Genomic DNA, 112,532 nt, shown 5'->3' on the forward strand with positions numbered 1-112,532 from the left:
TACAGGTGCAACTGGCGCCGATGGCGCGACTGGACCAACTGGAGCTACAGGTGCAACTGGCGCCGATGGCGCGACTGGACCAACTGGAGCTACAGGTGCAACTGGCGCCGATGGCGCGACTGGACCAACTGGAGCTACAGGTGCAACTGGCGCCGATGGCGCGACTGGTCCAACAGGAGCTACAGGTGCAACTGGTGCCGATGGCGCAACTGGACCAACAGGAGCTACAGGCGCGACCGGTGCTGACGGGGCTACTGGACCGACTGGCGCCGATGGCGCGACCGGTGCTGATGGAGCTACGGGACCGACTGGGCCTACTGGAGCAGACGGAGCTACGGGCGCTACGGGTGCTGATGGTGCGACCGGTGCTGACGGGGCTACTGGACCGACTGGCGCCGATGGTGCGACCGGTGCTGACGGGGCCACTGGACCAACCGGACCTACTGGTGCAGACGGAGCTACGGGCGCTACGGGCGCCGATGGCGCGACTGGAGCTGACGGTGCTACTGGACCAACCGGACCTACTGGAGCAGACGGAGCTACGGGCGCAACGGGTGCCGATGGCGCGACCGGCGCTGACGGGGCTACTGGACCGACCGGACCATCTGGAGCGACGGGGTCACCTGGCGAGGGTGCAATTATTCCTTACGCATCAGGTATCCCTGCAATCCTGACAACCGTTCTTGGGGGTCTCCTTGGAACAACAAGCATAATCGCCTTCGGCGATACAGCAACCGGCGTCAGTATCTTGGGCGGCACAATTGACCTTACCCTGCTGTCAAACCTTGCATTCTCGGTACCAAGAGACGGTACAATCACATCTATTGCCGGCTTCTTCAGCACAACTGTAGCGTTGACGCTTATTGGCTCTACTGTTTCCATCACGGCTCAGCTCTTCAGTTCTACTACGCCAAACAATATTTTCACTGCAATTCCCGGAGCATCCGTCACGCTCACACCAGGATTAACGGGTATCGTAGCTATCGGAACAACAAGCAGCGGAATTACAGACGGTTTGTCCATTCCGGTTACTGCCGGAACTCGACTGCTGCTGGTCTTCTCTGCCGATGTTTCGGCTGGTCTTGATATTGCTTCAACCATAACTGGCAACGCAAGCGGTGGTGTAGGCATCTCTTAAAGAAGCTTCCCAAAACTCAAGCGCTCTTGAATCCATGTCGTCATGGGATCAGGAGCGCTTTTTTATAAATGAAACTCTAATGCGTTGAACCATTGGCAAAGCGCTTAAAGCTTAGAAGAGCAACGCTTAAGCCAACAAAACCGATCACTAGAAGGATAACCGCATTCAGCCAAATGCCGTCAATGTGCATGCCTCGCAGCATGACATCCTGCAGTCCGCGTTGAGCCCAATACTGAGGCGTGAACTTGCCGATCGTTTGGACAAAAGTGGGCAGAAACTCATACGGAAACCATAACCCGCCAACAATGGCTCCGCCCATTGTAATGATTTGAACAAAGCCGATGCCCTGATTTTCGCTGCGAACCAGCATCGACAACATCAGGCCAATTCCCGTGCAGCAAACCGCCAAACAAATAACCAACAGCGCGACGGCGCTCAAATCTCCGATCCGAAGTCCATATACTATTTTTCCAAACAACAACAAAACAGTACATTGAATGAGGACAACCACAATATTGGGAACCCACATCCCAACTAAATAATGATGGCTTCTCATCGGCGTCCCGCTTAAGCGCGCAAGCATACCGGAGGTTTTGTCCCTCAGAAAATTGCGCACCATCGTTATCATAATGAAAAATACGAACATAACCGTGTAACCTGGCACCACTTGAGTGACGGTATCGATTTTGACAACCGCCTCCTTCATATCCTTAAGCTCAACGGGAGATTGAAGGATGTTTGCGACCGTATCATCCTGTTGTCCAAACTCCTTTAATACTGTGGCCAGTTTGGCCTCTTTGAATTGGGCTATGACATTGTTCAGCAGCGCGACGACTGGCGCAGAGGCATTGTCATCCCCGGCATCTCGATAAAGCTCCAGTTCAGCCGTCTCTCCCGATTGAAGCTTCTCTCCATAACCGTCGGGAATAACAAGCATCGAGCTAACCTTTCCGGAACGGATTTCCTCTAGCTGGAGGTCTAGTGATTCGCCGGTCAGATTTTGAAGTTTAAACCCATCTACTCCATTAATGAGATTAAGCAAATCAGCGGAAGCTTGCGACTGATCGGCATCATAATAACGAACGGTATATTCCTGGGATGAATTACCGAATATCGCTGAAAACATCACGATAAATAAAATCGGAAGAACAAACAGCCAGAAAAACGTTCCTTTTTCCTTAAACGTAATACTCATTTCCTTGCGCACGATGCTGCCTATCATAACGGGCACCCCTTACTTTTCAATGTGTCGTTCTTGTTTGGATTTGACGATTAATCGCGCAGCGAGCTGCCGGTCAATTTTAGAAAAACACTTTCCAAAGACGGATTCATGATTTCAAGACTGCGAGCTGAAATGCCTTCCGACCGGAGATACTCGACAAGCCGGCCCATTAAACTCAGAGGCTCTGCGGTTTCCAGCACCCATCCCCTGCCCTTCGCGCTGGCCTTCAAAATGCCATCCAGAACGGGCGGTTCAGGCAAAGACTCGCTTTCGATATAAACCGCTTTGGCAGCATGCGCCTTCAGCACTTCATTCAGAGTTCCTTCGGCAATTACCTTGCCATGGTCCATGATGGCAATATCCTCGCACAACGCCTCTACCTCTTCCATGTAGTGCGTCGAATACAGTATCGTCATGCCCTTGCCTTTAAGCGCAGAGATCATCTCAAAAATATGGTTGCGCGACTGAGGATCGATTCCAACGGTCGGTTCGTCCAGAATGAGCAGCTTGGGATCATGCAACAGCGATGCTGCAATATTGATTCGTCTTTTCATCCCGCCCGAAAAAGTGCCTACCGCATCTTTGGCGCGATCCGCCAGCCCTACCTGCTGAAGAACTTCATCAACCTTGCGCTTAAGCGGTTCTCCCTTCATTCCGTACATCTCTCCAAAAAATACAAGATTTCTCCGCGCGCTAAGCGTCTCAAATAATGTAATCTCTTGCGGCACGTAACCTGTCTTCGATATAATTTCATCGCGTTTCGTTTTTGCGTCCAAGCCCATGATGGACATGTCGCCTGAATCCGGTGACAGAATGCCGGTCAACAGCTTCATAAGCGTCGACTTGCCTGCTCCGTTAGGCCCGAGCAATCCAAAACAGCCGCCTTCCCTCACCTTTAATGTAATAGCATCCAACGCTTTCTTTTGCCCATATTGTTTGGTCAGCTTGTTAATCTCCACTATCGCGTTCATATCTGAATCCCCCTTATTTGCGTACGGAATTGTTCATGGAACGAGCCTGTCTTCTCAAATAGCCCGAAATCGAAAACCAGAATATCGCATAAATAATCATAAAGGTACCCGCTCCAAGCAGGATTGGTCTCCATTGAAACTCAATCCACCCCACACTGATCGCGATAGGAAAAAACAGTAAGATGGACATGAGGAAATGAACAACGAGCTGCTTTAAAGGACTCCATTTCTCATGTTCGAACAATAGCGAGGCGATGCCAAAATAAATCCCCATCAGTATGCTCCCCAGCATATTTCTCCATATATCGGCTACGGATACGTCAACTTCGTTTATCATTAAGACCGTCAAGGCAACAAATGTAATAATGCCGCCTGAGCTTATTCCCACAAAACCGCGCTGTATGATCTTACGCACCATCCTTGCCGCCTCCCATAATTAATCTCTGCTTCAACTCAGCAACGTAGCTTCTCGACACATACTCCTTGTTGCCCGATTGGAAATGGACGCACAGGTTTCCGTTAAAAGCCAGCTCAAACCGGTTGATATGGTCCAAATTTCCAATCACCGATTTTGAAAACCGCATAAACGATCCGCCAGTCAATAACTCCTCGATTTCGTAAAGCTTCATTTTGAGCTCGATCCGCCTCTGTTTTGTGACGGCAAATACTTTGCGCTGCTCCGCGCAAACATAATCCAGCTCCGACGGGTCCAGCAAAATGGAACGTTCGTCCTCCACGCCCAATAACCGGCGAGGCGTTGAAGCCTGAAGCTTCGCCACAAGAGCGGCCAACTCTTCGCTCCATTCTTTCGCTTGTATGGTAACGGAAGTTTCCTCGCAGTTTTCATCAATGTGAATATGTATCTTCAACTTATTTTCACTCCCCTGTTGAGATTCATTATGGGGGCTTTCCATTTGTTATGCTATCGTTTTGTCACAACCTGCGGTTTTGGATGCATGAAATGCAGATTTTGATGACTGAGCTTTGGAAGGATCTTGTAATCTCCATGCTTCCGGCAAGGACGATCAACTATATTTGTGGGCGGCTTTAGCTACCTTCTTCTATCGTACATATACTGTTTTAGCAAACTTGTCAATTTTTCAGAGAAAGGAGTTTGATCTTGGTGATGACACGTAAATTGCAAACGATCTCCTATCTATCCAGGATGCCAAAGGTATGAAGTCTAGAAAACTCCCTCGTCCAAAGAAAAGGGGGATTGGGGGCGAAAAGAAGCCTCATCTTGCCCATTGCATAATTGGCCCTACTGGACCAACAGGCGCCACGGGACCTCGAGGAAAAAAGGGCAAGAAGGGTAAGCGCGGTAAAAGAGGCTTTTCGGGGGCGACAGGACCAACTGGCGCTACCGGATCGACGGGACCGACGGGCGCGAGCGGCGCTACTGGACCGACGGGGCCAACCGGCGCGAGCGGCGCTACCGGACCGACGGGATCGACTGGCGCGAGCGGCGCTACTGGACCGACAGGGGCAACTGGCGCGGACGGGGCTACTGGACCGACAGGACCAACCGGCGCGAGCGGCGCTGCTGGACCGACAGGGCCAACCGGCGCGAGCGGCGCTGCTGGACCAGCGGGAGCGACGGGCGCTACTGGTGCGAGTGGCGCTACCGGGCCGTCGGGACCGACTGGCGCGAGCGGTGCTACTGGACCGACAGGACCAACCGGCGCGAGCGGCGCTGCTGGACCAGCGGGAGCGACGGGCGCTACTGGCGCGGATGGCGCTATCGGGCCGACGGGACCAACTGGCACGGAGGGTGCTACTGGGCTGACGGGGCCAACCGGCGCGAGCGGCGCTACTGGACCAGCGGGAGCGACGGGCGCTACTGGTGCGAGTGGCGCTACCGGGCCGTCGGGACCGACTGGCGCTACTGGGCTGACGGGAGCTACTGGCGCGAATGGACCGACCGGGCCGACTGGGCCGACGGGACCTCCAGGTGGTGTAACTGATGGAACTTTTCTTTTCTATGTGGAAGATGATAAAGGTAATGTTGTCCCTCTTTTTGCGAATCAAGATTTATACTTTGCTTCATCTACATTAGATATTACTGTTTCTCCAGGCTCTGCAGAGGTCAATATTGAACTAATTGATATTCCTGTCGGTCCTACCGGACCAACTGGAGCAACAGGCGCAGACGGGGCTACTGGATCAACCGGACCAACTGGCGCGGACGGCGCTACCGGACTGACTGGGCCAAGTGGTGCGGATGGCGCTACTGGACCGACGGGAGCAACCGGTACAGACGGCGCCACCGGTCCAGCGGGGCCAATCGGCGCGGACGGCGCCACTGGACCAACGGGGCCAACTGGCGCAGATGGCGCTATTGGATCAACAGGGCCGACTGGTATTGATGGCTCGACCGGGCCAACGGGGCCAACTGGCGTGGATGGCGCTACTGGACCGACAGGGTCAACCGGTGTGGATGGCTCGACCGGACCGACGGGACCAACTGGTGCGGACGGCTCGACCGGTCCGACGGGACCAACTGGCGTAGATGGCGCTACCGGACCGATGGGACCAACTGGCGCGGACGGCGCTACTGGACCAACGGGACCAACTGGCATGGATGGCGCTACTGGACCAACAGGGCCAACTGGTGTAGATGGCGCTACCGGATCAACGGGACCGACTGGCGCAGATGGCGCTACTGGACCTACTGGACCAACAGGGCCAACTGGTGCGGACGGCACCACTGGACCGACGGGACCAACTGGCGCGGATGGCGCTACCGGTCCAACGGGACCAAGCGGCGCGGATGGCGCTACTGGACCGACAGGGCCAACTGGTGCGGACGGATCTACCGGTCCGACGGGACCAACTGGCGTGGATGGCGCTACTGGACCGACGGGACCAACCGGCACAGATGGTGCAACTGGAGCGACAGGGCCAACCGGCGCGGATGGCGCTACTGGACCGACAGGGCCAATCGGAGCGGATGGCGCTACTGGACCGACAGGGGCAACTGGTGTGGACGGCGCCACTGGACCGACAGGGCCAACTGGTGTGGACGGCACCACTGGACCAACGGGGCCAACTGGCGCGGATGGCGCTACCGGTCCGACGGGGCCAATCGGCGCGGATGGCACCACTGGACCGACGGGGGCAACTGGTGTGGACGGCGCCACTGGACCAACGGGGCCAACTGGCGCGGATGGCGCTACCGGACCAACAGGCTCAACTGGTGCGGATGGCACCACTGGACCGACGGGGGCAACTGGTGTGGACGGCGCCACTGGACCGACAGGGCCGACCGGTGTGGATGGCGCTACCGGATCAACGGGACTGACTGGTGCAGATGGCGCTACTGGACCTACTGGACCAACAGGGCCAACTGGTGCGGACGGCTCTACCGGTCCGACGGGACCAACTGGCGTGGACGGCGCTACTGGGCCAACAGGGCCGACTGGCGCTGACGGTGCTGCTGGACCGACGGGACCAACCGGCACAGATGGTGCTACTGGACCGACGGGACCAACTGGCGTGGACGGCGCTACTGGGCCAACAGGGCCGACTGGCGCTGACGGTACTGCTGGACCGACAGGGCCAACCGGCGCGGATGGCGCTACTGGACCAACGGGGCTGACTGGTGTGGATGGCTCGACCGGGCCAACGGGACCAACTGGCGTGGATGGCGCTACCGGTCCGACGGGACCGAGTGGCGCTGACGGCGCAACTGGCGTAGACGGCGCAACTGGACCGACAGGGCCAACTGGTGCGGACGGCTCTACCGGTCCGACGGGACCAACTGGCGTGGACGGCGCTACTGGGCCAACAGGGCCGACTGGCGCTGACGGTGCTGCTGGACCGACGGGACCAACCGGCGCGGACGGTGCTGCTGGACCGACGGGACCAACCGGCGCGGATGGCACTACTGGATCAACAGGGCTGACTGGCGCGGACGGTGCTACTGGACCGAATGGACCAACAGGACCAACTGGTGCGAATGGCGTGGACGGCTCTACCGGGCCGACTGGTGTCGATGGTGCCACTGGACCAACGGGGCCGACTGGTGCGGATGGCTCTACCGGGCCAACGGGGCCAACTGGTGCGGACGGTGCTACTGGACCAACAGGGCCGACCGGTGTCGACGGCGCTACCGGATCAACGGGACCAACTGGCGTGGATGGCGCTACTGGGCCAACAGGGCCGACTGGCGCTGACGGTGCTACTGGACCGACCGGGCCGACTGGCGCTGACGGCGCCACTGGACCGACTGGCGCTGACGGCGCCACTGGACCGACGGGACCAACTGGCGTGGATGGTGCTACTGGACCGACAGGAGCAACTGGCGTGGATGGTGCTACTGGACCGACAGGAGCAACTGGCGTGGACGGCTCTACCGGGCCGACTGGTGTCGATGGTGCCACTGGACCGACAGGGCCGACCGGTGTGGATGGCTCTACCGGAGCAACGGGACCGACTGGCGCAGATGGCGCTACTGGGCCAACAGGATCCACTGGTGCGGATGGCTCCACCGGTCCGACGGGACCAACTGGCGTGGATGGCGCTACTGGACCAACAGGATCCACTGGTGCGGATGGCTCCACCGGTCCGACGGGACCAACTGGCGTGGATGGCGCTACTGGACCAACAGGTCCAACTGGTGTAGATGGCGCTACTGGACCGACGGGACCAACTGGCGGGGACGGCTCGACCGGGCCGACTGGTGTCGATGGTGCCACTGGGCCAACTGGGCCGACCGGTGTCGACGGCGCTACCGGTCCGACGGGACCAACTGGCGTAGACGGCGCCACTGGACCGACAGGGCCGACCGGTGTGGATGGCTCTACCGGAGCAACGGGACCGACTGGCGCAGATGGCGCTACTGGGCCAACAGGATCCACTGGTGCGGATGGCGCTACTGGACCAACAGGGCCAACTGGTGTAGATGGCGCTACTGGACCGACGGGACCGACTGGCGCGGGCGGTGCTACTGGACCGACGGGACCAGCTGGCGTAGACGGCGCTACTGGACCGACGGGACCAACTGGCGTGGACGGCTCGACCGGGCCGACTGGTGTCGATGGTGCCACTGGGCCAACTGGGCCGACCGGTGTCGACGGCGCTACCGGTCCGACGGGATCAACTGGCGTAGACGGCGCCAATGGACCGACAGGGCCAACTGGCGCGGACGGCGCTACTGGACCGACGGGACCAACCGGCGCAGACGGCGCTACCGGTCTGACGGGACCAACTGGCGTAGACGGCGCTACTGGACCGACGGGACCAACTGGCGTGGATGGCGCTACTGGACCGACGGGACCAACTGGCATGGATGGCGCTACTGGGCCAACAGGGCCGACTGGCGCTGACGGTGCTACTGGACCGACCGGGCCGACTGGCGCTGACGGCGCCACTGGACCGACGGGACCAACTGGTGCAGACGGCTCGACCGGTCCAACGGGACCAACTGGCGTGGATGGTGCTACTGGACCGACGGGGCCAACTGGCGTGGACGGCGCTACCGGGCCGACTGGTGTCGATGGTGCCACTGGGCCAACTGGGCCGACCGGTGTCGACGGCGCTACCGGCACAGACGGGGCCACTGGACCGTTGGGGCCGACTGGTGCGGATGGCGCTACCGGATCGACGGGACCAACTGGCGTAGACGGCGCCACTGGACCGACGGGGCCAACCGGCGCAGATGGCACTACCGGGCCGACGGGGCCAACCGGCGTGGACGGCGCTACCGGGCCGACGGGGCCAACCGGCGTAGACGGCGCCGTTGGACCGACGGGACCAACCGGCGTGGACGGCGCTACCGGGCCGACGGGGCCGACTGGCGGGGATGGCGCTACTGGGCCAACAGGGCCAACTGGCGTAGACGGCGCTACTGGACCGACGGGACCAACCGGCGCAGACGGCGCTACCGGTCCAACGGGACCAACTGGCGTAGACGGCGCTACTGGACCGACGGGACCAACTGGCGTGGATGGCGCTACTGGACCGACGGGACCAACTGGCGTGGATGGCGCTACTGGGCCAACAGGGCCGACTGGCGCTGACGGTGCTACTGGACCGACTGGGCCGACTGGCGCTGACGGCGCTACTGGACCGACGGGACCAACTGGCGTGGACGGCTCGACCGGGCCGACTGGTGTCGATGGCCCCACTGGGCCAACTGGGCCGACCGGTGTCGACGGCGCTACCGGGCCGACGGGACCAACTGGCGTAGACGGCGCCACTGGACCGACAGGGCCGACCGGTGTCGACGGCGCTACCGGCACAGACGGGGCCACTGGACCGACGGGGCCAACTGGCGGGGAAGGAGCTACCGGTCCGACGGGGCCAACCGGCGCGGACGGCGTCACTGGACCGACGGGGCCAACTGGCGGGGAAGGAGCTACCGGACCAACTGGGCCAACTGGTACCGACGGCGCTACTGGACCGACAGGGCCAACCGGCACGGATGGCGCTACTGGACCGACGGGGCCAACCGGCGCGGACGGCGTCACTGGACCGACGGGGCCAACCGGCGCTGATGGCGCTACCGGGCCGACGGGGCCAACCGGCGCGGACGGCGCCACCGGGCCGACGGGGCCAACCGGCGCGGACGGCGCTACCGGGCCGACGGGGCCAACCGGCGTGGACGGCGCTACCGGATCGACGGGGCCGACTGGTGCGGAAGGCGCTACCGGACCAACGGGACCAACCGGCGCGGATGGCGCTACCGGGCCGACGGGGCCAACCGGCTTGGACGGCGCTACCGGGCCGACGGGACCAACCGGCGCGGATGGCGCTGCCGGGCCAACGGGACCAACCGGTACCGACGGCGTCGCTGGACCGACGGGACCAACCGGTACCGACGGCGTCGCTGGACCGACGGGACCAACCGGCGCGGATGGCGCTATCGGGCCGACTGGCGTAGATGGCGTGACCGGAGCAACTGGACCGACTGGGGCGACGGGGCCGAACTTTGCTACAAACGGTTTTTCCGGACGAATAAACACCGCGTCTTTATCCGCCAGCGCGCAGTTAACCAACTGGTCAACCGCGAGCCCTTATTTCAGTAATGCCAATTTTAATGCGACTACCGGTACTTTTACGGTTCCCGCCACAGGGCGATATTCCATTAAAGCAACGATTAACTATACAACTACGGCAACAATTACAATCGGCATAGGAGCAGGCATATTCCCTTCCTTCCGAGTCAGACGAACATCGCCAACAACGACGGATATTATCACAGGCAACTTCCCCATCTTAAACGTGAATGTCGCTTTGCTGACTCTAAGGACGATTTTGGGCAGCGGTACGGTTACGATTGCGGGAGACGCCACACTCAATGCGAATGACCAAATCGGATTATTTTATGTAGCGGATGGCCTTACCATTGGACTGGATATTGGCGGCACCGAAAATGAAGGGATTGTTTGGTCAATTCATCAATTAAGCAATTAAGCAATTAACAGCCTCATCAATTAGTCGCTTGGATTATGACGAAATAAAAAGCCAAAAACCCTTGACCACCAGGATGCCAAGCGTGGATCATGTCGCTTTATGGACACGAACCAGCGCTTGGCATCTGCTTGGCGCAAGGGCTTTTCAAATTTGGAAAATCTCGCGGATTTTCTTCGTATCAGAAAGTGATGTCCAGTTGAAACAAAACTTTTATTTGCCCTGTCTCAAATTGAATATCTTTGATTTTGACAATATCAACGGATGGAAGACCAAGCGGAACAACGATTGTTTCAAGCCTGTCACTTGGCAGCGTAATTCCCTTCAAATGCAGAGAGGCCGGGTGCAAAACAAGCTCGTCTCCCTTCCATTCCAGATCGTATTCAGCCTTGATCTCGGCGGGAATACGGCCGGCAAAGGTAATATTCAAATCGGCAAGAAGCCTGTTCTTTTCCAGCTTAAAGTCTGCACCATCTATTTTTATATTTTCCGAAAACTCGGGTTCCATATGTCTTTTGATCAAAGAATTCACATCAGCCTCCGATAATACAAGCTCCGGCTTCAGAGCCCTGATCATCTCCAGCGCTTTGGCTCCCACATCGATTGATTGATAGGAAAGGTCCCGCTCCTGGTCCGGAGCTATATAAGATAGAAACCACCAGATCCCCCCTCCAATTATCAAAACAAGAACGAGAAGAACGGCCAAAAGCCTCCCCATCGCTTTCTTCATCGGTTTCCCTCCTCTTCCTTCGCCGCGTTGTGGCAGAATGTCCATGCCCATACTTTTCAGCTTAATGGTATAATGAAAAAATATCTATACAAGCCCCTCGAGGATGAGTGGCCGCGTATAAAGGCGGGTATTTTCTCCAGAAGGGGCTTCGATTTTATCCGCTACACAAAATATTCACCCTATTGCAGAAGGAAGGTTTACCTATGAGCTCGCAGCCGAATTTAGAGCACCGCATCAGCCTGGAGGAAATCGTGCAGGCGCATATGCATTTGAAGGATGTCGTCGTGCGTACGCCTCTTCAATATAACCGGGTGCTGTCGGAACGTTACAATTGCCAGGTATGGCTAAAAAGAGAAGACTTGCAAATCGTCCGCTCTTTTAAAATAAGGGGAGCCTACCATCTGATGCGCTCCTTGTCATCGCAGGAAACCATTAAAGGCGTCGTATGCGCCAGCGCGGGAAACCATGCCCAAGGGGTGGCGTATTCCTGCCAAAATCTTGGCATACCGGGCAAAATCTATATGCCCACCACAACTCCGCGCCAAAAGGTCAAGCAAGTCGCCTTTTTTGGCGGCGACCAGGTCGAAATCGTCTTGACAGGCGATACCTTCGACGACGCTTATGCCGAAGCACTTGCAGAAAGCCAGCGCAGCGGCATGGCATTTATTCATCCCTTCGATGACCGCAAGATCATCGCCGGCAACGGGACTATTGCACAAGAGCTGCTGGAGAAGGCGGAAATCGCTCCCGACTATATTTTCCTGACGGTAGGCGGCGGCGGACTGGCAGCAGGTGTAGCGTCTTATACCAAAATCGTCTCTCCCTCCACCCGCATCGTAGGCGTGGAGCCTGAAGGAGCCCCTTCTCTCAAAGCTTCACTGGAAGAAGGAGCGGTCGTGCCGCTAGAGCATATCGACAAATTTGTGGATGGCGCAGCCGTCAAACGCGTTGGCGATTTGACCTTCAGCATCTGCAAAGACCTGCTTGATGCTGTCATTGCCATTCCGGAAGGCAAGGTATGCACGACCATGCTTGATTTGTACAACGAAAACGCCATTGTCGCAGAGCCTGCCGGTGCGCTGCCAATCGCCGCGCTGGACAGCTTCAGGGATCAAATCGCCGGCAAAAACGTGATTTGCATCGTCAGCGGCGGCAATAACGATGTTGACCGGATGCAGGAAATTAAAGAACGTTCCTTGATTTATGAAGGGTACAAGCACTATTTTATGGTCAGCTTCCCTCAGCGCGCAGGGGCGCTTCGTGAATTTCTGGATCAAGTGTTGGGTCCAAATGACGATATTACCCGATTTGAATATACGAAAAAGTCCAATAAGGACAATGGCCCGGCGCTTGTCGGCATTGAATTGAAGCACCGCGAGGATTATGAACCGCTCGTGAATCGGATGGCCCTTAAAGGATTTCAGTTTCTGGAGCTGAACAAAGATCCCGTATTGTTTAATCTTTTGATTTGAGCCCGCTTATACGCAGCGCCAGCCGCCGGTATTACGACCGGCAAGCTGGCGCTCTTTTTTGTAGTCGAGATAATTAGGCGGAGAAGGAATCTCCCACGCCCGTACATGCATTATCTACCAGGCGTATGCTTTCGGCGCATCTCCGCCGGGTCCCGGGAATATCTCGTCGAGCCGTTCCAAAGCGGATTCGTCCAGCTTCACCTCAAGCGCCTCCAGAGAACGCTCGAACTGCTCTAATGTACGCACGCCGATTATCGGAGCCGTCACCGCGGGATTGGCAAGCAGCCATGCCAGCGATACTAGATCTTCCGCATGTCCCAGCTCGTCGCAAAGCTTGGCATATTCGTCCAGTTGAGCGCGATGTTTCTCCAGTCTTTTTTCGTCCCCGCTTCGGCGTCCGCCGTCCTTGCGGCGATGATTGCCGCTCAGCAAGCCGCCATCCAGCGGGCTCCACGGAATAACGCCTAATCCCAGCGCTTTGGATGCAGGCAGCACCTCAAGCTCCGGCAAACGGCAGAGCAAATTATATTTATGCTGTTCAGACACCAAGCCGAGCTGCCCTCTGGCTTTTGCTTCTCCCTGCGCTACAGCGATGTCCCATCCGGCAAAGTTGCTGGAGCCGACATAACCGATCTTCCCTTGAAGCTGCGCTTGCTGGAAAGCTCCCCATAGCTCGCTCCAGTTCACATTCCGGTCGACATGGTGCATTTGGTACAATTCGATATGATCAGTCTGAAGACGCTTTAACGATCCTTCCAGATGGCGGCGTATTTTGTACGAGGACAATCCTCTTTCACGGTTAGGACCATCGTGGGAGTCATGCATATCGCCATATACTTTGGTTGCCAATACTGTACTTTCCCGGCGTCCTCCGCCTTTGGCAAACCATTTGCCGATGATTTCCTCCGTACGCCCTGAATTTTCGCCCCACCCGTAAATATTGGCAGTGTCAAAAAAGTTAATGCCCGCATCGCGCGCGGCATCCATAATACGGAATGCTTCCTTCTCGTCCGTATCGACGCCAAAGTTCATCGTTCCCAGACAAAGACGACTTACCCGCAGACCCGATTGGCCCAGGTATGTAAATTCCATGCGGCTTCACCCTTCCTTAAATGGATTGGATAATGGATTACCCTCTCAGTATAACGGATTGTGGACATGGATCAAAGCCGAGCTATCTCCATAGGACCCGAAAGCTCCAATGCAGCCGATATCCCACATTTGCAACCTGCCAACCGAAGACAGGTGATTTGCGGCGTTCCTCATTTTGGAAATGGGACATAATTCAGTATAATGGAAAAAACAACTATCTCTTGTTAAAAGAAGGAGCTTGATCGTGTCTACAGGGACATCCTCGTGGTTCAAAGGAGAGATGAGCTTGCTCTCCATTACGCTGCTGATTGTTCAATTCGTGCGCGGCGCCGTGTTGATCAGCCTGCTGCCCATTTACGGCGCGGGAACGCTTGGCCTTTCGCCGGATATCATCGGAATTGCCATCTCCGCACACTATATAACGGATACCGTTCTGAAAATAGCTATCGGCTATCTGCTTGACCGGTTTTCACCGGGCCTTATTCTGAAGATCAGCCTGTTTATAGCGCTGGCAGGCGTATATTTCCTGCAATTTGCCGACGTGCCATGGATGTTCATTGGCGCTGCCGCCCTTTACGGAATCGGCATGTCTCCAATCTGGATTATTTGCCTGACCAAAGTATCCGCGCAGCATCGGGCTACACAGATGGGGACGCTGTATACGATTTGGCTGATCGGGCTTGGCGGCGGTCCCATTTTGTGTAATATTATGCTGGATTACAGCGCCGAATGGACTTATCAGCTGCTTCTGCTGCTCTCCATGGCAGCTGCGCTGCTTGGGCTGGTCATGAGACCGGCAGCGTCCATCAAGCTGCAGCTTGTGCCCTTCGGCGAGCAGCTTCGCACGCTGAAGAATCAGCTCTTCGCGATGCGCATGCTGCTGCCTGGCATGATTCTGCAAACAATGGCGGCAAGCATGCTGCTGCCGATTCTCCCCCATTATGCCGTGGACAAGCTTGGCTTCAGCGGGGCGCAATATTCCTTCCTGCTGGCTTCGGGCGGTCTATTCGCGGTTGCGGGACTTATCCCCATGGGACGTCTGTCAGACCGGTTTGGAGGGCAGAAGTTTTTCCTTGTCGGCGGCTTCTTCGCTTTTGCGGTCGGGCTATGTCTGTTGGCAAGCGGCCTCTCCTTTTGGTATTGTTTATTTATTGCACTGGGACTCGGCTTGTCCTATGCAGCGATACTGCCTTCATGGAACGCTCTGCTTGCTTCCTACGTACCACCTAAACAGGAAGGCGTAGGGTGGGGGCTTCTGTCCACCTTTGAAGGAGTCGGCGTAATGGTCGGCCCCATCGCCGGGGGCGTGCTTGCGCTTCATGGCGGCGAAACCGCCGTATTCTGGAGCAGCGCGGCGGTGTTTGCACTGATCGGATTATTTTATGCCAGATGGAAAGGGATTGGACATTTACGATGAGCGCGTTGCAAGACTGGATCAACAACTTAAAAAACATGGATATTCACAGCATACAGCAAACCTTGGAGAGCTACTCTCAATTCGGTCCGCTGCCGGGCATACTGATGCCCTTTATTGAAGCCTTCCTTCCTTTCCTGCCGCTGATTCTTATCATTGCGGCAAATGCCAACATCTACGGTCTGGGATTCGGGTTCCTTTTCTCATGGATCGGAGTTGTCGGGGGCGCTTTGCTTCTGTTCCTGCTCTGCCGCACGTTAGGCAAAAACGTACAAGCCAAATTGCTGAAACGATTTCCGAAATCTGCCCGCTTCTTCAACTGGGTGGAGCGGAGAGGCTTCACTCCTCTATTCCTGCTGGCTTGCTTCCCGTTTACGCCATCTGTGGTTATCACGGTTGTTTCCGGCTTAAGCCGGGTGCCGTTCCACACCTTTTTTCTGGCAACGCTGCTTGGCAAAGGCGTCATGATTTTCTGCATATCGATCATCAGCTTTGATATCAGTAATTTGGTGGAGGAGCCTTGGCGAATCTTTGTGTCCGTTACCGCGGTGCTCGTCATGTGGTTCGGGGGTAAACGACTGGAAAATCGTTATCAGGTAAACGGCTGATAGGAAATGCGATTTTGTGGCAGACTAGGGTGTGTCTTCAAACTCCGAGAAGAGCAGATGCTGTTGAGCGAGTTTGAAGCCGCGCCCTAGCCTGATCTTTCACGATAAGATCCATATGCCTGAAGAAGGAGCGATCGCCATGTCCGGCAAACACCACTCTAATCAGCAGTTGGCTGCAAGCAAGGCGCAGTCTCTGGGAGACCGCAAGCTGGGAATCAAGCAGGAAGCCAGCAAGCTTCAATCTGAAGCCGATACCGCCGCTGTGCCCAAGCATGGTCTGTAGAATGACAATGCAATCCATCATTTGACGCAACGCTTAACCCACCATTTTGAATAAAGGGGCAATGGGCAGCATGAGCAATCACGAAAAGCATCGGATGGAGCCCATCTCGGGCGAAACCGTAGAAGCTGACGGCGTTTACCGCAATGAATGGGGAAGAGACGAGCAGATGAAACGAGGCGAAACGTTTCCTTCCGATCCCATCCTAGGCTCGACGGAATGGAAACAGGTGGAGCTGGATTTCAACAATCATCATGACGGGAAAACGGATCCCCGGTTGGTACCGCATGACGATGACGACAATTCGGAAGCCCATATGCAGCATCCGCGCCGCCACACAACAAGCAACAAAAACAAGGAATAAGCCACGAGCAAAGACGCTTTCTAACCCGCCTCGAGCGGGGAGAAAGCGTCTTGGTCTATTTTAGCTTGGCTCTAGCAGCGTCAGCGATGTTCGGGCAACCTCTACGCCATTAACCCATAGCGTTACGGCATGCTCGCCTGGATAGTGCTTGCGGGTAGTCAAATCAGCGAATCTATGCGTCCGGGCTCCCTCTCCTTGCTCTCCAGTGTTATATTCCCGATCCGACAACAAAAAACGCTTTAATGATGTTTTTCCGCCAGACTTCACAAAATCGATCCCGTATTCCACACGCAATTTAAGCGCGTTGGACCTGTCACCGTCTTGACTCGTCCTGAAGCGGTAGCGGATAACCGTCTCTCCCCCAAAAGGAAGGATATCGTCGCTCACGCTAATGGCGGCCTCCATTACCAATCCGCCTCCATCGCATTCGCCGCTAGGGGCATAGCCAAATAACGCCATGGCTTCCCGGTTGCCCCTCTTGACCAGCGTGCGGCAGGCATGCCGGACAATCCAATCGGTTTCGGCCGTATGGCCGAGCCAGCTTCCCGCCACTTGCAGCACCAGCGCGGGATGGTCCTTGGCGATATCGTTCAGATTGTTGGCTACGCTGCGCCTGACATACAGCGATTCGTCATTTTTGAGCATCTCCAGAATTGGCAATAATGGCTGGGGATCCTTCTTGAACAGCGGCAGCGATTGTCCCCAAGGCAAGCGGGGACGAGAGCCTTCGCTGGCAAGCCGCCGGACATGCTCATTGGGATGAGCCGCCCATTCTTTAAGCTGAGGAAGCATTTTGTGCGGATGCTCCAATATAAACGGGCGTACGGCAAATTCGGAGCTGGAGCGGCAGGTAAACCTGGCAAGCGCCTCCATCGATTTTCCGAAATGCCGCTCCTCCCTGCCGAATACCTCCACAAAATCAGGGAAAAACAGATAGGGAAATCCGGTGCACTGCTCGTCCACCCGATATAAAATGGCCAAAGCCTCCTCGTAATCTCGAGGCAGCGATGCTCCCAGCGCTTCCGTAATGCGCCGGATTCTTTCTTTCAACTCAAGATCCGCCCAATTCCCGCTCCTGACGCGCTGAATGAAAGCCGCCTCGTCAAATTCGCCCCACGCTGTTGTCACGATGTGCGCGAATGTTTCAAGAAATTTTCCGTCATACATATTTTTTAACGGCTCCGCCAAGTGGGTTCCTCCTACCATTCCATATGAGATCACACGTTCGTATTTGTTCATCTATAGATATACCATAAACCGCTCTACTTTTCAACCAGCTGGGGCTGAACGGCATGATGCTGCGGCAGGCTGACGGTAAAGGTTGTTCCCGTCCCCATCTGACTTTCCGCTACAATTGTCCCCTGGTGGTTATCGATAATTTTATAGGTGACCATGAGACCAAGGCCGGTCCCTTTATCCTTTGTCGTATAGAAGGGCTGTCCAATTCTGGCCAACTGCTCCTCCGGCATCCCGCTTCCTTCATCCCTGATCATAATGGAATGGTCCCCTCCGTCCTCATCCGCTTGCCGGAAAGCTACCGTGACCGTACCTCCGTTATGCATGGACTCCATGCCATTTTTGAGCACGTTAATAAACACTTGCCTGAGCTGGCTTTCTACGCCTCTAACCCACAACGGCTGCGGCGCATCTCCCAATTCCAGCTTGATGCCTCCGGCCTTGGCCTGATTGTGAAGAAACTGAATGCTCTCTCTGAGCAGCACTCTTAAATCGATGACTACAAAATCGTTCATCTGAGGCTTGGATAACATCAGCAATTCACTAACGGTAGTTTCGATTAGAGCCAGCTCGGAGTTCATGATGGCAGAATAGCGGTCATTGGGTACCCGTCCGGTGGCAATCAGTTGGATAAAACCTTTAAGCGAGGTTAGAGGATTGCGAATTTCATGGGCAATGCCTGCCGCCAGTTGTCCGGCGATCGTAAGCTTTTCCGCGTTCACGAACAATTCTTCATTTCTTTTCCTCTCGCTGATGTCCCTAATAATGGCCTGCATAATGGGCACCCCGTCCAGCATTGCGCTGGTTCGGACCACTTCCGTCAAAATCAGCCCTCCCTCCAGCGTAATCCACTGGAGCTCGACCGTGCTGGAAGGCAGCTCTTCTCCGGCCCGGATGCCGCCAAGCCATTCCGCCATTTCTTCATGATACGGTTTTTGCAGCAGGTGAAAAATGGAGGTGCCCAGCAATTGGACTTCATGGCTTGCTCTAAACAATGCCAGTCCCGAAGGGTTGATATACTCCCACCTGCCGTCCTTAATCAGTACAATGGTGTCCAGCGAGTTTTCCACCAGCAGCTTGTACCTTTCATCCATGGCGGCAAACTTTCGCTGAGTCGACCAGGTTACCAGACTGAAGCTGGTAATCAAAAAAGCAGCCAGCCACAGAATCACAGCCAGCAAAAGCAAATATTCATTCAGCCGGTCGATGGTCAGGATGTCCCGGTATTGGATCATTAGCGCATGAAGCCCGAGCTGATGCATCGTCACTCCGCCCGCTCCCATCAGAATTGCTCCGGTAACGGCATAATAACGAGGCTTGCAACGAATCATGCTGAACGTAAAAAAGGAAGCAAGCCAAATAACGATGAAGGAGAGGATAAGCGGGAATGCCGAAAAGGTGTAGTATACAAAGGAGGGTGCCAGGAATGACAGGTAATGGAGCATGGCGGCGGCGGAAGCCATCAAGGCGGAAGCCGCCAAATCCGTCAGCCTTGCCGAAAACGGCTTGCGGATATGCAGGAGAAGCGCCCCGTACACCGTAACGATCGTGATGGCAAAAATAAAAACCATGCTCCAGTTAACGACCAGCATACGATCCGAAGCCAGCAGCGCAACCGTATTTTTCGTCCACAGCCCGAGTGAAAAAACGACGGCCGCTCCCAGAAGGGGCGTATATAGCCATGGTCTTGGTTTGGACGAGACCTGATGAACGATTTTGATCATCGTATAGGAAACATAGCTTAATATGGATATGGATAGCAATAAATAATAGGGGTTGCCAATCCATGCAAAAATGTTCATGGCGATCCTCCCAAATGAAATTATGAACCCGTCGTCACCAGATGTTATCAGGAGTCTGTCCGGCTTATGTGGTAAAAAGTTCGACATATTCCCAAAATATCCTTTTATTCAAAAAGGAATGAAGTTTTCAAGTGTGCTTTTGTGCGCTCCGGTCCTTGCTTTGTCGTATTAGTAGTGCTAGATTTGATCATAATGATAGCAAGCAAACTGATAGTCTGGGGGTTTTATTGATATGAAAATGTTAAATGAATTCAAGGAGTTTGCCGTAAAAGGCAATGTTGTCGATCTGGCCGTGGGTGTTATTATCGGCGGCGCTTTCGGCAAAATCGTGACCTCTCTGGTCAATGATGTGATTATGCCTCCGATCGGAAGAATAATGGGAGAGGTAGACTTTAAGGATTTGAAGGTTTATTTGGCCGACCCCTCAGGGAAAACCGGAGATGATTTGGCTGCTGTGCCGTCCATTAACTACGGACAGTTTATTAATGTGATGATTGATTTTATTATCGTGGCATTTTGCGTGTTTTTATTGGTGAAAGGCATTAATGCTCTGCGCCGCAAGAAAGAGGATCCAAACGCGGCAAAACCGGAGCCTAAGGAAAAGGAATGCCCTTACTGCCTGTCGCAGGTTCCTATAAAGGCGACTCGCTGCAAGCATTGCACCTCCCAGTTGGAGTCGGCCGCTAATGCCTGATGAGTTTTTTGACATTTATGACCGGGAGCTGAACCCTATCGGTACAGCTTCCCGCCGGGAGGCGCATGCCAACGGGTATTGGCATCGCACCTTCCATTGCTGGCTGGCAAGACGCTCCGGCGGACGCCAGCTTGTCCTGTTCCAGCGCAGACAGCTCGGCAAGGATACCAATCCCGGCTGCTACGACATTACGGCAGCCGGGCATCTGCTCGCTGGCGAAGGCTTGCCCGATGCCGTCCGGGAACTGGAAGAGGAGCTTGGCGTGTCCGTTTCGTTTCAGGAGCTGATCCACCTCGCGCAGGTGCGGGAGGAAGCGGAAGGCCTCGTTGACGGGAAGCCGTTTATCGATCGCGAGGTTAGCGATGTGTACGGTCTTGTCACCCCTATTCCGCTGGAGTCGCTAGTGCTTCAGCGGGAAGAGGTGGCCGGCGTCTACGAAGCGGATATTGCCGAGCTGCTGGCGCTTTTTCGCGGCGAACGCGACAGCTTGAGCGTTCGCGGCATTGAGCATGCGAATGGGCCGGCAGCTCGGGAAGGGCAAAGCGCCGGGAAGCAAGCGATGGCCGTCGAAGTGCGGAACGGCGATGCGCGAGCGAACGCTGACGAAGTGCGGGACGGCGTTGCGCGTGCGGCGGCTGACGAAGTGCGGGACGGCGCTGCGCGTGCGAACGATGACGAAGTGCGGAACGGCGCTGCGCGTGCGAACGCTGACGAAGTGCGGAACGGCGATGCGCGTGCGGCGGCTGACGAAGTGCGGGACGGCGCCACGCATGCGAACGCTAACGAAGTCCGGGACGGCGTTGCGCAAGCGACCGTTAACGAAGTGCGGGACGGCGACGCGCGTGCGAACGCTGACGAAGTGCGGAACGGCGTTGCGCGTGCGAACGCTGACGAAGTGCGGGACGACGACGCGCGTGCGAACGCTAACGAAGTGCGGGACGGCGATGCGCGTGCGAACGCTAACGAAGTGCGGAACGGCGATGCGCGTGCGAACGCTGACGAGGTGCGGAACGGCGTTGCTCATGCGGCGGCTGACGAAGTGCGGGACGACGACGCGCGTGCGAACGCTGACGAAGTGCGGAACGGCGATGCTCATGCGGCGGCTGACGAAGTGCGGGACGACGACGCGCGTGCGAACGCTGACGAAGTGCGGAACGGCGATGCTCATGCGGCGGCTGACGAAGTGCGGAACGGCGTTGCGCGTGCGAACGCTAACGAAGTGCGGAACGGCGCTGCGCAAGCGACCGTTAACGAAGTGCGGGACGACGACGCGCGTGCGAACGCTAACGAAGTGCGGGACGGCGTTGCGCGTGCGAACGCTAACGAAGTGCGGAACGGCGCTGCGCAAGCGACCGTTAACGAAGTGCGGGACGACGACGCGCGTGCGAACGCTGACGAAGTCCAGGACGGCGTTGCGCAAGCGACCGCTGACGTAATGCGGGACGGCGTTGCGTGTGCGAACGCTAACGAAGTGCGGAACGGCGATGCGCAAGCGACCGTTAACGAAGTGCGGGACGACGACGCGCGTGCGAACGCTAACGAAGTGCGGGACGGCGTTGCGCAAGCGACCGCTGACGTAATGCGGGACGGCGTTGCGTGTGCGGCGGCTGGCGGCGATCGGCACAGCCCCGAGACGCAAACGGCGGCTGGCGGCAAACTAATTCAGGTACCGTTGGATGGAGGGTTATTGGCCCCCGATGCTACTGGAGACATCCCGTTACTGGTTGGACACGCCAATGAATACAAGCTCGTCAGCCGAGTCATCACTGCCGACCAATTCGTGCCGCGCCAGCTTTCCTACTATTTGAATGTGCTGGAAAGGCTTCAAGCCTGCACTTAGCCCGACTCTTACGGACATCGATGGCCGTTAGAGGCTTCTTTTTGTAGAAAATCGATTTCTAACGGTCATGGGCGGCCGTAAGCGCCCATATTTGCCTCAAATTTGTTATTTTCAAGCGCTAGCGGACATCGATGACCGTTACAATCGCGGAATTTAGCTATTTGAGGCTCTAACGGTCAAAGATGACCATTACAATGGCGAGATCTGGCCATTTGGGACTACGACGGTCAGGAATGACCGTCGCTATGGCGGAATCTCACCATTTGAGGCTCTAACGGTCAGGAATGACCGTTACAATGGCGAGATCTGGCCATTTGAGGCTCTAACGGTCAAAGATGACCATTACAATGGCGAGATCTGGCCATTTGGGACTACGACGGTCAGGAATGACCGTCGCTATGGCGGAATCTCACCATTTGAGGCTCTAACGGTCAGGAATGACCGTTACAAAGGCGGAATCTAGCCATTTGGGACTACAACGGTCAGGAATGACCGTTACACTCGCAGAATCTAGCCATTTGAGACTCTGACGCTCAGGGATGACCGTTACAAATGCGGGCTCTCCATCTGAGGCCCCATATCTCGGGCCCTGTGGTTAGCTCCGCTACATTTTGATTTGAACCTTCAACCAGTCGGGGTTTCGTTGCCCGGCGAAATATTGCGGCGCTTCCTCCAGCGTAAGCTCCTTGGAAATAAGGGGCAGCAGGTCGAAGCGTTTTTCTTTTACCCAATGAAATGCCGGAAGGAACGTGCCGTTAATCGCCATGGAGCCCAGCAGCGTCCAGTCTTTCTGGTAGAGTGCAAAAGGAGACAGCTCAATGACCGCGTTTGTAGATGCTACGCCAAATTGCAAGTACTTCGCGGTTGGTCCCATGTATTGAAAGGCCTCAGCAATAACGGCCGGGATTCCGGTTGCATCAATGACGATGTCAAAGCCGTTGCGGTATGCCTCTGTTTCAAGCAGCTTCGCCGCTTCATTCGCCAATACGCCCCGCGTCGCTCCAAATCCAACGGCCATGTCCAGCTTTTCCCGGTTAATGTCGGATATGACAAGCTCCGATGCCCCGGAGCGGATCAACGCTTGAACGAGCTGCTGCCCCATGGCTCCCGCTCCAAACAACATCACCCTGTCACCGGCTTGCACCTGAAGGCGATTCATCGCATGAACCACACAGGCAATCGGCTCTACAAATGCAGCTTCCTGAAAGGAAAGGCCATCCGGCAGAGTCACAACATTTCGAGCCGGCACTGCGACATATTCCGCCATGCTTCCGTCTACGGTATTGCCAAGCGCTTTCCAATTGGAGCAATGATTAGTCCGCTTGGTCAGGCAATAAGAACATGACCCGCAATAAAGCGACGGGTCTGCCGTTACTCTATCTCCTTTGGAAAAGCCATGGACGGCTGAACCAATTTCATGAATGGTCCCCGCAAACTCATGCCCCGGTATGATGGGATACGGCGATACATATTCCCCTTCAAAAATATGGTGATCCGTTCCGCAAATCCCGGTGCGTTCCACTTTGATCGTTACTTCGTCGGGCTTGGGCTCGGGATAGGCAACCTCCTTGACCACGGCTACTTTCGGTGCTTCAAATACGAGCGCTTTCATCTGCATCGGGTCTCACTCCCTTTTTGTCTGTTGCCTCTTATTCTATCATGAATAAGACGGCAAACAAGCGGGCCTCGGGGACAAAACCCCGCAGCCCGCCTGTCTTGTCCATGCACAGCAAGAGAATGGCAATGCAATCTAGCATTAAACTACAGTGCAGCCAATCGTTTACTACCAGACTCTAGAATAAACCAAACCCGCCGCCGAACCCGCCTCCATATCCAAAGCCATTTCCATAACCGTTGTGCAGGCTTCTGACGCAAATATCAAAGGTAACCGTAGCTGCGCCGTCTCGTCCAAAGCTGCATATTTTCACACAATCGAAACCGGGCTTTCTGAAGAAGCATACGACTCTCGAGCGGTGGCCGGCCAGTAGAAAGTTGATTGTTCTGGCATCACAGTGCCTGATTGCATGAACCAGCATTCTTGCGTTACGGCGGTTGCGCAAACGAGCGAATGTTCTGCTCAAATCGCGACTGACTTCCTGAATGCCTTCCACTGCAAATTCTTCCCGATGATGACGACGACGACGACGACATTTTCTTCTGCTGGCTCCTGCTACATCGCCGACTCTGTTCCAGCCGCTGACTTTCATTTTTTTAGACATAAGCATCCTCCTCCCTGATCCGCTTACTCTATTCTATGCGCTTTTCGTAGAAGGGTATGGGTAAGTATAGACAGGCATTCGTTGAAATGCGCTGCGACTCCCTTAAGCATGTCCTTCAAAAAGACCACTCGCCTCCATTCATTTACAGATTGCGGTTCAAGTCGACTTCGCAAACAGGTCTGCATTATAATGATCATAGTCTTCAATGAAACATCACCTACTATTCCTATCTTTTTTATGTAAAATGGAGCTTTTCCGCAAAGGAGTCTTGTCATCGTGAGTTCACCCATAAACGCAACTGCCGTTCCACACGTCGAAAATAGCTACTGGCAAGGCATCAAGGATTGTGTTCCAACCTTGCTTGGTTATATCAGCATCGGCTTTGCATTCGGAGTCGTCGGCATTTCATCCGGCATCAGCGGGCTGGAGGTTGCACTGCTTGCTTTTCTCGTATACGGCGGCGCGTCTCAATTTATCTTCTGCGCTTTGCTGGTGGCGAATAGCCCCGCAGCCGTTATCATTTTCACTACGTTTATGGTGAATTTGCGCCATTTTGTGCTTAGTTTGACTCTGACCCCCCATTTCTCGCGTTATTCGCTTGGCCGCAATATCGGCATCGGCATTTTGCTGACGGATGAATCGTTTGGCGTTGCCGCCGGAAAGCTTGCGAGCGGTTCTAAGCTTGGCGACAAATGGATGTACGGCCTCAACCTGGCTGCTTATATATGCTGGGGAATTTCTTGCATGCTGGGGGCCATTGCGGGGCAATGGGTGGAAAATCCGGAGCCGCTTGGGCTTGATTTTGCCCTGACAGCCATGTTTGTTGCGCTGCTTGTGCTCCAGATCGGAGAGGGGATCTCCTCGAAAATCAGGACAAGTCTGACGTTGATTCTATGTACGGTAATCGCGATGGTTGTTTTTTCTTCTTTTATGCCGACTTATATCGCTGTGTTGCTCTCTACCATTTTGGTAGCCGGCCTGGGGGCGGTGATGGAGCGATGAGCACAAGCATGCCGATGTTCTGGCTGATTGCCGCCTGCGCTATCGTCACCATCTTGCCCCGTATTCTGCCATTTATGCTCGTGAGAGGAGTGACTTTTCCCGCTCCCGTACTCAAATGGCTCAGCTATGTGCCGCTTACTTTGTTAACGGCGCTAATTGTGGAGGGAATGCTTATCCAAGACGGGGGCTCGCTTGGATTGAACTGGCAAGGACTCCTTGCCCTTATTCCTACAGCCGCCGTCGCCATATGGACCCGCAGCTTGTCCGCAACAGTCATTGTTGGAGTATTGGCGATGGCGGCCGTGAGATTTTTGCTGTAATAGCGGGCTGGTTGGCAATGTTCCCGTTACGGACATGATCAAGGCGATTCTGTGGTTGCCCCCAAGTCGCCTTGTTCAAGCTGCCGGCGCAGAATAGTCGCAAGCTCGGCCCTTGTTACCGGCATTCCGGGCCGGAATGATCCATCCGGATAACCTTGCATGATCCCGGCTTCCGTAACGCTATGAATTGCATCCTCTGCCCAATAGCCGGCAGGAACGTCTCTGTATGCTGTTTTCGGGATTTCTTGCGGCTGTCCGTCAGATGGCGAAGGCTGCTGGCTCGGATTCTCGGATTCATTTGAACCCTTACCGCCCTCGGAAGAGTCGCTATTACCACTGTCTCCGCCTGCACTATTGCCGCCTCCGCCGCTATTGCTGTTCCCGGAATTCCCTTGATCGGATGGTCCTTTGTCCAACGCTTGCTGCACCCTCTTTTTAAAAGTAATCCAGCCAGTCCATTCTCCTCCGTCATACATCAATCGAGGGCAAACTTTACGATAGCCTAAGGAAGAAGGCCAGTCCCAATGCCGCCGCAGACGATCCACTCCCCAACCCCTTGCCCTAAGCATATCCGCTACAAGCTGAACTGCGAATGCCACTGTCGCTCCATAATCGCCACTTTCGCAAATTTCAATCCCGATGGACGTCATGTTGCCGCCGCTGGCTTTGGTGCCGTCTCCGGCATGCCAGCCAACCTCATTAAGAGGCAGGCATTCGATCGCAACCACGGGACTGTTCGGCTCTGTTGTTTTGGGCCCAATAACGATATGGTAGCTGGCCGTTACCCCATTAGAAGGATTAGTCAGCCACGTTCTTTCGTTAGGCGCGGTGCTGGATGGATTGCCGGTATTGTGTATGGTCAAGGTCGTGGCTTTAAGAGCGCGCCCGGAACGCCGATTGTTTGGTGTAGTCGCCGGAATATGATTGATGACATAACGAGGAAAAAGGATGTTGGGGTCGAACTGAATGGCGATAGCATGATGCACGATCCGTTCGGTGTGATTGAGCGACATATCCGCAACATGGTATGATCGCTTTCGATTTGCTTTGTCGATATCCAGCAGCTCTCGCAGCTGAGCGTTGTTCGTCGCCAAGGTGGCGCTGCCGCCTCCGTCCAGGTTAACTGCCCGCTGGCATCCGTAATAGACGGCTAGCTGTGCCGATTCGGAGAGGGTTAATCCTTTGTCATAGCTCCCGCGTCCGTCGCCCATAATGAGGCAAAGGGTGCCGTCGTCTTTTATACCGGCGATCATGCGCGGATTTGAGGCAATAAGGTCTGCCGGTGTTTGCTCCGCTACTGTTGGCGTAACAATTGGCCTGCCATTTTCGGCAAGTGACGGAACGGCGCTGACCGCCCAATCAAGCCCAGTAGGACTTTGCTGCCTCCCGATGCCAAACTTGCCTCCCTTACGGTAAAAATGCGGGCGGTGCTCCGTTTTGCTTTTGACATCCGGGAATAGGGTTTGTCCAGTATTGTGAGTAAGGCCCAACAAAGTTCCGTCTTGGGAAACAAAAGAAGCGTTGAAGCAGAGCCACTCGCCTCCATGCCGTGCAACCTGTTGGGCCAAAATAGCACTCACTGTCTTGCCCTTGGCTGTCACCAACTCTGTGCGGATAATGGCATCAGGCGGTAAGCTGGCGATGCGGATATCCGACCATCCCTGCCCTTTGCTGTTAGCTCCGGTGAGCGAATAAGTCAACGCCCCTTCCTCGACCCGGCCGCTTTGGATGCGGATGCGCTTATGGGCGATCATAATCGTTTACTCCTGGATGGTTTTGAGAATTGGGGAGAGCGGAATGACCGGTATGACCTGAATGGCCAGAGTGATCGGAATGATTGGGTGCTTTGTGGTCTGCTTCCTGTGCGGTTTCTCCATTTGGATTGTCGTCTTGGAGCAACTCTTTCTCATTGTCAGCGCTTTTGAGTTCGACTCCTTCTCTGTTACTGCCAGCTTCATTGCCGAAGGGATTTTCGCCTGATTTGCTTTTAAGCACTTCTACCGCTTTTTGCAGTGCAGGCGGGATCGGAGCGCCAATCCGTCCGGCATTTTCAATAAAAGATAGCAGCTCATTGGATAGATAGAAAAATATAGCGGTATCCCGGAACAAATGTGCCTCCCCAAGCGCTGTATCGATCAGATGCGCGACAGTGACGATTCCAAAAATCATGACCTTTTTGGCAATACCCCACAGGCCCACATCGCTCCTGAGCTTGCCTTCCTTGGCAGCGGCCGCCAACCCCGTGCAGTAATCAATAATAACGAAGGTTAGCAAAATGGATAACATAATAGACCAACCCCCAAATAAATAAGATGCAATCGCCCCTCCTACTGCAATTGTTACTTTCGCTAATGCATCCATACATAAAACCTCCTAGAAAAAATAAAGGCTCCGCTTATGCGGAGCCCATGACCAAATGATATTAAAAAGCGCTAAAAAGTACGATTGCCTACGTTACCCATAACCCTGAGACGACATTATTACGGTGGATACCGCTGTTATTGGGATTATTGGTAATTGATACACTTATAATATTGTTGCTTACAAGCACATTGCTTGTATTAATGCTTGTAATATATCTCTCTATATTGTTGCCCTCGACAATTACATTTGATGTGGCAAGTGAAGTGTTGTTTCCAATTAAAATATCCGCTCCAGAAAAATTTCTATTGTTATTTCGAGTGATGTTCCCCTTTACGTTAGCATAATTCATTCCATACAGATATATTGCGTTTCGTCCACAATTTGTAATGATATTGTCTTCGATGATTACATCACCGGTGGCTGTAAAAGCTATGCCATGGGTGTAGCAATTATCAATTTCATTCTGACGAATTTCGATTCCAGAAAACTTCTTATTGAGAGATGTATTTTGCCCATAAAAAAATCTCTCTTCAATACCATTCGTATAGCTAGCATAAAACTTATTGCCTGTAATACACCAACTTTTAACATCATTTTCACGCTCTATGAACAATACCCCGGCACTACAACTCTCAAATATGTTATTTTTGACGAATAAGCATGATGTGTCTCCCAACACAATAGTTCTGAAAAACCTGTTAAACCTACATTCTATAATATATATATCTAATGTTGAAATTCCTGGCTTAAACGAATAGTTGCCTATAGCATGACGATTACTTGGCGAATCACCTAAAAATGTGCATTTTTTAACAGTAATATTATAGCAAGAACTTTCATCATAGGGGCCAAACCAAGGAAATTCAGTTACTCCTCCAGCATAACCTAATTGCACCATTGTTGTTGACCCAGTGTAGTTACGGAAAATAGAACCTTGAATCGAAACATCTTTGCAGCCATTTAATACCAAAAGGTTCCAGGTTGAACAGTTCTCAAAAATACAATTTGATATTTGAATATTATTGGCATGTCCTAATGCCAATAAGGTTACATTACTTGGATACATTACGTTGTTTCCATCAAAAGTAATTCCACTAATCTCTACATTCTGTGTCGCGGTAAAACCACCAGTAGATCCATCACTTTTATTAATGAGAATCGCCGGTATATTTGCCATTCGTTTCAAAGTAGCGCCAGGACCGACTATTTTTATCCCAGATGCTACTTTCAAAACATCGCTATCTATATCATATACTCCAGGTGGTAGAAAAACTGTACCTGCTCCAGCTTCCTCAGCTGCGTTTAATGCTGCCTGAATTGCTGCCCCATTATTATTGACGCCATAATTCTTAACATTAAAGACAAAAGAATTTTTTTTCGCCTCATTTTCCAAGTATGATTTAAGATTATCTATTTCTACTTTCCTTGCCACATCATCCCCCGCTGCCGGAGCTGCTGCCTTCATTCTTCCGGCAGCATCGCGTTTTACCAGCGTGGACGCGGTTGCTGCATTGGTTGCGGCGCTCAGAGCGGATTTATCAGCAGCAGACATCAAGCCATTAGCTGATGTGGTAGCCACCGCAGTTCCAGCTTTCGCGTTCCAAGCCGTTTTTTCTGCATCCGTAACGAAGCGGTTGCTTGCATCCTGTGCGATTACAGACGGCGGATGAGTGGATGGATGGGTATAATTGTTCGCTCCCGCAGCAATGCCAGCCAGCTTCGTTTTTTCAGCCGTTGTATAGTCGTTCGTGGATAAGTCCTTGCCCGAAGCCTTGTCCACTTTATTAGAGAGCGAAGTAGTTAGACCCGATACCGCATTATCCAGAATATCCGCGTTGCCGTTCAAGTCCTCGATGTTTACGGCATCGGAAGCTTCCGGCTTTTTCAAATTCAAATTGGGTGTTAATTGCATTGTTTATCCTCCTCCATACGTGCGTAATTGGCCCCATGACCGTGTTGCGGCATCCTGCCATGTCAACTCTGATACCATATCCCAGGTGGTGTAGGTATAAAGGAATGAATAGGATAGATGCGCCGGGCGAATTTGCTCCAGCATAGCCATAAATCCCGCCATATTGGCCGGAACGCCCAATACCCCGATAAACCGGATGACAAACCGGTATTCATCAGGGTACTCAATCACATCAACTTCGCCGCCGCTAAAGGCCGAGGCAACGCCAACAAGCATCTGTTTTGTTACTGTGCCATGTCCGCGAAGCTTGGCCCGAATCATTTCACGGCGCCATTCGTTGGACATAGACAGGTCTGTCGTTAAGCCAAACTCCTGCTCCCAATTGGCCAGCCCCGAGGTTGCCGTCGAAATAAATAGCTGATTAATGAGATCAGATGCCGAGGCTATTGAAATGCCCAACTCCTCTGCGAGTGTGCTCTGCAGTTCCTTCATATCTCGTATACCCTGCCAAAAATCGGGCAAATAAGCCATCAGATCAGGACGGCTTGCTTCCGGAACTTCCGTGGACACTGCTTGGCTGCCATACATCCCCGCGCCATAAAGCGCGACACCGTACGTCACTACGCATCACCTCGCAATTGTCCCCATGTTAATGGACCTTTTGGCATGACGTCATCGTAATTGGCCATCTGCCGCCATGGCAGCCAATTGTCCGAGTTGTACAAAGCAAGACGATAATAAATCGGGGCGTTAATATTGTAAGGATATAAATATTGAATGGCAGCCATGCTGCTGTATCCCTTTACCGTCATTATCGTGCAATATTGTACGCCGTTAAATCGGCTGGTTGGGTTATTGCTGAAAAAAACGGTAAGCCCCCGATCATAAGTGGATGGCAATGCATCCCCCTGCTTCCAGTTGTCTGCCTTCACGTTTAACGCATCATGACTATGCGCCGACGGAGAAAAAGTCGTCGGCTTGCCGCTCACGCCGGACCACGGCACGCTGTCAGCGGCTTCCGCCTGGTCGACTTTGCCGTTGTCATTGCTGTCATAGACGCTTTTGAGCATGTCGCCGGCGCCTACTCCCGACAATCTCTTGTCGATTGCCTGTTTGACCCGAAGCGGCGTCATGTCCGTTGTATGGTCTTCGCCAGCCTCGGCTTGCGTTTGGGTGGATAGCCCACGATTCACTTGTGCTCCAGCCGAGATTCCATCCAGCTTCGTCTTATCTGCGGCAGACATCAAGCCATTAGCCGACGAAGTAGCTGCCACCGCACTTGCCTTGGCATTCCAGGCAGTTTTTTCAGTATCCGTTACGAAGCGGTTTCCTGAATCCTGAGCGATGACGGAAGGCGGGTGAGTAGCCGGATGGCTGTAATTGTTTGCACCGGCCGCGATGCCGTCCAGCTTCGACTTATCCCCGGCAGACATCAGGCCATTAGCCGATGTCGTAGCTGCGGCTGTCTCGGCTTTGGCATTCCATGCCGCTTTTTCCCCGTCTGTTACGAATCGGTTGCCCGAGTCTTGAGTAATTATGGACGGCGGGTGGGTGGCCGGATGGCTGTAATTGTTTGCACCGGCCGCAATGCCGTCCAGCTTCGACTTATCTGCGGCTGACATTAAGCCGTCGCCTTCAACTGTAGCTGCTGCCTTCTCGGCTTTGGCATTCCACGCGGATTTTTCCGTATCGCTCACAAAGCGATTGTTGGCATCCTGGGCAATAATGGCCGGGGGATGGGTGGCAGGGTGAGCATAGTTATTGGCCCCTGCGGCTATGCCGGCCAGCTTTGTTTTTTCGGCGGTTGTATAGTCATTAGCCGATAATCCCTTGCCTGCAACCTTGTCCACCTTCCCCGCGAGCTGCACCGTCATCGTCCCGGCAAAGTCCGGATCGTTGTTTAAGGCATCCGCGATTTCCTGCAAGGTATCCAGGGCATCGGGCGCGGCTCCAACGATAGTTTGGATACGTTGGTCCGTTTCGCTTTTGGTATACACGCTGGACTTGTCCGCTTTTGTAATGAATTGCGAATCGACTACCGTTTTATCCGCCTTCCCATGCTCAACTGCGCCAACTCTGGCGTCCGTTGTGCTTTTGTAACGATTAAGCTCCTCCTGCGTTGCGGTTGCGGCTGTCTGAAGCTCGTTAATATCGTCCGCATCCACCTGATCGCCCGGCGTCTGATAGGTCGCGTATACCACATCGGCATCGGCAAAAATGCGAATGTATCTGCGCCAAGGCGTGTCCGCCGGAATCGACACTGTAAAGGCGGTTACTTCCACCCCAGTCATATTGGGGCCAGTGTGCGCGCGGATGGAACTATTGGCGATATTATCATGTGCCAGCAGCCCTTCGAATTTGCCGTCCGTCAGAGGAAGCTCCTCCTGTACGGTATAGGCGGTGCCATCCGTCCGTTTGTTCAACTTGGGTTTAAAAACATCGACTTCATCCGGATACGGCATAACCTACACCTCCAATTCCACATTGGCCAATGCCGGGATATCATGATCAGACAGCGGCACATTGCCCGTTCCGCCATTTAGCGTCAAGCCGGAATAATCTTGAACGCCTGGCACGGAAAGCAGCAGCACGCCAATGGCGGCAATGCTCACATAGGATGCGGCAAACGCAATCGAACGGAAGTGAGCTTCCAGCGCCCCCGTAAAATCATCCGTTACCGCCTGAAGACTGTAACCCGCGCCAAGTATAATCCGTGCCGAAACAACAACCGGCGCAGTCGTAGCGGATACGACGGTTACGGACGCGCCAATCGGTCGCAGCGTTTCGATATATTCCATGGTTTCAGCGACAAGCGCCGGGCTGGCTGAGGCCTTGTTGCTATCGACGATAATGACCTTGACCGTGCCCGGTCCATCCCATAACGAATTGACCTTGGCATCGCCCACTCCGGAAACGCTCATGGCCCAGTCGCGGTAATCCGCAGCGTTGCCTCCGCTGGACGGGTTGCGAACCCGATGGAGATACCTTGTTCTAAGCGACTCGTCGCTTTCCCGATCCTCGCCGGGAATCAGGAGCTCGCCAAGCACCGCTCGGGCAAGTCCCGGAATATATTCCAAAGGCAGCAGCTCCCCAAAATAAACATTGCCGCCTCTTCCGTCCACGTCGCACACCAGCGTGAACTGGCCGCTTGCAAGCTTGGCTGAAACGGTATAGCTGTACCCGCCTCCGCTAAATCGGCTGCCGATTGGAACGTCAAACGGTTCATTTCCGCTGTTATAAAAACTCCCCTTACGCTGGGCCGCTACAGCCGGACGGCGGGTCAGGCCAAAGTCAGCCGCCCGCAGATCCAGATATTCGCCGCTGCTGGTCGTACCGAAGCCTAATCGCAGCTGCAGCTCCATATCCATATAAATTTGGGCAAGCTCTGCCGCAGCCGGAGCGCAGGCATCATAAATGATGCTGCCTTCACGCTTGTCGATGGTATCCGGTATCCGGTCCAGCATACGGCCTAAAATCGCTTCAAAGGTTTGCGCTTCATGCAAAACCAATCACCTCCTCCTCAAAACTTCCATAATCGGTATGGACGGTAAACGTGACGACAGCCCGGTCTCCCTGATGACTTACCTTCACTTGGTCCACGGTCTGAATCCGGTCATCCTGCAGCAGCGCTTCCTCCAGCAAACGCTTGGCCTCCAGTTGTAGGAAAGAAGGATGCCTTCCTATAAGCGACGCCATTTCATGGCCAAAATTAACACTGTAAATGGAATGACGGAACCGCTGGCTTTGCACTATTTTAAAAACAGCTTGTTTCATGGCATCCAGCCCATCCGTTCTGCCTGACATGACGCCGCGCTCCAAATCGATGCGCCAGGTTGCTGACGGCTGGCTGGCGGCTGCAGTAGACTCCGTTAATGCGCCTCCCTGCGGAATCATGGCTTCACCAGCCGATCCAGCAGCAGATAGCGTTGACCGCCCTGCATGCGCAGCAAAATGACCGAATCCCCGGCTTCTAGTCCTCTACGGACGAGGATTGGCGCGGTATTGGAGCCGTAAACTTGACTCAAATCGATTTCAAGCTCCGTCAAGGATTCCGGCACAATCAAAAAATCAGCCGGAAGCACAAAGCGCTGGTCGACTTTTACGCTGAGCGGATTTGCGGATACTACTTCTCCCTGGAGAAGCTGAACGGGATTGCCCGCTTCGACGGCGCCCATCCCTGCTTTTTTGATTAATTCCAGCATACTCATCCTAGATCACCTTCACATCCAGCGCCATCGTATGGAGAGCGCCGCTGAATTTATGACTGCATTCATCAACAAGAAACGGCTGGTTCAGGCCCAGCCGCTCGATGACAACATAGATATAGCTTCCTGCCCGCACCTGGAGATCGCCCAAAGCGTTTAGCTTCATGGTTTTGCTCTCGCGGTTATGAAGGGTGGACAGCATCCTCAGCATTTCGCCGATTTGCCCTTCGTTTTTGTTTTCATCAACCGATTGATACAGCTGGAGCATGCCCCACTTCGCTATATTTGCGCTATCCTGCTCAATGTATAGCTCCCGCTTGCCGGTTTTTTTATTGTCCTGATAAAGGACAATGCGGTTGTACGTATCCTGGTCAATCGACAAGGATGTGCTGTAATCCGTCAGCAGGCTTCCTTCGCCCAGATAGTTGTCCGCGACCATATCCTCGATATTTCGCAGCGCAAGGACTCCAAAATCATCATAAAGCACATAGTTTTTTCCGCCGTGGATCAGCGTTAGGTCAAGCGCCTTGTTGCATATATCAAGCAGCTTTTTGCCATCCTCCACCATTTCCGGAATGAGGTACGGCGTGGTTTCAATGCGACCGGTTTTCAACTTGAATTTGTTCGCCACTTCCACAATGATGTCAGACGCCCGCTTATTTTTGAAAATAAAGGTGTCCGACGCCATGAGATAACGGATCTGATCGTAAGCCTTCACCTTGACGCTTTCCCCGCTGCCGCCTTCCAGGCCGAAAATATAACCATGAAACACCGGCTTGTCGCCGTATCTGACCTGGACAATATCTCCGTTGTTGATAGCGAAAGAACGAGACTGATACAGCCCTTCGGTCACCACCGTGAACTCAAGGCTGCCGGCCTTGCCGATCCGGCTTGTTTTCCAGGTGACATCTCCGGCAATGTCGGACAAATCCCAGACGTTCCCGTTTTTGTTGTCCAGCAAAATCGTTATCATGGCAGCTTCAGCACCTTCCCGATCGGCAGCCTTCTCAGCTCGGCATCGGGTATGCCGTTAAGCTTCTGAATTTCGCCCCAGCGGGCCCCGCTGCCAAGCTGGGTCTGCGCCACTTTCCATAGCGAATCCCCGGCCACCATCACATAGGTTTTGGGCTTTTCCCTCTCGTCCGGGCGCTGCGCCTTGGCGGTGGACGCTTTGTTGTCTTTGATGGTCACCTTTCTGGCGGCATGAAAGACGTAATGCTTCATTTTGATGGTGTATTCAATGTCTCCAGTTCCGCCGGCGGTTTCCTTCCATGTGAAGGATTCGATGCTTGCCGGCGTATTGTAGACCATTCCGGCTTGCCCCTCGTTCCCTGAGTCGACGATCAGCCTAATCGGACGTTTGCTCTGCATCCAGCGACTGATCTTCAGCACCAGCTCCATTGGCGGCTTCCATTCCGGCTCAAGGTACTCCTTCCCTTGCTGGTCCTTTTTTACTTCATAGACAAAGGGATAGGGCTGTCCCGGAAAAAAGCTGCTGAAGCCGTATTCCGACAGCTTGCGCTCCTTAATAACATTAATTTCGCCCAAACCGACAACCTCGAAAGTGCTTCCCTTCACGCCGTCCGACACCTCAAACGAGGCAGGCAGCACCGGAATAACCAGCTCCTCCGTAAAATTATTAAAGCTTAGCGCTATACGGTAGCTCATCGGTATACCCCCTCTGCGGAAGACGAGATTTCATCCTGAAGCATCGTGGTGATCGCCTGCACCATGGAACCAACATCCATGCCATTGCGGATATCTCCGGTTTGCACGTTGACGGAAGGCTGGAGCGTCACGAAATTCTGGATATTTTTCATTTCCGCCAGCTCGCGCATCATCTTGATGTCCTCGCTGCTGATATCCACGGTATCGTTGATTTTTCCAACTTCGTCGAGACGGCCTCCGGTCATTTGTATTGAGGTTCCAGGCTGCAGCACAGATTTTGATGCACCGGAGTAATTGCTTGCATCTTCCTTCGCCAATGCATTCTCCAGTAAGTCTTCATTTTTTTTACTTGCGGAGTGGTTCTCTTCGATTTGCAATTCCTCGGATGCCTGTTTAGCCGTTCTTTCGTTCGCAAACTCCAATTCCAAGCGATCGCGGTTCTCCAGATTAAGTTTCGCTTTTGCATCAGCCGCCTTCTTCTTTTCCTTTACAATTTCTGTCGCCTGATCAGCCAGCTCCTCCATGCTGAATCTTGCCGTTATTTCAAAATCGGAGCCTGTAACCTTGTTGACAATACTCAAAATGGAGTTAATACCATCGATGATTCCGTTGATTACCAAGTCGTAAATCTTCCCAATGCTTTTAGCCCATTGAGTAAATGGAGTAAGCATCCCTTCTACAAGTCCCCAGAAAAAACCGGGAATCAAATCAAAAAAGTTTAATATTGAATTCCAGGCTTTTAGCAAAAATAAGGCCACACTATCGTTTGACTTCCATAAAGTAACAAGCGCTGCAACAACACCGGCAATAAGCGAAATAATGAATACGAATGGATTTGCTCTTAATACTGCCGTTAAGCCCATCCATGCTCTTTGGAGAAACGACACTCCGCCTGCTTGGGCATACATGGCCAGCGTTGATATTGTGGAGTATATTTCCATCGCTTGTTGAATAATGTTGTATACCGTCATCGCCGTATTTACACCTTCATAGATGCTTTCAACTACTCCCCAACTGCTGGCAAGGATATCTGCAACTGTACTATTAGAGTCGATAAAGGAATCAAAATAACCCATCAAATCCACAAAGGCTTGGGAAGCAGGGCCAGAATCCTGATTTGAGAAGGCTGCCTGAACATGACCAGACAGCGATAGGATAGTTGGAATCACTTCTTTTTGAACTTTTTCTTCTATTTGCGAATATGCCGCTTCCAATTCAAGCACATTGGAAATTTCCGCCGCTCCCCCAATAGATGCCGATATGCTTTTTTCTGAACTTTCATTTGCGCTCGTCAATGAATTTGAACTGTCAGATTCCACAATGGAGCTGACCTTGGACATCGTGTCCATGGTTGTGCTCGCTTGGCTTCCCATACTGAAGCTTGATTCATGGGTTTCCATTCCACCGCTTGACATCGAAGTCTGGTAAAAACTTTTAGTGCTTTTATCTGCCGCAACTACTGTCTTACCAAGTGATTGTAAAACTTCAATTACTTTCTCGATAGGCTCCACTATTCCATCCATTACCTGTTCGACAGCAGCGATACTTTGTTGGGCCCGTAACGCTGCTTTCTCGTCAAACACTTCCATCGCCCTTTGCATGCCTTCTGTTGCCCTAGCAGCTAGCTGCATGGTGACCGCCATTCCTCGAACGATGCCTAGCATTTGCTGTTGCTGTGTCCTGACTGCTCTTGAAGTGCTCATGTCTTCACCACCTTTCCAAAAAAACATGTTTCATAGCAGGTTCATGATATACACGGATTGGAGTAAGTTTATCTCTTTCTCGCCGCCTTCTTCTCCGCAGCAAGCCGCTCTTGAATGCAAGCAATCATAAACGCTTTTTCCTCACGCGTCTGGCTCATGTATTCCCGCGGCGTCATATGAAATTTCATGAGGGCGTAGTACGCGTAGTTCGCGTCGCTATCGCCCTCCTTGATTAGTTTTTTGCTTCGTCCACAAGCTCCTCGAAGTTTGTGTTGTAGCCGGAAATCTGCTGGATTTCCTTGGACAGCTCCTCGATTTCGCCCGCCAGAAGCACCTTCTGCAGGTATTCGTCCGAGGTGGAGCAGCCTAGTTGGCGGATGCTTTCCGCATCCTTAAAGCTCGGCACAACGGTATGGTTGATGACAATGGCCTTGGCAATCGCGCTGGCGTCGATCTCCACCTTGCGATCCTTGCTTTTGGGATTAATCCTCATGGCCCGTTTTTGGTAAGATGCCATATCGTCGGCGCTCATCGCACGAATCGTAAATTTCAAAAGCTTGCCGTCTTCGTCCTTGAATCGGTCGGAAATCGCAACCTCTGCTGTCAGATTATCCACCGGATGGTTGTTCAAAAATTGCTGCAATGTGCTCATCTCTTGTTTCCTCCTGGTTGAGTATGATAGACTGCCCCTGCTATGCTCTTATTGTTATTGTCCTGGCGCCGGCTCTTCACCCTTGCCATCGTCATTTAATGAAGTGAAGGCGACTGGCATATCAAAGCCTTCAAAGGTGAACGGCATTTCCTCTTCCAGCGCGTCTTCCGACGTTGCGTCGAATTTGGTGAGCAAAATGCTGTCCAGGTTGCACCGCTTCAGCGTAACCGTCTGCTTGCCGACACTGGAGGATGGGTCGTCATTAACGACTGTCAAATCGAAATAGAAATCCTTCCCCGTGTCGATATATTCCTTCATCAATTTACGAAACACGGAAGTCATATAGTAGATGGTCAGAGTCCCCGTGCCGGTCCATCCGATCGTTTTTTTGCTTACCGTCGTACGGCCCAATACCGGAACGTCGGCTTTTGTTTTTTCAATGGTTGCTTCACCCGTTTTGGCATAAAACAGTTCTTCAATTTGGCCGTTAATGCTTGCGGTTGCCTGTGCATGCTTGCCGCTGATGCTGTCCTGCGCGTTCATGTATCCCATATTAGTTTACCTCCACTGTAATGTAGATTTTTTCAATGGCATCCACCGGTTGAATGCTTAATTCGACCAGAACACCTTCGCTCTGGTTAGGAACGGCTGAAATCCGAATATCCGAACCGGAATTGAAGTTTTGAATCGCTCCGATATTTTGCAGCCCCGTCAGGTAGTTGACGCATTCATTCCGAAGCAAATTGCGGCCGTCAGCCGTGTTGGCTACTTTGCCGATGAAGAAGGAATTAAATACATCAGCCAAACCATTATTAATGGCATCAAGAACCCGAACAACGCGGTTTTTGCCAAAATGGCGTCCCTTCTCCGGCGTAAACGAAGTGAAGGAGTTGATGTCCTGCTCCACCACAGCTCTGCCTTTGTCCTGGGTAAAGACAAACTCGCCATTTTGCAGCGCCGCAATCGTTTGGGAATTCGTATAACGCGGATTGGCGTCTACCGCGCCGTCATAGGCTGCGTAGGTAAGAGATTCGTTTGTGTTGGCGCCGGCTGCCGCACCTGCTGTCCAGGCAACAGCTTCAACCGCGCCGAGCTTTGCTCCATTCTCCAGCACAACGCCGTTTTTGACGCTGATGATGCCCTCGTAATCGCCTTGCGGATAACCCGCCAGCACCAGCGTTGCTTTACGGCCTTCCACATCGCGCAGCGTGCGGATAAAGGAGGCGAATACGCCTTTCAGATCCGTGTCGTCGGAAGGAAGCGCCATTGCGTTGAACTGCTGAGTCTCAACCGCGCTCAAGTAGTCCATGTAATCCTGCGCTGTAGCAGTGCCGTTGCTGCCGCCGGATAGCGGAGCGCCGGCTGTTTCCTCCAGGCCGCCGGTAGCGTTCCAGGTCACCCATCCATTGTCGGTCAAACCCGCAATGTCGGAAACCGTTTGAACATCCTGCACAACTCCAGCCACTACCGTTTTGACATCAAACAAGGCTTCATCATCGGCGTTAGCCTCCACCACAATGGAAATGTCATTGCCGCGAATGCCGCCGTAACGCGCTGTCGCAATCAGCTCGCCGGCTGTTGCCGAAGCTTTAACGCCGGTGTTTACCCGGTAAAGCAGCAGCGTTTGGGAACGCTTGAGGCTTTCTCTCACCAACTGCAGCTCGGCTGCCGAAATGGCGTAACCCAGCTTGTTCCATGTATTTTCGCCAGCTTCAACCGCTACGATTTCCTTGGATTCGCCCCAGGACAGAACGAGCGGCATTGTAACTACGCCTCTCTCGCCTACTGCGCCGAGCGGCTGCGGCGTGCTGTTGAAATTGATATAAACGCCAGGTCTTACTTTATTTTGTACGGTCCATGTTCCTCCGGTCATACTAATCCACTCTCCTATTTTTAAAGGTTTGTATAGCCTGCTCTGCCTCTGTGAAGTTGTAAAGCTCCCCGTCTTGCAGCAATGCTTGTAATTGATCCCTTTCACGGGCACTCCAACGCTTGGCGCCTATTAACTGACGCTTGGGATACCTTCGTTCCCGGGGCGCATGCTGCCCATCCGCCCCCGAAATTGCTTCTTCCGCCCGAAGCATACCTAAAGCCTCGGGGACATCGCCTTCGCGGCTAATCCCGGAAGCTTCGCTCGTACCCTTTTGTGCTCCAGTTTGCTGCGGTCCTGTCCATTCATTCATCTCATTCCAACCCCCTGCTCCAATGCCCCCATTGTTGCAAAAGCCGGTTCCGCCCGCTTCATTCGGAGTGTAATTTCCCAGCTGAACCGGAGCTGTCCATCCTTGATTTCGTGCTTCAAGCCCGTGGAGCGGTAAATCGAACCGGCAACCTCGATTTCTTGAAGCAATTGATACAGCTCTTCCGCCATGTCATGCAGCGCGGATGTTTTTCCATCGCCATCCGGCACCCGGTACTGAATGCTGAAGCCATGTGTCCGGCTGCAATAACCGCCCAGCATGGAAGCTTGTGTCATGCTCAAAAGCTCAAACACCATTCCAGGTGTAACTCCGGCACCAGCGACAGGATCATCCACAATAGACAACCCGGCAAAATGCTCCTTTAACCGGTCCATAATGCCAACTCGAAAACTGTTAACAGTCATCGCAATCATCCATCCCTCCTTGCGTTTTTCTCCTTCAAAACAAGAACGCGTGTTCTGTATTTCGACATCTAAAGCTTATCACACGAACATCACCAAGTGCTCCCCAACTTACCCTCATTTCCCCCTCACACAGACAAGTAGAAGCAAAGAAGAAAGAGAGAAGAAGCATGGGGGCAAAGCTTATCGAAACTCCAATAAACAAAAGAAAAACACCAGGCTTTTGCCTGAAGCGGCGCCCGGTGCTGAATTTATTTTGATAGGAAACGTTATCTCGATGTATCGCCGCCGTCAAGCTCCCATTCCAGCATGCCCCACATCTTTAAGGTCTGGGCTACGGATAACAAGCCGTCGTTGATGCGTCTATCGACAGTGGAGCTTTTATCGCCTCGCTTCATATAATAGAGTGTTTCGGAATACGTATGTCCCTTCAAATAACGCAGCGTAATTGCCTGTTTGGACTCATCGTCGCCAATCATATCGACAGCTCGCTCCAATGCATTCCGCAGCAAATCGCATTTTTCGGCCGCGCGCTTCTGGTTCTGCGCCAATTGGACGGCGTTGGCCGTTTTGTTGGCGTACAGCTCGTCCGCATCCAGGCGGCGCGTGGACTCCGCGCTATAGATTGTTTGCTTCAACAACTCCTCATGCCGTTGGAAGTCCTCTACTACAAGTTTTAGTTCCTTATATTTGCGCAGCATCCGCTGAGCTGTCTTTTTCTCCTGCACGTTAGGTTTAGCCATAAATTGAAATGCAACACTGCTATTTCCATTAGCCAACGCAATCGCCTCCGTTGTACACGTTTCTTGTACTTCTTGTCCTCATTATAAGTACAAGATTCTTGTATGTCAATCAAAAGTACAAGTTTATTGTATTTATGGTTGCAATATAGCGGAAATCTAGTACAATATAGATGTACTTATGCGCAGGGAGAGATTACGTTGTTCAGAGCCGACCGATTAACAGAACGCCGCAAGCAGCTTAAGCTGACCCAGGAACAGCTTGCCCAGCAGGTTAACCTGACCAAAGCCGCAATCAGCAATTACGAGCATGGCCGAAGCGCGCCGCCTCATGAAACATTGGCTGCGCTGGTTGATGCGCTGCAGACCAATGCCGATTATTTGCTAGGCTTGTCGGATTCACACGCTTCATCCGGCGATGCGCAAGGATCCCTTGCAGCCGTTTCGGAAACAGGCAAGCCTCAAAAAGAAGCCAATGCCCCGGAAGCCGGAACCTATATTGCTTACCTGGGCGGACCTCCCGAAGAGATGGACGAAGAAGAAGCCGAACATCTGAAGCGGGAGCTGGAGATGTTTCGCGCCTTCAAAGATAAGCGCAGACGCGAACGAGAGTTGGACGGACAGAACTGATTTGCTCTTACATAGCATTTCTTAAAACCCGAAAGGGTTTTAATTTTCGCCATAAATAAGAACATACATTCTTTTTTTGGAGGTAGCAATGGAAGAATTGGACATGCGATTGTATAAACCGACTGAACTGGAGCGTTGGATTTGCGGAATCTATCAGACAAATGGGATTAATCGCTATGGGGATATGGAGGATTTGGATCATATCGCTTCCCTATTCAACGCTTTTATCGCATATACGGAGGGAGGAACCAAGGTTCTTTACGACGAAGACGGGGATTGCATGATCTTTCTGAATATCTACCTTGAGAAGAAGCAGAAACGGCTGGCATTTTTCCATGAGCTGGGCCACCCTGCCATGCATACGGGCAACCAGCGCAGCTTGCCGCCTTCTTTTGTTGCTTTGCAGGAGAATCAGGCGGGGTTGTTCCAGCAGTATGCCGCTATGCCATTTTACATATTGACAGAATTCCAGCAGCAGCGCTGCGAAGCCGGGCAAATTGCCGAAGCGCTTGCCCTTCCAACGCCCTTTGTGAGACAGCGTCTGGAGCGTATCGGGCGCCGCATCCGGCAGCAGCGAGAAGATTTGTTTCTGCACACACGCTTAACCGCAGCATTCCCGCCCGTGCCGCAAGAGCCATCCCATGCTGCAATGGAATTATTGACAAAGCTTAATCGGCAAATACGGGATAGAAAGGAACTGCGCTTATGAAACTGTTCTGTTATTCGGAATGGGACGGCTATGAGGGTGTTATGCGCCCCGTCCTGCTGATGCTGCACTCTCCAGGTTTCGACTGGACAAAAACGTTGGATGTAAAGCTGGAAGCGCCGTTCGAAAGCTGTACTGAGGACGAGTTTTATTATGAGGCTATGTCGCTGACTGTCCCGGATCATGTCTATGTTCGGCAAGTCAACGGTCATCGGGGCAAAATCGGAATCTCCATGCCGCTGCTGGCCCAATATGCGCACCGCTTATTTGCCCAGTCCACCAACCCGCCCAGCCTGCCGGATATCGCCAGGCTGGTTCTTCGGATCTCGGATATCGAGGATATGCTGGTAATGGAGCGGGGTGTTCCTGTGCAAAAACCGGCGAAGCCATAGGGCTTCGCCGCTTCTACTCCTCCGCTTCCCTCTGCCCTCTTGAAAATAGCGCGATCCATTTATCTTTGTAGAGGTACCCGATCACAAAGGCGGCAATCGATACCACCGTGATGGTGATGGCGGTCCCATATTGCTCTTTATGAATGGTGGAGCCCATTGCAACGGAAGCTACGATCCATGGGAAACGCCCCACAAGAAGCAAGGTGAAAAACCGCAATGCACCGATTGGCGTAAGAGCCGCAACGTAGATCAGCAAATCTTTGGGCAAACCGGGAATGATAAAAAAGATAAACAAAAAAGCGGACAGTTTTTTCTCGTCTTTCATAACGGACATCCACTTGTATGTTTTCTTTTGCAGCAAACGTTCAACCCAAGAGCGGCCGATAAACCGGGTAAAATAAAAAGCGATCGCAGAGCCAAGCATCATGCCCGCCGTCGTATAAAACGTGCCTAGTCCGACGCCGTAAATGTATCCTCCCGCTATCTGCACAACCTCTCCCGGAATGGGTGCAACAACGGTTTGAATGATTTGAAAAAGAATAAACATGGTAGGGCCCCAGCTTCCCGTGGACAGAATATAGTCTCTGAAATTATCCATCGAGGATAAAATCTTGAAGATAGCCGGCGCATATCCAATAAACAAAAGAATACATACAACGGTTATCAAAAGCAGTGTTATTTTTAATAGGCGGTCTTTTGTGTGTCTGGACATAGAGAGCTACTCCTTCTTGTAAGGTTTCCTCAAGTATAAATGCAACTCATTAAGAAACATGGGCATTGTTTCTGAAGAATTCTTAAGTCGCCTGTATTTGCTGGCAGGCGGTAATTGACGCGTATTATACTGAACAGGAACGGGGGGATGGGATGTCTGATTTCAAACAAATATTAATTGCAGACGATAACAGCGAAATTAGGGACATTGTAAAAATATTACTGGAAAGCGAAAACCTCCGGGTCATTGAGGCGGTGGATGGCCAAGATGCGATAGATAAAGTCAATGATGAGATTGACCTTATTATTTTGGATATCATGATGCCCAATAAATCCGGCATTAAAGCATGCCTGGAAATTCGTGAAAAAACAAGCGCGCCCATCCTGTTTCTGACTGCCAAGACGCATGACTCCGATAAGCATTTGGCTTTTTCTTCGGGCAGCGACGACTTTCTGTCAAAACCGTTTTCTTATACAGAGCTGGTAGCCAGAGTCAAAGCTCTGCTGCGCAGATACTACGTATACCGGGGCAAGGAAAAAGCAGAAGAAACCGATCAAATTCATATCAAAAACCTAACCCTGTGGCGGGATTCAAAAACCGTATTCATCGGGGAAAAGGAAGTGTTTTTGACCGAAATCGAATACAACATCTTGCTGTTGCTGGCCAAAAATCGAAGGAAGGTATTTTCTGCGGAAAATATATATGAGAGCGTTTGGGAGCAGCCTTATTTTTATACATGCAACAACACGGTGATGGTCCATATCCGAAACCTGAGAAGCAAGCTGGAGGATGATCCGCAGAACCCTGAATATGTAAAAACCGTTTGGGGGAAGGGGTATAAAATTGAGTAGGCGGCTTATGGGAAAACGGCTGAAGTTTAAATTGGTGCTTGCGGTTTTGTTCTCGATCATTATTGCGGGAGCCGCATTTTTGCTCCTGCAGGTCATCGGCGAAAGCGTGCTGGATGATCACTTGAGCAAATCCGACTTTATCGAGAATAGACAGCGGGATGCCCTTCAGAAATTCAAGGACTTTGTGGAGGACGCACAAGTTTCCACCCTTGATCGTGAACGGCTATCCTCGTGGATTCGCGAGGAACGGTATCTGAATTTATATATTTTCAAAGACCAGGCTTTGGTTTTTTCCTCCAACGCCTCCTATGTTTTGAGCGAGCCGTTTCTGGCTCCATTCATCCCTTCGGGCGTGCCTACCACCACCATCGTTTTTGCAGATGGGGACGCGCAGATTTATTTGGTCGGCTTTTATGAATACCAATACTACACGATCCTTTTGATTTTCACGGTGAGCATTGCTTTTATCCTGTTTGTCGTTTCCTTTCTGCTGATGATTAACAAAAAAACGTCTTATATCGGAGCGCTTGAGCAGGAAATTAAAATACTGGAAGGCGGGAATTTAAACTACCCCATCACAGTGGCGGGAAATGATGAGTTGTCCTCCTTAGCCCAAAGCATTGACGAGATGAGGAAGTCCTTTATAGAGCGGCTGGACAGCGAAGAGCAGGTACGGCAGGCCAATCGCAAATTAATTACAGCCATGTCCCATGATTTGCGCACCCCCCTCACGATTCTGCTGGGGTATATGGATATTATCGGGCTGAACAAATACAAAACGCAGGAGGATCTGTTGCGTTATATCCACAATAGCAGAGAAAAGGCTTACCAGATCAAAGCGTTGTCGGACAAGCTGTTTCAATATTTCACCGTGCCCTCCCCCTCCGAAGAAGAGGAAATGGAACTTGAAACCTACGAGGGCAGCGCGCTTATGGATCAGTTGATTGAGGAGCAGCTATTTGTATTAAACAATAAAAACTATCCATTTGTTACAGATACGAACTATGAGCATTTTCTGCTTGAGGTGAATTTGGTCGGGATCCGCCGTGTATTCGATAATATCTTCTCCAATATTCAAAAATACGGAGACCCGCGCCATCCCGCTCACATTCATTATCGCCTGAAAGGGCCTTTTGTTCAGTTGACTGTAGAGAATAAAATCAAGCATAGCGACAAAAAGAAAGACAGCAATGGAATCGGCCTGTCCAGCTGCAAAAGCATCCTTCAAAAGCATGGAGGAAAACTGACGGTTTGGCAGGACCAGGACAGCTTTACGCTGCAAATCTCTTTGCCCGCATCCATAGGGGGAGACTAGCCGTTCCGGTATTCCGGCGCGTATTTGAACATTCTATGATATGTGGGCCAAATCACGCCTTCCCGCCAGTATCTATTTTATAATGGTACTATGCCAATTGATTAAACATAGGAGGCTTTCCGTTATGAAAAGATATATACCCAACCAGCACGGAGCCTGGGCAATGCTTGTCCTTCCGTTTTTGTTTGGGCTGGCGGCTTCGCAGGGGAAATGGCCCCATATCCCCTTGTTTCTGACCTGGCTGCTTCTTTATTTGTTCAGCTTTCCTCTTCTGCAATGGGCGAAAACCCGCCGGGGAGACCGGTACCGTAAACCAGTCATTCTCTATGCCGCGCTTCTGCTGCCATTTGCGCTTTATATGCTTATAGCCGTTCCCCAGCTATTCTGGTTTGTGATTCCGCTTATTCCGCTTTTCGGCGTCAATCTATATTATGCTCGGACCAAAAATGAACGCGCTTTATTGAATGATATAGCGGCGATTGTCACCTTTAGCCTTATGGTTTTCCCCGTTTTTTATATTGGCGGCGGAGAGGATTGGGAGACGGCAACTCTGTTGTTTTTTGTTTCATTGATCTATTTTACCGGTACGGCTTTGTACGTCAAAACAATTATCCGGGAGAAGAAAAACCCCAAATACTACTATGCATCCATCGCTTACCATCTATGCTTTATTATTTTCGGCCTGTGGTTTATGCCGTTGGCAGCCCTTCCCATATTAACGATTCTGCTGCTGCGGGCCATCATCGTTCCCAGAATGGGCGTTACGCCTAAGGTAACAGGAATGGTCGAAATCGGATTTACCACTATGCTGTTCCTTGTCGTTTTGTTCGGCATGTGAAGTCTTTAAACTTCTTCATTCATAAAAGCTGGCCAGCTTTCACAATAAAGCTAAGAAAGGCGAATAAGCACACACTATTGGAGGCTCATTCGCCCGCATTGTTAGGAAGCCAGTGCGTTCCCGAAAAATAGGGCTATCCCGTTTTCTCCGCTAAAAAAAGCTCGTCGAGAAAACGTACGTTTTCCCGACGAGCTTTTTTGCGCGCCTGCATTTGCATGTAGACGGCGAAGCGGATGCTCGCCACTTTTTCAATAGATTGCGAGCTTGCTATGCACGCGAAGGCTTGCCAACACTTGCCACGGCTTGCCACAATCCATCGTTTTCCCGCTCTGTTACCGCTAACGGACAAAAGTGTCCATTAGACGCGCAAAACACAATTTTTTTGTTTCTAGCGGACACTTTTGTCCGTTAGAGCCTGAAAACAACGAATTAGAGCATGATTTCTGACTGTAATGGACATATTTGTCCGTTACAAATAAAAAAAACATAATTTTCGCCTCTAACGGCCAAATTTGTCCGTTAGATTAGAAGCCGTGACCAAACTCCAATGTTGCGACCAACATTGACTGCCAGTATTATAATCCGCGGACATGACCAGCATCAGTCGCCGTGTCTTTTTCACTCGGACATGACCGTCATCAGTCGCCGTGTCTATATCCTGCGACCAGTTCCCGTCATCCCCCGATATACGACATGCCGATTTTCGGCTTGCTTATCGCCGACTCTTCTGTCCGCTCTTCCGAATATCGGTCGCTGCGATTTTCCCATACATTCGTAATGGCAGCCAACAGCTCTTCGTCACTCGCGCCGTGGCGAAGCATATCCCGCAGATCAAAGCCGCGGGAAGCGAAGAGGCATGTATACAGCTTGCCGTCGGAGGACAAGCGGGCACGCGTGCAAGTCGAGCAGAAGGATTCGGATACCGATGTGATAAAGCCGATCTCCGCGCCGTTATCGGAATAACGATAACGCTTTGCAACTTCGCCGAAGTATCCCTGATCCACCGGCTCCATTCGGTATTCGCTCTGCAGAAGCTGCAAAATATCGCGCTTGGAGACTACTCTCTCAAAGCTCCAGCCGTTGCCATTGCCCGCATCCATAAATTCGATAAACCGAAGCGTGATTCCCTGCTCCTTGAAATAGGCCGCCATAGGCAGGATTTCAGAGTCGTTAACACCCTTCTGCACGACCATATTCACCTTAACCTTAAAGCCGACGTCTACCGCATGCCGAATCGTTTTCAATATATGCTCCGGCTTGACGCCTCTATTGTTGATGCTCATAAACAGCTCCGGATTTAGCGCATCGAGACTTACATTCAACCGGCGCAGTCCGGCATCGTACAGCGGCTGCGCTTGTTGTCCAAGCAATACGCCGTTGGTCGTCAGACCGATATCCTTAACTCCCGGCACAGCTTTGATATCCGCCACCAGCTGCGGCAGTTTCGGACGCATCAGCGGTTCGCCGCCGGTCAGGCGTATTTTCTCTACGCCTAACGAAACAAACAAAGCGGTCAGCCGCTTGATTTCATCAAAGGACAGCAGCTCGCTTGGAGGCAAAAAGGCATAGTCCTCGCCAAAAAGCTCCTTGGGCATGCAATAGGTACAACGGAAGTTGCATCGATCTGTCACCGATATTCGTAAATCATGCATAGGTCTGTGCAACCGATCTTTAGGCGCAAACATTCACATCGTCCCCTCTCCTTATCTCAAGTCGGCATGCGGCGACCACAAGCCATGCCATCAATAGCTGCTCTGTACTTCTCTTTTTCGACTATTAAAGGACCCAGTTGTCCGTTCCTTCTTCCATACCCAGCAGAAGCACGTCCACCACATCGCCCTCCGTAAAGTGGCGGGTCCCGCCTGGCAGGACCAGTAACGCATTGCCGCGGGCAATAGAGGATACCGCATTAGATTTGTTAAAGCCCGCTGAACGCACGCTTGTACCATCGTAAACCGCACGGATAAATCTCGTGAACGGATTGGCTTTTGTCAGTGTTTCGGCAAGCCGGGCTTTGGTCCGCGGAAGATACGGCTTGATTGCCCCCATCATCTTCAGCAGCACCGGGCGCGCAAACAATTCAAATCCGGTATAACAGGCGGACGGATTGCCGGAAAGCCCGAATAAATATTTACCAGACCGTACAGCTACTGTCGTTACGCTGCCGGGACGCATGGAAACTTTATTAAACAGCACCTCAGCTCCAAGGCGCTCATAAATCGCAGGCAAAAAGTCAAAATCGCCAACTGACACCCCGCCAGTCGTTATGAGGCAATCCGTTTCCTCTATCGCCTGGCGAACCATGTCAAGGCTGCTCTCCAGATCATCGCTTGCCGTCTTGTACATCCGGCAGGATATGCCCATTCGCGCTAGCTGCGCGGCGATCATCGGCCCGTTGCTGTTGCGAATTTTTCCCGGGCTGAGCGGCTCGTGAACCTCCAACAGCTCGGTTCCGGTTGACAGAATGCCAACCACCGGGCGTCGAGCTACCTTCACGTCAGTATAACCGAAGGTAGCCAAAAGCGCCACAATACCAGGCTGTATATAAGAGCCAGGGGAGGCCAGCGTCTCGCCTTCAGCCATATCCTCCCCTTTAAGCGACAGATTCTCCAGGGGCGAAAACTCTTTTCGAATCATAAAGGAGTTTCCGGTAATAGCCGCTTGCTCGAACATGACGACAGCATCCGCATTGCTTGGCAGCGCAGCCCCGGTCATGATCCGGACAGCCTCCATGGGCCCAAGCTCGCTGTCGAACACGCCTCCGGCTCCATAATGGTCCACCACTGTAAAGGCTTTGCGGCTAGTGCCGGATGCGCCTGCTGAATCGATAGACCGAATTGCAAAACCGTCATAAGGCGAGCGGTCGAACGGCGGCACATCGTGAGTGGCTTTCAGAGGCTGGGCCAAAATCCGTCCGTAGCTTTCGGCAAGCGGAATGCTTTCCGAGCCTATTTCTCTGACATGAGCCATGACTCTCTCCACAGCCTCCGACACTGCTATCGGGGTTCTCATCTCTGTCATCTCACTCTGCTCCTTAGGCAACCTGGCTTTATCTATTTTAGGCTTTGCGCTCGCCCGTAATGTCGGTGAAAGTGCCTACATAACGGAGATGCTCCCCGCTTTCGTCTTTAATGGCGCTAATATTCAACCATTGGAGATATTCCTCTCCGTTTTTCCGTTTGTTCCAAATTTCGCCTTGCCACATTCCTGTTTCTCTTAAATTGTTCCATAATTCCTGGTAGAATGCTTTTTCCTGTCTTCCCGACTTCAACACATTCGGCTTTTTGCCCAATACCTCCTGCTCCTCAAAGCCGGTCAGCTTCGTAAAGGCGGGATTGACGGATTTAATATTGCCCGAAATATCCGTTACAAGAATGCCTTGACCCGTCGAGTTGAATACCTCGGAGGTTAATGCGAGTCTGCCATGATAATAGAGCCAGATAACAAGCACAAGACTTGCCAAAGCCACCTCGGACAGCAGCATAAAACCGATAGAGTATTGGCCGGTAAGCGAATAAATCAAGGATAACATGATCGGCGGGAAAAATCCTCCCAAACCGCCCATCATGGATACAATACCGTTTACGATACCCGCCTGCTTGTTAAAGTACATCGGCACCAATTTGAAAACAACACCGTTTCCGATACCCGCGCTAAACGCGATAGCCAGACATCCAATGGTATACAGCCCCATCGACGGTACGAAAGCAAGCAACATCGCAGACCCTGTAAAAATAACAAAAGTGGCCATCAGCAGAAGCAACGGCTGGAATTTATCTCCAAGCCAACCCCCAACGGGGCGCATAAACGTAGCCAGAGCGATAAATCCTGCCGTACGCAGACCGGCATCCACTTTCTCCAGTTCAAAATTAGTGACCAGGAAATTGGGGAGGTAAATCGTAAACGCTACAAATGATCCAAACGTAATAAAGTAGAACAACGAGAAAAGCCACAGCTTTTCATTTTTGATAACACCTTTGATTTGCTCCATGATCGGCGTTTTCACCTTGGTTTCATGACGATCACCGAAGAAAAAGTTAAGTACAATGAAAACCAGCAGCAGGATCAAATAAAGTTTGATCGTAAGGGACCAGCCCAATTGCGTAGCCGCAATGGGAGCCATAAAGGTGGAAAGCGCCGTTCCGAGATTTCCGATACCGTAAATCCCGTTTACAAAGCCGTGCTTTTCTTTGGGATAATACTTGGGCAACGAGGTTACGCCTACGGAAAAGACAGCGCCGCCGATGCCGAGGAACAAACCGCCGATGATCAGATCGCCATAGGTTCCTGCTTCACTAATATAATAAACAGGAAACAAGAGCAACACAAAGCTGGTGAGAAAAATAACCCGCGCTCCCACAACGTTGGCGTAATAGCCAAGCGGTATTCGCAGGATCGACCCCAGAACGACCGGAAGGGCAGTAACCATGGCCAGCTTCTCCGCTGGGATGGAGATATCCTCCCGAATAAAGGGCAGGAGCGAAGAGATGATAACCCATACCATAAACCCAATAATCAAATTCAATGTTTGAAGCGGCAATTGCATTTTCTTGATCATAGAACTCACCTTTCGTCAATGTTGTTCCAGCTATCTGAATCCATTCTATGTCCTTATTGTAGCTGTCCGGGGTGCGGCTCAGATATAGGGGAGTTCCCTCTCCAGGATGGGGGACTCCCTGTAAACAACAAAAAAACCGCTCCCGGAAAGGAACGGCGCGGCGGCGGCTTGCAGCGATAGGGCAAAGCACAAGTTTATCGCATTTGCAGTGCTCAGGAAATGAGCGTATTCAGTTGTTGATCCAGACGTTTTCTCGCGCCCGGGCCAATCTGCCCTTCCGCCATCGGGAACAATACGGTTTCTTCCTTGACGAAATGAACCGTCAATACCTCAAAAGCTTCGCCGGCATCGCGGGAAACCGCGCGAATTTCATCCAGCGACAACTGATCCACACCAGTCTCCGTATGGTGCATGAAGTGGCCAATGTAGGCGTCAATCTCTTTATGCTCTTCCTGTATGCCGACAAGCGGGCCTTGTTCAAACCCGATATAAGAACCAAGGAGCGGGAAAAAATAAGCCTCTTCCTTAGCGGTATGCTTGGCCAGCGTCGGCTTGAATTCCTCCAGCTGTTTGCGCAGCTCGTGGAGCAATCTGCGCCCTTCCTCCACAGGATAGGACTCATTCTCCAAATAACGAACAATGGCATGCCACTCGTCCATGAGATAGGAAAGATAACGGTGCTCGTTTTCCAGAATGCGCATGGCGGGCGTGCTAAATCTAAGTTGATCAGTCTCTGACAAGAGGGCAACCTCCATTCCGGATTAGAAATCCAGCAATTTCTTCCGCAGAGCGTATTCCACCAGCTCGGGACGGCTGGACAAATTCAATTTTTCCATAATCTTGGCTTTGTTGGCCTCGACCGTTTTTACGGAGACGTAGAGCTTTTCGGCAATTTCCTTGTTTCCGTAGCCTTTTGCGATCAGCGGCAAAATCTCCATTTCCCGCTTGGACAGCAGCTCGAACGGGTCCTCCGTGTAGGAATCCTTTTCCTTTCGGATAAATTCCCGCACAAGCGAAGTTGCCATTTTGGGATGAATGTACATGCCGCCTTGATGAATGGTCCGGATCGCCAGCAGCAGCTCTTCATCGGGCGCGCTTTTCAGCACGTAGCCCGAAGCGCCGTTTTTGAGCACATGGAACAAATACTCTTCGTCGTCATGCATGGTCAGAATGAGAATTTTGGTATCGGGATAATCCTCTTTGATCTTGCCGGTAGCGATCAATCCGCTTTCGCCGGGCGGCATGCTAAGATCCATAATCAGAATGTCGGGACGGTGTTTGGCCACCATCGCATACGCTTCAAGCCCGTCCGCCGCTCCGCCGATGACCTCAATATCTTCCTGAAAATTAAGGATCATCGCAAACCCGCTTCTGACAATTGCATGATCATCCGCAATAACGATTCGCATATCAAACTCACTCCTTCCCCAGCAGCCGCTTAATCGGAACCTGCAGGATGATTTTTGTACCCTGGCCCATTCCGGTTATCAGGTTGAAAGTGCCTCCTACCAATTCGGCACGCTCCTGCATGCCGTACAAGCCAAGGCCCGTTCCCTCCGGCTCGTCGTCCGGCCTGAAGCCGACGCCTGTATCCTCCACGATCAGCTGCAGCAAGTTGCCCTGTTCCGCCAACTCCACGTTTACGCTGTCGACTTGCGCATATTTTATCGCATTAAATACCGCTTCCTGGCAGATGCGGTACATAACCGTCTCAATCTCGTTGCCATAACGCTTCGTAGACAAATTGGATTCATATTCAATGACAACCCCGTAATTCTGTTCCACCCGCTTGAAGTGCGAGCGGAATGCGGCCTCAAGTCCCAGATCGTCCAGCGCCGCCGGCCGCAGCTCTACGGACATATTGCGAATATCCTGCAGCAGCCGGGTCATAACGCCTTCCGTCTGTTTGACCTTTTTCAGAATTTCATCTTCCTTGGTCATATATTTCAGCACCCGAAGATCTACCAGGGCGCTAAGCAATTCCTGCGCGACGCTGTCATGCAGCTCCCTGGAGAGCCGCTTGCGCTCATTCTCTTGGGCTTCCATGACATGTTTAACCATTTTGTTCTGGTAAAGCTTCTCCTGCGTTTTGAATTGCTTCGTCAAATCCCTCAGCATAAACGCGCGAATCCCCATTTCGGGATCGATCAATTGAATGGTAGCGGCGTAGGGAACAATGCCTTTTCCTCGGGTTTCCAAATAGACCTGGAATGAACTAAACTCTTCGATGACCGGCGTGTTGAAATAACAGTTCAGGCAAGTCCGGAGCTCCTGATCGCTGGTGTATCCCCTGCATGTACCGCATAATGCCTGCGGATCGCCATGAAGAAGCCGCTTCATCACGTCTCCTTCGACGATCTCCGCGGCCGCGGGATTCATGGACAGCGCCTTTCCTTCCTTGTCAAAAAAGAAAATAGCCTCTGTGCTGTTCTCATACAGTTTCGTCATCAATACATCGATTTGATTGTTCCGCATCTGTATAGTCAACTCAGCAACAGTTCCTTTCCGTTCAAGTCTCCTATTCCGTCTTGCACGCATTGCTTCAGCGCTTCCAGCTTGACTTCATCTACCTGCTCCTCGCCCCGGAACCCGCCCAGCAGCACGCCAGCAACCCGGGCGTCGTTCCATAAAGGAACCGCACCAAAGCTGGCCAGATTCTCGGACTTGATGATCGGGTATCTGAAGAGGGAATCCGGACCCATCTGATCCCGCACGGAAGAAAGCAGCAGGGGCTTTCCGGTTTTGAACACCAGCCCCGCTATCCCTCTTCCGGACCGAAGAACAATCCGTTTGAAACGGTCGTTCAGATTGCCGGAGGCGTATTTCCATTTGATTACATAGTCGAATTCCGCTGTCTCCACCAGTGCCAGCGCCATGAAATCAAATCCTAATTTATTGCGGATCTCATCCAGCTCAGCTTGATAACCCACATTATCGTTCATTCGATTTCTCCATTATTTCGATTTATTCCTTCTATATAGAATATAACTTCTTCCTACATAATTCAACGGAACGCTCCATACATGCACAAGTCTTGTAAACGGCCAGAAACCCAAAATGGCAAAACCGGACAATACGTGTATTTTGAAGGAGAGGGGAACGTCTGTCATCAGCGACGCGTCCGGACTCAGGTAGAACAAACCGCGGAACCAGATGGAAATGGAGGTGCGGTAATCAAATTCCGGTTGAACGGCGTTTGTGACCAGAGTAGCATACATGCCCATAAATACGATAAACAGCAAAATGGCGTTTACCGCCAGATCGGAGCCCGAGCTAAGGCGACGGACATTCTTGAGCGTAAAACGGCGATAGGTCAAAACCAGCATCCCCAGCAGCGTAATGGCGCCGAAGAACCCCCCGATATAAACAGCGCCGATATGATACATATGATCGTTTACGCCAAGCGCATGCATCCATGATTTCGGAATGCCGAGACCGGACACATGGCCCATGATAACGGGAATGATGCCAAGGTGGAACAGCATGCTGCCAATCTTGAGCTGCTTTTTTTCAATAAATTCACTGGATTTGGCCGTCCAGTTGAATTGATCCTGCCGGTATCGGAATATATGTCCTACAATAAACACGACCAGGCACGCATAGGGAAAAATGACCCATAATAATTGATCCAGCATATTCATTGCCCCGGCACCTCCTGTTGTCTGCAAGCCTTAAACGTCTCCCGCAATCCTTTGACGAGATAGGTATAAGGGCTTTTGTTCTTCTCTAGCGCCTGCAGCAAATGGTAGGTTCCATCCTCAAGCACCGCGATCAGCATCTTGAAATTTTCGGCCGCCCCAGGATCATGCCGCCATTCGGCGGCATATAGGAACTCGCACATCAGAGGAAGAAAATCCGGCAATTCGCCTTCCGGCATTTCCAGCCCGAACATTTCGTACAGCAGTTTCAGCTTGGCCAGAAGCTGTCCGCGTTCCTTGGCGTCCTCAAACTTGAAATAACTCATATAAAGCGTACAGTCCTTTTGAAAGTCAAAAGTCTCCGCATAAGTCTCTTGGATATCATCCAGACTGAACTCCTGCATCCCCGACCAATAAGACATGACATGGTCGTAAGCAGGATGACCCGGATCAAAGCTCGACTCCAGCATGATCGGATTGAAATCCAGCTTCTCCGGATACATCAGCTGCCGCGCGAAGAACCCGAAAGATGGCTTGTAGTCGTAAAGTCTAGTTACATCAATCACGCCAAATACCTCCGTAGAAGTTCTCTTCGTAAGCCTTCTTCCCAGACTTCGTCATCATGTTGATTGCTTCCGCCGGTCCGCATCCGCTGCAGTCCGAACCCATATCTCCCATGGTGTCGCCGTATCCGGCCGAGCCTTGCGCCTTGTACGGGTTCATATGGCTTTCTCTGTGGGACGTTGGAATCACGAAGCGGTCTTCGTATTTCGCAATGGCAAGAAGGCGATACATTTCCTCCATTTGCTGTCCGGTCATTCCTACGCGTTTCAGACGGTTCTGATCAAAATCCTTGCCCGTTGACAAAGCGCGCATGTACGAGCGCATCATCGCCATCCGCTGGAGAGCTTCCTTCACCGTAGTTGTGTCGCCTGCAGTCAGCATGTTGGCCAGATATTGAACCGGTGTGCGCATTTCCTCGATCGCCGGGAAAATCGCGTCCGGGTTGTTCAAGGAATCTTTGCCCTCAAAGTAGTTCATGATCGGGCTAAGCGGCGGTACGTACCAAACCATTGGCAGCGTACGGTATTCCGGGTGAAGCGGGAATGCCAGCTTATGTTCGATTGCAAGCTTGTAAACCGGCGAATTTTGCGCTGCCTCGATCCAGTCCTCCGAAATCCCGTCCTTGCGGGCTTGTGCCATGATTTCGGGATCATGAGGGTTCAGGAACAAATCGCATTGCGCTTTGTACAGATCTTTTTCGTCCGGCGTTGAAGCCGCTTCCTGCACTTTATCCGCATCGTAGAGCAGCACGCCCAGGTAACGGATACGTCCGGTACAGGTTTCGGAGCAGACCGTTGGCAGACCCGCTTCGATACGCGGGAAGCAGAACGTACATTTTTCCGCTTTGTTGGTTTGCCAGTTGAAGTACACCTTTTTGTAAGGACAGCCGGTCATGCAATAACGCCAGCCGCGGCAAGCTTCCTGGTCAACCAGGACGATGCCGTCCTCTTCCCGTTTGTACATGGCTCCCGACGGGCAGGAGGCCACGCAGCTTGGATTGAGACAATGCTCGCACAGACGAGGCAGGTAGATCATAAAGGACTTTTCGAAGTTGATCTTGATTTCTTCTTCGATCTTCTGGATGTTGGGGTCGAGCGGGCCGGTAACGTGCGCGCCGGCCAAGTCGTCCTCCCAGTTTGGTCCCCATTCCAGATCCATCTTTTCGCCTGTAATGACGGAATGGGCCCGGGCTACGGGGGAATGCTTCTGCTCACCCGCATTGGTCAAATTCTCATAGTTGTAAGTCCAAGGCTCGTAATAATCCTTCATTTCAGGCATATCCGGGTTGTAGAAAATTTTGCCCAGCGCCACTTTGGACAGCTTGTTGCCGGATTTCAGCTCCAGCTTGCCTTTGCGAAGCTGCCAGCCGCCTTTGTACAGCTCCTGGTCCTCCCAACGCTTGGGATAACCGATGCCCGGCTTCGTTTCTACGTTGTTGAACCACATATATTCCGCGCCTTTGCGGTTTGTCCATGTCGTTTTGCAAGTCACGCTGCACGTATGGCAGCCGATACATTTGTCCAAGTTCATTACCATCGCGATTTGCGCTTTAATTTTCAAGCCAGTTGACCTCCTTCATTTTGCGTACGGCTACATACAAATCCCGTTGATTTCCGATTGGACCGTAGTAGTTGAAGCCGTAACTGATCTGGGCGTAGCCCCCGACCATCTGGGTTGGTTTCAAATGAATGCGGGTCGGCGCGTTATGGCTTCCGCCGCGGGTGTCTGTAATTTCAGAGCCTGGCACCTGGATATGTTTATCCTGTGCATGATACATGAACATGGAGCCGCGCGGCATCCGCGGGCTGACGACCGCTCTTGCTGTTACAACGCCGTTGCGGTTGTATACTTCCAGCCAGTCGTTATCGTTAATGCCGTGCGCGTCCGCGTCTTCATTGTTGATCCACACGGTAGGACCGCCCCGGAACAGCGTCAGCATGTGCTGGTTGTCCTGATAGGTGGAGTGAATGTTCCACTTGCCGTGCGGCGTCATGTAGCGCAGCACCAGCGCATCCTGGCCGCCTTTGATTTCCTTGTCCCGAGGTCCAAAGACCATCGGCGGCAGCGTCGGTTTATATACCGGCAGCGTTTCGCCGAATTGCATAAATACTTCATGGTCGATATAGAAATGTTGTCTGCCCGTCAATGTCCGGAACGGCACCAGCCGTTCGATGTTGATCGTAAACGGCGAATATCTGCGCCCTTGCTTGTTGGAGCCCGTAAACACCGGCGTCGGGATAACCTCTCTCGGCTGCGCCGTAATGCTCTGGAAGGTGATTTTTTCAGCCGCGCGCTCTGCCGAAATATCCAGCAGCTCTACGCCATGCTCGTGTTCAGCCTCCGCAAAAGCTTTCTGCGACAATCTTCCGTTTGTTGCCGAGGATAAATGCAGAATCGTGTCGGCAACCCGGCGCGCCGAATTGATTTTTGGCAATCCGTTTTTGATGGTTTCGTCATGGTAAACGCCGTTGATGCGTTTCAATTCCTCGTATTCCTCGCCGACAGGGAAGTTTACGCCATGCGCGCCCAGCTTGCCGTTCGCCAGATTAGGGCCGAGCGACACGTATTTATCGTGAATTTTGGTATAGTCGCGTTCGATGATGCTGAAGTTCGGCATTGTTTTGCCCGGTACGGGAGCGACTTCCCCTTTGGACCAATCCTTGACCAATCCCATCGGCTGCGAAATTTCGCCTTTGCTGTCATGCGCCAGCGGCGTTACCATGACATCCTTGTACACGCCCGGCAAATGTTCTTTGGCCAGCTCCGAGAATACCTCGGACAAGCTGCGATAAATATCCCAGTCGGAGCGGGACTCCCAAAGCGGGTTAACCGCCGGGTTGAACGGATGCACGAACGGATGCATGTCGGTCGACGATAGATCCGTTTTTTCGTACCAGGTTGCTGCCGGGAGAACAATATCCGCGTAAAGCGGCGTAGCCGTCATCCGGAAGTCCAGCGCGACCAACAGATCCAGCTTGCCTTCGACATCTTCGCGCCATACGATTTCTTCCGGCTTCTGCTCTTCGTTCGGCGAAGCAAGCAATCCGCTGGATGCGCCAAGCAAATGCTTCATGAAATACTCCTGCCCCTTGGCGGAGCTGGAAATCAGGTTCGAGCGCCATACAAAGAGCGAGCGCGGGAAGTTTTCAGGAGCGCCGGGATCTTCTACCGCAAACTTCACCTTTTTGGAAACGACCTCGTCAACGGCCTGTTTAATGATTTCCTCGTTGCTCGTTTTGCCAGCTTTGGCGGCTTCCTCTGCAAACAACAAGCTGTTTTTGTTGAATTGCGGGAAAGACGGCAACCAGCCGAGACGAGCCGCAAGCACGTTGTAATCCGCTGGATGCTGGTAAGCAACATCGCCGCCAAGCGGCGATTTCAGGCTATCTGTGCCGCTTTCCTCATATCTCCACTGATCGGAAGCAAAATAGAAGAAGGAGGTCGCATTCTGCAGCCTTGCTCCGCTTTGCCAGTCTTTGGCGAACGCAATCGTTGACCAGCCTTCGATCGGACGGCATTTTTCCTGTCCGACATAATGCGCCCAGCCGCCGCCGTTTACGCCTTGCGACGCGGTCAGAATGACGAGATTCAGAATGGCGCGGTAGATGGTGTCGCTGTTGAACCAGTGATTGATGCCTGCGCCCATAATAATCATGGAGCGTCCGCCGGTATCCAGCGAGTTCTGGGCGAATTCCTGCGCGATTTGCACCAGGACGCTTGCCTTGACGCCCGTTACCTTCTCCTGCCAAGCCGGCGTGTAGAAGGATTCGGCATCGCTGTAACCCTTGGCATTGTGCGGGCTGTCGGTTCTGGCAACGCCGTATTGGCTCATCATCAGATCATAAACGGTAGCCGCGTAACGTTCGCTTCCATCGGCCAGTTTAACTTTTATTGCCGGAATAACCCGTTTGAAAATACCGTTGCCCGAGTTATCGAAGTAAGGGAACACGATTTCCACTGACTCATGGTCCTGGTCCATCACCGTAAGCGCAGGATCAACCTTTGTTCCATCCTCGCGCTCCAGAACCAGATTCCATTTGGCCCCTTCTTCCCAGCGCTGGCCCATCGTTCCGTTTGGCACCATCAGCTCGCCAGCTGCCTGGTCATATATGACGGGTTTCCATTCCGCGTTTTGCGACTGGCTGCCCAGATCGCTTGCCCTTAAGAAACGTCCGCCTTTCAGTGAATCTTCGTGCGGATCAAGCAATATCATAAACGGCATATCCGTAAACCGTTTGGCGTAATCCATAAACATCGGCTCCGCGCGATCCTGGTAGAACTCTTTAAGAATGACATGCGTCATCGCTTGCGCAATCGCGGCGTCCGTACCGGGATGCGGCGCCAGCCAGTTGTCGGCAAACTTTACGTTTTCCGCAAAGTCGGGAGCAACCGATACGACCTTGGTGCCTTTGTAGCGCACCTCCGTCATAAAGTGGGCGTCCGGCGTTCTGGTCAGCGGAACGTTGGAGCCCCACATGATCAGGTAACCGGCATTGTACCAGTCGGAGGATTCCGGAACGTCCGTCTGCTCGCCCCAAATTTGCGGCGAAGCGGGCGGAAGATCGGCATACCAGTCATAGAAGCTAAGCATCTGTCCGCCCATCAGCGAGATAAACCGCGCGCCGGACGCGTAGCTGATCATGGACATGGCCGGAATCGGGGTAAAGCCGGCAATCCGGTCCGGTCCGTATTTGCGAATAGTGTAGATCAACTGCGCGGCAATCAGTTGCAGCGCGTCGTTCCAATCCACGCGGATATGACCGCCTTTGCCCCGCGCCTTTTTGTATTCCGAGGCCTTCTGCGGATCTTCGACAATGCTTGCCCAGGCATCGATCAGGTTATCGTGCTCGGCGACGGCTTTTTTCCACATCCGCCACAGCTTGCCTCTCATATAAGGATATTTCACGCGCAGAGGGCTGTATTCGTACCAGGAGAAGCTTGCTCCGCGGGGACATCCGCGAGGCTCGAATTCCGGCATATCCGGTCCGCAGGACGGATAGTCGATCTGCTGGTTCTCCCATGTGATGATTCCGTTTTTAACAAATACCTTCCAGCTGCAAGAACCGGTGCAGTTAACGCCGTGCGTCGTACGGACAACTTTGTCGTGGGACCAGCGCTGGCGGTACATATTTTCCCAATCTCTGTTTTTTTCCTCAAGAATCGACCAATTTCCCGAATAGCTCTCGATAGGTTTAAAAAAATTGAGTCCGAATTTCTTTTTCATTGATGCGAACACTCCTTTTTTGGCACATAGACTTTCATAGACCTACCAGCAGCGGATTCCATTCACTACCTTACTAATTACTTTCATTATGGAGTTATAGGGCGAAGGTTCCCATTAGGGAGTTCCCTCTTTCGCCGGGAGATAAAGCCTAATCAGCATAATGAGGGGTGTCCGGTGTGCTATACTGAAAAAAATTAGGAGGAGGTATGTACATGGTAGGACCATCCTTGCGGCAATTGCACGCCCATCATGCCATCCATGAAGGAGGCTTGTCCGGGGCGATCGACAAAACCGGGGAAGTCGAGGAATTGCTGGAAATGAAGGAGTACGAAGTCGCCCGCCAGGCGGCGGACCACTTGATTGAATATTGGGAAACTCGGATTCTCAGCCATGCGGAAGCGGAAGAGGACGGGTTTTATCAAGAGAAGGAAGCGGGCAACCCCGAGCTGGCAAAGGACATCGTCAAACTGACCCGCGATCATGAATTGCTGCGGATTATCGTTAGCGATATCAAGAGCCAACTCGCGGAAGAGGGACTTTCCTCCGACACCATGCATCAGTTCCACGCCTTGATCGTGCTGAACGCTATCCATAGCCGCGAAGAAGAGCGGCTGCTGTTTGTTTCTCCTTAAGGATGCAACGATATCCACATGAAAAAGCGCAGGTACAGGCCACTCAGCCTACATCTGCGCTTTTTCCGTTTTGTGCGGACATCCCTATTCATAGTGATCCTCAACCGTTATCTTATATCCGTTCGATCGAATCTCTTCCTTGTATAGCTTTCCGTTCACTTGATAGCTGTAGCGAGCGAGAACAACTCCCCGGATTACATCGGGCTCCTTTCCTTCATCAACCTTGGCCGCATACCGGATACGAATGATTTTGCCGGTTGGAACAAGTCCCAGCAAAAGCCGCTCTCCGTCCCATTGGTAAGCGTCCGCTCCGTCAATGCGCATGCTGTCTCTGATTAAGCACAGTTGGCTCGGCACAAGCTCGGCAAGCGAAACATCGGCCGGCAGATTGCCGTCATTGCGAAGCTCCAGCTGAAATCGGATATTGCCGCGAGGTTCAATCACGGTCGGTGAAACTGCTGCGTGCAAGGATAGGAGCGGTGCAAGCAGCTCTGTTTTTACCGTATTGGATACAACGCTCTCCCGCACCAGCCTTCCATCCGGCAGCCGGTACGTATAGCTCAGCTTGCCTTTATTGATCAGAACGGATTCCGTTCCGGACAAGGCGGAAGCCGGAATACTGACAGCAAACGTAATGATGCTGGATGACCTCGCCCTCAACGTGCCGAGATGAATGCCTTCCGATGGTTGCACGCCCCTGACAGGTTCTCCGTCAATCTTCACGCTATCCCATACAAACAAAGTCCCTGGCGGCAAGCAATCCCTGACGGTTGCATCCACTGCATATAGGCTTTGGTTGTCTGCTCTCAGTTCGTAAATGAGGGTATCCCCTCTTGTTGCCGCAGCGGCATCCGCCGTTTTGGCAAGCGTAATTCCGGGAGCAATCACCTCAATCTTGACCTTGTTCGTCTCCTCCTCATAGGAGTGATCGTTGATTCGGCAGCATACGATCCCCTGCACGCGAAGCTTCGGCGGCTTCGGCACTCCGATTGTCTTGACGCGAAAGTGTATTAGGACAGTGCTTCCAGGGTGGATCGTCCCTACGTAAATGCCGTCCACCGTATCCTCCGAAGGAATGCAGACATCGTCAATCGTTATGCTTTCGGCTATCAATTCGCCCTCCGGCGGCAGCTTCAGCTTGACGATGGTTTTTTTCATTTTGGATATGCCCCGATTGACGATTTTGACGGTAAAGGAAACCACGTCGCCAACAAACGTATATTCCGTGCAGGCTTTCAGATGGGCGGAGAAGCTGTGGTCCAATACCTGTACCTTTTCCTTATTGGACCATACCGTCCCGCTGATCTCCCTCCCGTCCAGCGTATAAAAAATATAGTCGGCATGCGCTTGGTTTACGATTTTCAAACCAGGGGGCAGACATACGACGAGTAGCTGAAAAGCAATGCGCACCTGCGTTCCCGGCTGTATCAAGCCTAGCGGGATGCCGCTGCCGGGCTTGACGCCCGGCAGCGGTGCTCCATCGACCAGCAAACTGTTTTTCACAAAAGCTGTTCCTTCCGGAAGCGGGTCGTACAAGGTTACTTCTGTCGCTCTATTCCCGTCGTTGCGAACGGTCAATTTGTAAGTGATGGTCTCATCCAGCGATACGCAATCCGGTTTGGCCCGCTTCGTCAGTTCCAGCTTGGGTCCGACAAGCGGGGTTGCCACCGTATTGGAGTAAGCAACCAGATCGGTATTGCCGGAGCGAAACGTAACAAGAGACTGATTCAGCAGCTTCTGGTTACTTGCGGGACCGGATTTCATATTTCAACAACCCGCACCTGGAACGTAATGGTCACGGTTGTTGCGGATGGAATCGTACCAATCGGAATACCGACATTCGGATTAGCCGTCGGTCTCGACGTACCGTCCACGGTTACGCTGCCCGTTACAAAGACGGTGCCGGCAGGCACAGGGTCGGTCATGACGACATTATTGACCGGCGACAAGCCGTTGTTGCGGATCGTAATCGTGTACGTGATGACATCGCCGACGACCGCATCGATAGCCGTTGTGCTCTTCACGACCGTCACATCCGGCGAGGAAACCGGAATAACGAGTTGATTAGACAGCTGGCTGCCCGTACGCGTTACGCCGTCCGGCAATGTAAACGTAAAGTCCACCCTGCCTTGGTTGACCAGCTGCTGCGGATTCGGCAGCGTATCCACCGTAACCTGTAGCGACACGCTGACGTTGACCGTATCGCCAGGCGCAATGGTGCCGACCGAAATACCCGACGTTGGATTGGCTCCCGGCTGTGCCACGCCATCAACAATAACGCTGTTCGGCACAAAGGAGGCGCCAGCTGGAATATTGTCGAACAAGGTAGCCGTTGCCGGCCAGTTGCCAGTATTCGTGACGTTGAAGAAATAAACAACCGTATCCCCGACCGTCGCGTTGGACGTGTTGGCGCTTTTCACCAGGCCGATGGCCGGCTGGTAGATCGGCGTAACAACCGTGTTCGAGAAGGAAGCGCCAGAGAACGCGCCGGATGTAAAGCTGACTTGCGATCTGTTGCTGAGCTGCGCCGGATTCGGAACTGACGTTACGGTTACGCTGAACGTAACCGTGACGGAATCTCCAGGCGCAATGGGCCCAAGCGAAAAGCCATTGATTGGATTTGCGGTTGGACGCGCTGCTCCCCCCACCGTCACGCTGCCCGCGTTGAAGATTGAACCGGCCGGAATGGGATCGGAGAAGACCACATTGTTGACCGTCTCCAGCCCGCTGTTGGTAACAACAACGCTGTACGTAATTGTTTCGCCAACGGCGGCGGCAACCGTTGTCGTCGACTTGACCACGCTCACATTGGGAGTGGAGACGGGGATAACCAGCGTATTGGAGGTTAAGGAACCCGTCAACGTGCGACCATCCGGCAAAATAAAGGAATACGTCGCGGACGCCTGGTTGCTCAGCAGTTGATCCGCCGGCAGCGAATTGACGACGACGGAGAACGTAACGGTCGAACTTCCGGTTACATTGCCGACCGGTATACCCGTCGACGGGTCCGCCCCGGGAACCGGCGATCCGTTCACCAGCACGCTGTTTGGCACAAACGATGTGCCCGCAGGGATTGTGTCGGTCAATACAACGGTTGCCCCGTAATTGCCTGTGTTGTTCAAAGCAACGGTATAGGCAACCGTATCGCCAACTGTTGCATTAGCGGTATTGGCGCTTTTGACGGCGGCAAGAATCGGTTGATAAACCGGAATAGTAACGATGTTGGACAAGGAAACACCAGAGAAGGTGCCTGATGTAAAGCTTACCGACGATTGGTTGCTGATCGTATTTGGCGTCGGCAGCGCGGTAACCGTTACGTTAAACGCTACATTGACAGTTGCCCCCGGCGCAATAGTGCCGATGGAGACGCCGCTAGCAGGATTGGCTGTAGCTCTGGCCGTACCATCCACCGTCACTGAGCCTGTCACAAAGGCGGTGTTGGCAGGCGTCGGATCGGTAAAGACCACGTTGGTAACCGGATCAATGCCGGTATTGGTAATCGCCGTTGTATACGTAATGACATCGCCAACTGCCACGGCTGTCGACGTGCTGCTCTTGACCGCGGAAATGTTAGGCGCCGAAACCGGTATTGTGAGCGTATTGGAGTTTGAAGAACCGCTTAACGTCCGACCATCCGAAAGCATAAACGTGTAGTTCGCCGTACCTTGGTTGACGAGCTGCTGCGAAGGCGGCAGCGTATCGATAACGACGGAAAACATAACGGTTGTTGTGGCGCCCGGCTGTATGGTATTGGCGTTGATCCCAGCTGCAGGGTCCCCTCCGGGAACAGGAAAGTTGTTGACCATAACGCTGTTTGGCACCAGCGAGGTACCCGCCGGGATATTGTCCGTCACTGTCAGCTGTGCCGGATAATTCCCCGTGTTCGCGACGGTCAATGTGTAAGTGAGTGTTTCGCCAACGGTAGCGATGTCGTCGCTTGCGCTTTTGACCACGCCGATGATTGGCTGGGATACCGGAATTTCTACAATATTGGACAGCGAGGTGCCAGAGAACGCTCCTGACGTAAAGTTGACCGACGCCTGGTTGCGTAAAGTAGCCGAAGACGGTATCGAATTGACGACAACACTGAATAGCACGGTTGTGGTCGCTGATGGAGCGATTGTGCCCAGCGAGATCCCTGCGCTCGGAACTGCAGTTGGCGCGGCAACGCCGTTAATGGTTACGCTGCCGGGCACAAACGATGATCCGGCGGGAATTTGGTCCGAGAAAAGCACATTGCTTACCGCTTCAATTCCGTTGTTCCGAATCGCCACTGTATACGTAACTGTGTCTCCAATTGCCGCAACCGTGGATGGCGTCGACTTTGTGACCGTGACATCGGGAGAGGAGACGGGAAACGTAATGGTGTTGGAAACCGCGCTGCCCGATAATGTCCTGCCGTCCGGCGTCGTAAATGTATAGGTTGAGTTTGCTTGGTTGCTAAGCTGCTGCGGCGTGGGCAGCGAGGTGACAACGACGCCGAAAGTGATCCTTACGGTTGCGCCGGGAGCTACGTTTCCGACAGCAATACCGCTGACCGGAGAAGAACCAGGCGACGGAAATCCGCCTATGGTGACGCTGTTAGGCGTAAAGGTCGTGCCGGCGGGAATCGGATCGAACAAGGTCAGGTTTGCAGGCAAATTCCCTGAATTGTTGACATCAATCGTATAGATGATTGAATCGCCGACAGTTGCGTTGTTCGTGCTTGCGCTTTTGGTCAAAGCGATTTGCGGCTGCGTTACAGGTACCGTGGTTACATTGGAGGAGGAGGTGCCGGAAAACGTGCCAGATGTAAAGCTGACCGTCGATTGGTTGTTAATTTGCGATGGAATTGCCATCGTTACGATCACCTCGAAAGTTACGGTAGCCGCGGCGCCGGGAGCGAGGGTACCGATTGGAATACCGGAATTCGGATTTGCGGCGGGCTGCGGCGAGCCGTTCACAATTACGCTTCCGGGTATTAAAGAAGAACCGGGCGACACGACGTCGCTAATTACGACATTATTGATATTGCTGATTCCGTTGTTTGTCGCTACGACGGTATAGGTAAGAATATCTCCGACTACAGCCGACGTAGTAGGACTGACATTCTTGACGACTCCCACGCTTGGAACGGACACCGTGATGCTTACGGTATTAGACACAGTGGAGCCAGAAAAAGAGCGGCCGTCAGGCAGGGTGTACGAATATTGTCCCGCAGCCTGATTGACCAGCCGCTGGCTAGGCGGCAGCGATGCGTTATTGGCGACAAAGCTAACCGCAACGGAACCTCCCGGCGGGATGGAGCTGATCGGAATGCCCGTTAAGGGATTAACGCCGGGCGTTGGCGTTCCGCCTACAATTACGCTGTTCGTCTCGAATACGGCTCCGGCCGGAATCGTGTCGGTTAACGTAACAGAAGCCGCGATATTGCCGGTGTTGGAGACTTGGAACGTATAGGTGAACGTGTCTCCCACCGAAGCGTTTAACGTGCTTGCGCCTTTGACTATGCCGATAACGGGTTGAAAAACAGGCGTAACGACCGGATCGGAGACAGAACTGCCGCTAAACGAACCGGAACGGAAAGCGACGAGCGCACGATTGGACAACTGCGCAGGGTTTGGCACGGAAGTAACCCGCACCTGAAACGTCACGGTGGCCGAAGTTTCCGGAGCCAACGTTCCAACGGTTATACCGACGTCGGGATTGGCACCTGGCGCCGCTGCTCCGTTTACCGTAACCGTGCCGGGCAGGAATACGGCGCCCGCCGGGATCGGGTCCGAAACGACGACACTAGTCACCGGATCAACGCCGCTGTTCACAACGGAAATGGTGTACCTCAATACATCGTTAACCGTTACTGCTGACAAATTGGCAGCTTTGATTACATCCACATCCGGCGCGGAGGCGGTTACCGTAACGGTATTCGATACGCTTGAGCCCGACACGCTGCGTCCGCTCGGCAGCTGGAAGGTAAATGTTCCTGCCCCCTGATCGACCAGGAACGGCGGTGACGGCAGGCTGGTTACCTCCGTCTGGAATGTGACCGGAACAGCGGCCCCAGGCGCAATGGAACCCAGCGCAATGCCCGCTACCGGGGAAGCGCCAGGCTGGGACACTCCGCCGACCGTCACGCTGCCTGGCACAAATGCGGTGCCGGCAGGGATATTGTCGGTCAGCGTCACTACCGCCGCGATATTGCCGTTATTGCTGACGCCTAGCGTATACGTAATAATCGAACCCAGCGTAGCCGTCGTTCGATTGGCCGATTTCGCTATCGCAATAATCGCCTGATAAACCGGCGTTATCGTGACATTGGAAAGCGAAATGCCCGTGAACGTGCCCGAACTGTACGAAACGGAGGACTGGTTTCGGATTTGCGCCGGCGCTGGCGACGGCAACGACGTTATCGTTACCTGGAACGTCACTGTGGCAGAGGCTCCCGGAGGAAGCGTGCCGACCGCAACGCCGCTGGCGGGCGAAATGCCCGGCCTGGATGCGCCGCCGACCGTCACGCTGTTTGGCACAAACGCGGTGCCCGCCGGAATCGGGTCAGTCAGCACCACATTCGTGACCGCCGCCGTGCCGGTATTGGTAACGACGGAGGTAAACGTCAAGGTATCGCCGATGGCCGCATCCGGCAGGTTTACGCTTTTGGCAACCGTTACGCTAGGAAGCTGAACAGGCAGCGTCAGCGTGTTGGAGGCCGCCGAACCGGATACCGTTCGGCCGTCAGGCGGCTGGAACGTATAGGCGGCCGTCGCCTGATCAACCAACTGCGGCGGAGATGGCAGCGAATTAACCAGCACCTGGAACGTGACGACCGAGGTCCCTCCTGCCGCGACCGTACCGATTGGCACTCCCGCGACGGGATTTGCGCCCGGTACGGCGACCCCGTTGACTGTAAAGCTGCCGGCAACAAACGAGCTTCCTGCCGGAACATTGTCGGCGATCGTAGTTGTCGCCCCGATATTCCCCGTATTGGATATATCCAGCCGGTACGTCACCGTATTGCCGACTGTCGCATTCGCCACGTTCGCCGATTTGGCGATGGACAGAATCGGCGAATACACGGTGGTCGTAACCCCATTGGAAGGAATGACGCCAGTAATAACCGGCCCGCCCGCCACGCTTTGAAAGGTAAAGGCGGCATTTGCCGTGTTGACGAGCTGCTGCGGCGACGGCACCGAGGTGACGTTCGCCCGGTACGTCACCGTAATCGACGAGCCGAAGGCCAGCGATCCCAGCGCGACGCCTGTCGTAATATCCGCCGTTGGCCTTGCCGCGCCGGCTACCGTTACGCTTCCGGCCACAAACGTGGAGCCTTGCGGCAACGCGTCGGAGAGTACAACGCTGGCCGCGCTGGCCGTTCCCGTATTGCTGACCGTCACCGTATACAAAATGCTGTCTCCGGTTACGACTCCGGAGACATTTGCGCTTTTGGCCACGTTGATTTGCGGCGCATTGATGTTGACTTGAATGGCATTGGCGTTGACCACGTACGCATCGCCAGATGTAGTCAGACTAAGCACCGCCGACGATTGGTTGTTGACCAGTCGGGCGGATACGTCGACATTCGTTATATCCCAGCCTTGACGCCCCCCGGATATGTTGGAGCCGGGGGCTCCGTTGGTCTGGTTGCGAGTGCCGAACGTGCCGGTCGTGTTCAGTTGGCCCGCATCGTTGTTGATTTGCGACGCAAAAAAGTTGTTGGCGAAATTGTTCGGTCCCGACAAAGCGACAAGCGATGACGAGGTAGGACCAAACAATGCCTGGTCGCCCGTCCGGTTGGCATCCCCTTCCTGCGCGCTGAACAACGCTCTGCCGCCAAGCGTGCCGGTTACCGGCGTGGCGAAGCCGGTAATCGTCGTGTTGACCGGACCCGAAGTCGACTGCACCAAAACCGCTCCCGCCCGGAGCGACATGTTCCGGAACGGAAGCGTGGGGTTTTGGTAGATGACGCCCAGCGTCCAGCCCGCATGATTCGCCGTCGAGTCGTTATTGATCACGATGGTGCCGACGACGCCCGAAGTGGTATAGGTGCCTCCCATTCCTTGCTGGACAAGCGAGGTCACATTGGCGGAGCGTACATAGGCGAATGCTCCTCCGCCCAAATCCACCTGATTCGCCGTTGCGGAATCAGGCGTGACGCTCGACGTTCCGGCGGGCGTCGTGAACGAAACGGGGTTATTGATAGCCGCGGTCAAGTTGACGTTCCCGTTTATGTACGAACCGCCCCAGATCAGCTCGGCGTAAAGCACTGTGCTGCCGGAAGGCAAAACGAGTTGGGCCGAAGAGCTGTTGCTCTGATACAGGCTCGTCGTGCCCGCGGGGTAAGTGCCGTAGACAGAAGCGGTGTTTGTCGTTGTGAATGCGCCAATGCTGTCCAGAGTGCCCGGCACGCCCGCAGTGTCGGATCGGCTCAGGCCCAGCGTATTGCCCGTAAAGGTAATGGCGCCTGTGGCGTTGAAGGTAGCTCGAACGATGAGAGGAATTGTTGTCCCCCCCTTTACCCGGATAAGTGGCTCATTAGAGAAGCTTGAACAAGCGCCTGTGGCCGTTTTTGCCCCTCAAACCTATTCTTATGCCGGAGTTGCCAATACATGTTTGTCCCCCCAAAATCATATCGCGGCATTATTTTGATTATGTTGAGAGGTCATACCCTGTTTGTCCCAGCGCAATCGGGAGCGGATAGGTTTGGCCTTCAAGCCGCTCCAGCTCCTCCCGCGATATCGGCCCTTTGACGGCCGCCACGTAATACAAAATTTCATCCACCACATTGGATTGGACGCGCTGCAGCATTTCCAGCTCCTCCAATTCGTAATCGGGCGGCGAAAACTCCGGAGCATACCGAAATTCCATGCGAAGCAAACGAAAATCAAACGGGGGCTCCTCCCCCTCGTAGGGAGACGGCGGAGGACAAGCGGGTCCATGGGAAGGCTCATGGAAATGGGGGGTCCAATAACGAGGACTGGATTCGTCAAACCTTTGTCTGACGTTGGGGTTGGTCAAATGAATGAAGCTATGGGCGTACGGCGCCAAAATGCACATGACGGCTTTATGCGTACAAATTCGGTGAAGATCGCTCAAAACCGAGGACAAATTTTCAACATAGGAAAGGGAGCGGCTGGCCATGATGAACTCGACGGAGTCGTCCGGCAGCGGTATGGGCTTGTTGATATCCCATACCAGATCCGCTTCGGGGATCGCGCGGCGGTCAATGCCGAAATATCCCGGTTGTTTGTTCCAGCCGCAGCCGATATCCACCTTCATGCGCGTTCACTCCCATTTATGGTTCTACCCCATTATATGGGCTCAGATAAAGGCGGACACGGTATATACCCACCCGTTCCTTTATTTGAAGTGCCCGCCGATCTGCTCTCCCCTTTCCTGGGCGACCCCGGCGGCCAGAAGCGAGGAGGCTCTCATCAAGGCAGTGTCGCCAAACCGATCCTTGATTCCGTCCACGGCTCGCTCCAGATCGAATATTTTGACCTTGTCGTCAAAAAGATCCAGCTGCTGAACCTTGTCGGAGGACAGTCCCGTTAAAGCAATCGCGATATGGCTGACCGGCATCCCCTGCCAAAACTGTCCGAATAACCTCAGGACGGCGGTTGTCAGTTCGTGCGTAAGCGAGGTTGGATTCGGCAAGGTAAGCTGACGGTTGAACACGTTCGCCTGCTGCCCGTCCGATTCCCCCATTCCCAAAGAAACGACTCTCCCCTCGTAGCCAAGCCTTCTGGCGCGCCTGCACACTTCGACGGAAAGCTCCAGCAGCACCACTTCAATGTCCTCACGCCGGCTGTACAGTGAGGCGCGCAGCGCTTTGCCATGGCTGATGGATTTGATCGGCGCCCGGATTTTGGATACGACCGGGCTGGGATCGATCCCCCTCGCCGTCTGCCAATAATACTCCGCCTGGATATCCGACTGCTTGCCCATCATTCTTCTCATCATCCTTTTGAAAATGGGCAGTTCCAGCCTGGCAATATCCCCTATGGTGCGAATGCCGCTCATAGTGAAGCGGGCCGTCATCCGCGAGGCGACCATGAACATCTTGTTAACGGGCAGCGGCCAAAGCTCGTTTTCGATATTGCCGTAATCCAGCTTGAAGATGCCGTCATCCCGTTTTTTGGCAAAGTTGTCGGTCGCCATTTTGGCCAGAATTTTGGTTGGTCCGATGCCAACTCTCGACCACACGCCGGTCGCCAGCATCACTTTCCGTTGAATTTCGCGGGCGATCTGCTCGGGGGAGCCGTACAACACGGCAGAGCCCGTTACATCCAGAAATTGTTCATCGATGGAATAAGGCTCGACCTGGTCCGTAAAGCTTTCGAAAATTTCCGAAATAAGAAGCGACATCGTAATATATCGCTGCATGCGGGGGCGGATAATCACCAGGTCCTTGCATATGGCCTTTGCTTCGCTCACTCTGCTGGCCGTGGTCACCCCCTGTTTCTTCGCCATGGGACAAGCAGCAAGTATAATGCCCGATGAGCGATCGGGATCCCCTACGGCCACCGGTTTGTTTTTGTATTCCGGGTGGGCCGACTTTTCCAGCGAGGCATAGAAGGATTGTCCGTCGATCAGCAGAATGCTCCGTTCACGAGGCATGGCCGGATGCCGGACTAATGGCCAAAATCCGATCCAGGCGAAAGCTGCGCGGACGATTTTTCCCCGTATCAAACGCAATCATCGTTCCGTTCCTAATGCCGAATACCACCACGATCCTTTGGCTGACATGCTCACGCCCGTCGATATAAATCAACTCAATCCGCCGCCCCCTATATTTTTCTACCGACATTTCGCATACCTCCCCGTCAAGATTTGATCTCATTTTATACGAACAATTGTTCCCGTACAAGTTACAAAATATTCCTTGCTCCTGCTTTTGGTTCTTCCCCGGAACCGAAGGGTTTGCGACAGGAAGCCGCGTTGCGAGACGCGGGCTTCGGAAAACGCATGATCTTGTTTTCATAGCTTATCCTCTGGCCTTTTGGCGCCAAAACAATGGCATTAACAAAACAAATGTTGCCTTTTCTTTACATTTGTTACAAACGCACACTCAACTTTGCGGTTTTTGCCGTAGCATATCAACAGAATAAGGAGGTGTTCAAGCTGAACGACAAGAAGAAAATAATCTCGATTCGATTGAGAAAAAGCGGAGCATCCAGCCAAATCAGCCGATTTGTCGAGGATGGGCAGAAAAAAAAATGTAAAAAAAGAAAAAAAGGAAAACGATGCCCTGAACGGGGTCCAAGGGGACCCAGAGGGTTTAGAGGACCAACCGGGCCGACGGGTCCTATTGGACCAGCCGGTGAAAGAGGGCCTAGAGGAAAAGAAGGAGAACGCGGGCGCAGAGGCCGTCCAGGCGAGATGGGAGCAACTGGAGCCACGGGCGCGACAGGTGCGATTGGACAGCCTGGATCCACAGGACCTACAGGTGCGACTGGTCAGCCTGGATCCACGGGACCGACAGGTGCGACTGGTCAGCCTGGATCCACAGGACCGACAGGCGCGACTGGTCAGCCTGGATCCACAGGACCGACAGGAACGACTGGTCAGCCTGGATCCACAGGACCGACAGGCGCTACGGGTACAGCAGGTGGAACAGGGCCAACGGGATCGACGGGCAGTACAGGGGCTACTGGGCCTACCGGTGTTACCGGACCGACGGGACCAACAGGGCCTACAGGTGCTACCGGACCAACGGGGATTACTGAAGGTGATGTTCTCTTTAACGTCATAGGGCCAACGGGATCCGCTTCAGTTGAATATGGCGGAAATCTGATTTTTGAATCAAACACGATAAATATCCTTGTAACACCCGGTTCCGCTATTGTAAGTCTCGAAGTTGACTCAGGAGTAACAGGACCTACGGGCGCGACAGGCGCGGACGGCGTTACTGGACCTACCGGACCGACGGGGGCTACGGGCGCGGACGGCGTTACTGGGCCAACCGGACCGACGGGGGCTACGGGCGCGGACGGCGTCACTGGACCAATAGGATCGACAGGCGCTACTGGCGCGGATGGTGTCACTGGACCAACAGGGCCTACAGGGGCTACTGGTGCGGATGGTGTCACTGGACCAACCGGATCGACAGGCGCTACTGGCGCGGATGGCGTCACTGGACCAACTGGACCGACGGGTGCCGACGGAGCCACAGGTGCTGACGGCGCGACCGGACCGACGGGCGCTGACGGCGTCACTGGACCAACTGGACCGACGGGCGCTACTGGCGCGGATGGCGTCACTGGACCAACTGGACCGACGGGCGCTACTGGCGCGGATGGTGTCACTGGACCAACAGGGCCTACAGGGGCTACTGGTGCGGATGGCATCACTGGACCAACCGGATCGACAGGCGCTACTGGCGCGGATGGCGTCACTGGACCAACCGGATCGACAGGCGCTACTGGCGCTGATGGTGTCACTGGACCAACAGGACCGACGGGCGCTACTGGCGCGGATGGTGTCACTGGACCAACAGGGCCTACAGGGGCTACTGGTGCGGATGGCATCACTGGACCAACCGGATCGACAGGCGCTACTGGCACGGATGGCGTCACTGGACCAACCGGATCGACGGGCGCGGATGGCGTCACTGGACCAACCGGATCGACAGGCGCGGATGGCGTCACTGGACCAACAGGGCCTACAGGGGCTACTGGTGCGGATGGTGTCACTGGACCAAGCGGATCGACAGGCGCTACTGGCGCGGATGGTGTCACTGGACCAACAGGACCGACGGGCGCTACTGGTTCGGATGGTGTCACTGGACCAACAGGACCAACGGGCGCCACTGGTGCTGATGGTGTTACTGGACCAACAGGACCGACGGGCGCGGATGGCGCGGATGGCGTCACTGGACCAACAGGGCCGACGGGCGCGGACGGCGTCACCGGACCGACGGGTGCGACGGGCGCGGACGGCGTCACTGGACCAACCGGATCGACAGGCGCTACTGGTGCGGATGGTGTCACTGGACCAACCGGATCGACAGGCGCTACTGGCGCGGACGGCGTCACTGGACCAATAGGATCTACAGGCGCTACTGGTGCTGATGGTGTCACTGGACCAAGCGGATCGACAGGCGCTACTGGCGCGGATGGTGTCACTGGACCAACAGGACCGACGGGCGCTACTGGTTCGGATGGTGTCACTGGACCAACAGGACCGACGGGCGCGGATGGCGCGGATGGCGTCACTGGACCAACAGGACCGACGGGCGCGGACGGCGTCACCGGACCAACCGGATCGACGGGCGCGGATGGCGTCACTGGACCAACCGGATCGACAGGCGCGGATGGCGTCACTGGACCAACAGGGCCTACAGGGGCTACTGGTGCGGATGGCATCACTGGACCAACCGGATCGACAGGCGCTACTGGCGCGGATGGCATCACTGGACCAACCGGATCGACAGGCGCTACTGGTGCGGATGGTGTCACTGGACCAACAGGACCGACAGGCGCTACTGGCGCGGATGGTGTCACTGGACCAACCGGATCGACAGGCGCTACTGGCGCGGATGGTGTCACTGGACCAACAGGGCCTACAGGGGCTACTGGTGCGGATGGTGTCACTGGACCAACTGGACCGACGGGCGCTGACGGAGCCACAGGTGCCGATGGCGCAACCGGACCGACGGGTGCTGACGGCGCGACCGGACCTACGGGTGCCGACGGAGCCACAGGTGCTGACGGCGCAACCGGACCTACCGGACCTACGGGCGCTACTGGCGCGGATGGTGTCACTGGACCAACAGGGCCTACAGGGGCTACTGGTGCGGATGGTGTCACTGGACCAACTGGACCGACGGGCGCTGACGGAGCCACAGGTGCCGATGGCGCGACCGGAGCGACGGGTGCCGACGGAGCCACAGGTGCTGACGGCGCGACCGGACCTACGGGCGCGGACGGTGCTACAGGCGCTGACGGCGCGACCGGACCTACAGGGGCCGACGGAGCCACAGGTGCTGACGGAGCAACCGGACCTACGGGTGCCGACGGAGCCACAGGCGCGGACGGCGCAACCGGACCTACCGGGCCGACGGGCGCGGACGGTGCTACAGGTGCTGACGGTGCGACCGGACCTACCGGACCTACGGGTGCCGACGGAGCCACAGGCGCTGACGGCGCAACTGGACCGACTGGACCTACCGGCGCTGACGGAGCTACAGGGGCCGACGGTGCAACCGGACCTACGGGCGCGGACGGTGCTACAGGCGCGGACGGCGCGACCGGACCTACGGGTGCCGACGGAGCCACAGGCGCGGACGGCGCAACCGGACCTACCGGACCGACGGGGGCCGACGGAGCCACAGGTGCTGACGGCGCGACCGGACCTACAGGTGCCGACGGAGCCACAGGAGCGGACGGCGCAACTGGACCGACTGGACCTACCGGCGCCGACGGCGCAACTGGACCGACTGGACCTACCGGCGCCGATGGCGCGACCGGGCCGACTGGACCTACCGGCGCCGATGGCGCGACCGGGCCGACTGGACCTACCGGCGCCGATGGCGCGACCGGGCCGACTGGACCGACGGGCGAAAGTCTTGCTGGCCTTGAGGCCTACGGCGGTCTGTTTTCGGACGACGCTCAAACTATAACGATTGCCATTGGCGGGGGAACGCAGCAAATCCTGCTTGCCGATACGATGCCATCCACTGATGTCACACTTGGTACAAACACAATTACAATCGTTACGCCTGGTGTTTATGAAGTTAACTATTATTTAGCGGTTGGCACCGTTTTGACAGCAGTTTCAATGTCCGCGGGCGTTCGAATAGGCACAACCTTCATTCCTTCTACGTTCCAAGGACGGCTACTCTCTCTGACTTCAGGCGTTGTGTTCCAAGGCAGCGTGCTCGTCACGCTTGCGGCAGGAAACTCCCTGAACTTGGCAGCCTCTGCTCTGGTAAGCATCGGCGTATCCTTGAGCGCAGGCGTCAACGCATCTCTGACCGTCAAAAAAGTAAGCATTTAACGTCATTAACCCATCAATCCATGAATCGGAAAAGCATTATCCGCAAAACCATTCCTTCGCAGAGCCTTTTCTTCAACGCATAAACAAAGCCGCCTGTTCCACGAGAACTGGCGGCTTTGTCCTGAGGTAGACCTAGCCTGTTTCGATCAGGTTTGCAAACCAAATGATTAGTTCCGGGCGTCCGCCCATTCGCCAACCTCTTTCATAACCTTTTTGCCGCCATTGTTCATCCATTCCTCCACGAAGGTATCGAATGCTTCAATTGGAAGCTCCCCTGTGATCATTTTCAGATAATAATCCTGTTCCAGCCGTTGAAGGCTCGGCCAATACTGATCGTAAGCAGGCGTACTGTCCACGAACAACGCCTCCACCCGAATCATGGGCTCCTTGCTGATCTTGCCGCCTTGCAGATACGCCTGCGAAATACTCCAGGCCTCCAAATCCTTTCGCGGATTTTCCTGCTCGAACAGAATGTTGGCATACATCTCCTGCATTTCCTGGTTCATGTCTTCGATCTCGAGCTCGCCTTCCAGCGCCTTTACCAAAATATCATGGCGCTTGATAACGGCATCGCGGTCATCCAGCAGAAGAGTGAGCGGAAAATAATTGCGAAGCTGATTTCCCATCTGCTGGGCTGTTGCCCGGATCGCCGTTGTCGCCGCATCCTCTTCCCCGCCAAAGCGCTCCAGCTCCGTAAACAAATTGAGAATCTTCAAAGCGGCCTCCGGATGCGGGTAATCTTTGCGAACAACCAGATAGCTATCAGTCACTGCGGAGCTACGGGTCACGAATTGGCCTGACGCATCCTTAGGAGCCGCGTAGACCTTCCACTCCGCCTTTGCATCCTTAGAAATGGAATTGCCCAGCGGCCAATAAGGCCCCCACCACGGCGCGAATAAAAGACCCACCTGATTCTGTTCCGCCGAATACTCCGATTCCTTTCGCAGCATAAATTCCGGATCGATAATGCCCTCCCTGTACCAACGGGCAAGGAGCTCCAGCGCCTGTTTTGCTTCGGCCTGAATAGAACCGTAGACGACATGCCCTTCTCCGTTTCGATACCAGCTTTTTGGAAAAGCATGATAGGAAGCAAAAATGCTGTCCAGGCCGTAGATCCCGGTTTTCTTGTTATATACCAGGCTTTTGTCGACCGGAAGACCAAGCGTATCGTCCACATTATTGCCGTCGGGATCCCGCTCGATAAATGCCCTTGCGATATGCTCGATGTCCTCCAGCGTGGAAGGCGCGGGAAGATTCAGCTTGTCCAGCCAATCCTGGCGTACCCATAAATAAGAGGGGGTGTCCGCTTCGATCACGACATTCGGAAACGCATACAATTTCCCGTCGAATGTCGCCTCTTTAAGTGCCCCGCCGTCCGTAGAGTCGTAAATGGAACGCACGATCGGAGAGGCAAAGCGCGGATAAAACGAGGTAAGATCAGCGATCAGGTTCCGTTCGATAAGCGTAAGGAACTGCGAACGATTCACAACGAAAACATCGGGCAAATCGCTGCTCTGAATGGCCAAATCCAACATCGTGTTGTATTGCTCCTCGGCGCTTGCCTCCCAATCATATTTAATGACAATGCCAAGCTTATCTTTGATATACCGCGACATGAAATTTTGATCGCCAACGTCCCCTTCCGGCAGCGTAATGTCGGAATAGGAGTAGGCAACCTTTATAGTGACAGGCTCCTCGTATGGAAGCTGTCCTTCCTCCAATTGCTTCACCCCTCCGCCATCCTCGCTCGCCTTGCAGCCTGCGGCAACCAGAAACAAGCAGCCGAGCAGCAAAAGCAAGCCAAGACGCGACGTCAGGCAGCTGCGCGTCCAGGACGCCAGGATCTTGGGCACACGCGGCCTCTGGCGTTCCAACTGCATGAGCGACGCCAGGCCGCTTCGTGTCTTGGTTTCCGGACTAATGGGCAAAAGCGGCCCCTGGCGTTCCAACAGCAAGCGCCGCCTCATTCCGCATTCACCTCTATTACTTGATGGATCGTCCGATATTCCGTCGGATACATGCCGACTCGCTCTCTGAAGGTGCGGCTAAAATGCTTATTGTCGTCAAAGCCGATTGCGCCGGCAATTTCCGAAATGGACAAGCTGCTCTCCAGCAGCAGATGCTTGGCCTGGTCGATTCTCATCTTGCGCAGCACCTCCCCGAAGGAATTGCCAACAAACAGCTTGAAGCATTGGCTGAAATAGCTTCTACTCATATTGACTTTAGCCGCGATATCGCTTTGAGTCAGGTTGTCGCAGGCGTGCAGCCGCATTTCCTGCAGCGCCTTGACCAGACACAACACAACCTCGCGGGACAACGAAAGATCGGCAAGCCGCCGCTGCACGACTAACGCCATTTCAGACAGGGTCTGCGCCATGTCGCTCCATGTGTGCGGATGCATGTCGGCTTCAAGGCGAACTCTCTCTTCCGGACTCCACTCCATATAGCTGGACCAATTGTTATACAAGTCTTTCATCATGCCAATCAATAGTGAAGGGTCGGGCCGCAGCAGAGCTACTTTTTCATTCCACGCGCTCCAGTCCTTCCCGTACAGCAGCCATTTGAACTGCTGCCACTCCGCCAAAAACGCCTCCTTGTCGCCTTCGGCATCCTGGTTTCCATAAAGCTGGTCCAGCTCCTTGAGTGCAAGCGGCGACGGAAGCGGGGATTCGGCGTAAAACAGAAAATACTCCAGCCTCTCCCGGATCAGCTCCTCCGCTTCCTGGCGGCTGTGATTGTCGCATGGCGCTATTCCGACAACCTCCCAGTCATGGTGCAGGTTCTCACGCAGCTCTTCCGCATCCGGAAGAGGGGCCCCTCCGCCTGGATAACAAAGCGACAAGCGGGGCGTCAGTTGCTGCAAGACAGTGCCCTCCGGCAGAAGGCCGCGCACCTCGGCCAGGCTTCTTTTTTTGTCCCGGTTCCGAAAAACCGTCGCGCCGTGAAAATGCTTGCTCTCCGCCGCTCTTCTTCCGCTTTGACGATTCAAGCGGCCGGATATCCTGTTCATTGTTTCATCTACGTTGTCTTTATTGAGGAGCGTTTTGACGATATAATCGATCGCTCCCAGACGGAGCGCTTCCTGAACGTAATTAAATTCATGATGGCAAGTCAAAATAACGAACTGAACGTCGTCGTTTTTTTGCTGGACCTTCTTCATCAGCTCAAAGCCGTTGATGCCCGGCATCGTGATATCCACAAACATCAAATCAATGGGCTGCTGGTCCATGATTTGGAGGGCGCGATTGCCGTTTCCCGCTTCGCCGACAATTTCTATGCCGTAGGTTGGCCAGTCCGCAAGCGCAATAAAGCCTTTGCGCACCAGCTTTTCATCATCCACCACGATTGCATGAATCATTCCCGTACCTCCTCCATTTTCATCGGAATGATAACCGACAGGCATGTACCCTGACCCCGTACACTCTCAATATTCAAATGGGTCGCCGAACCATAATAACGCTCCAGCAGCCGCTGCACGTATTTAAGGCCGATGCCCATCCCGAGGCTTTGCCCTTCACCTGCTAGATCAAGCAGCTGGTCTATCTTTTCCTGCTCCATGCCAGGCCCGTTGTCCTGCACCTTCAGCTCCACCTTGCCATCATTGGCTTTGACGGAGATGTGGATCTCGCTTTTCACATCGTGTTTCCCGTGATAGATTGCATTTTCCACCATGGGCTGGAGCAGAAACCGGGGTACGGGAACATGCAGCGCGTCGGGGTCTACCTCGATATGAAATTCCAGGTCGTCCTCGTACCGGATGCTTTGCAGCTCGATATAGTTCCGCAAAGCGCCGATTTCATCGCGCATGGTCACGATCAAGCTTTGCTTGCCCATATTGTAATGAAGCACTTGCACCAGCAGCGTGACGATTTTGTCGATATCATCCTGTCCGCCCTCGCGGGCCATCCATTGCACGGAATTAAGCGTATTGTGCAGAAAATGCGGATTGATCTGGCTAAGCAGCTTTTCGATTTCCAGCTTGCTTTTGTTGCGTTCGTTTTTGGCAATTTCCTGAATGAGATTGTTTACCGTATCCTTCATGACCTGGAAGTTGTCTAATACCTGGTCAAATTCCTCGATATGCATCAGCCGCACGGGCGCTTCCCGATCGCCCGTCATACGGACGATTTCGCGATTGACCTTGCGAAGCGAGCCGTACACCTTGCGCCAGATCAGCATCGCCAGGACGATTGCGAAGCAGAACGATCCCAGGAACAAAATGCCCATTCGGAGCATCCATTCGTCGATTTCATGATTAAAAACCTTTTTTTCGACGGCCGTTACGAGCTTCCAGCCCTGGATTGACTCGTAGCCGAACAAATAATGGTCGGCATATTCGGCATCCTGCTTGTTCACCATGCCCCACGTCAGCTTGTCGCTCTGGAAGGGAGGATCGCCGGCATCCGCAAAAATTACCTGCTCCTGCTCATTGATCAAATAATGATAAACCGGCATGCCGTACCAGTTGCTGTTCATGATTTTGCGAAAAATATTGTAGTTGGATTCCAGATATATGAATAGCGGCTCGCCACCATCCGTTTTGACTTCCCGGAGTGAGGAAAACACGATATTGTCGCTGTTTTTGTACTGCGTCTGATGCGGCCCGAAATAAGCAGTGCCGTTATATTTGACGAACGGAGGCAGGCTTTTTGTCTGAAAAGCATCCCTCACGGACCGGTTCGTGAACAGTATCGGATTGTCCGGGTCCTCGCTGACGTATGCCATCAGCCCCAGATTGGGATTGGTAAAATTAACGACGTTAAGATTGTCTTCGATATCCTGGCTCATTTCCACCTTTTCGGTCATTTTGTCGCTTTTCAGGAAGGCGTTGACCTTGGCGGCCGTTTGTCCGTCCAGCGCAAACTGCTTGGACACGAAATCGAGATTGCTCAGCAAATTTTCGATTCCGGTCGCTTCCTGCTTCAGACTGGCTTCAATGCCGGCCTGAATTTTATTTTTCAATATGGCGTGCATGGTGGAGTACGTATACCCGGCAAACAGCACGGGCGGAAACATACAGGCAATCATGAGATATATGACAAGCGTACGCCTCAGCGTGCTTCGTTTGAAAGGATGGGACAGCTTCCGCATCCACCGATTCCATCTCTGTGTTGTCAATGGTAAACCCCTCTTTGCCGTAATCGCTTTCATATCCATTGCAGAGCTTTATATCCATTGTACCGTTTCCTGTCCCATGTGAAAAGCGGAGGACCGCACCTTTCGGGAGTCCTCCGCGCTATGGATATTACTTCGTCTTAACGGAATTTGAACGTTTTTTCGGTTTCTTGCTTGTTAAAGGCCACGAGGTCGTCATAGCCCAGACCTTTCGCCTTGGCAACCATATCTTCCTTCAGCTTGTTGAACTCGGCTTCGCTCTTCGCGTATACCATCTGCCAGGAATATTGTTTGATTACCGATGCGACTTGGCCTTGCTTTTGCTTCAGGTCATCCGACATTTCCACGTACGGCTCGCCGGTAAAGATCGCTTTTTGAACCGCGATTTTGTCGTTTTTCACGAACCATTCTACAGGCGTGTCTGCGCCCATAGCCGCGCGCCAGTTTTCTTCCAGCTTCGTCGGATTTTTGTCCAGCGTCGAGCTCCACAGCAGGTAATCGTAAGGATCGCCGTTGTCAGGATTGATCGCGGACAGCTTGAATGTTGTATTGTTCAGTTGGTTGCGGCCTTTGTCCCATACGCCGCCGCCGAATTCGTCGGGAATCGGAGTTGCGTTGGACGGGAAGGCTTCTTCGCCAAGCGCAGTCAGAACCGGCTTGCCGTCTTTCAGCTCCCACATCATGCCTTCAGGCCCGTAGTTGGAAACCATTGTGCCTTCAGGGGAGTAGAGCCAGTCAACAAGCTCAAGCACGCGCTCCGGATATTTCGTTTTGGAACCGATGGACCAGGTAGCCGTACCGCCGTAAGGGTTAAAGCCGTTGGAGAAAGCGCGCTCCTCCTGGAACGGAACCAGATGGAAGCCCTTTCCTTCCGCTTCGCGCTCAGGCGTGTTGTACGCGTCGTCGAGCCACGAGAACCATACGAACAGGATTTGTCCGTCGCGGATTTTGTCAACAACGGTATCGAAGTTTTGCGTCAGGGAGTCCGGATCTACCAGACCCATTTGGTTTGCGTCAAAATAGAGCTTAAGTGCACGCATGTAGTAGCTGTCTTCGTCAAGCAGACCTTGAATTTCTTCCGTATCGGCGGAGATCAGGGTAAAGCCGCCCGGATTTACGCCATCGTTTTCTTCAAAGCCGTGCATGCCCGCCCAAGCTTTGGCGTTCATCATCAGGTTGCCGTCCCAGTCAGGCCACATGGTGAATGCATAAACCGGTTTGCCGGATTCGCTTGTAGGCTGCAGATCTTTCATTGCTTTCAAAACAGGAAGGTAATCTTCCATTGTTTTGATTTCAGGTTTGCCGAGCTGCTCGTACAGATCCCAACGAAGGTTGGGGTGATAGTTCAGGTCGCGTCCTTCGGACGGGCCTTCGCTGTCGGGGCCGACTTCGCCGCCAACGCCGTAGATGCTTGTGCCGCCGCCAAAGTTGGTTTGGTTTTTCTCCAGCGCTTTTGCGGCATGCTCCTTCAGATTTTTGCCGTATTGATCAAGAAGACCGTCCTTGGTCCAATCCAGCAGCATGCCGGCTTCGATTGCGTCGAGGTATTTGCTGTCCGTATCGCCGAAAATGATCAGGTCGCCAAGGTTGCCGCCCGCCATCAACGACTGGAACTTCAGATCGCCGCCGCCTTCCAGGTTGGACGCAATGATGTTCAATTTAATATTGAATTTGTCTTTAACCACCTTTGCGAACCAGCCCGGCTGCTCGCCGGAGAAGTTGGAGCGCATGGAGAATACGTCAAGCGTAATTTCCGGACGTTCTGCCGTTCCCGGCGTCTCTCCGCCGTTTCCGGACGCGCTTTGCGACGGCTGCGGGTTATTGTTGCCGGAGTTGCTACACGCCGCTATAAGTGTAGTAGCCAGTACGAATACTAATAGGATTGCCAATGATTTCTTGCGAAAAGCCATTGTATTGCCTCCCTTTTTTTAGTTGAAGCCTTCATGAAACCCCTGCCTAAACGTGATGCCCGATGATTCAACCTACAGCACCGCCGTATGCGCCGGCCTCACCTCCCCGATGTCATGTCCCGGCTATTAGCCCTTAACCGCACCGATCATGATGCCTTTAACAAAATAACGTTGGAAGAATGGATACACCATCAGGATTGGAGCTACAACAATCATCGCAACGGTTGTACGGATCGAAGTTGCGGTTTGCAGCTTGGACAAGTCCAGATTTTGCATCCCTTGCCCGGACCGGATAATGGCGGCAAGCGAGTTGGATTCATTCAAATATTTGTACAGAACAAACTGAAGCGTGTAATATTCTTCTCTCTTCATCAGGAACAACGTATCAATAAAGGAGTTCCACTGCGCCACCGCGGAAAAAATCGCGATCGTTGCCGCAATCGGCATGATAAGCGGGAATACGATACGGAAGAACAGGACCATGGTGCCGGCTCCGTCGATTTCCGCCGACTCCTCCAATGCTTCGGGAAGCGACTCCACAAACGTTTTGACCAAAATAACGTAAAACGGCGATACGATGGTCGGCAGGATGTAAGCCAGGTAATTGTTGACCATGCCCATATTCATCATGATGATGAACCATGGAATGATGCCGGCGTTGAAATACATAGTGACGACCACAAAGCGGTACCAGAATACGCGGCCGGCCATTTTTCTTTTGGTAAACAGATATCCCAGGAAGGCTGAGCCAAACACGGTCAACACCGTGCCGATCACTGTCCGTCCTACGGATACAAGAGCGGCGGTCGAAAGCCCCTTCACCTTCAGCACCTCAATATAGTTGTTGAAGTGAATGCCTTTAGGCAGCCAGGTAATGGCGCCGCTGGCGCTCAAGCTGTTATCGCTGATTGTCTGGATGAACAGATAATAGAAGGGAAACGCGCAAAGCAGGGTGAAAATACCGAAACCGATATAGTTAACCGTCGAAAATACTTTATCTCCCAATCCGGTTTTATGCATGTCCTTCTTCCTCCTCTCGTGAACGGCTCCGTTAAATGATTGATTCGCCGCGAACCCACTTGGAGCATTGGTTCGCCACAAACAGCAGGACTACGCTGACTACGGATTTCAGCATGCTGACCGCCGTCGCAAACGAGAAGTTGTTGCCTACCATACTCGTGTTGTAAACGTACAAATCAAGCACTTCGATCGTGTCTTTGTTAAGTGCGTTCTGGAATACGAAATATTGCTCCATGCCGTTATTGATAAAGTTGGCGATGGAGAGCAGCAGCAGAACAAAGAAGGTTGGCATGACGCCCGGAAGCGTAATATGCCACATCAGTCTTACGCGGCCCGCTCCGTCTACCTTGGCTGCATCGTACAGCTCCTGGTCGATGCCCATGATGGCTGCAATGTACAGAATGGCGCCCCAGCCGAGGCCTTTCCAGACGTTCCACAGCGTCATCTTCAGCCACATGTATTCGCCCGAGGCCAGGTAATTGACATTGCCGTCCTGGAAGCCCAGGCCGATCATGATTTTATTGATAAGGCCGTTATCGTAGGAAAACAGCATAAACGCTATCGCATAAACCAGTACCCAGCTAATAAAGTTAGGCAGCGTCGTTAACGTTTGCACCAGCTTTTTGTACCAGTTCGTTTTGATCTCAACCAGGAAAATCGCAAAGATAACGGGTAAGATAGAGGTTGCTATCCCCAATAAGCTCATGGCGAAGGTGTTGGTCATAACCCGCTTGATTTCGTCTAACTGATACGGGTTGTTGATGATGGACAGAAACCATTTGAAACCAACAAACTCCGAATCGCTGAGCGAAAAACCAACCCGATAGTTATAAAACGCATACGTCCATCCATACAGCGGGAAATAGCTGAATACGAGAATCAGCAGCAGAAATGGAGACGCATACAGCAGCAGCCGATACTTTTGGCTCATGGCGGTTTTTACGTTCTGTGGTTTTGTTTCTCCTTGCAGCGCAGGATTCATATAAATCCTCCCTCATTAATGATGTGGCAGAACTTCCCTTGAACACGGGTAAGCGCTTTCCGTTTTTCTTTATTTTAGCGAACTTTATTGGGACAACGGGAGGGAAGGCTGTTGCCGGATGCAGGAATTTTGTCGCCATTTCAAAAACATTTTTCATACCCCATCAAACAAAATTGCAACCGCATTCATTTTTTGCATGCAAAAAAGCCCCCTATCGCATCGACAGAATCATCCAAGCGAAGCGGGAGCTTCTAACCACTATGATTGCAAATGCGGCTTTGCCAGCAGTGAGGCCATTTGCCTCATAGGCGGCATGCGGCTTTGCCAGCAGTGAGGCCACTTGCCTCATAGGCTACATGCGGCTTTGCCAGCAGTGAGGCCACTTGCCTCATAGGCTGCATGCGGCTTTGCCAGCAGTGAGGCCATTTGCCTCATAGGCTGCATGCGGCTTTGCCAGCAGTGAGGGCACTTGTCTCATAGGCTGCATGCGGCTTTGCCAGCAGTGAGGCCATTTGCCTGATAGGCTGTCTCTCGGCTCTTACCGTCAGCTCAGTTTCCTCATGAGCAGTTCGACTGGTCCCCTCGCCATTTTTTTTTGCGCCAAAGCGACGAAAAGGCAACAACGACGGCAAAATAAAGCATGGAATACCCGAGCGCAAAAGGCAGGCTTTTGTTCTCCAAATAACCGATCCACTGAAGCAGCCCCAGCCCAGTGGACGCCCATTTTACGAGCAGCCAGGACATCGCCTCCGCAAGCAAGATGCCGCTTGCGGCAGCCACCAACAGTGGAAAGCGAAGCTCCTTTCCGGCCAGCCAGCCCTTCCTTCCAATCCAAAGCCCGGCCAGAAAAAAGCCCAGCCAAGGAAAGACAGGGTGAAACCCGTTAAAAAGCAAACTTCGGATAAATCCCGAAAAGGTCCACATATCAAGGTAGTCATGATAGCTGGAAGACCATCCTTCGCCATAGTCGAACAGGAGAAGAAGAACGGGAGAGATGGCTACCGAACCAAGTCCAAGCCCCAATACCATTCGGTCGGATGAGGAGATTAGAAGTGCGCCTACAGCTAGAAAAACGGCATAATAATGCAAAATATCGGCGCTCCAATCCATCGGCAGCAGCAGGACTCCGGCGACAAGTAAAAATAGCGCTCTTTTGAAAAGGCTGTTCCTGCTTTGCGAAAAGATGTGCAGCATCCCCTGATTGCCGCGCCCGGGCTGTGTTTGGTTTAACCTAACCATACACCTTAGGTCTGCCCCAAGGTCAATAGCGCCCTTTCATTTTTTCCATTCAAGCAAAACAACCTCCGCCGATTAGCGAAGGTTTGATGTTTGGACTACCTCTCTCAAACAAGACTTTTGGCCATTCTGAACAGCGATAGGGCCGGTTTGTTGACTTCACCCGTCACGCGATAACCCAGTCTTTCATAAAGCTTAAATGCCCCTTGATTGCCGCGCACCACGGTAAGCGAGCTTTTGCTGTAGCCTTGCGACAGGGCTAATCGTTCAGCATGCTTGATCAACATAGAGCCGACTCCAAGTCCTCTGCTTTCCGGCATGGTCGCCAATGTTCCAATATGGAACTCATCATCATGCCCTTCCTTTAAGCTAAGGAGCGAAAAGGATTCCGCGGGATGAAGCAGATGGTAGCCGATCAGGCCCCAATTACGAGCAGACAACAGCTTTTTGAAGGTTGGCCACGCCAGCCGATTCGCCAGAGTGATGGGATAACATGTGACAATGCCTAACGTTTGTCCCTCAAGTTTTGCTTCATGAGCATAGGCATGGCTGAATCGGTTGTTTCTCCCCTGCCAAAGCTTTCCCAGCGTTTGCTCCACTATGTTTTCTTCTCTGGTGCCTGCCAGAGCATACGCCATATGGCCAAGCGCCATTCGGTTCAGCTTTCCGCCCGCCAATGTTTTGCGGTCAGCTTGTTTAATAAAAATGTTCGACATCTCCATCACTCCTTGTCTAACGGACACCTATGGCCATTAAAAGCTTCTTTTTGTAAAAAAACAGTTTCTAACGGTCATTGGCGACCGTAAACACTCGTTTCGGCCCCCATAAACGCTATTTTTGAGCGCTAGTGGACAAAAATGACCGTTAGCCTCGACGAATTTAGTCTTTTGAGGCTCTGGCGGTCAGCGATGACCGTTAGGCCGCGGACCGGCCGATATTATGATACAATTTACTATCATATGATAATATAGTATATCACAACCTCATTAGATGCAACGGATTGCTTGTAAACCATGCAAAGCGCATAGAAAAACCGCACTTCCCAAGGGAAATGCGGCTGAATGGGTCGTTTTCCTCTTTTCAAAATGATTAAAGAGGAAAAGCTATAACCTGTTATGGAATTGGATAAGGGAACGGCTCTGGGAGTGTCCCGGGACCTGGATATGGCGGGTTTGAACCAGGATCAGTGCCTGGATCCGGGTTCGTCGGGTTTGGACCAGGATCAGTGCCTGGATCCGGGTTCGTCGGGTTTGGACCAGGATCAGTGCCTGGGCCTGGACCTGGGTTGGAATTGCTGATAACTTCCTTCTCTACCCAATTGCCCGCAGGAATCAATACTTCATCGTCCTGGTTTTTTAGTTCCTTGAAAATAACGCGGACAACATCGCCTACTTTGAAAGGCTCTGGCAGTTGTAACATCAAAACAGGATTACCGGACGCGGATGCTACGGAATCCCACATCATCGTAACGCCGGAAAGCGGTATAGAATAGGAATCTCCTTCCGCCGGGGTTACTGCGATGACGTCAACGATTTCGTTGATGTCCGTAACACTGCTGTAGCTGCTGTTCAATTCATCGCTAAATTGAATATTCAGGAGCCCGGTTCCCGCTTGAATATTCAGCAGGCTAGCTTTGTCGGTCTCGCCATTTTCAGGATCTTCTGTCGGCTGCTCAGACGTTGGCGTCGGCGTCGGCACTTGCGTTGGCGTCGGCGTCGGCACTTGCGTCGGCGTCGGCGTCGGCACTTGCGTCGGTGTTGGCGTCGACACTGGCGTACTTGTCGGCGTCGGTGTTGGCGTCGACACTGGCGTGCTCGTCGGGGTCGCCGTTGGTGTTGGCGTCGACACTGGCGTACTTGTTGGCGCTGGCGTAGACACCGGCGTGCTCGTCGGGGTGGCCGTTGGTGTTGGAGTAGGCGTTGCCGTCGGGGTCGCCGTTGGCTTAGACTGCGTCTCATAGACAGCTTTGGCCTCATAGGCTCCCACCACCAGCAAATCGCGAGTAGCGTTTGTTTTACCGCCGAATTTCCCGTCCGCGTTACCTTCTAGCAACTTCAATTGCAGCGCAAGTTCAACATAACCTTTTGCCCAATCTGAAACGGTGGAGTCATTTAGGCCAGAGTTGGAGGATACCTGATCTTCTACGCCCAATCCTCTGACCAAAAAAGTGGCAAGCTGTTCCTTGGTCACATCACCTGCAGGATTGAACTTGCCTTGGCCTACTCCGTCTGTAATACCGGCTTTTTTGACGGCTTCAATATACGGAAGCGCGTAGCCATTAGCAGAATCGTCCGCCTTTACATCGCTGAAGCTTGACGTTTTTACATTGGAATCCACTTCAAGGCCGAAAATAAGTGCCGCCACCTTGGCAAACTGAGCACGGTTCATCTCATCCTTCAGGCCAAATGTGTTTTCGGAAACCCCATCAAAAATTCCGGCATTAATCAATGCATCAAACTTTGCTTTTGTAGCTGCATCCAAATCCTTTAAATCCGTAAAATCCGCTGAAGTCTTCGCCATTACCGGGATTGCCGATCCCGAAGCGATAAGAGCGGCGGCCAAAATCGTCAGCAGCCATTTTTTCATTTTCACACTTCCCCCTCTATTCCCCTTGTTTTAGTTCGATACATACTTATTATCGGTGCGCGCCCAACAGAGATTGATAGGAAAACAAGCCTTGCAATGATTTTTTTCACATCAAAATAGGCAAAACGGCAATAAATTTCCAGCACCTCCCTCTCCGAAGCCGCTGCATGATTTCCGCTCCCGTTGCATAGGCATAAATAAACTCTTCCTTCCAATTTGGCGCATCCGTACGCCTTATAGCGCAATTGGAAACGAAAGCGGGGATTTATTTATGTTTTTAAGAAAAAACAAGCTGCAGGTCGAATTGCCGCCCTCTCCTTATGCCGATGCCAATGCCGCTGCCGCGGTTCAAGAATTGCTTGGAGGAAAGTTTGGAGAAATGTCGACTCTCAACAACTACTTATATCAATCCTTTAATTTTCGCGGCAAAAAAAAGTTCAAACCCTTCTATGATCTGGTGGCAAGCATTACTGCCGAGGAAGTCGGGCATGTGGAGCTGGTATCCAATACGATTAATATGGTGCTGACGGGCACGACCAGCCCGGGCGATCCTGACTCCACGCCTCTTCGTCCCGGCCTTGACAAGCGGAACAGCTACTTTTTCATCGCAACCGCGCAAACCTCACTGCCCGGAGACTCCATGGGACGGCCTTGGACCGGCGACAATGTGTTCAGCAGCGGCAATCTGGTACTGGACCTGCTTCACAACTTTTTTCTGGAATGCGGCGCGCGCACGCACAAAATGCGGGTATACGAAATGACGGACCATCCCACTGCAAGAGCCATGATCGGCTATCTGCTAGTGCGAGGAGGCGTGCACGTTTTGGCTTACGCCAAAGCGCTGGAAATCGCAACGGGCGTCGATATGAAGAAAATGATTCCGATCCCCAATCTCAGCAATGAGCATTTTGAAACCGCCCGCAAGTATGAAGCCATGGGTCTTGGCAATAAGCTGTATACGTTCAGCCCCGATGATTATCGGGACGTGGCCCTTATTTGGAATGGACAAAATCCGCTGACCGGCGCCAAGCTGGAGGTCATTCAGGGAGCTCCCGAAGGAGCGCCCATTCCTGATCTCGAGGAATTGCCGGAAGAATTTGCTCCTGGCATATCGCAGGAGGATTTTATGGAAATTGCGAGACGCCTCAAACAAAATGCAGGGTTATAGCAGCTCCCGCTTCAATCATTCATGATGCAACGCTTATTGACCTCACGGAAGGCTGCAGCCCTCCACACACCCTCAACCTCGGACGCCCACACCGCGCTTCGGGGTTTTCGTGCTCCCCCCTTCCCTGTGCTATACTTGGTTAAAAACAACGGATTGAGGGATTTCATGCAGCTTCTGGCCATGATCACCATGCTGATTGACCACATTGGATATGTTTGGTTTCCGGAGGATGCCGTTTGGCGCATTATCGGACGAATCGCCTTGCCCCTATATGCTTACTCCATCGTTATTGGCTACAGCCGGACGCGTAATATCAATAAATACCTGACCCGCGTAGGCGCTTTGGCGCTTATCTCGCAACTCCCCTATACGTTGGCATTCCAAGCATACGAAGTGAATGCGATAGGCACGTTGTTCCTCTGCCTCCTGGCTCTCGTGCTTCTCGACCGCCTTCGCGGCAAATTGGTGCTGCAGCTTCTGCTGCTTGCGGGTCTTGCCGTCTTAATGGAGGTTATTCCCTTTGATTATGGAGCCTACGCTCTACTTCTTGTACTGATTTACCGTTATGCGGATTTGCAGCTTATGGCGTTGATGCATCTGCTGCTAAACATTGCCGCATGGCTGTATTCGGACGGCGGCTGGACTCTCCAGTTTTTCAGTCTTTTCCCGACGCTGCTGTTGGTTTATGCGCCCGAATTTCTGAAAGAGATGGATAAGGTCAAAATTCCAAGGATGCTCTGGCGCAGCTTTTATCCCGCCCACCTTGCCGCAATTGCCGTTATTTATGTGACGATCAATGGCCATTTTCTTCAATAGCGGCCTGACATGTTTGAAAGGTTGATGACATGTTTAGTATAGTTAAGGACCTTATTTCCCAAAATTGATTAACGGGTTAATCATTATTCGCAGCGCCATTTTTAACCGACTTTTCCACCTGATTTTTCGGGAAATAATTTGTTAGGAAAGTATTAGTAAAGTAAACATTATCCTGACGAGTGCTTCATAAGGTGCTAAAATGTTCCCGTTATAATGGGGAAAACAAAGTCGGAGGTGATGATGCCATGATGCGAATTATAACCTTCAAAGATCGTTCCGTTCCGGTTTATTTTAATCAAGAAGGAACTGCATCAGTTGAATTGCTTCATCATAAATTGTACGAGATGGAACTTGATTTTTCGTTCAGAAAAAAATGGAAAAGAATTAAATCGGTCGAAATGGTACGCGATGTCGCCATCTTCCAATACAATGACGGAACAAAGCTTTATCTGGAGGTCAGCTAACGACAGGCTTCAGCTTCATCCATCACACCTCTTTATCGCTTGCCTTATCTCGATGGCTCATGCCAGTGGGATAAGGCAAGCGTTTTTTCGTATGCAGCTATATAGAAAAATCCCTTACATTCGATTATGTCTCGAACGTAAGGGATTTATTGCGGCTCTCGCCTGCAAAGGATGAGACTGCTTAAACATGCACAAATGCTTTCTTTTCCATTCGCCTCAGACCATTCTTTTCCCAGACCACCGGCTCTCCTAACAGATGGCCCTGCACGTAATGACAGCCCCATTCCTTGAGCAGATGATATTGCGCTTCATATTCCACGCCTTCGGCGACAACCTCCATGCCCAGCTTGCGCACCAGCCCGATGATGGATTCCACAATATGATGCTCTGCGCCTAACAAATCAATCTGGCTAACAAATGTCTTATCTATTTTCAGACACTGAAATGGAAGCTGCTTCAATGTGTTGTACGATGAATAGCCGACGCCAAAGTCATCCAGAGCAATACGGACGCCCGCAGCGCGCAGTCTGCTTAAAACAGCCACTGCAAGCTCGAAGGAACGACAAATGACGCTTTCCGTAATTTCAAGCTCGATCGAAGAGGGACTTATCTTGAATTCCTCCAGCGTGTTTAGTACGGTTGCCGCAAATCCCGGGTCCAGCAGCTGGACTGTGGAAACATTCAAGGACATAACCAATCCCTGGTCGCCTGTTTCGCTCAACATCCTGCATACCTCGCGCAGCACCCATTCCCCGATCGGCACAATTAAACCGTTATGCTCCGCGATGGGAATAAACTCCTGAGGGGCGACCAATCCCAGCTCGGGGTGATTCCAGCGAATAAGCGCTTCATACCCTCTGAGGCTGCCATCTTTTATGGTCACAATAGGCTGATATCGAAGATGAAACTGCCCCGTGATCAAGGCCGGACGAAGCCCTGTCTCCAGCATCAGCTTCCGGCTTAGCTTATTGGAATGTTCGGGATTGTAAAATAACGCCTTGTTTCCTCCATGCTCCTTCGCCTGATACAGCGCCGACTCCGCTCGGCACAGCAGCTCTTCTCCGCCCATGCCGTCCTGCGGGTACAGGCTTACGCCGATGCTGGCGGTCAGATAGAGCTCCTGGGCGCCGTCTTGCACGGGGCGCTCCACTGTGTTTTTCAGCATTTCAACCATGCCCCAGTAGTAAGAATTCGCTTCATCAACCGGAACAATCGCCAAAAAGGTATTGCCTTCCATTCGTTTTATCACGGCTTGAACAGCCCCAGATATGTGTGTTGCCGCATCGTTTAGCCGCTTGCTTGCGACACTAAGCACTACATTGCCGAATTCCGTACCTCTGGTTTCGTTAACCCGATAAAACCGATCCAAATCAATAAGAGCGATAAGCAACCGTTTCCCTGTGGCCTGATTGTGGTTGATCGCAAGATTGAGCCTGACGCAAGCTCCCATGCGACCAAGCGCATCAATGGCGCTCTCCATGTGTTTTTCGTTCTCCCTCCATTTTTAATCTTTCAATAGATGCCGTTCCTGTTGTATTGAGTTTATAATGTCATAGATCTATTAGAAAAATGCCGAAACTTTTCTTAGATGTTTGTTAGGTTGAGCTAACTTTCAGGAAAAACAGAAGAGTTTTCGCTAATCTGTTAGCCCGAATTTCGTTTAGGGTCCCCAATGAAAAAAACCTGCCCAGCCATAAGCCGGAGCAGGTTTGCGGTACTTAAGCCAACTCTCTCCTTGAATAAAAGGAGATGGAAACCCAGATCGAAATGACAAGAATAAACAGAACCGGAATCATAGCAAACCAGGCCAGTTCCAGCATAGACACGCTATTCAAAAAAGGAAAGGTTTTCTTCAGCCAGGCGCCGGCATACTCATTTACCGCAAGACCAAATGTCCCGAAAAACAATACAAAATAAACAATGGTGCTTATAAAGCGCGATTTTAAATAACCAAATTTAAACACGATGGGCAAATTGAAGGAATACATCAAGGTAACAACAATCAATGCCATCAAAACGGATGTAGTTGACCAATCGCTTATCTGTATAATGGAGCCCGCCCCTGCTGCGCCCATAACAACAGCCAACAGCAATTTAAGCCCAATAACGAATCCGGCCAATACATAAACCATGACATATTTGCTCAGTACGATCGTTGCGCGCTTTAGCGGCAGGCTGTTCAAAAAAATGCCCGCTTCGCTTTTCTCCTCCAGCGCAAAAGAGTTAAAGGTTACAATATAAGTGACACCCAGAAGCGCTATGACCAAAGTAGCTTCATCAAAAGGAGAGGAGGCGAGAAAAAAAATAATAAATGCCATATAAAACATATTGGCTCGTTTTTGCAGGAGCAAATCCTTTTTTAACAAATTAAACATGCTGCTCCCTCCTTGTATAAAAAAGCATAATTTCCTCGAGATTAGGTTTTTCGATCAATACAGCATCTCCTAGTTCCCTCTTGACTCTTGCCCGGTCATCGACCAACGCCTCAAAGCCGTAGCTGTTTTTCTTTACGCCGATGCACAACTCCTGAAGAAGCGGGAGCTGGCGCAAATCGCCCTTCACAACTCCATATCGATCCGCCAACGCATCCTTCGGCTTGGTAAAGAGCAAGCTCCCGTTATGCAGCAGCGTGATATAATCAGCAATTTTGTCCAGATCGGACGTAATATGTGTAGACAGCAAAATGGCTTTTTGCTCATCCTGCATCACCGCCATCAATATATCCAGCAGCTCGCTCCGCACCAGCGGATCAAGCCCCGATGTCGGCTCATCCATAATTAACAGCTCGGCGTGATGGGATAGCGCAATCGCGAGCGAAAACTTCATTTTCATGCCCTTGGATAATTCCTTGATTTTTTTCTTGAGCGGCAATTGAAACTGCTTGGCAAAATGCTCAAACTGACCGGAATCCCACTGGGTGTAATATTTGCTTATAAACTTCATCGTTTCGCGCAGCGACAAATCCTCATAAAAATGACCTTCGTCAAATACAATGCCGATTTTGTTCTTGATCTCCTGCTCATGCCGGATATGATCCATTCCAAATACCTTGATCTGCCCGCCGTCTTTCCTCACGAGATTCATAATGGCGCGAATCGTTGTGCTTTTGCCCGCTCCGTTAGGGCCAATAAAACCCATGATGCTGCCTCGCTCCAGCCTCAGGTCAAAAGGCTTCAGCTCAAATCCGTTGTATTTCTTGGATAGTCCTTTTATTTCCAAAATAGGCTCCATCTTCGTCACTCCTCATATAAGAGAGTCAACATCTCTTGCAGTTCCTGCAGGGTCAAGTCCATAAATTTGGCTCCCCGTACAGCTTCCATCAGCTTTTCTTCAATGATTTTGATTCGCGCCTCCCGATACAGCTCGGGATTTGTTGCCGCAACGAAGGAGCCCTTGCCCGCCACCGTCACGATAAACCCGCCTTGCTCCAACTCGTCATATGCCCGTTTGGTCGTAATAACGCTAATCTGCAGCTCCTTGGCCAGGTTGCGAATAGAGGGAAGCGGCTCCTCGGGCTGAAGCTCGCCCTTCATAATAGCCGTTTTGATTTGCTGTTCAATTTGCTCGTAGATAGGCGAATCAGCCGTATTGGATAAAATGATTCTCAAGCCATTTGTCACCCCCGTATATTCCGTTCATTCTGTATATTACCAATATATACAGTTATAACAGTTTTGTCAATGTCGCATCAAATTCGTTTTCAAAAAGTCCGGTTTTCAGTACCGAGAAGATGGCAAGAGGCTAGAAATGGAGGAGCGGACTACACAAAAAGGACCCAATCCCTCGTAAGAGAGATGGGTCCAATTGGCGTTTCCGCCGGCCCGCGGCCTTAACAACGTCAAACGACAGGCTGAGCCGTGTATTTGTAGCCGAAGCCCCACACTGTTCGAATCAAACGGGGCTCCTTGGGATTTTGCTCGATTTTTTTCCGCAGGTTAACGATGTGCACATCAATGGCGCGATCCGTTACAAAAGAATCGAAGCCCCGTATCGCGTTCAGCAGTTCTTCCCTGCTGAATACTTTTCCGGGATGAGTCAGGAACAGCTTCATTAATTCGTATTCCGAAAAGGTTGTTTCTACCCATTGCCCGCGCACAAGGAGCAATCGGCGTTCGATATCAAGCTGGATATGCTCGTCCACGCTTTCAGGAACGGCGGTTGCCTCCACTTTGGCGGCAGCCGTTTCATTCAGCGTCACATTGGAACGGCGGATGAGGGCTTCAAGCCGCGCTGTCAGCTCGTGCATGCTGAATGGCTTGCACAAATAATCATCTGCACCTGTTTTTAACGCCTGTACACGCTCCGAAACTTCGCTTTTCATAGAAAGAATCATAATAGGCACATTAGAGACGCTTCTGATTTCCTTGCAGACCTCAATTCCGTTCATATCGGGCAAAATAAGATCAAGCAAGACCAGATCGGGATGGAACTGATCGGCAAGCCGAAGTCCTTCCTCGCCGGCAAAAGCCTGCTCGACAGAATAGCCCTCTTCAGACAAGTACATGGACAGCATATTGCTCATCATGACATCATCTTCAATAACTAACACTTTATACATTGGCGTCACCCTCTAAGAATTGAAGATTTCTGTCGGTATTGTGGAGTATAAGTTAACTATACCGCACACAAACGTCAGGAACAACCGAATGTTAGAAAATTGTTAGATTTTTTTGTCGAATTCTGTCTTGGCTTCCTTAAGCCCTCCAAGCAGACGGTTCAGTTCCGATTCCAGTCTCTCCAGCGGCAGCAAATGTCCCGAAAAGCCATCATCCTCGCTATCCTTGAGGAAGGTCTCCGCCTCCGCAGTAGCGGCGACCAGCTCGCGTGCGGACAGATAACCCGCGGCCCCTTTCAGCGTATGCAGCATACGCAGCACGGCAGATTCGTCCTGCTGCTCAATCATCATTCTTAGGCGATTCATAAAGCTCTCGTAATCGATTCGGAACTGTTCCATCATATGCAGCAAAATAGGATATTTGCCGTTGACGCGTTCCAGCGCGCTTTCGCTGTCCATTCCCGCAACCGGGCCAATCTTCCGGGTTGGCGCAGCAGGGGCGCCCCCGCCGGAGATGCGGCGTTCGGCTCCTTCCTTGTCTGCGACGCCGTCTTCGCCTTCCGATTTGGGCTCCAGCCAAAAGCCCAGCTTGTCCCGAAGAAGCTCCGCTGACAGCGGCTTTGTAATAACCCCGTTCATGCCAAGCTTCATGTATTGCTCATGATCCTTTTTGACGACATTGGCCGTCACTGCGATAACGGGCAAATCCTTGAATTCCGGCTTGGAGCGAATGATTCGGACCGCTTCCGTCCCGTCCATGACGGGCATATGAATATCCATCAGAATCAGATCCCACGACTCCCGCTCCAGCATGTCCAGCGCCGCCTGCCCGTTCTCCGCCACGCTGACTTCGCATCCGCATTCCTTCAGCAGCTCGATGGCTACCAGCTGATTGATCTTATTGTCCTCCGCCAGCAGCACCTTGGCCGGTTTGGCTTGCGGAGGCGGCACGGGCTTCTCCGGCGCAGCAGGAAGTTTCGGCGGTTCCTTGCCTGCGGGAGGCCTCTGCTGGGCATCCCTTAATATCCGCAGAAGAGAATAGCGGGTAGCCGGCTTGATTAAAATCGACAACGGCCGGTTTTCCTGAGGCAGCTGGATCAGCTCGTCCCTTCCGAAGGTTGTTGTATACGCGATAACCGGGACGCCGGCTTCCTCGGCGATTCGATGCATCATAAGCCAGGTATCCGTGCCGTACATATCCGGCATCTCCATATCGGCCATCAGAAATTGCGGCCTTGCTCCCTTGCCGCTCCGCCTCAATCGTTCCATTGCGGTATGCCAGCTGCCAAAAGATATAACGGCGTAGCCGTTCTCTTCCAGCATGCCGGTCCAATGCTCCCGCATGGCATGATCGTCCTCCAGCAGCCAGATCGTCTGATCCTTGCCGAGTCTTTGCGCTTCTTCATGATCGGCGTAGCGATAAGGGTCCGCCGCAAACGTCAGCTCGAAGCTGAACAAGCTGCCCACGCCTTCATGGCTGGACACTTCCAGATTGCCTCCCATAAGCTCCACCAGATTTTTGGAGATGACTAGCCCAAGCCCCGTCCCGCCAAATTTACGGGTTGTGGAGCTGTCCGCTTGGGTAAACGGCTTGAACAGGCGATCGACCTGCTCCTGGCTCATGCCGATTCCCGTATCCTCGATGAGGAAGGAAACCGTAATGCAGTCCTTATTTTCATCCACCACATCCAGCTCCAGCTTGACGTGCCCCTGGTCGGTGAACTTGATGGCGTTCATGCAGAGATTCAGCAATACCTGCTCCAGTCGCATGGAATCCCCGATCAACATGACAGGGAGACGTTTGGGCGTTTTGATCATCAGCTCAAACTGTTCCTTGCCGCCCAGAAATACGCTGAGCTGATTGGCAAGCCGGCCCAGCAATTCATCCGGCTGGAATGGAAAACGCTCCACTTCGATTTTTTCCGCCTCGATTTTGGAGAAGTCCAGCACATCATTAATAATGCGCAGCAGAGAATCGGAGGAGGCGTGCATTTTGTCCAGGTAGTCTCTCTGAATATGGGACAGATTGGTTTTGCGCATAAGTCCCGTCAGTCCAATAATGCCGTTAAGCGGCGTGCGGATTTCATGGCTCATCAGCGCCAGGAAGCTGCTTTTTGCCTTGTTGGCTTCCTCTGCCTCGAGAGTAGCTCTCACCAGCTCCTCCTGAACCAGCTTCTGCTCCGAAATGTCCCGCGCAATACAGGAGTAGAAAAACTCCCCGCTTGCCTCGTCTTTGTGCACCACCACAATAATGGACACAAACAGGGATTCGCCGTTCGTTTTGCGGAGCTGGGTTCCGCTCTCCCAATAACCAAGCTCCCTTGCCTGAGCCGCTCCCTTCAAGAGATGCTCGTACATTTGACGCTCGGCATGACGCTGTACCTTGAGCGGTTCATCTTCCAATTCCGTTACGCCCAGCATCTCTTTGCCCGCCCGGTTAATATAAATGACCCTGCCGTGATGATCGATGGAAGCGATTAGGTCTTTGGCGGATTCCACGATATTTTGCAGGCGGTTCCGCATCTGCTCCACATGCCGCCGGTCGGAAATATCGCGGACCATGATCACGACGCCGCTGAAGACGCCGTTGGCATCTCGCAGCCCATTGGAGCTGATAAGCATAGGTGAGCGTTTCCCATCCTTATGGATGAAGGTCCATTCCCGCTCGTAGGAGAAGGATTGCTTGCGAAGCTCCTCAAACACGCCAATGCCGGGCCGGACTTCTCGTCCGAGCAGTTCCGTCAGCTTGCGGGCCTCCAGCTCGATTTCATCCATGTCCATAAAAATAAGAGGAGTCGCATGGCCATAAAGCTCCTGCGTCTTGTACCCCAGCATTTTTTCCGCAGCCTGGTTAAGAAACATGACCCGATATTGCTCGTTTAGCACAATAAAACCGTATTGGTTCTGATTGACGATGGCGTTCAGCCTGTCGAACATCTCCTGAAGATGCTCCATCATCCCGTTGACGGAATGTCCCAGCATGCCGATTTCATCGCCTTGCGAGGTGTCCAGATGCTGCACCTTAAATTGCCCCGACGCGGCTTTTTCCGTTACGTGGAGAATGCTTTCCAGCCTTTTGATAATCCGTTCGAAATAGAGGAAAAACAATACGCCGATGATCACTTCGGACAAAACGATTGTGGTCAGCGTGCGCCACAGGATGGGAGACAACGCCTTCTCCAGGTTGGAGATCGGCTCCAATTGGGCCATGCGCCATGGCGTTCCCGCCACCTTGGCAAAAAAGACGGTATAAGCGCCCGACACATCCGCGCGGCCTTCGTATGCCTTCAGCATATCCGCTGAACTGGCCTGAAGCCGGGGATTCCCCGCGATGGATGAACCAACGGCAAAGGCCGTATCGTTGCTGTACAGAATTTCCCCGCCATCATTGTAGAAAATAATAATGGAGTCCGTGTCGCTTTGGCTGAAATAGCGGTTCAGCGAAGCCGCGGGCAAGGAGCCGTACATGACTCCGATAATTTCCGTGCCAACGCCGTACACGGGCGCCGCGATAAAAGCCTGCTCAGCCAGTGAAGTGCTTGGACGATAAGGGTCCGTAATCACGACTTTGCCGGACAACGCATCCCTGTAGAATGGAGCCGACCTCATGTTGATTTCCGGCCCGTCGCTTCGGACAGCAAGGCCGTTTTTGCCGATATATCCTATAGCATGATAGGCGTAGCCGCTGCGATCCATCTCCCGGGCAAAATATTGAATTCGTTCCTCGGAGGTGCCGAAACGGACTGCGCTTGTCCGGCTCATCACTAACACCTCTGCTCGGCGAATATCCAGCCAGGAGGAAATATTGCCGGCCTGGCCGGTCAGCTTGCTGCTGATTTTGTCGCTTTCGGCGGCCATGATGGTTTTTTTGACGGCTGCATAATTGCCAGCCCCCGCCAGCAGCAAAGGAATAAAAGATATTAATACGATGAGAACCAGGCCTTTTGTTCGGAGCGATACTTTTGTCACCCTATGCTCCTCCTTCGTCGGGGGCTGTAAGTTGAACAAAAGAGTTTTAGCGAAGAGGGCCGCCATGTGAAAGGTCTTCCGATCGTAGTTGTTCCCAGATTTCCCTGAATAAAGGGATTAATAGTGAAATCCGGGAACACAAACGAACGCTTGAAACGTTCTGGAGGAACGTTACTTCGCAAGCCTATGCTTTTCTCCAAAACCATTCACATTCTGGCCTACCGCTTGTTTCCATTGTTCAACTTAAATAGCTTTTGATTTTATGTATCTAAGTTCATGTCGATGTCGCCATGGCGGGCGCTGCGGAAAAAATCTCCCTGTTGGCGAACCAGACGTTTCCATGCCTTGATGCAATGTGGATCAAAATGGCGGCCGCTTCCCTTGACCAAAATGCTCATGGCCTCCTCATGCGTCATGGCAGCTCGGTAGGAACGCGATGATGTAAGGGCGTCATACACATCCGCCACCGCCGCGATGCGTGCAGCCAGCGGAATTTGCTCTCCCGCGAGCCCGTCGGGATAACCTTTGCCGTCCCATTTTTCATGATGGGAACGGATAACCGCAAGCTCCTCCGGCATAAAGCCGAGCTCTCTGCACAGATTATAGCCCGATACGGGATGCTGCTCGATCACAGCCCGTTCTTCTTCGGTCAGCTTGCCCGGCTTGTTGAGAATAACGTCGGGCACGTCCAGCTTGCCGATATCATGGACGATCCCGCCAATCGCCAGCGCTCTAAGCTTGGAAGCGGGAAGGCCCAATTCCTCGCCCAGCTTGAGCGAATACATCGTGACCCGAAAATTGTGGCCGGCCGTGTAGGAATCTTTGGCCTCCGTCATATGAATCAATTCTTTTACGCGCGGCGATATGTAGGTTTGAATCCAGTCCCTGGGGTCCGCGCGAAACAACAGCCGCAAGCTGTCCGCGATGGAGCCCGTGCTCAAATATTGCTTGAAGATGCCTCCCACCACGACAATAACGGATGCCAGCAGCAGGAAATGGTATAGCCACCAGCTGACCATCCAGGTTGTGCCCGACACCATAACGAATTGCGCAACCAGCATCCATCCCGTGCTGTACACGATGGCGAGCTGAAGCGGGAAGCGGGATACCCTGTAGGTTTCCAGGTTGCGGTAGATAGTCGCCACGTTCATGACCGCTATAACGCTTGTGGCAATCCACGCGCTTAACGACTCATTTAAATAAAGCACGTGCAAAATTTCGGGCCGAATCCATAATTGCCAGGCGAACAGCAACAGAATAGCGCTCCATACCGGGAGCAGCCACTTCTGCCATTCCGCAAGCTTGCGAATGAGCTTGTGGTCCGCCGAAACGGAACTGAGCCATAGCCAGACAGAGGCCAAAATCACACTGAATTGCGCCGTATTGCCCGCAAGCTCGGAATGATGAATAAGAAATCCGGGCGTCGACAATCCGTGCAGAATAAACAAGGCGCCAAGAGAAACATATGCAAGCGATAAGAAGCTCACTTTAATATTCCGAATGCGGACGGCTACGATGCCAACCGCCATCGCCACGGCCACAGCCAATCCGGCAACCAGGCTGACGATGTAGAAATGCTCATGCGGAGCGTTTACTTCAAGATCAAAGCTTGAATAACGAAGTCCGAAATAACCGAGAAGCGGCAGCATAATCCACGCTGCCAGCAAACTATACATTCTGGCTTTTCCACTGCTGTTCATCTTTCAGTTCCCCCGGGTGAAGTAAATGCGGGGCTGCCTCCCTTCTAATTTTCCGGCCGCTTTCCATGTCGCTCCATATAAAGGAAGACGGGATGCCGTGTCGTATCTTGTCATTTTCCAACAATAGTATACCAATTCCGCAATACCGTTGACATATCCCCCGGCGTTTTTTTATTTCCGTTTAAGGTTTTTTTCCTTTTCATTTGATATAGTAGTTGAAGATGGAAAATTGAAGGGAGTTTATTGGGCATGAACAACAATGACTCGCAGTCGAATTCGAAGAAAACGGACCTCGACGACGCGAACAAGGAACGTTACGAATACGAAGGGGACGAGCAGGGGGGACATGAAGCAAACGCAAGCGAACCCGCTCAAGAGAATCAAAAGGGCGATTTGACAGCGAGTGCCGAGAAAGAGACGGCGGCAAGTGCCGCGACGGCAGCTCCAAGTCATTATTCCGCAGCAAACACGCTTGCGGCAGCAGCTCCTGCACGCAAAGGCAGCGTAGGCTGGATTGCCTTGTCCGCAGTGCTGGCAGTCGTGCTGGTCGTTGTTTTGATCAAACCTCCTTTTGGCGAAAGCAGCGGAGCAAGCGGCGATGTTGTAGCTACCGTTAATGGCACAAAAATCACAAAAGATCAGCTGTACGATAAGCTTGTTTCGGCTAATGGCGAAGCGGCGCTCGACAGCATCATCCTGGAGGAGCTGGTTAACCAGGAGGCCAAAGCCGCCAACATTACCGTGACCGATCAGGATATTACGGACGAAATCAATGCATTGAAGCTGAATTACGGCACTGATGAAGCGTTTGACAACCTGTTGCTGCAATACGGCATTACAATGGAAGACCTGCGCGAAGACATGGTCATTAATGCAACGGTTCGCAAAGTGCTGGAGTCTAAGACGGAAGTTACCGACGAAGAAGTGCAGGCTTATTTTGATGAAAACAAAGCTACTCTGGGCGGAAGCCAGGAGCAAGTGCGCGCCTCCCATATTCTCGTAGCTACTAAAGAAGAGGCTGAAGCGATTCTTGCCGATCTGAAAGCTGGCGCAGACTTTGCGGAGACAGCCAAAGCGAAGTCGACAGATACCGGCTCCGGAGCAAACGGCGGCGATTTGGACTTCTTTACCCGCGCCGATATGGTAACGGAATTTTCGGATGCGGCATTCGCTCTGGAAAATGGCGAGTTGTCCGATGTTGTCGAAAGCCAATACGGATTCCACATCATTAAGAGAACGGACTACAAAGCGGCTGTAGAGCCTAACTTTGAAGACAAAAAATCGGCAATCCGCACCTACCTGGTAGGCCAGGAAGTTAGCGGCCTGTCGCAAGCCTGGATCGAAGAGATTCGCGCAAAAGCAAAAATCACCAATACGCTGACGCCTGAAGCTTCCGCCGACCCGGCTGCTTCCGACGAACCGGCAGCTTCTCCTGAAGCCAAGGAATAAGAGGCAAGAGCATTGATACGGGGCCGATTGGCGCCGCCTGTGAAAAGGCGCGCCGATCGGCCCTCCCTCTTTACCTGCCTGTACAGATAAGGCACAATAGAAGTAGAAACGCCATAAAGTCATCAAAACGATAATGGAGGTTGCTTGCATCATGAGTCAATATGGAGTCAGGAGCTACGAGGAAACGTATACCATTTATGAATTGACGGAAAGCGGCAGCAATTCCAAGGTACTGGTGTGCCCGGAGCGCGGCGGCATCGTTATCGGCTGCACCCTGCAGGGACGCGAGCTGTTTTATCTGGACGAGGCTACCTTCCTTGATCCCGCAGCCAATATCCGCGGAGGCAATCCCATTTTGTTCCCCATATGCGGTCAATTGGACAATAAAGAATACCAATGGAACGGCAAAACCTACCCCATGGCCAATCATGGAGTAGCCCGTACTTCGGCCTGGAAGGTGGAAGGAACCTCGACAGAGGGCGGAGCCTCCATTACGCTGTCATTGTCCAGCAATGAGGAAACGCTGGCTTCTTATCCGTTTCCGTTCCAGCTTGTGTTTACGTATACGCTGGCGGAGGGCCAGCTCCATACCAGGCAGTCGTACCGCAACACGGGCAGCTCGGAGGAATTGCCGTTTTACGCGGGCTTCCATCCCTACTTCGCCATTGAAGGCGGCAAGGACATTCCTTATGCAACAGATGCGACAACCTATCTGGATTACAACGACAATGTGCAAAAAGCATATGGAGGCCGCCTTGATCTTGCAGGCCTGGTGGAATCCGTTGCCCTGCTGGACGCATCGGCCAACCAGATCTCGTTTCCGGTTGCACAAGGCGTTACCGTGAAGCTGTCCTATGACCCCATCTTCAAATATGTGGTGCTGTGGTCCGTAGATGGCAAACCGTTTGTTTGCGTAGAGCCATGGATGGCATTAACCGGAGAGTTGAATCGGCAGGAGCATTTGGTGAAGCTTCAGCCAGGAGAAACGCTGGAAGCCGTCTTGACCATCGGCTGCGAGATTTCACCGCAATAATCCACGTTGAAGAGACGATGACAAGCAACTGAGAGCATGCAAAAAAGGCCGATGGCGGGTTTTACACCTGACATTGGCCTTTCGTCGTGTATAGGGTATGGAATTAAGTTACAGGCGGATGTTAATCCTTTTTTTCCACGCCTTTGTTAGCGTCCATATTGTCCGTCGATTTCATCTGGCCTTCCAGATCCTTGACGTAATCGTCGACGACATGAACCTCGATCATGCAGTTATTTTTCATGAATTTAAAGACGCCGTTATTAAAGTCGGTTCCCATTTCCTTATAAAAAATGCCCTCATGGACATCATTGGCGGTATGATTAAAGCAAAGGCGAAATTCCGATTGATCCTCCTGAAGGTAGGCGCGTACTCCTTTTTCATAGAAGCCTTCCCGGTTCTTCAGCTCTCTGGAAACGGATATAATGTGCAGATCGACAAATGGAATTTCGTTCAGCAGAATGTTAATGAAGGAGCCCTTCGTAATTTCTTTCCAGCGGCTTTGAGCGGTCTGCCCCAATACCAATTGGGTTATGTTGTTTTTCTTTGCGACATCGCCGATGACCTTGGCAATAGGACGGGTCTCATTGTATTTGACAATAAACTGCTTCGCGCCATGTTCCTTGGCCAATTCCTTCCACTGCTCGATATAATGAACCTTCTCGATGTCGAGCTCGTCTTCTGGAAGCGGGTCCACCGTCAGCACATAAAAAGGACAGTCCAGCATATTGGCGATCTTTCCGCCGCGGCGAATCAAGCGCTCGCCGTTGGGGCCGTAGTAGACGCAGACAAGTATGCTTTCATCCATTCTTCCGTTCTTCAATTTAAATATTCACCTCATCTAAACTTCTTGTGCAGAGCGGCTTTTTGGCAATGATGCCGCTTCCGACATTGACTACAGAGTACAATTTTTGTTTGGTTCTGTCAATGCGATTAGTGTATACTATTAATGGCATTGTATTTCACTCGGGTTTAAATTGCGTACAGCCAATATGAACTCTGCACCAAACAAAGTACATATTAGGAGGTCACAAGTTGTCTTTACTGCATTTAGCTGTTTTATTGCCTTTCCTTTACACCATTCTTGTGCCGTTTTTCTTTAAGAAAATCGCCCGCGTCCATACGGGCTGGTTCGTCATCGTCGTCCCCCTTCTGCTGTTTGTTTATTTCCTGTCGCAATTTCCCATTCAGAACAGCCAAGATCCTATTGTACGGAGTATTCCATGGATCCCTTCCGCAGGTATAGACTTTACGCTGCACCTTGACGGTCTCTCTCTGCTCTTTACGCTCATAATTACCGGAATCGGCTGTCTGGTTGTGCTTTATTCCATTTATTATATGTCGATGAAGAGAGAAGCTCTTCACAACTTTTATGTTTATTTGCTTCTTTTTATGGGTGCCATGCTTGGCGTGGTGCTGTCCGACAATTTAATGGTGCTGTATGTATTCTGGGAGACGACAAGCGTTTCGTCCTTCCTGCTCATTGCTTATTGGTATCAACGCAAAAACTCCCGTTACGGCGCGCAAAAGGCGATGCTCATTACCGTATTTGGCGGCTTTGCGATGCTGCTTGGCTTTTTGATGCTGGGCTCCGTGGCCGGCACTTTCAGCATTCGCGAAATCATCGACATGCGGGACGTTGTCACAGAACATTCCCTGTTTATTCCCGCCATGCTTCTTGTATTGCTTGGAGCATTCACCAAGTCGGCCCAGTTTCCTTTTCATATCTGGCTGCCGGACGCGATGGAAGCTCCGACGCCGATCAGCTCCTATCTGCACTCCGCCACCATGGTCAAGGCCGGCGTCTATCTGGTCGCCCGGGTTACGCCAATCTTCGGCGGTGATATGAACTGGTTCTGGATTATTACCATCGGCGGTACCGTCACCTTGTTCTGGGGCGCATTTATGGCGATTCGCCAGACCGATCTGAAGGCGCTGCTCGCTTATTCCACGATTAGCCAGTTGGGATTGATTATGTCCCTGCTCGGCATCGGATCGCTTGCCCTTAATCCTTCATTTTCGGCGCAATCGCATTTGTTCACCGGCGCCATGCTGGCTGCGATCTTTCATTTGTTCAACCATTCCATCTTTAAAGGCTGTCTCTTTATGGTGGTGGGGATTCTTGACCACGAGACGGGCACGCGCGATATCCGTAAGCTGGGCGGCTTGATGAGCCTGATGCCGGTATCCTTTACGCTGACCGTTATCGGAGGGCTTTCCATGGCAGGGCTACCTCCATTCAGCGGTTTCCTCAGTAAAGAGATGTTTTTTACCGGAGTGCTGTCGGTATCCCGCACATTGGATCAATGGACCGTTTTGCTGCCGATCGCCGCTTGGATTGCCAGCATCTTTACATTTGTGTACAGCATGATTCTGGTGTTCAAAACCTTTACAGGCAACTACCACCCCGATCGCTTGGACAAAAAACCGCATGAAGCGCCGCTTGGCATGCTCATTTCGCCGGTCATCCTGGCCAGCCTTGTCGTGCTTGTGTTTTTTTTCCCAAATCTGGTGTCCTATTCGCTTCTGGAACCAACGATGCATTCCGTGTTCCCGAACCTCTTGGGACCTGGTGAAAGCTTTAATGTCAAAATCAAGGCTTGGCACGGCCTCAATCTGGAGCTGTTCATGACAATCGGCATCGTCATTATCGGCACGCTCCTGTTTAGAACCTTCAAAAAATGGATGGATATTTACTATAACCTGCCGCGCAAGCTGACCTTGAACAGCTTCTATGACAGAGGCCTGACAGGAGCGGAGAATCTGTCCGCCCGCATCACAAGCTTCTATATGAATGGTTCGCTTCACAGCTACCTGAGCTATATGTTCGGATTCCTGATTTTTGTCGTTGGCGGCGCATTTTTTCTGCAAAATGCGTTTGGCGCTAATCCAGCCGGGACTTCATCGATAGCCCTGTATGAATATATATTGGCGGGCTCTATCGCCGTTCTTGCAGGCTTTATCATCTTTGTCCAAACCCGTCTGACGGCAATCATTGCAGTTGGCGCGGTTGGTTATCTCGTTTCGTTGATGCTCGTTATTTTCAGAGCGCCGGATCTCGCGTTAACCCAGCTTGTTGTCGAAACGATCACAACAGCATTGTTCCTGTTATGCTTCTACTTCCTGCCCAAGCTGAAATCGGAGACTGTCCGCATACGCGTACGGCTGTCCAATCTGGTTATTTCCATTGGCGTAGGGGCTATTCTGACCTTGATCGGCATTTCTGCGCATAGCAGCAGCCAGTTCAAGCCTATCGCCACCTATTTTGAGGATGCCTACAAGCTCACTGGAGCTAAAAATATGGTTAACGCCATTCTCGTTGATTTCCGTGCTTTTGACACCATGCTGGAAAGCGTTGTGCTCTTCACGGCAGGTATCGGGGTCTACACCTTAATCAAGCTGCGCAAGTCAAGGAGGGGGAACCAGTGAATTTTTCCAACGTCATATTGCAGACCGCAGCCAAGGTCCTTGTTTTTATCATCATGATTTATTCGATCTACATCCTGTTTGCCGGACACAATAATCCCGGCGGCGGCTTTATCGGCGGATTGATTACGGCCTCCGCCCTTATGCTGCTCTATTTGGCCTTTGATGTGGAAACCGTCCGCGACATCATTCCGGTGGATTTCAAAATCGTTGGCGCGATCGGCGTCATGCTTGCCCTGTTAACGGGTCTCGCCTCTGTTTTATTCGGCGACAACTTCCTTTTTCAATATTATGAATATGTCAATTTGCCGCTTCTGGGCAAAACGGGACTTGGTACCGCGTTTGTTTTTGATCTTGGCGTATATATGGCCGTAGTCGGTACAACGATGACTATAATACGTAGCATTAGCGAGGACGAATAGTATGGAAATCGTAATGACAATTGTTGCTGGAACCTTGTTTACATCAGGGGTTTACCTGATTCTGAGCAAAACGCTGCTTCGCATTATTTTGGGGCTGTCCCTGTTTACCCACGGTGTTCATATCATGCTGATGTCGATTAACGGTCTTAAGAAGGGGGCCGCGCCGCTTCTTGCCGAAGAAGCTGCCACCTATACCGATCCCGTTCCGCAGGCGCTTATTCTGACTTCGATCGTTATCAGCTTTTCGCTTACCGCATTTTCTCTTGTGCTGGCTTACCGAACCTACAGGGAACACGGGACGGACAACATAGAGAAATTAAGGGGACAAGATCATGAATAATTTAGTTGTATTGCCTTTGTTTATTCCTCTGTTCCTGGGCGTCAGCCTGTTTTTCTTCCGTACCAAATACCGTCTCCAGCAATGGATCGCCGGGATAGGAACGCTTGCCACAATCGTTATTTCATTAATCCTGGTGGGCGAGGTATCGAAAAATGGCATCCAAGTGCTTCATATGGGCGGATGGGAAGCGCCTTACGGCATTCCGCTAGTAGCGGATATGATGGCCGCCATTCTGGTGTCCGTGTCTTCCATCGTAACGCTTGCTTGCCTCATTTTTGCCTTTCATTTTATTGGCGAAGAGCGCAAAGGGCATTATGTATATCCGCTAATGATGATTTTGCTCTGCGGGGTCAACGGCTCCTTCCTGACCGGAGATATTTTCAACTTGTTTGTTTTCTTCGAAGTCATGCTGCTGTCTTCCTATGTGCTGCTCAGCCTGGGAGGCGGACGCGTGCAGCTTAGGGAAACCATCAAATACATCATTATTAATATCGTTTCCTCCAGTTTGTTCGTCCTTGCCATCGGGTATCTGTATTCCATAACCGGCACGCTGAATATGGCGCATATCGCCCAGCGTATTGCGGAGCAAGGCCAAGACGGCTTGACCACAACCGTCAGCCTGCTGCTGATGATGGTATTTGGACTGAAAGCCGGACTGTTTCTGTTTTTCTGGCTGCCCGGCTCCTACAGCGCGCCTCCGGCTCCGATCGCCGCGTTGTTTGCGGCGTTGTTGACGAAGGTTGGCATCTATGCCATCATTCGCACCTTTACGCTGATCTTCCCCCATCAGCCAGAAATTACGCATACGATTCTGCTCTGGATGTCGGCATTAACGATGATTTTGGGAGCAATCGGGGCAATTGCCTATTGGCGCATCAAGCAAATTTTGGCCTATAACGTCATCATCTCCGTTGGATTTATTCTGTTCGGCGTTGGAGTAGCGACTGAAGCTTCCTTAAGCGGCGCCGTCTATTACCTGGTTCACGATATGATCGCTAAAGGTTTGATCTTTATTCTCGGCGGTACGATTGTGATTATTGCTGGCACCGACAAACTGAAGGAAATTAGCGGTTTGGTGCGTTATCGTCCCATTTTGACCTGGTTATTCTTCATTTCGGCGCTTGCGCTTGCAGGCGTGCCTCCGCTAAGCGGCTTCATCGGCAAATTCATGATCCTGGAAGGCGGCGTGGATGAAGGCTACTATTTGATGGCGGGCATCAGTCTGCTGACCAGCTTGCTTGTTCTGTACTCTGTAATGAAGGTGTTCATCAACAGCTTCTGGGGTGAGACGCTGCTGAGCGAAGGCGAACAGAAATCAAGCGGCAGAGGCGTTTTGATTCCCGGTTTTATGTTAGCCGCGCTGGTAGTCGGCCTTGGGCTAGGCGCTGAAGCCGTAATGCCTTATATCAACCAAGCAGTCGAGCCGCTGGTTAATCCGCAAATCTATATAGACGCCGTCTTTTCATAAGGCCCCGGAAGGATGTGATGTAGTATGACGTTGCAAATATTGCTGAACCTGCTGGTCGCCATGATCTGGATGCTTCTGCACGACAAATGGAGCATGTTAACCTTTGTCATTGGCTTTATATTAGGTGCGTTTATTATCTTTTCAATGCGCCGATTTTTTCCGACGCCGTTTTATGGAAGAAAGCTATGGTGCATCGCCAGACTGTTCTGGCTCTTTTCCATTGAGCTTTTTGTCTCCAGCGCCGTTGTTTCCTGGCAAATCATTCGGCCGCGGCTGAATATTCAACCCGGTATTTTCAAGATGAACACGCGCATGCGCACGGAATGGGAGTTGTCCATGCTGGCTAACCTGATGACGCTGACGCCAGGCTCCGTTATTTTGGAGATTGCGCCGGAGGAAGGCATTCTGTATGTGCATGCCATGGATGTGCCCAGCATGAGAAAAGGCATCATCCGCACGAAGGACCGTTTTGAAGATGCCATAATCGAGGTGATGCGCTAATGTTCCAGACTCTGCTTATGACGTCACTCATTATGTTGACCATATCCATCGCCATTGCGCTTTTTCGAGTTGTAAGAGGCCCTTCGCTTCCCGACCGCATTTTGGCTCTGGATTCGATCGGATACAATATTATCGGGATCGTAGCCGTATTGTGCATTATGCTGGACTCCAGCTCTTATCTGGAAACGATACTACTGATCGGCATTTTGGCCTTCCTGAGTACGGTTGCGTTGTGCAAGTTTTTGGAAAGAGGTGTTGTGATTGAGCGGAAAAGAAATGATTGAAATCATCGTTGTGATCATGGTACTGACGGGAACGGTGCTTAGCCTGATCAGCTCGCTGGGATTTCTCAGGCTGCCGGATGTCTATACACGCTCTCATGCCGCTACCAAAAGCATTACGCTAGGCATTTTGTTTATTCTGCTCAGCACCTTTATCTATTTCCTCTTTGTTCACAATCAGGTCAGCGTCAGGCTGCTTCTGGGCATCATCTTTGTTTTCCTGACAGCGCCGGTGACCGGACATCTGATCGCCAGATCCTCGTACCGCTTCGGCGTGAAACCCGCAGGGATTACAGACGAGCTAGCCGCCGATCTGGAACGTGCCAAACGCAAAACCGGGGAAAACAGCGAAGCTTAACCTCGGCGCATTTACTGCTCTAACTGCGTTAACTGCACTAACTGCTCTAACTGCTCTAACTGCTCTAACTGCTCTAACTGCTCTAACTGATTCTAACTGCTCTAACTGATTCTAACCGCTCTAACTGATTCTAACCGCTCTAACTGATTCTAACCGCTCTAACTGATTCTAACTGCTCTAACTGCTCTAACTGCTCTAACTGCTCTAACTGCTCTAACTGCTCTAACTGCTCTAACTGATTCTAACTGCTCTAACTGATTCTAACCGCATTAACTAGGCGCTATGCCGTCTATGCGATATGGCATGGGCGGTGCGCGGTGTGGCTCTGTACGACGAAGCTGTAAGCACAGTCGTTGTTGCTTTTTACAACGAAGCTGATGGCTGCGGCGCTTGATGTTCCTTTGTACGACAATGCTGATAAGCTGCGTATGTTGTTGCTTTCTACGACGAAGCTGATAAGCTGCGTGCGTTGTTACTTTCTAAGACAAGCGGATGGCTGCGGCGCGCAATGTCGTTTTGTACAACTAGGCTTATGGATGCAGGGGTCCGTTGCAAATTGGGTGGAAGCTGACCAGTAACGCTGCTAGAACTATCATCTAAAGGACATAAACGTCCATTAGAGGCGATTTTTGGGGATTTTGTGTTTTTAATGGACATTTACGTCCGTTAGAGCTCAAATAATGCCTAAATTCGTCTTTTTTAGGAGCTAACGGACGAATTTGACCGTTAAAAATGAGAAAAGTGCCATTTTGCACGTTTAATGGACAGATGTGTCCGTTAGCGATATAACCGGAGCAACATGACCGTGAGTGGCATGTCCGTTAGCGACATGACCATGAGCAACATGACCGTGAGTGGCATGTCCGTTAGCGACATGACCATGAGCAACATGTCCGTGAGCAACATGTCCGTGAGCAATGGAGTGCTACTATAAAAATGCAGTCGAAAAACACCCTCGTATGAAATAAAATGAAAGCAGACGAGGGGACGAGAGACAATGAATCAATACGACAAAACATTCAAAGAAGAAGCGGTACGAT

General features: G+C 52.5%; 93 protein-coding genes. 32 read left to right on the top strand and 61 right to left on the bottom strand.

Annotated features, from left to right (window positions below; genetic code table 11):
- Positions 1 to 1,138, top strand: a 1,138-nt coding sequence (locus ACX93W_RS20930; RefSeq protein WP_459394315.1) for an exosporium glycoprotein BclB-related protein, incomplete at its 5' end; no start/stop codon positions are given.
- A gap of 76 nt (positions 1,139 to 1,214) precedes the next feature.
- Here ACX93W_RS20930 and ACX93W_RS20935 read toward each other — a convergent pair.
- Genes ACX93W_RS20935 through ACX93W_RS20950 form a run of 4 tightly spaced genes read right to left on the bottom strand, consistent with a single transcriptional unit; the run spans position 1,215 to position 4,200 of the window.
- Positions 1,215 to 2,360, bottom strand: coding sequence for an ABC transporter permease (locus ACX93W_RS20935; RefSeq protein WP_459394316.1), 1,146 nt, complete (start codon positions 2,358 to 2,360; stop codon positions 1,215 to 1,217).
- 50 nt (positions 2,361 to 2,410) lie between these two features.
- Positions 2,411 to 3,331, bottom strand: coding sequence for an ABC transporter ATP-binding protein (locus ACX93W_RS20940; RefSeq protein WP_459394317.1), 921 nt, complete (start codon positions 3,329 to 3,331; stop codon positions 2,411 to 2,413).
- A 13-nt stretch (positions 3,332 to 3,344) separates the two neighbouring features.
- On the bottom strand, positions 3,345 to 3,749 hold the full coding sequence (locus ACX93W_RS20945) for a DUF3021 domain-containing protein (protein ID WP_459394318.1): 405 nt from the start codon (positions 3,747 to 3,749) through the stop codon (positions 3,345 to 3,347).
- Positions 3,739 to 4,200 (bottom strand): LytTR family DNA-binding domain-containing protein, encoded by a 462-nt coding sequence (locus ACX93W_RS20950; protein ID WP_459394319.1) that lies wholly within the window; start codon positions 4,198 to 4,200, stop codon positions 3,739 to 3,741. Before ACX93W_RS20950 ends, ACX93W_RS20945 begins: the two co-directional genes overlap by 11 nt.
- Positions 4,201 to 4,507: 307 nt before the next feature.
- On the opposite strand from ACX93W_RS20950, the gene ACX93W_RS20955 reads away from it, so the two are divergent.
- Positions 4,508 to 10,747 (top strand): hypothetical protein, encoded by a 6,240-nt coding sequence (locus ACX93W_RS20955; RefSeq protein ID WP_459394320.1) that lies wholly within the window; start codon positions 4,508 to 4,510, stop codon positions 10,745 to 10,747.
- A 178-nt stretch (positions 10,748 to 10,925) separates the two neighbouring features.
- Here ACX93W_RS20955 and ACX93W_RS20960 read toward each other — a convergent pair whose 3' ends face one another.
- On the bottom strand, positions 10,926 to 11,474 hold the full coding sequence (locus ACX93W_RS20960) for a hypothetical protein (RefSeq protein WP_459394321.1): 549 nt from the start codon (positions 11,472 to 11,474) through the stop codon (positions 10,926 to 10,928).
- Positions 11,475 to 11,677: 203 nt separating this feature from the next.
- On the opposite strand from ACX93W_RS20960, the gene ilvA reads away from it, so the two are divergent.
- Positions 11,678 to 12,946 carry a threonine ammonia-lyase IlvA gene (gene ilvA, locus ACX93W_RS20965; protein ID WP_459394322.1) on the top strand — a complete coding sequence of 423 codons (1,269 nt, stop codon included), beginning with the start codon at positions 11,678 to 11,680 and terminating at the stop codon, positions 12,944 to 12,946.
- Positions 12,947 to 13,060: 114 nt separating this feature from the next.
- On the opposite strand, the gene ACX93W_RS20970 is transcribed toward ilvA, so the two are convergent.
- Positions 13,061 to 14,038, bottom strand: coding sequence for an aldo/keto reductase (locus tag ACX93W_RS20970; RefSeq protein ID WP_459394323.1), 978 nt, complete (start codon positions 14,036 to 14,038; stop codon positions 13,061 to 13,063).
- Between the two features lie 244 nt (positions 14,039 to 14,282).
- Between ACX93W_RS20970 and ACX93W_RS20975 the strand changes: the two genes are divergently transcribed.
- The 4 genes from ACX93W_RS20975 (at position 14,283) to ACX93W_RS20990 (ending at position 16,704) form a co-directional block, all read left to right on the top strand.
- Positions 14,283 to 15,455: an MFS transporter gene (locus tag ACX93W_RS20975; RefSeq protein ID WP_459394324.1), complete on the top strand. Its 1,173-nt coding sequence runs from the start codon at positions 14,283 to 14,285 to the stop codon at positions 15,453 to 15,455.
- Positions 15,452 to 16,060, top strand: a complete 609-nt coding sequence (locus ACX93W_RS20980) for a TVP38/TMEM64 family protein (protein WP_459394325.1) — start codon at positions 15,452 to 15,454, stop codon at positions 16,058 to 16,060. Before ACX93W_RS20975 ends, ACX93W_RS20980 begins: the two co-directional genes overlap by 4 nt.
- A gap of 139 nt (positions 16,061 to 16,199) precedes the next feature.
- Positions 16,200 to 16,343, top strand: coding sequence for a hypothetical protein (locus ACX93W_RS20985; RefSeq protein WP_459394326.1), 144 nt, complete (start codon positions 16,200 to 16,202; stop codon positions 16,341 to 16,343).
- Between the two features lie 70 nt (positions 16,344 to 16,413).
- Positions 16,414 to 16,704, top strand: a complete 291-nt coding sequence (locus ACX93W_RS20990; RefSeq protein ID WP_459394327.1) for a transposase — start codon at positions 16,414 to 16,416, stop codon at positions 16,702 to 16,704.
- A 60-nt stretch (positions 16,705 to 16,764) separates the two neighbouring features.
- Here the strand turns inward: ACX93W_RS20990 and ACX93W_RS20995 are convergent, their stop codons facing one another.
- Together ACX93W_RS20995 and ACX93W_RS21000 are read right to left on the bottom strand one after the other, a co-directional pair.
- Complete coding sequence (locus ACX93W_RS20995; RefSeq protein WP_459394328.1) at positions 16,765 to 17,892, bottom strand: DNA alkylation repair protein; 1,128 nt, start codon at positions 17,890 to 17,892, stop codon at positions 16,765 to 16,767.
- Positions 17,893 to 17,966: 74 nt separating this feature from the next.
- A complete protein-coding gene (locus tag ACX93W_RS21000) occupies positions 17,967 to 19,742 on the bottom strand; it encodes an ATP-binding protein (RefSeq protein WP_459394329.1) in 1,776 nt (591 codons plus the stop codon).
- 232 nt (positions 19,743 to 19,974) lie between these two features.
- Here ACX93W_RS21000 and mscL point away from each other — a divergent pair, with 232 nt between their 5' ends.
- The gene (mscL, locus tag ACX93W_RS21005; RefSeq protein ID WP_459394330.1) at positions 19,975 to 20,436 is read left to right on the top strand and encodes a large-conductance mechanosensitive channel protein MscL; all 462 of its coding nucleotides are present in this window, start codon (positions 19,975 to 19,977) and stop codon (positions 20,434 to 20,436) included.
- Positions 20,429 to 22,276 carry an NUDIX hydrolase gene (locus tag ACX93W_RS21010; RefSeq protein ID WP_459394331.1) on the top strand — a complete coding sequence of 616 codons (1,848 nt, stop codon included), beginning with the start codon at positions 20,429 to 20,431 and terminating at the stop codon, positions 22,274 to 22,276. Before mscL ends, ACX93W_RS21010 begins: the two co-directional genes overlap by 8 nt.
- 604 nt (positions 22,277 to 22,880) lie before the next feature.
- Here the strand turns inward: ACX93W_RS21010 and ACX93W_RS21015 are convergent.
- Both ACX93W_RS21015 and ACX93W_RS21020 read right to left on the bottom strand, forming a co-directional pair.
- A complete protein-coding gene (locus ACX93W_RS21015; protein WP_459394332.1) occupies positions 22,881 to 23,894 on the bottom strand; it encodes a zinc-dependent alcohol dehydrogenase family protein in 1,014 nt (337 codons plus the stop codon).
- Between the two features lie 175 nt (positions 23,895 to 24,069).
- Positions 24,070 to 24,495 (bottom strand): hypothetical protein, encoded by a 426-nt coding sequence (locus ACX93W_RS21020; RefSeq protein ID WP_459394333.1) that lies wholly within the window; start codon positions 24,493 to 24,495, stop codon positions 24,070 to 24,072.
- A 273-nt stretch (positions 24,496 to 24,768) separates the two neighbouring features.
- Between ACX93W_RS21020 and ACX93W_RS21025 the strand changes: the two genes are divergently transcribed.
- Positions 24,769 to 25,497 carry an AzlC family ABC transporter permease gene (locus tag ACX93W_RS21025; RefSeq protein ID WP_459394405.1) on the top strand — a complete coding sequence of 243 codons (729 nt, stop codon included), beginning with the start codon at positions 24,769 to 24,771 and terminating at the stop codon, positions 25,495 to 25,497.
- Entirely contained in the window at positions 25,494 to 25,817 is a 324-nt protein-coding gene (locus ACX93W_RS21030; RefSeq protein WP_459394334.1) for an AzlD domain-containing protein, read from the top strand. Before ACX93W_RS21025 ends, ACX93W_RS21030 begins: the two co-directional genes overlap by 4 nt.
- 38 nt (positions 25,818 to 25,855) lie before the next feature.
- Here ACX93W_RS21030 and ACX93W_RS21035 read toward each other — a convergent pair whose 3' ends face one another.
- The 17 genes from ACX93W_RS21035 to ACX93W_RS21115 all read right to left on the bottom strand — a co-directional run bounded on the left by ACX93W_RS21035 (position 25,856) and on the right by ACX93W_RS21115 (position 41,702).
- A complete protein-coding gene (locus tag ACX93W_RS21035) occupies positions 25,856 to 27,571 on the bottom strand; it encodes a phosphodiester glycosidase family protein (RefSeq protein WP_459394335.1) in 1,716 nt (571 codons plus the stop codon).
- Positions 27,558 to 28,178 carry a phage holin family protein gene (locus ACX93W_RS21040; protein ID WP_459394336.1) on the bottom strand — a complete coding sequence of 207 codons (621 nt, stop codon included), beginning with the start codon at positions 28,176 to 28,178 and terminating at the stop codon, positions 27,558 to 27,560. Before ACX93W_RS21040 ends, ACX93W_RS21035 begins: the two co-directional genes overlap by 14 nt.
- Before the next feature lie 88 nt (positions 28,179 to 28,266).
- On the bottom strand, positions 28,267 to 30,093 hold the full coding sequence (locus ACX93W_RS21045) for a right-handed parallel beta-helix repeat-containing protein (RefSeq protein ID WP_459394337.1): 1,827 nt from the start codon (positions 30,091 to 30,093) through the stop codon (positions 28,267 to 28,269).
- A 3-nt stretch (positions 30,094 to 30,096) separates the two neighbouring features.
- On the bottom strand, positions 30,097 to 30,714 hold the full coding sequence (locus ACX93W_RS21050) for a putative phage tail protein (protein ID WP_459394338.1): 618 nt from the start codon (positions 30,712 to 30,714) through the stop codon (positions 30,097 to 30,099).
- Complete coding sequence (locus ACX93W_RS21055; RefSeq protein ID WP_459394339.1) at positions 30,714 to 32,555, bottom strand: hypothetical protein; 1,842 nt, start codon at positions 32,553 to 32,555, stop codon at positions 30,714 to 30,716. Before ACX93W_RS21055 ends, ACX93W_RS21050 begins: the two co-directional genes overlap by 1 nt.
- Positions 32,556 to 32,558: 3 nt before the next feature.
- The gene (locus ACX93W_RS21060; RefSeq protein WP_459394340.1) at positions 32,559 to 33,602 is read right to left on the bottom strand and encodes a baseplate J/gp47 family protein; all 1,044 of its coding nucleotides are present in this window, start codon (positions 33,600 to 33,602) and stop codon (positions 32,559 to 32,561) included.
- Positions 33,589 to 33,987: a DUF2634 domain-containing protein gene (locus ACX93W_RS21065; RefSeq protein WP_459394341.1), complete on the bottom strand. Its 399-nt coding sequence runs from the start codon at positions 33,985 to 33,987 to the stop codon at positions 33,589 to 33,591. Before ACX93W_RS21065 ends, ACX93W_RS21060 begins: the two co-directional genes overlap by 14 nt.
- Positions 33,984 to 34,301, bottom strand: a complete 318-nt coding sequence (locus tag ACX93W_RS21070; protein ID WP_459394342.1) for a DUF2577 domain-containing protein — start codon at positions 34,299 to 34,301, stop codon at positions 33,984 to 33,986. The genes ACX93W_RS21065 and ACX93W_RS21070 overlap by 4 nt, the downstream gene beginning before the upstream one ends.
- Position 34,302: 1 nt before the next feature.
- Positions 34,303 to 35,271: an XkdQ/YqbQ family protein gene (locus ACX93W_RS21075; RefSeq protein WP_459394343.1), complete on the bottom strand. Its 969-nt coding sequence runs from the start codon at positions 35,269 to 35,271 to the stop codon at positions 34,303 to 34,305.
- Positions 35,268 to 35,966 carry a LysM peptidoglycan-binding domain-containing protein gene (locus ACX93W_RS21080; protein ID WP_459394344.1) on the bottom strand — a complete coding sequence of 233 codons (699 nt, stop codon included), beginning with the start codon at positions 35,964 to 35,966 and terminating at the stop codon, positions 35,268 to 35,270. Before ACX93W_RS21080 ends, ACX93W_RS21075 begins: the two co-directional genes overlap by 4 nt.
- Positions 35,963 to 37,669 carry a phage tail family protein gene (locus ACX93W_RS21085; protein ID WP_459394345.1) on the bottom strand — a complete coding sequence of 569 codons (1,707 nt, stop codon included), beginning with the start codon at positions 37,667 to 37,669 and terminating at the stop codon, positions 35,963 to 35,965. The genes ACX93W_RS21080 and ACX93W_RS21085 overlap by 4 nt, the downstream gene beginning before the upstream one ends.
- Positions 37,670 to 37,901: 232 nt before the next feature.
- On the bottom strand, positions 37,902 to 38,321 hold the full coding sequence (locus ACX93W_RS21090) for a phage tail assembly chaperone (protein WP_459394346.1): 420 nt from the start codon (positions 38,319 to 38,321) through the stop codon (positions 37,902 to 37,904).
- 54 nt (positions 38,322 to 38,375) lie between these two features.
- Entirely contained in the window at positions 38,376 to 38,873 is a 498-nt protein-coding gene (locus ACX93W_RS21095) for a phage tail tube protein (protein WP_459394347.1), read from the bottom strand.
- Between the two features lies 1 nt (position 38,874).
- Positions 38,875 to 40,194, bottom strand: coding sequence for a phage tail sheath family protein (locus tag ACX93W_RS21100; protein ID WP_459394348.1), 1,320 nt, complete (start codon positions 40,192 to 40,194; stop codon positions 38,875 to 38,877).
- A 1-nt stretch (position 40,195) separates the two neighbouring features.
- The gene (locus ACX93W_RS21105; protein WP_459394349.1) at positions 40,196 to 40,504 is read right to left on the bottom strand and encodes a hypothetical protein; all 309 of its coding nucleotides are present in this window, start codon (positions 40,502 to 40,504) and stop codon (positions 40,196 to 40,198) included.
- On the bottom strand, positions 40,501 to 40,935 hold the full coding sequence (locus tag ACX93W_RS21110; protein WP_459394350.1) for a phage tail terminator family protein: 435 nt from the start codon (positions 40,933 to 40,935) through the stop codon (positions 40,501 to 40,503). The genes ACX93W_RS21105 and ACX93W_RS21110 overlap by 4 nt, the downstream gene beginning before the upstream one ends.
- A 257-nt stretch (positions 40,936 to 41,192) precedes the next feature.
- Positions 41,193 to 41,702 carry a hypothetical protein gene (locus ACX93W_RS21115; protein WP_459394351.1) on the bottom strand — a complete coding sequence of 170 codons (510 nt, stop codon included), beginning with the start codon at positions 41,700 to 41,702 and terminating at the stop codon, positions 41,193 to 41,195.
- A 162-nt stretch (positions 41,703 to 41,864) separates the two neighbouring features.
- Here ACX93W_RS21115 and ACX93W_RS21120 point away from each other — a divergent pair, with 162 nt between their 5' ends.
- The 3 genes from ACX93W_RS21120 (at position 41,865) to ACX93W_RS21130 (ending at position 43,391) form a co-directional block, all read left to right on the top strand.
- Complete coding sequence (locus ACX93W_RS21120) at positions 41,865 to 42,293, top strand: helix-turn-helix domain-containing protein (RefSeq protein WP_459394352.1); 429 nt, start codon at positions 41,865 to 41,867, stop codon at positions 42,291 to 42,293.
- A gap of 88 nt (positions 42,294 to 42,381) precedes the next feature.
- On the top strand, positions 42,382 to 43,002 hold the full coding sequence (locus ACX93W_RS21125) for an ImmA/IrrE family metallo-endopeptidase (RefSeq protein ID WP_459394353.1): 621 nt from the start codon (positions 42,382 to 42,384) through the stop codon (positions 43,000 to 43,002).
- Entirely contained in the window at positions 42,999 to 43,391 is a 393-nt protein-coding gene (locus ACX93W_RS21130) for a hypothetical protein (protein ID WP_459394354.1), read from the top strand. The genes ACX93W_RS21125 and ACX93W_RS21130 overlap by 4 nt, the downstream gene beginning before the upstream one ends.
- 13 nt (positions 43,392 to 43,404) lie before the next feature.
- Here the strand turns inward: ACX93W_RS21130 and ACX93W_RS21135 are convergent, their stop codons facing one another.
- On the bottom strand, positions 43,405 to 44,103 hold the full coding sequence (locus ACX93W_RS21135) for a TVP38/TMEM64 family protein (RefSeq protein ID WP_459394355.1): 699 nt from the start codon (positions 44,101 to 44,103) through the stop codon (positions 43,405 to 43,407).
- A gap of 152 nt (positions 44,104 to 44,255) precedes the next feature.
- Between ACX93W_RS21135 and ACX93W_RS21140 the strand changes: the two genes are divergently transcribed.
- The 3 genes from ACX93W_RS21140 to ACX93W_RS21150 all read left to right on the top strand — a co-directional run bounded on the left by ACX93W_RS21140 (position 44,256) and on the right by ACX93W_RS21150 (position 47,107).
- On the top strand, positions 44,256 to 44,954 hold the full coding sequence (locus ACX93W_RS21140) for a response regulator transcription factor (protein ID WP_459394356.1): 699 nt from the start codon (positions 44,256 to 44,258) through the stop codon (positions 44,952 to 44,954).
- Positions 44,947 to 46,269 carry a sensor histidine kinase gene (locus ACX93W_RS21145; RefSeq protein WP_459394357.1) on the top strand — a complete coding sequence of 441 codons (1,323 nt, stop codon included), beginning with the start codon at positions 44,947 to 44,949 and terminating at the stop codon, positions 46,267 to 46,269. The genes ACX93W_RS21140 and ACX93W_RS21145 overlap by 8 nt, the downstream gene beginning before the upstream one ends.
- A gap of 124 nt (positions 46,270 to 46,393) precedes the next feature.
- Entirely contained in the window at positions 46,394 to 47,107 is a 714-nt protein-coding gene (locus ACX93W_RS21150; protein ID WP_459394358.1) for a YwiC-like family protein, read from the top strand.
- Between the two features lie 674 nt (positions 47,108 to 47,781).
- Here the strand turns inward: ACX93W_RS21150 and moaA are convergent.
- The 11 genes from moaA to ACX93W_RS21205 form a co-directional block, all read right to left on the bottom strand.
- Positions 47,782 to 48,792, bottom strand: a complete 1,011-nt coding sequence (moaA, locus tag ACX93W_RS21155) for a GTP 3',8-cyclase MoaA (RefSeq protein WP_459394359.1) — start codon at positions 48,790 to 48,792, stop codon at positions 47,782 to 47,784.
- A gap of 91 nt (positions 48,793 to 48,883) precedes the next feature.
- Complete coding sequence (locus ACX93W_RS21160) at positions 48,884 to 50,128, bottom strand: molybdopterin molybdotransferase MoeA (protein ID WP_459394360.1); 1,245 nt, start codon at positions 50,126 to 50,128, stop codon at positions 48,884 to 48,886.
- Between the two features lie 37 nt (positions 50,129 to 50,165).
- Positions 50,166 to 51,665: a nitrate/nitrite transporter gene (locus ACX93W_RS21165; RefSeq protein WP_459394361.1), complete on the bottom strand. Its 1,500-nt coding sequence runs from the start codon at positions 51,663 to 51,665 to the stop codon at positions 50,166 to 50,168.
- A gap of 212 nt (positions 51,666 to 51,877) precedes the next feature.
- Positions 51,878 to 52,405, bottom strand: coding sequence for a hemerythrin domain-containing protein (locus ACX93W_RS21170; RefSeq protein WP_459394362.1), 528 nt, complete (start codon positions 52,403 to 52,405; stop codon positions 51,878 to 51,880).
- 21 nt (positions 52,406 to 52,426) lie between these two features.
- Positions 52,427 to 53,074: a response regulator transcription factor gene (locus ACX93W_RS21175; RefSeq protein WP_068687231.1), complete on the bottom strand. Its 648-nt coding sequence runs from the start codon at positions 53,072 to 53,074 to the stop codon at positions 52,427 to 52,429.
- A 7-nt stretch (positions 53,075 to 53,081) separates the two neighbouring features.
- Positions 53,082 to 54,152 (bottom strand): sensor histidine kinase, encoded by a 1,071-nt coding sequence (locus ACX93W_RS21180; protein WP_459394363.1) that lies wholly within the window; start codon positions 54,150 to 54,152, stop codon positions 53,082 to 53,084.
- Positions 54,149 to 54,607: a GAF domain-containing protein gene (locus ACX93W_RS21185; RefSeq protein WP_459394364.1), complete on the bottom strand. Its 459-nt coding sequence runs from the start codon at positions 54,605 to 54,607 to the stop codon at positions 54,149 to 54,151. The genes ACX93W_RS21180 and ACX93W_RS21185 overlap by 4 nt, the downstream gene beginning before the upstream one ends.
- Before the next feature lie 12 nt (positions 54,608 to 54,619).
- Positions 54,620 to 55,306: a respiratory nitrate reductase subunit gamma gene (gene narI / locus ACX93W_RS21190; RefSeq protein WP_459394365.1), complete on the bottom strand. Its 687-nt coding sequence runs from the start codon at positions 55,304 to 55,306 to the stop codon at positions 54,620 to 54,622.
- A complete protein-coding gene (gene narJ, locus ACX93W_RS21195) occupies positions 55,303 to 55,869 on the bottom strand; it encodes a nitrate reductase molybdenum cofactor assembly chaperone (RefSeq protein WP_459394366.1) in 567 nt (188 codons plus the stop codon). The genes narI and narJ overlap by 4 nt, the downstream gene beginning before the upstream one ends.
- On the bottom strand, positions 55,862 to 57,427 hold the full coding sequence (narH, locus tag ACX93W_RS21200; protein ID WP_459394367.1) for a nitrate reductase subunit beta: 1,566 nt from the start codon (positions 57,425 to 57,427) through the stop codon (positions 55,862 to 55,864). Before narH ends, narJ begins: the two co-directional genes overlap by 8 nt.
- Positions 57,417 to 61,091 (bottom strand): nitrate reductase subunit alpha, encoded by a 3,675-nt coding sequence (locus ACX93W_RS21205; protein WP_459394368.1) that lies wholly within the window; start codon positions 61,089 to 61,091, stop codon positions 57,417 to 57,419. Before ACX93W_RS21205 ends, narH begins: the two co-directional genes overlap by 11 nt.
- 212 nt (positions 61,092 to 61,303) lie before the next feature.
- Here ACX93W_RS21205 and ACX93W_RS21210 point away from each other — a divergent pair, with 212 nt between their 5' ends.
- Positions 61,304 to 61,723, top strand: a complete 420-nt coding sequence (locus ACX93W_RS21210; RefSeq protein WP_459394369.1) for a hypothetical protein — start codon at positions 61,304 to 61,306, stop codon at positions 61,721 to 61,723.
- Positions 61,724 to 61,807: 84 nt separating this feature from the next.
- Here the strand turns inward: ACX93W_RS21210 and ACX93W_RS21215 are convergent, their stop codons facing one another.
- From ACX93W_RS21215 to ACX93W_RS21235, 5 genes are all read right to left on the bottom strand, one after another.
- Positions 61,808 to 63,487 (bottom strand): hypothetical protein, encoded by a 1,680-nt coding sequence (locus tag ACX93W_RS21215; RefSeq protein ID WP_459394370.1) that lies wholly within the window; start codon positions 63,485 to 63,487, stop codon positions 61,808 to 61,810.
- A complete protein-coding gene (locus tag ACX93W_RS21220) occupies positions 63,484 to 70,104 on the bottom strand; it encodes a DUF7507 domain-containing protein (RefSeq protein ID WP_459394371.1) in 6,621 nt (2,206 codons plus the stop codon). Before ACX93W_RS21220 ends, ACX93W_RS21215 begins: the two co-directional genes overlap by 4 nt.
- Before the next feature lie 241 nt (positions 70,105 to 70,345).
- The gene (locus ACX93W_RS21225; protein WP_459394372.1) at positions 70,346 to 70,975 is read right to left on the bottom strand and encodes a hypothetical protein; all 630 of its coding nucleotides are present in this window, start codon (positions 70,973 to 70,975) and stop codon (positions 70,346 to 70,348) included.
- 81 nt (positions 70,976 to 71,056) lie between these two features.
- The gene (locus ACX93W_RS21230; RefSeq protein ID WP_459394373.1) at positions 71,057 to 72,316 is read right to left on the bottom strand and encodes a DNA polymerase IV; all 1,260 of its coding nucleotides are present in this window, start codon (positions 72,314 to 72,316) and stop codon (positions 71,057 to 71,059) included.
- The gene (locus ACX93W_RS21235; protein WP_459394374.1) at positions 72,306 to 72,506 is read right to left on the bottom strand and encodes a hypothetical protein; all 201 of its coding nucleotides are present in this window, start codon (positions 72,504 to 72,506) and stop codon (positions 72,306 to 72,308) included. Before ACX93W_RS21235 ends, ACX93W_RS21230 begins: the two co-directional genes overlap by 11 nt.
- Before the next feature lie 305 nt (positions 72,507 to 72,811).
- On the opposite strand from ACX93W_RS21235, the gene ACX93W_RS21240 reads away from it, so the two are divergent.
- Complete coding sequence (locus tag ACX93W_RS21240; RefSeq protein WP_459394375.1) at positions 72,812 to 76,696, top strand: beta strand repeat-containing protein; 3,885 nt, start codon at positions 72,812 to 72,814, stop codon at positions 76,694 to 76,696.
- 167 nt (positions 76,697 to 76,863) lie between these two features.
- Here the strand turns inward: ACX93W_RS21240 and ACX93W_RS21245 are convergent, their stop codons facing one another.
- From ACX93W_RS21245 to ACX93W_RS21270, 6 genes are all read right to left on the bottom strand, one after another.
- Complete coding sequence (locus ACX93W_RS21245) at positions 76,864 to 78,663, bottom strand: extracellular solute-binding protein (RefSeq protein ID WP_459394376.1); 1,800 nt, start codon at positions 78,661 to 78,663, stop codon at positions 76,864 to 76,866.
- Complete coding sequence (locus ACX93W_RS21250; RefSeq protein WP_459394377.1) at positions 78,660 to 80,054, bottom strand: response regulator transcription factor; 1,395 nt, start codon at positions 80,052 to 80,054, stop codon at positions 78,660 to 78,662. Before ACX93W_RS21250 ends, ACX93W_RS21245 begins: the two co-directional genes overlap by 4 nt.
- Entirely contained in the window at positions 80,051 to 81,814 is a 1,764-nt protein-coding gene (locus ACX93W_RS21255) for a cache domain-containing sensor histidine kinase (RefSeq protein WP_459394378.1), read from the bottom strand. The genes ACX93W_RS21250 and ACX93W_RS21255 overlap by 4 nt, the downstream gene beginning before the upstream one ends.
- Positions 81,815 to 81,951: 137 nt before the next feature.
- A complete protein-coding gene (locus tag ACX93W_RS21260; protein ID WP_459394379.1) occupies positions 81,952 to 83,721 on the bottom strand; it encodes a type 2 periplasmic-binding domain-containing protein in 1,770 nt (589 codons plus the stop codon).
- A 126-nt stretch (positions 83,722 to 83,847) separates the two neighbouring features.
- Positions 83,848 to 84,741 carry a carbohydrate ABC transporter permease gene (locus ACX93W_RS21265; protein WP_459394380.1) on the bottom strand — a complete coding sequence of 298 codons (894 nt, stop codon included), beginning with the start codon at positions 84,739 to 84,741 and terminating at the stop codon, positions 83,848 to 83,850.
- Positions 84,742 to 84,772: 31 nt separating this feature from the next.
- Positions 84,773 to 85,723 carry an ABC transporter permease gene (locus tag ACX93W_RS21270; RefSeq protein ID WP_459394381.1) on the bottom strand — a complete coding sequence of 317 codons (951 nt, stop codon included), beginning with the start codon at positions 85,721 to 85,723 and terminating at the stop codon, positions 84,773 to 84,775.
- Between the two features lie 38 nt (positions 85,724 to 85,761).
- On the opposite strand from ACX93W_RS21270, the gene ACX93W_RS21275 reads away from it, so the two are divergent.
- Positions 85,762 to 86,031, top strand: a complete 270-nt coding sequence (locus tag ACX93W_RS21275) for a hypothetical protein (protein WP_459394382.1) — start codon at positions 85,762 to 85,764, stop codon at positions 86,029 to 86,031.
- A gap of 250 nt (positions 86,032 to 86,281) precedes the next feature.
- Here the strand turns inward: ACX93W_RS21275 and ACX93W_RS21280 are convergent, their stop codons facing one another.
- From ACX93W_RS21280 to ACX93W_RS21290, 3 genes are all read right to left on the bottom strand, one after another.
- Positions 86,282 to 86,962, bottom strand: coding sequence for a DUF418 domain-containing protein (locus tag ACX93W_RS21280; RefSeq protein WP_459394383.1), 681 nt, complete (start codon positions 86,960 to 86,962; stop codon positions 86,282 to 86,284).
- 104 nt (positions 86,963 to 87,066) lie between these two features.
- Entirely contained in the window at positions 87,067 to 87,675 is a 609-nt protein-coding gene (locus ACX93W_RS21285; RefSeq protein ID WP_459394384.1) for a GNAT family N-acetyltransferase, read from the bottom strand.
- Between the two features lie 397 nt (positions 87,676 to 88,072).
- Positions 88,073 to 89,545 carry an S-layer homology domain-containing protein gene (locus tag ACX93W_RS21290; RefSeq protein ID WP_459394385.1) on the bottom strand — a complete coding sequence of 491 codons (1,473 nt, stop codon included), beginning with the start codon at positions 89,543 to 89,545 and terminating at the stop codon, positions 88,073 to 88,075.
- Positions 89,546 to 89,816: 271 nt separating this feature from the next.
- Between ACX93W_RS21290 and ACX93W_RS21295 the strand changes: the two genes are divergently transcribed.
- The 3 genes from ACX93W_RS21295 to ACX93W_RS21305 all read left to right on the top strand — a co-directional run bounded on the left by ACX93W_RS21295 (position 89,817) and on the right by ACX93W_RS21305 (position 91,993).
- On the top strand, positions 89,817 to 90,713 hold the full coding sequence (locus ACX93W_RS21295; protein ID WP_459394386.1) for a manganese catalase family protein: 897 nt from the start codon (positions 89,817 to 89,819) through the stop codon (positions 90,711 to 90,713).
- A 165-nt stretch (positions 90,714 to 90,878) separates the two neighbouring features.
- Positions 90,879 to 91,529, top strand: coding sequence for a TraX family protein (locus ACX93W_RS21300; protein WP_459394387.1), 651 nt, complete (start codon positions 90,879 to 90,881; stop codon positions 91,527 to 91,529).
- A gap of 245 nt (positions 91,530 to 91,774) precedes the next feature.
- Positions 91,775 to 91,993, top strand: coding sequence for a hypothetical protein (locus ACX93W_RS21305; protein WP_459394388.1), 219 nt, complete (start codon positions 91,775 to 91,777; stop codon positions 91,991 to 91,993).
- A 181-nt stretch (positions 91,994 to 92,174) separates the two neighbouring features.
- On the opposite strand, the gene ACX93W_RS21310 is transcribed toward ACX93W_RS21305, so the two are convergent.
- The 7 genes from ACX93W_RS21310 to ACX93W_RS21340 all read right to left on the bottom strand — a co-directional run bounded on the left by ACX93W_RS21310 (position 92,175) and on the right by ACX93W_RS21340 (position 102,217).
- Positions 92,175 to 93,473, bottom strand: a complete 1,299-nt coding sequence (locus tag ACX93W_RS21310; RefSeq protein WP_459394389.1) for a putative bifunctional diguanylate cyclase/phosphodiesterase — start codon at positions 93,471 to 93,473, stop codon at positions 92,175 to 92,177.
- A gap of 238 nt (positions 93,474 to 93,711) precedes the next feature.
- Positions 93,712 to 94,368, bottom strand: coding sequence for an ABC-2 transporter permease (locus tag ACX93W_RS21315; protein ID WP_459394390.1), 657 nt, complete (start codon positions 94,366 to 94,368; stop codon positions 93,712 to 93,714).
- Positions 94,361 to 95,224 (bottom strand): ABC transporter ATP-binding protein, encoded by an 864-nt coding sequence (locus ACX93W_RS21320; protein WP_459394391.1) that lies wholly within the window; start codon positions 95,222 to 95,224, stop codon positions 94,361 to 94,363. Before ACX93W_RS21320 ends, ACX93W_RS21315 begins: the two co-directional genes overlap by 8 nt.
- Before the next feature lie 5 nt (positions 95,225 to 95,229).
- Entirely contained in the window at positions 95,230 to 95,601 is a 372-nt protein-coding gene (locus ACX93W_RS21325) for a GntR family transcriptional regulator (protein WP_459394392.1), read from the bottom strand.
- A gap of 230 nt (positions 95,602 to 95,831) precedes the next feature.
- Positions 95,832 to 96,551, bottom strand: a complete 720-nt coding sequence (locus ACX93W_RS21330) for a response regulator transcription factor (protein ID WP_459394393.1) — start codon at positions 96,549 to 96,551, stop codon at positions 95,832 to 95,834.
- A gap of 102 nt (positions 96,552 to 96,653) precedes the next feature.
- A complete protein-coding gene (locus tag ACX93W_RS21335) occupies positions 96,654 to 100,517 on the bottom strand; it encodes a response regulator (protein WP_459394394.1) in 3,864 nt (1,287 codons plus the stop codon).
- A 260-nt stretch (positions 100,518 to 100,777) separates the two neighbouring features.
- The gene (locus ACX93W_RS21340) at positions 100,778 to 102,217 is read right to left on the bottom strand and encodes an HD-GYP domain-containing protein (RefSeq protein ID WP_459394395.1); all 1,440 of its coding nucleotides are present in this window, start codon (positions 102,215 to 102,217) and stop codon (positions 100,778 to 100,780) included.
- A 249-nt stretch (positions 102,218 to 102,466) separates the two neighbouring features.
- On the opposite strand from ACX93W_RS21340, the gene ACX93W_RS21345 reads away from it, so the two are divergent.
- Together ACX93W_RS21345 and ACX93W_RS21350 are read left to right on the top strand one after the other, a co-directional pair.
- On the top strand, positions 102,467 to 103,666 hold the full coding sequence (locus ACX93W_RS21345; protein ID WP_459394396.1) for a foldase protein PrsA: 1,200 nt from the start codon (positions 102,467 to 102,469) through the stop codon (positions 103,664 to 103,666).
- Between the two features lie 151 nt (positions 103,667 to 103,817).
- Complete coding sequence (locus ACX93W_RS21350; protein WP_459394397.1) at positions 103,818 to 104,699, top strand: aldose epimerase family protein; 882 nt, start codon at positions 103,818 to 103,820, stop codon at positions 104,697 to 104,699.
- Positions 104,700 to 104,820: 121 nt separating this feature from the next.
- On the opposite strand, the gene ACX93W_RS21355 is transcribed toward ACX93W_RS21350, so the two are convergent.
- Positions 104,821 to 105,504 carry a universal stress protein gene (locus ACX93W_RS21355; protein ID WP_459394406.1) on the bottom strand — a complete coding sequence of 228 codons (684 nt, stop codon included), beginning with the start codon at positions 105,502 to 105,504 and terminating at the stop codon, positions 104,821 to 104,823.
- A 227-nt stretch (positions 105,505 to 105,731) separates the two neighbouring features.
- On the opposite strand from ACX93W_RS21355, the gene ACX93W_RS21360 reads away from it, so the two are divergent.
- Genes ACX93W_RS21360 through mnhG form a run of 7 tightly spaced genes read left to right on the top strand, consistent with a single transcriptional unit; the run spans position 105,732 to position 111,492 of the window.
- The gene (locus tag ACX93W_RS21360; protein WP_459394398.1) at positions 105,732 to 108,125 is read left to right on the top strand and encodes a Na+/H+ antiporter subunit A; all 2,394 of its coding nucleotides are present in this window, start codon (positions 105,732 to 105,734) and stop codon (positions 108,123 to 108,125) included.
- On the top strand, positions 108,122 to 108,544 hold the full coding sequence (locus ACX93W_RS21365; protein WP_459394399.1) for a Na(+)/H(+) antiporter subunit B: 423 nt from the start codon (positions 108,122 to 108,124) through the stop codon (positions 108,542 to 108,544). Before ACX93W_RS21360 ends, ACX93W_RS21365 begins: the two co-directional genes overlap by 4 nt.
- A 1-nt stretch (position 108,545) precedes the next feature.
- Positions 108,546 to 108,884: a Na(+)/H(+) antiporter subunit C gene (locus ACX93W_RS21370; protein WP_459394400.1), complete on the top strand. Its 339-nt coding sequence runs from the start codon at positions 108,546 to 108,548 to the stop codon at positions 108,882 to 108,884.
- The gene (locus ACX93W_RS21375; protein WP_459394401.1) at positions 108,877 to 110,352 is read left to right on the top strand and encodes a Na+/H+ antiporter subunit D; all 1,476 of its coding nucleotides are present in this window, start codon (positions 108,877 to 108,879) and stop codon (positions 110,350 to 110,352) included. Before ACX93W_RS21370 ends, ACX93W_RS21375 begins: the two co-directional genes overlap by 8 nt.
- 24 nt (positions 110,353 to 110,376) lie before the next feature.
- Positions 110,377 to 110,853, top strand: a complete 477-nt coding sequence (locus ACX93W_RS21380; protein WP_459394402.1) for a Na+/H+ antiporter subunit E — start codon at positions 110,377 to 110,379, stop codon at positions 110,851 to 110,853.
- Complete coding sequence (locus ACX93W_RS21385) at positions 110,853 to 111,137, top strand: Na(+)/H(+) antiporter subunit F1 (RefSeq protein ID WP_459394403.1); 285 nt, start codon at positions 110,853 to 110,855, stop codon at positions 111,135 to 111,137. The genes ACX93W_RS21380 and ACX93W_RS21385 overlap by 1 nt, the downstream gene beginning before the upstream one ends.
- Positions 111,115 to 111,492 (top strand): monovalent cation/H(+) antiporter subunit G, encoded by a 378-nt coding sequence (mnhG, locus tag ACX93W_RS21390; protein ID WP_459394404.1) that lies wholly within the window; start codon positions 111,115 to 111,117, stop codon positions 111,490 to 111,492. Before ACX93W_RS21385 ends, mnhG begins: the two co-directional genes overlap by 23 nt.
- Positions 111,493 to 112,532: the final 1,040 nt, after the last annotated feature.

It is taken from the genome of Paenibacillus sp. CAU 1782 (genome assembly GCF_054551715.1).

Bases quoted from the DNA above. Each gene is read 5' to 3' on its own strand.
- ACX93W_RS20935 (WP_459394316.1), bottom strand. From the start codon at position 2,360: ATGATAGGCAGCATCGTGCGCAAGGAAATGAGTATTACGTTTAAGGAA.
- ACX93W_RS20940 (WP_459394317.1), bottom strand. From the start codon at position 3,331: ATGAACGCGATAGTGGAGATTAACAAGCTGACCAAACAATATGGGCAA.
- ACX93W_RS20945 (WP_459394318.1), bottom strand. From the start codon at position 3,749: ATGGTGCGTAAGATCATACAGCGCGGTTTTGTGGGAATAAGCTCAGGC.
- ACX93W_RS20955 (WP_459394320.1), top strand. From the start codon at position 4,508: ATGAAGTCTAGAAAACTCCCTCGTCCAAAGAAAAGGGGGATTGGGGGC.
- ACX93W_RS20960 (WP_459394321.1), bottom strand. From the start codon at position 11,474: ATGAAGAAAGCGATGGGGAGGCTTTTGGCCGTTCTTCTCGTTCTTGTT.
- ilvA (WP_459394322.1), top strand. From the start codon at position 11,678: ATGAGCTCGCAGCCGAATTTAGAGCACCGCATCAGCCTGGAGGAAATC.
- ACX93W_RS20970 (WP_459394323.1), bottom strand. From the start codon at position 14,038: ATGGAATTTACATACCTGGGCCAATCGGGTCTGCGGGTAAGTCGTCTT.
- ACX93W_RS20980 (WP_459394325.1), top strand. From the start codon at position 15,452: ATGAGCGCGTTGCAAGACTGGATCAACAACTTAAAAAACATGGATATT.
- ACX93W_RS20985 (WP_459394326.1), top strand. From the start codon at position 16,200: ATGTCCGGCAAACACCACTCTAATCAGCAGTTGGCTGCAAGCAAGGCG.
- ACX93W_RS20990 (WP_459394327.1), top strand. From the start codon at position 16,414: ATGAGCAATCACGAAAAGCATCGGATGGAGCCCATCTCGGGCGAAACC.
- ACX93W_RS21000 (WP_459394329.1), bottom strand. From the start codon at position 19,742: ATGAACATTTTTGCATGGATTGGCAACCCCTATTATTTATTGCTATCC.
- mscL (WP_459394330.1), top strand. From the start codon at position 19,975: ATGAAAATGTTAAATGAATTCAAGGAGTTTGCCGTAAAAGGCAATGTT.
- ACX93W_RS21010 (WP_459394331.1), top strand. From the start codon at position 20,429: ATGCCTGATGAGTTTTTTGACATTTATGACCGGGAGCTGAACCCTATC.
- ACX93W_RS21015 (WP_459394332.1), bottom strand. From the start codon at position 23,894: ATGCAGATGAAAGCGCTCGTATTTGAAGCACCGAAAGTAGCCGTGGTC.
- ACX93W_RS21020 (WP_459394333.1), bottom strand. From the start codon at position 24,495: ATGTCTAAAAAAATGAAAGTCAGCGGCTGGAACAGAGTCGGCGATGTA.
- ACX93W_RS21030 (WP_459394334.1), top strand. From the start codon at position 25,494: ATGAGCACAAGCATGCCGATGTTCTGGCTGATTGCCGCCTGCGCTATC.
- ACX93W_RS21035 (WP_459394335.1), bottom strand. From the start codon at position 27,571: ATGATCGCCCATAAGCGCATCCGCATCCAAAGCGGCCGGGTCGAGGAA.
- ACX93W_RS21040 (WP_459394336.1), bottom strand. From the start codon at position 28,178: ATGGATGCATTAGCGAAAGTAACAATTGCAGTAGGAGGGGCGATTGCA.
- ACX93W_RS21045 (WP_459394337.1), bottom strand. From the start codon at position 30,093: ATGCAATTAACACCCAATTTGAATTTGAAAAAGCCGGAAGCTTCCGAT.
- ACX93W_RS21055 (WP_459394339.1), bottom strand. From the start codon at position 32,555: ATGCCGTATCCGGATGAAGTCGATGTTTTTAAACCCAAGTTGAACAAA.
- ACX93W_RS21065 (WP_459394341.1), bottom strand. From the start codon at position 33,987: ATGATTCCGCAGGGAGGCGCATTAACGGAGTCTACTGCAGCCGCCAGC.
- ACX93W_RS21070 (WP_459394342.1), bottom strand. From the start codon at position 34,301: ATGAGTATGCTGGAATTAATCAAAAAAGCAGGGATGGGCGCCGTCGAA.
- ACX93W_RS21075 (WP_459394343.1), bottom strand. From the start codon at position 35,271: ATGATAACGATTTTGCTGGACAACAAAAACGGGAACGTCTGGGATTTG.
- ACX93W_RS21080 (WP_459394344.1), bottom strand. From the start codon at position 35,966: ATGAGCTACCGTATAGCGCTAAGCTTTAATAATTTTACGGAGGAGCTG.
- ACX93W_RS21085 (WP_459394345.1), bottom strand. From the start codon at position 37,669: ATGAGCACTTCAAGAGCAGTCAGGACACAGCAACAGCAAATGCTAGGC.
- ACX93W_RS21090 (WP_459394346.1), bottom strand. From the start codon at position 38,321: ATGAGCACATTGCAGCAATTTTTGAACAACCATCCGGTGGATAATCTG.
- ACX93W_RS21095 (WP_459394347.1), bottom strand. From the start codon at position 38,873: ATGGGATACATGAACGCGCAGGACAGCATCAGCGGCAAGCATGCACAG.
- ACX93W_RS21100 (WP_459394348.1), bottom strand. From the start codon at position 40,194: ATGACCGGAGGAACATGGACCGTACAAAATAAAGTAAGACCTGGCGTT.
- ACX93W_RS21105 (WP_459394349.1), bottom strand. From the start codon at position 40,504: ATGAATGAATGGACAGGACCGCAGCAAACTGGAGCACAAAAGGGTACG.
- ACX93W_RS21110 (WP_459394350.1), bottom strand. From the start codon at position 40,935: ATGATTGCGATGACTGTTAACAGTTTTCGAGTTGGCATTATGGACCGG.
- ACX93W_RS21125 (WP_459394353.1), top strand. From the start codon at position 42,382: ATGGAAGAATTGGACATGCGATTGTATAAACCGACTGAACTGGAGCGT.
- ACX93W_RS21130 (WP_459394354.1), top strand. From the start codon at position 42,999: ATGAAACTGTTCTGTTATTCGGAATGGGACGGCTATGAGGGTGTTATG.
- ACX93W_RS21135 (WP_459394355.1), bottom strand. From the start codon at position 44,103: ATGTCCAGACACACAAAAGACCGCCTATTAAAAATAACACTGCTTTTG.
- ACX93W_RS21140 (WP_459394356.1), top strand. From the start codon at position 44,256: ATGTCTGATTTCAAACAAATATTAATTGCAGACGATAACAGCGAAATT.
- ACX93W_RS21150 (WP_459394358.1), top strand. From the start codon at position 46,394: ATGAAAAGATATATACCCAACCAGCACGGAGCCTGGGCAATGCTTGTC.
- moaA (WP_459394359.1), bottom strand. From the start codon at position 48,792: ATGTTTGCGCCTAAAGATCGGTTGCACAGACCTATGCATGATTTACGA.
- ACX93W_RS21160 (WP_459394360.1), bottom strand. From the start codon at position 50,128: ATGACAGAGATGAGAACCCCGATAGCAGTGTCGGAGGCTGTGGAGAGA.
- ACX93W_RS21165 (WP_459394361.1), bottom strand. From the start codon at position 51,665: ATGATCAAGAAAATGCAATTGCCGCTTCAAACATTGAATTTGATTATT.
- ACX93W_RS21175 (WP_068687231.1), bottom strand. From the start codon at position 53,074: ATGCGAATCGTTATTGCGGATGATCATGCAATTGTCAGAAGCGGGTTT.
- ACX93W_RS21185 (WP_459394364.1), bottom strand. From the start codon at position 54,607: ATGAACGATAATGTGGGTTATCAAGCTGAGCTGGATGAGATCCGCAAT.
- narI (WP_459394365.1), bottom strand. From the start codon at position 55,306: ATGAATATGCTGGATCAATTATTATGGGTCATTTTTCCCTATGCGTGC.
- ACX93W_RS21205 (WP_459394368.1), bottom strand. From the start codon at position 61,091: ATGAAAAAGAAATTCGGACTCAATTTTTTTAAACCTATCGAGAGCTAT.
- ACX93W_RS21210 (WP_459394369.1), top strand. From the start codon at position 61,304: ATGGTAGGACCATCCTTGCGGCAATTGCACGCCCATCATGCCATCCAT.
- ACX93W_RS21215 (WP_459394370.1), bottom strand. From the start codon at position 63,487: ATGAAATCCGGTCCCGCAAGTAACCAGAAGCTGCTGAATCAGTCTCTT.
- ACX93W_RS21225 (WP_459394372.1), bottom strand. From the start codon at position 70,975: ATGAAGGTGGATATCGGCTGCGGCTGGAACAAACAACCGGGATATTTC.
- ACX93W_RS21230 (WP_459394373.1), bottom strand. From the start codon at position 72,316: ATGCCTCGTGAACGGAGCATTCTGCTGATCGACGGACAATCCTTCTAT.
- ACX93W_RS21235 (WP_459394374.1), bottom strand. From the start codon at position 72,506: ATGTCGGTAGAAAAATATAGGGGGCGGCGGATTGAGTTGATTTATATC.
- ACX93W_RS21245 (WP_459394376.1), bottom strand. From the start codon at position 78,663: ATGAGGCGGCGCTTGCTGTTGGAACGCCAGGGGCCGCTTTTGCCCATT.
- ACX93W_RS21250 (WP_459394377.1), bottom strand. From the start codon at position 80,054: ATGATTCATGCAATCGTGGTGGATGATGAAAAGCTGGTGCGCAAAGGC.
- ACX93W_RS21260 (WP_459394379.1), bottom strand. From the start codon at position 83,721: ATGGCTTTTCGCAAGAAATCATTGGCAATCCTATTAGTATTCGTACTG.
- ACX93W_RS21265 (WP_459394380.1), bottom strand. From the start codon at position 84,741: ATGCATAAAACCGGATTGGGAGATAAAGTATTTTCGACGGTTAACTAT.
- ACX93W_RS21270 (WP_459394381.1), bottom strand. From the start codon at position 85,723: ATGAATCCTGCGCTGCAAGGAGAAACAAAACCACAGAACGTAAAAACC.
- ACX93W_RS21280 (WP_459394383.1), bottom strand. From the start codon at position 86,962: ATGGTTAGGTTAAACCAAACACAGCCCGGGCGCGGCAATCAGGGGATG.
- ACX93W_RS21285 (WP_459394384.1), bottom strand. From the start codon at position 87,675: ATGTCGAACATTTTTATTAAACAAGCTGACCGCAAAACATTGGCGGGC.
- ACX93W_RS21290 (WP_459394385.1), bottom strand. From the start codon at position 89,545: ATGAAAAAATGGCTGCTGACGATTTTGGCCGCCGCTCTTATCGCTTCG.
- ACX93W_RS21295 (WP_459394386.1), top strand. From the start codon at position 89,817: ATGTTTTTAAGAAAAAACAAGCTGCAGGTCGAATTGCCGCCCTCTCCT.
- ACX93W_RS21300 (WP_459394387.1), top strand. From the start codon at position 90,879: ATGCAGCTTCTGGCCATGATCACCATGCTGATTGACCACATTGGATAT.
- ACX93W_RS21305 (WP_459394388.1), top strand. From the start codon at position 91,775: ATGATGCGAATTATAACCTTCAAAGATCGTTCCGTTCCGGTTTATTTT.
- ACX93W_RS21310 (WP_459394389.1), bottom strand. From the start codon at position 93,473: ATGGAGAGCGCCATTGATGCGCTTGGTCGCATGGGAGCTTGCGTCAGG.
- ACX93W_RS21315 (WP_459394390.1), bottom strand. From the start codon at position 94,368: ATGTTTAATTTGTTAAAAAAGGATTTGCTCCTGCAAAAACGAGCCAAT.
- ACX93W_RS21320 (WP_459394391.1), bottom strand. From the start codon at position 95,224: ATGGAGCCTATTTTGGAAATAAAAGGACTATCCAAGAAATACAACGGA.
- ACX93W_RS21330 (WP_459394393.1), bottom strand. From the start codon at position 96,551: ATGTATAAAGTGTTAGTTATTGAAGATGATGTCATGATGAGCAATATG.
- ACX93W_RS21340 (WP_459394395.1), bottom strand. From the start codon at position 102,217: ATGAACAGCAGTGGAAAAGCCAGAATGTATAGTTTGCTGGCAGCGTGG.
- ACX93W_RS21345 (WP_459394396.1), top strand. From the start codon at position 102,467: ATGAACAACAATGACTCGCAGTCGAATTCGAAGAAAACGGACCTCGAC.
- ACX93W_RS21350 (WP_459394397.1), top strand. From the start codon at position 103,818: ATGAGTCAATATGGAGTCAGGAGCTACGAGGAAACGTATACCATTTAT.
- ACX93W_RS21355 (WP_459394406.1), bottom strand. From the start codon at position 105,504: ATGGATGAAAGCATACTTGTCTGCGTCTACTACGGCCCCAACGGCGAG.
- ACX93W_RS21370 (WP_459394400.1), top strand. From the start codon at position 108,546: ATGGAAATCGTAATGACAATTGTTGCTGGAACCTTGTTTACATCAGGG.
- ACX93W_RS21375 (WP_459394401.1), top strand. From the start codon at position 108,877: ATGAATAATTTAGTTGTATTGCCTTTGTTTATTCCTCTGTTCCTGGGC.
- ACX93W_RS21380 (WP_459394402.1), top strand. From the start codon at position 110,377: ATGACGTTGCAAATATTGCTGAACCTGCTGGTCGCCATGATCTGGATG.
- ACX93W_RS21385 (WP_459394403.1), top strand. From the start codon at position 110,853: ATGTTCCAGACTCTGCTTATGACGTCACTCATTATGTTGACCATATCC.